Source organism: Azospirillum brasilense (assembly GCF_008365405.1).
Classification (GTDB): domain Bacteria; phylum Pseudomonadota; class Alphaproteobacteria; order Azospirillales; family Azospirillaceae; genus Azospirillum; species Azospirillum brasilense_D.
The window spans coordinates 1-112,166 of sequence record NZ_QOKV01000001.1 but is presented as its reverse complement, the minus strand read 5'-3'; the positions used below and the strand labels follow the sequence as shown (position 1 = coordinate 112,166).

At 66.0% G+C, this 112,166-nt stretch carries 101 protein-coding genes, 1 tRNA gene, 2 pseudogenes and 1 CRISPR repeat array; of the genes and pseudogenes, 46 read left to right on the top strand and 58 right to left on the bottom strand.

Annotated elements, in window-relative coordinates; all coding sequences use genetic code 11:
* The first annotated feature begins 33 nt into the window (after positions 1 to 33).
* The 4 genes from DS837_RS00525 to DS837_RS00510 all read left to right on the top strand — a co-directional run bounded on the left by DS837_RS00525 (position 34) and on the right by DS837_RS00510 (position 2,982).
* Positions 34 to 279 carry a hypothetical protein gene (locus DS837_RS00525; protein WP_149162979.1) on the top strand — a complete coding sequence of 82 codons (246 nt, stop codon included), beginning with the start codon at positions 34 to 36 and terminating at the stop codon, positions 277 to 279.
* Positions 280 to 388: 109 nt separating this feature from the next.
* Entirely contained in the window at positions 389 to 967 is a 579-nt protein-coding gene (locus DS837_RS00520) for a YqaA family protein (RefSeq protein WP_145677520.1), read from the top strand.
* Positions 968 to 1,052: 85 nt separating this feature from the next.
* On the top strand, positions 1,053 to 2,036 hold the full coding sequence (locus DS837_RS00515; RefSeq protein WP_149162978.1) for an SDR family oxidoreductase: 984 nt from the start codon (positions 1,053 to 1,055) through the stop codon (positions 2,034 to 2,036).
* A 67-nt stretch (positions 2,037 to 2,103) separates the two neighbouring features.
* A complete protein-coding gene (locus DS837_RS00510) occupies positions 2,104 to 2,982 on the top strand; it encodes a TrmH family RNA methyltransferase (RefSeq protein ID WP_247889703.1) in 879 nt (292 codons plus the stop codon).
* Positions 2,983 to 2,992: 10 nt separating this feature from the next.
* Here the strand turns inward: DS837_RS00510 and DS837_RS00505 are convergent, their stop codons facing one another.
* A complete protein-coding gene (locus DS837_RS00505; RefSeq protein WP_149162976.1) occupies positions 2,993 to 3,442 on the bottom strand; it encodes an RNA polymerase sigma factor region1.1 domain-containing protein in 450 nt (149 codons plus the stop codon).
* Between the two features lie 152 nt (positions 3,443 to 3,594).
* Between DS837_RS00505 and msrA the strand changes: the two genes are divergently transcribed.
* The 4 genes from msrA to DS837_RS00485 all read left to right on the top strand — a co-directional run bounded on the left by msrA (position 3,595) and on the right by DS837_RS00485 (position 7,715).
* The gene (gene msrA / locus DS837_RS00500) at positions 3,595 to 4,236 is read left to right on the top strand and encodes a peptide-methionine (S)-S-oxide reductase MsrA (protein ID WP_211102029.1); all 642 of its coding nucleotides are present in this window, start codon (positions 3,595 to 3,597) and stop codon (positions 4,234 to 4,236) included.
* Between the two features lie 205 nt (positions 4,237 to 4,441).
* Entirely contained in the window at positions 4,442 to 5,152 is a 711-nt protein-coding gene (locus DS837_RS32305; RefSeq protein ID WP_211102027.1) for a PAS domain-containing protein, read from the top strand.
* The gene (locus tag DS837_RS00490) at positions 5,149 to 7,206 is read left to right on the top strand and encodes a DNA translocase FtsK (protein WP_149162975.1); all 2,058 of its coding nucleotides are present in this window, start codon (positions 5,149 to 5,151) and stop codon (positions 7,204 to 7,206) included. The genes DS837_RS32305 and DS837_RS00490 overlap by 4 nt, the downstream gene beginning before the upstream one ends.
* A gap of 17 nt (positions 7,207 to 7,223) precedes the next feature.
* The gene (locus tag DS837_RS00485) at positions 7,224 to 7,715 is read left to right on the top strand and encodes a DinB family protein (RefSeq protein ID WP_149162974.1); all 492 of its coding nucleotides are present in this window, start codon (positions 7,224 to 7,226) and stop codon (positions 7,713 to 7,715) included.
* Positions 7,716 to 7,741: 26 nt separating this feature from the next.
* Here DS837_RS00485 and DS837_RS00480 read toward each other — a convergent pair whose 3' ends face one another.
* The 3 genes from DS837_RS00480 to DS837_RS00470 all read right to left on the bottom strand — a co-directional run bounded on the left by DS837_RS00480 (position 7,742) and on the right by DS837_RS00470 (position 9,762).
* On the bottom strand, positions 7,742 to 8,464 hold the full coding sequence (locus DS837_RS00480) for an MgtC/SapB family protein (protein WP_149162973.1): 723 nt from the start codon (positions 8,462 to 8,464) through the stop codon (positions 7,742 to 7,744).
* Positions 8,465 to 8,533: 69 nt separating this feature from the next.
* On the bottom strand, positions 8,534 to 8,842 hold the full coding sequence (locus DS837_RS00475; protein ID WP_170295695.1) for a hypothetical protein: 309 nt from the start codon (positions 8,840 to 8,842) through the stop codon (positions 8,534 to 8,536).
* A 104-nt stretch (positions 8,843 to 8,946) separates the two neighbouring features.
* Entirely contained in the window at positions 8,947 to 9,762 is an 816-nt protein-coding gene (locus tag DS837_RS00470) for a PAS domain-containing protein (protein ID WP_149162971.1), read from the bottom strand.
* 320 nt (positions 9,763 to 10,082) lie between these two features.
* Between DS837_RS00470 and carB the strand changes: the two genes are divergently transcribed.
* Both carB and greA read left to right on the top strand, forming a co-directional pair.
* On the top strand, positions 10,083 to 13,334 hold the full coding sequence (gene carB, locus DS837_RS00465; protein WP_149162970.1) for a carbamoyl-phosphate synthase large subunit: 3,252 nt from the start codon (positions 10,083 to 10,085) through the stop codon (positions 13,332 to 13,334).
* Positions 13,335 to 13,416: 82 nt separating this feature from the next.
* Entirely contained in the window at positions 13,417 to 13,890 is a 474-nt protein-coding gene (gene greA, locus DS837_RS00460) for a transcription elongation factor GreA (protein ID WP_079285121.1), read from the top strand.
* A 136-nt stretch (positions 13,891 to 14,026) separates the two neighbouring features.
* On the opposite strand, the gene DS837_RS00455 is transcribed toward greA, so the two are convergent.
* Entirely contained in the window at positions 14,027 to 14,956 is a 930-nt protein-coding gene (locus tag DS837_RS00455) for a dienelactone hydrolase family protein (RefSeq protein ID WP_247889702.1), read from the bottom strand.
* 235 nt (positions 14,957 to 15,191) lie between these two features.
* On the bottom strand, positions 15,192 to 15,746 hold the full coding sequence (locus DS837_RS00450; RefSeq protein ID WP_149162969.1) for an Lrp/AsnC family transcriptional regulator: 555 nt from the start codon (positions 15,744 to 15,746) through the stop codon (positions 15,192 to 15,194).
* A 264-nt stretch (positions 15,747 to 16,010) separates the two neighbouring features.
* On the opposite strand from DS837_RS00450, the gene DS837_RS00445 reads away from it, so the two are divergent.
* The 4 genes from DS837_RS00445 (at position 16,011) to trxB (ending at position 19,577) form a co-directional block, all read left to right on the top strand.
* Complete coding sequence (locus tag DS837_RS00445; protein ID WP_247889701.1) at positions 16,011 to 16,940, top strand: mitochondrial fission ELM1 family protein; 930 nt, start codon at positions 16,011 to 16,013, stop codon at positions 16,938 to 16,940.
* A gap of 164 nt (positions 16,941 to 17,104) precedes the next feature.
* Positions 17,105 to 17,761: a 2OG-Fe(II) oxygenase gene (locus DS837_RS00440; RefSeq protein ID WP_211102025.1), complete on the top strand. Its 657-nt coding sequence runs from the start codon at positions 17,105 to 17,107 to the stop codon at positions 17,759 to 17,761.
* 37 nt (positions 17,762 to 17,798) lie between these two features.
* Positions 17,799 to 18,443, top strand: a complete 645-nt coding sequence (locus tag DS837_RS00435; RefSeq protein ID WP_149162967.1) for a 2OG-Fe(II) oxygenase — start codon at positions 17,799 to 17,801, stop codon at positions 18,441 to 18,443.
* 147 nt (positions 18,444 to 18,590) lie between these two features.
* Positions 18,591 to 19,577 (top strand): thioredoxin-disulfide reductase, encoded by a 987-nt coding sequence (gene trxB / locus DS837_RS00430; protein ID WP_035675595.1) that lies wholly within the window; start codon positions 18,591 to 18,593, stop codon positions 19,575 to 19,577.
* Between the two features lie 33 nt (positions 19,578 to 19,610).
* Here trxB and DS837_RS00425 read toward each other — a convergent pair whose 3' ends face one another.
* The 3 genes from DS837_RS00425 to DS837_RS00415 form a co-directional block, all read right to left on the bottom strand.
* Positions 19,611 to 20,087 carry a DoxX family protein gene (locus DS837_RS00425; RefSeq protein WP_247889700.1) on the bottom strand — a complete coding sequence of 159 codons (477 nt, stop codon included), beginning with the start codon at positions 20,085 to 20,087 and terminating at the stop codon, positions 19,611 to 19,613.
* Between the two features lie 132 nt (positions 20,088 to 20,219).
* Complete coding sequence (locus DS837_RS00420) at positions 20,220 to 20,687, bottom strand: Dps family protein (protein WP_035675596.1); 468 nt, start codon at positions 20,685 to 20,687, stop codon at positions 20,220 to 20,222.
* 239 nt (positions 20,688 to 20,926) lie between these two features.
* The gene (locus DS837_RS00415) at positions 20,927 to 21,418 is read right to left on the bottom strand and encodes a cache domain-containing protein (RefSeq protein WP_247889699.1); all 492 of its coding nucleotides are present in this window, start codon (positions 21,416 to 21,418) and stop codon (positions 20,927 to 20,929) included.
* Between the two features lie 258 nt (positions 21,419 to 21,676).
* On the opposite strand from DS837_RS00415, the gene DS837_RS00410 reads away from it, so the two are divergent.
* The 5 genes from DS837_RS00410 to nhaA all read left to right on the top strand — a co-directional run bounded on the left by DS837_RS00410 (position 21,677) and on the right by nhaA (position 29,179).
* Positions 21,677 to 22,600 carry a ketopantoate reductase family protein gene (locus DS837_RS00410; protein ID WP_149162965.1) on the top strand — a complete coding sequence of 308 codons (924 nt, stop codon included), beginning with the start codon at positions 21,677 to 21,679 and terminating at the stop codon, positions 22,598 to 22,600.
* A 247-nt stretch (positions 22,601 to 22,847) separates the two neighbouring features.
* On the top strand, positions 22,848 to 24,887 hold the full coding sequence (locus DS837_RS00405) for an elongation factor G (protein ID WP_149162964.1): 2,040 nt from the start codon (positions 22,848 to 22,850) through the stop codon (positions 24,885 to 24,887).
* A 252-nt stretch (positions 24,888 to 25,139) separates the two neighbouring features.
* Positions 25,140 to 25,268, top strand: a complete 129-nt coding sequence (locus DS837_RS33005; RefSeq protein WP_282187552.1) for a hypothetical protein — start codon at positions 25,140 to 25,142, stop codon at positions 25,266 to 25,268.
* 1,111 nt (positions 25,269 to 26,379) lie between these two features.
* The gene (locus tag DS837_RS00400) at positions 26,380 to 27,783 is read left to right on the top strand and encodes an Nramp family divalent metal transporter (protein WP_149162963.1); all 1,404 of its coding nucleotides are present in this window, start codon (positions 26,380 to 26,382) and stop codon (positions 27,781 to 27,783) included.
* Positions 27,784 to 27,952: 169 nt separating this feature from the next.
* Complete coding sequence (nhaA, locus tag DS837_RS00395) at positions 27,953 to 29,179, top strand: Na+/H+ antiporter NhaA (protein WP_149162962.1); 1,227 nt, start codon at positions 27,953 to 27,955, stop codon at positions 29,177 to 29,179.
* 76 nt (positions 29,180 to 29,255) lie between these two features.
* Here nhaA and DS837_RS00390 read toward each other — a convergent pair whose 3' ends face one another.
* Positions 29,256 to 30,461: a pyridoxal phosphate-dependent aminotransferase gene (locus tag DS837_RS00390; protein WP_149162961.1), complete on the bottom strand. Its 1,206-nt coding sequence runs from the start codon at positions 30,459 to 30,461 to the stop codon at positions 29,256 to 29,258.
* Between the two features lie 263 nt (positions 30,462 to 30,724).
* Between DS837_RS00390 and DS837_RS00385 the strand changes: the two genes are divergently transcribed.
* Positions 30,725 to 31,165 carry a c-type cytochrome gene (locus DS837_RS00385; RefSeq protein WP_149162960.1) on the top strand — a complete coding sequence of 147 codons (441 nt, stop codon included), beginning with the start codon at positions 30,725 to 30,727 and terminating at the stop codon, positions 31,163 to 31,165.
* A gap of 59 nt (positions 31,166 to 31,224) precedes the next feature.
* Here the strand turns inward: DS837_RS00385 and DS837_RS00380 are convergent, their stop codons facing one another.
* Positions 31,225 to 31,932 carry a cytochrome b/b6 domain-containing protein gene (locus DS837_RS00380; protein WP_149162959.1) on the bottom strand — a complete coding sequence of 236 codons (708 nt, stop codon included), beginning with the start codon at positions 31,930 to 31,932 and terminating at the stop codon, positions 31,225 to 31,227.
* A gap of 212 nt (positions 31,933 to 32,144) precedes the next feature.
* On the opposite strand from DS837_RS00380, the gene DS837_RS00375 reads away from it, so the two are divergent.
* Both DS837_RS00375 and DS837_RS00370 read left to right on the top strand, forming a co-directional pair.
* On the top strand, positions 32,145 to 32,384 hold the full coding sequence (locus tag DS837_RS00375; RefSeq protein WP_035675610.1) for a DUF4170 domain-containing protein: 240 nt from the start codon (positions 32,145 to 32,147) through the stop codon (positions 32,382 to 32,384).
* Positions 32,385 to 32,445: 61 nt separating this feature from the next.
* A complete protein-coding gene (locus tag DS837_RS00370; protein ID WP_149162958.1) occupies positions 32,446 to 32,961 on the top strand; it encodes a metallophosphoesterase family protein in 516 nt (171 codons plus the stop codon).
* Between the two features lie 136 nt (positions 32,962 to 33,097).
* On the opposite strand, the gene DS837_RS00365 is transcribed toward DS837_RS00370, so the two are convergent.
* Positions 33,098 to 33,188, bottom strand: a tRNA-Ser gene (locus DS837_RS00365).
* Positions 33,189 to 33,307: 119 nt separating this feature from the next.
* Positions 33,308 to 34,111, bottom strand: a complete 804-nt coding sequence (locus tag DS837_RS00360; RefSeq protein ID WP_149162957.1) for an alpha/beta hydrolase — start codon at positions 34,109 to 34,111, stop codon at positions 33,308 to 33,310.
* Between the two features lie 43 nt (positions 34,112 to 34,154).
* On the opposite strand from DS837_RS00360, the gene DS837_RS00355 reads away from it, so the two are divergent.
* On the top strand, positions 34,155 to 35,396 hold the full coding sequence (locus DS837_RS00355) for a glycosyltransferase family 4 protein (RefSeq protein WP_149162956.1): 1,242 nt from the start codon (positions 34,155 to 34,157) through the stop codon (positions 35,394 to 35,396).
* 38 nt (positions 35,397 to 35,434) lie between these two features.
* Positions 35,435 to 36,310, top strand: a complete 876-nt coding sequence (locus DS837_RS00350; RefSeq protein WP_149162955.1) for a TIGR01459 family HAD-type hydrolase — start codon at positions 35,435 to 35,437, stop codon at positions 36,308 to 36,310.
* Between the two features lie 25 nt (positions 36,311 to 36,335).
* Here the strand turns inward: DS837_RS00350 and DS837_RS33000 are convergent, their stop codons facing one another.
* Positions 36,336 to 36,656: a ribbon-helix-helix domain-containing protein gene (locus tag DS837_RS33000; RefSeq protein WP_149162954.1), complete on the bottom strand. Its 321-nt coding sequence runs from the start codon at positions 36,654 to 36,656 to the stop codon at positions 36,336 to 36,338.
* Positions 36,657 to 36,925: 269 nt separating this feature from the next.
* Between DS837_RS33000 and DS837_RS00340 the strand changes: the two genes are divergently transcribed.
* A complete protein-coding gene (locus tag DS837_RS00340; RefSeq protein WP_149162953.1) occupies positions 36,926 to 38,062 on the top strand; it encodes a hypothetical protein in 1,137 nt (378 codons plus the stop codon).
* 8 nt (positions 38,063 to 38,070) lie between these two features.
* Entirely contained in the window at positions 38,071 to 38,730 is a 660-nt protein-coding gene (locus tag DS837_RS00335) for an SH3 domain-containing protein (protein ID WP_149162952.1), read from the top strand.
* On the opposite strand, the gene DS837_RS00330 is transcribed toward DS837_RS00335, so the two are convergent.
* The 6 genes from DS837_RS00330 to DS837_RS00305 all read right to left on the bottom strand — a co-directional run bounded on the left by DS837_RS00330 (position 38,727) and on the right by DS837_RS00305 (position 46,137).
* Entirely contained in the window at positions 38,727 to 40,568 is a 1,842-nt protein-coding gene (locus DS837_RS00330) for a transglycosylase domain-containing protein (RefSeq protein ID WP_149162951.1), read from the bottom strand. The two genes, DS837_RS00335 and DS837_RS00330, sit on opposite strands and share 4 nt — an antisense overlap.
* Before the next feature lie 189 nt (positions 40,569 to 40,757).
* Positions 40,758 to 41,285 carry a translation initiation factor IF-3 gene (gene infC, locus DS837_RS00325; RefSeq protein ID WP_035675720.1) on the bottom strand — a complete coding sequence of 176 codons (528 nt, stop codon included), beginning with the start codon at positions 41,283 to 41,285 and terminating at the stop codon, positions 40,758 to 40,760.
* 84 nt (positions 41,286 to 41,369) lie between these two features.
* Positions 41,370 to 43,334, bottom strand: a complete 1,965-nt coding sequence (gene thrS / locus DS837_RS00320; protein WP_149162950.1) for a threonine--tRNA ligase — start codon at positions 43,332 to 43,334, stop codon at positions 41,370 to 41,372.
* A 151-nt stretch (positions 43,335 to 43,485) separates the two neighbouring features.
* A complete protein-coding gene (locus DS837_RS00315) occupies positions 43,486 to 44,682 on the bottom strand; it encodes an EAL domain-containing protein (RefSeq protein ID WP_149162949.1) in 1,197 nt (398 codons plus the stop codon).
* 22 nt (positions 44,683 to 44,704) lie between these two features.
* Positions 44,705 to 45,778 carry a quinone-dependent dihydroorotate dehydrogenase gene (locus DS837_RS00310; RefSeq protein WP_149162948.1) on the bottom strand — a complete coding sequence of 358 codons (1,074 nt, stop codon included), beginning with the start codon at positions 45,776 to 45,778 and terminating at the stop codon, positions 44,705 to 44,707.
* Entirely contained in the window at positions 45,775 to 46,137 is a 363-nt protein-coding gene (locus tag DS837_RS00305; RefSeq protein ID WP_149162947.1) for a DUF952 domain-containing protein, read from the bottom strand. The genes DS837_RS00310 and DS837_RS00305 overlap by 4 nt, the downstream gene beginning before the upstream one ends.
* Positions 46,138 to 46,442: 305 nt before the next feature.
* Between DS837_RS00305 and DS837_RS00300 the strand changes: the two genes are divergently transcribed.
* Positions 46,443 to 46,691 (top strand): hypothetical protein, encoded by a 249-nt coding sequence (locus DS837_RS00300; RefSeq protein WP_149162946.1) that lies wholly within the window; start codon positions 46,443 to 46,445, stop codon positions 46,689 to 46,691.
* A gap of 97 nt (positions 46,692 to 46,788) precedes the next feature.
* On the opposite strand, the gene DS837_RS00295 is transcribed toward DS837_RS00300, so the two are convergent.
* The 5 genes from DS837_RS00295 to DS837_RS00275 all read right to left on the bottom strand — a co-directional run bounded on the left by DS837_RS00295 (position 46,789) and on the right by DS837_RS00275 (position 51,013).
* On the bottom strand, positions 46,789 to 47,268 hold the full coding sequence (locus DS837_RS00295) for a cell wall hydrolase (protein WP_149162945.1): 480 nt from the start codon (positions 47,266 to 47,268) through the stop codon (positions 46,789 to 46,791).
* Positions 47,265 to 47,600, bottom strand: coding sequence for a hypothetical protein (locus DS837_RS00290; RefSeq protein ID WP_149162944.1), 336 nt, complete (start codon positions 47,598 to 47,600; stop codon positions 47,265 to 47,267). The genes DS837_RS00295 and DS837_RS00290 overlap by 4 nt, the downstream gene beginning before the upstream one ends.
* 88 nt (positions 47,601 to 47,688) lie before the next feature.
* On the bottom strand, positions 47,689 to 48,321 hold the full coding sequence (locus DS837_RS00285) for a hypothetical protein (protein ID WP_211102023.1): 633 nt from the start codon (positions 48,319 to 48,321) through the stop codon (positions 47,689 to 47,691).
* A 593-nt stretch (positions 48,322 to 48,914) separates the two neighbouring features.
* Positions 48,915 to 49,727 (bottom strand): TniQ family protein, encoded by an 813-nt coding sequence (locus tag DS837_RS33240; RefSeq protein WP_149162943.1) that lies wholly within the window; start codon positions 49,725 to 49,727, stop codon positions 48,915 to 48,917.
* A 167-nt stretch (positions 49,728 to 49,894) separates the two neighbouring features.
* Positions 49,895 to 51,013, bottom strand: coding sequence for a TniB family NTP-binding protein (locus DS837_RS00275; RefSeq protein WP_170295694.1), 1,119 nt, complete (start codon positions 51,011 to 51,013; stop codon positions 49,895 to 49,897).
* 86 nt (positions 51,014 to 51,099) lie between these two features.
* Between DS837_RS00275 and DS837_RS00270 the strand changes: the two genes are divergently transcribed.
* Positions 51,100 to 52,176, top strand: coding sequence for an IS5 family transposase (locus tag DS837_RS00270; RefSeq protein ID WP_149162941.1), 1,077 nt, complete (start codon positions 51,100 to 51,102; stop codon positions 52,174 to 52,176).
* 223 nt (positions 52,177 to 52,399) lie between these two features.
* Here the strand turns inward: DS837_RS00270 and DS837_RS00265 are convergent, their stop codons facing one another.
* From DS837_RS00265 to DS837_RS00225, 7 genes are all read right to left on the bottom strand, one after another.
* Positions 52,400 to 54,604 carry a DDE-type integrase/transposase/recombinase gene (locus DS837_RS00265; protein ID WP_149162940.1) on the bottom strand — a complete coding sequence of 735 codons (2,205 nt, stop codon included), beginning with the start codon at positions 54,602 to 54,604 and terminating at the stop codon, positions 52,400 to 52,402.
* Positions 54,605 to 54,816: 212 nt separating this feature from the next.
* Positions 54,817 to 55,112: direct repeats of the CRISPR family, unit length 32 nt; unit sequence ATTTCGATCCACGCTCCCGCGCAAGGAGCAAC.
* 217 nt (positions 55,113 to 55,329) lie between these two features.
* Positions 55,330 to 56,328: a type I-C CRISPR-associated protein Cas7/Csd2 gene (gene cas7c / locus DS837_RS00255; RefSeq protein WP_149162939.1), complete on the bottom strand. Its 999-nt coding sequence runs from the start codon at positions 56,326 to 56,328 to the stop codon at positions 55,330 to 55,332.
* Between the two features lie 5 nt (positions 56,329 to 56,333).
* On the bottom strand, positions 56,334 to 58,199 hold the full coding sequence (gene cas8c, locus DS837_RS00250; protein WP_149162938.1) for a type I-C CRISPR-associated protein Cas8c/Csd1: 1,866 nt from the start codon (positions 58,197 to 58,199) through the stop codon (positions 56,334 to 56,336).
* Positions 58,196 to 58,999, bottom strand: coding sequence for a type I-C CRISPR-associated protein Cas5c (gene cas5c, locus DS837_RS00245; protein ID WP_425599228.1), 804 nt, complete (start codon positions 58,997 to 58,999; stop codon positions 58,196 to 58,198). The genes cas8c and cas5c overlap by 4 nt, the downstream gene beginning before the upstream one ends.
* Before the next feature lie 841 nt (positions 59,000 to 59,840).
* Complete coding sequence (locus DS837_RS00240) at positions 59,841 to 60,641, bottom strand: class I SAM-dependent methyltransferase (RefSeq protein ID WP_149162937.1); 801 nt, start codon at positions 60,639 to 60,641, stop codon at positions 59,841 to 59,843.
* 519 nt (positions 60,642 to 61,160) lie between these two features.
* Positions 61,161 to 61,880, bottom strand: coding sequence for a DUF1194 domain-containing protein (locus tag DS837_RS00230; RefSeq protein WP_149162935.1), 720 nt, complete (start codon positions 61,878 to 61,880; stop codon positions 61,161 to 61,163).
* 468 nt (positions 61,881 to 62,348) lie between these two features.
* Positions 62,349 to 63,545: an MFS transporter gene (locus DS837_RS00225; protein ID WP_211102021.1), complete on the bottom strand. Its 1,197-nt coding sequence runs from the start codon at positions 63,543 to 63,545 to the stop codon at positions 62,349 to 62,351.
* Positions 63,546 to 63,646: 101 nt separating this feature from the next.
* Here DS837_RS00225 and DS837_RS00220 point away from each other — a divergent pair, with 101 nt between their 5' ends.
* Positions 63,647 to 64,609, top strand: coding sequence for an AraC family transcriptional regulator (locus DS837_RS00220; protein ID WP_149162934.1), 963 nt, complete (start codon positions 63,647 to 63,649; stop codon positions 64,607 to 64,609).
* A 268-nt stretch (positions 64,610 to 64,877) separates the two neighbouring features.
* Here the strand turns inward: DS837_RS00220 and DS837_RS00215 are convergent, their stop codons facing one another.
* On the bottom strand, positions 64,878 to 65,474 hold the full coding sequence (locus DS837_RS00215) for a 3'-5' exonuclease (protein WP_247889697.1): 597 nt from the start codon (positions 65,472 to 65,474) through the stop codon (positions 64,878 to 64,880).
* Between the two features lie 284 nt (positions 65,475 to 65,758).
* On the opposite strand from DS837_RS00215, the gene DS837_RS00210 reads away from it, so the two are divergent.
* Positions 65,759 to 66,127 carry a DUF427 domain-containing protein gene (locus tag DS837_RS00210; protein WP_149162932.1) on the top strand — a complete coding sequence of 123 codons (369 nt, stop codon included), beginning with the start codon at positions 65,759 to 65,761 and terminating at the stop codon, positions 66,125 to 66,127.
* A 448-nt stretch (positions 66,128 to 66,575) separates the two neighbouring features.
* Here the strand turns inward: DS837_RS00210 and DS837_RS00205 are convergent, their stop codons facing one another.
* Both DS837_RS00205 and DS837_RS00200 read right to left on the bottom strand, forming a co-directional pair.
* Positions 66,576 to 67,523 (bottom strand): MBL fold metallo-hydrolase, encoded by a 948-nt coding sequence (locus tag DS837_RS00205; protein WP_149162931.1) that lies wholly within the window; start codon positions 67,521 to 67,523, stop codon positions 66,576 to 66,578.
* Positions 67,524 to 67,538: 15 nt separating this feature from the next.
* Positions 67,539 to 68,201 (bottom strand): SDR family NAD(P)-dependent oxidoreductase, encoded by a 663-nt coding sequence (locus tag DS837_RS00200; protein ID WP_149162930.1) that lies wholly within the window; start codon positions 68,199 to 68,201, stop codon positions 67,539 to 67,541.
* Between the two features lie 116 nt (positions 68,202 to 68,317).
* Here DS837_RS00200 and DS837_RS00195 point away from each other — a divergent pair, with 116 nt between their 5' ends.
* The 3 genes and pseudogenes from DS837_RS00195 to DS837_RS00180 all read left to right on the top strand — a co-directional run.
* The gene (locus tag DS837_RS00195) at positions 68,318 to 69,217 is read left to right on the top strand and encodes a LysR family transcriptional regulator (RefSeq protein ID WP_170295693.1); all 900 of its coding nucleotides are present in this window, start codon (positions 68,318 to 68,320) and stop codon (positions 69,215 to 69,217) included.
* Between the two features lie 622 nt (positions 69,218 to 69,839).
* Entirely contained in the window at positions 69,840 to 71,396 is a 1,557-nt protein-coding gene (locus DS837_RS00190; RefSeq protein WP_149162928.1) for an AAA family ATPase, read from the top strand.
* 1,014 nt (positions 71,397 to 72,410) lie between these two features.
* Positions 72,411 to 73,642, top strand: a pseudogene (locus DS837_RS00180) (IS3 family transposase); the annotation flags it as partial.
* A gap of 379 nt (positions 73,643 to 74,021) precedes the next feature.
* Here DS837_RS00180 and DS837_RS00175 read toward each other — a convergent pair.
* From DS837_RS00175 to DS837_RS00155, 5 genes and pseudogenes are all read right to left on the bottom strand, one after another.
* Positions 74,022 to 75,008, bottom strand: coding sequence for a DUF6602 domain-containing protein (locus tag DS837_RS00175; protein ID WP_149162925.1), 987 nt, complete (start codon positions 75,006 to 75,008; stop codon positions 74,022 to 74,024).
* Between the two features lie 324 nt (positions 75,009 to 75,332).
* Entirely contained in the window at positions 75,333 to 76,601 is a 1,269-nt protein-coding gene (locus DS837_RS00170; protein WP_170295692.1) for an IS256 family transposase, read from the bottom strand.
* Positions 76,602 to 76,639: 38 nt separating this feature from the next.
* Positions 76,640 to 77,161: an IS5 family transposase gene (locus tag DS837_RS32470; protein WP_282187551.1), complete on the bottom strand. Its 522-nt coding sequence runs from the start codon at positions 77,159 to 77,161 to the stop codon at positions 76,640 to 76,642.
* A pseudogene (locus DS837_RS32995) lies at positions 77,137 to 77,448 on the bottom strand (transposase); the annotation flags it as partial. The gene DS837_RS32470 and the pseudogene DS837_RS32995, both read right to left, overlap by 25 nt.
* A gap of 160 nt (positions 77,449 to 77,608) precedes the next feature.
* Positions 77,609 to 80,515, bottom strand: coding sequence for a TrlF family AAA-like ATPase (locus DS837_RS00155; protein WP_345772109.1), 2,907 nt, complete (start codon positions 80,513 to 80,515; stop codon positions 77,609 to 77,611).
* A 271-nt stretch (positions 80,516 to 80,786) separates the two neighbouring features.
* Between DS837_RS00155 and DS837_RS00150 the strand changes: the two genes are divergently transcribed.
* On the top strand, positions 80,787 to 81,629 hold the full coding sequence (locus DS837_RS00150; RefSeq protein WP_211102019.1) for an SAM hydrolase/SAM-dependent halogenase family protein: 843 nt from the start codon (positions 80,787 to 80,789) through the stop codon (positions 81,627 to 81,629).
* A gap of 111 nt (positions 81,630 to 81,740) precedes the next feature.
* On the opposite strand, the gene DS837_RS00145 is transcribed toward DS837_RS00150, so the two are convergent.
* The 5 genes from DS837_RS00145 to DS837_RS00125 form a co-directional block, all read right to left on the bottom strand.
* Positions 81,741 to 82,193 carry a DUF1810 domain-containing protein gene (locus tag DS837_RS00145; protein ID WP_149162919.1) on the bottom strand — a complete coding sequence of 151 codons (453 nt, stop codon included), beginning with the start codon at positions 82,191 to 82,193 and terminating at the stop codon, positions 81,741 to 81,743.
* A gap of 92 nt (positions 82,194 to 82,285) precedes the next feature.
* Positions 82,286 to 82,903, bottom strand: a complete 618-nt coding sequence (locus DS837_RS00140; RefSeq protein WP_149162918.1) for a recombinase family protein — start codon at positions 82,901 to 82,903, stop codon at positions 82,286 to 82,288.
* Positions 82,904 to 83,034: 131 nt separating this feature from the next.
* Positions 83,035 to 83,403 (bottom strand): DUF4186 domain-containing protein, encoded by a 369-nt coding sequence (locus tag DS837_RS00135; protein WP_247889695.1) that lies wholly within the window; start codon positions 83,401 to 83,403, stop codon positions 83,035 to 83,037.
* A gap of 53 nt (positions 83,404 to 83,456) precedes the next feature.
* Positions 83,457 to 84,140, bottom strand: coding sequence for a thiaminase II (tenA, locus tag DS837_RS00130; protein ID WP_149162917.1), 684 nt, complete (start codon positions 84,138 to 84,140; stop codon positions 83,457 to 83,459).
* 92 nt (positions 84,141 to 84,232) lie between these two features.
* Entirely contained in the window at positions 84,233 to 84,877 is a 645-nt protein-coding gene (locus DS837_RS00125) for a hypothetical protein (protein WP_149162916.1), read from the bottom strand.
* A 272-nt stretch (positions 84,878 to 85,149) separates the two neighbouring features.
* On the opposite strand from DS837_RS00125, the gene DS837_RS00120 reads away from it, so the two are divergent.
* Positions 85,150 to 85,800 carry a dioxygenase family protein gene (locus tag DS837_RS00120; protein ID WP_149162915.1) on the top strand — a complete coding sequence of 217 codons (651 nt, stop codon included), beginning with the start codon at positions 85,150 to 85,152 and terminating at the stop codon, positions 85,798 to 85,800.
* 43 nt (positions 85,801 to 85,843) lie between these two features.
* On the opposite strand, the gene DS837_RS00115 is transcribed toward DS837_RS00120, so the two are convergent.
* The 7 genes from DS837_RS00115 to DS837_RS00090 form a co-directional block, all read right to left on the bottom strand.
* Positions 85,844 to 86,557, bottom strand: a complete 714-nt coding sequence (locus DS837_RS00115; protein WP_211102016.1) for a 3'-5' exonuclease — start codon at positions 86,555 to 86,557, stop codon at positions 85,844 to 85,846.
* Positions 86,460 to 87,671 carry a site-specific integrase gene (locus tag DS837_RS32300; RefSeq protein WP_211102014.1) on the bottom strand — a complete coding sequence of 404 codons (1,212 nt, stop codon included), beginning with the start codon at positions 87,669 to 87,671 and terminating at the stop codon, positions 86,460 to 86,462. Before DS837_RS32300 ends, DS837_RS00115 begins: the two co-directional genes overlap by 98 nt.
* A gap of 154 nt (positions 87,672 to 87,825) precedes the next feature.
* The gene (locus DS837_RS00110; protein WP_149162913.1) at positions 87,826 to 88,629 is read right to left on the bottom strand and encodes an enoyl-CoA hydratase/isomerase family protein; all 804 of its coding nucleotides are present in this window, start codon (positions 88,627 to 88,629) and stop codon (positions 87,826 to 87,828) included.
* 13 nt (positions 88,630 to 88,642) lie between these two features.
* Entirely contained in the window at positions 88,643 to 89,395 is a 753-nt protein-coding gene (locus DS837_RS00105) for an SDR family oxidoreductase (protein WP_149162912.1), read from the bottom strand.
* A 3-nt stretch (positions 89,396 to 89,398) separates the two neighbouring features.
* Positions 89,399 to 90,550 (bottom strand): thiolase family protein, encoded by a 1,152-nt coding sequence (locus tag DS837_RS00100; protein ID WP_149162911.1) that lies wholly within the window; start codon positions 90,548 to 90,550, stop codon positions 89,399 to 89,401.
* Positions 90,547 to 90,951: a Zn-ribbon domain-containing OB-fold protein gene (locus tag DS837_RS00095; RefSeq protein WP_149162910.1), complete on the bottom strand. Its 405-nt coding sequence runs from the start codon at positions 90,949 to 90,951 to the stop codon at positions 90,547 to 90,549. Before DS837_RS00095 ends, DS837_RS00100 begins: the two co-directional genes overlap by 4 nt.
* A 233-nt stretch (positions 90,952 to 91,184) precedes the next feature.
* Positions 91,185 to 92,021 carry an oxidoreductase gene (locus DS837_RS00090; RefSeq protein ID WP_149162909.1) on the bottom strand — a complete coding sequence of 279 codons (837 nt, stop codon included), beginning with the start codon at positions 92,019 to 92,021 and terminating at the stop codon, positions 91,185 to 91,187.
* Between the two features lie 261 nt (positions 92,022 to 92,282).
* Between DS837_RS00090 and gcvA the strand changes: the two genes are divergently transcribed.
* Positions 92,283 to 93,167 carry a transcriptional regulator GcvA gene (gene gcvA, locus DS837_RS00085; protein ID WP_149162908.1) on the top strand — a complete coding sequence of 295 codons (885 nt, stop codon included), beginning with the start codon at positions 92,283 to 92,285 and terminating at the stop codon, positions 93,165 to 93,167.
* Positions 93,168 to 93,236: 69 nt separating this feature from the next.
* Here gcvA and DS837_RS00080 read toward each other — a convergent pair whose 3' ends face one another.
* On the bottom strand, positions 93,237 to 94,595 hold the full coding sequence (locus tag DS837_RS00080; RefSeq protein ID WP_149162907.1) for an MFS transporter: 1,359 nt from the start codon (positions 94,593 to 94,595) through the stop codon (positions 93,237 to 93,239).
* 292 nt (positions 94,596 to 94,887) lie between these two features.
* Between DS837_RS00080 and DS837_RS00075 the strand changes: the two genes are divergently transcribed.
* From DS837_RS00075 to DS837_RS00045, 7 genes are all read left to right on the top strand, one after another.
* On the top strand, positions 94,888 to 95,778 hold the full coding sequence (locus DS837_RS00075) for an NAD(P)-dependent oxidoreductase (protein ID WP_149162906.1): 891 nt from the start codon (positions 94,888 to 94,890) through the stop codon (positions 95,776 to 95,778).
* A gap of 47 nt (positions 95,779 to 95,825) precedes the next feature.
* The gene (locus tag DS837_RS00070) at positions 95,826 to 97,040 is read left to right on the top strand and encodes a CaiB/BaiF CoA transferase family protein (protein ID WP_149162905.1); all 1,215 of its coding nucleotides are present in this window, start codon (positions 95,826 to 95,828) and stop codon (positions 97,038 to 97,040) included.
* 29 nt (positions 97,041 to 97,069) lie between these two features.
* A complete protein-coding gene (locus DS837_RS00065) occupies positions 97,070 to 98,506 on the top strand; it encodes an aldehyde dehydrogenase family protein (protein WP_149162904.1) in 1,437 nt (478 codons plus the stop codon).
* Between the two features lie 22 nt (positions 98,507 to 98,528).
* Positions 98,529 to 98,936, top strand: a complete 408-nt coding sequence (locus tag DS837_RS00060) for a PaaI family thioesterase (RefSeq protein ID WP_149162903.1) — start codon at positions 98,529 to 98,531, stop codon at positions 98,934 to 98,936.
* Positions 98,937 to 99,011: 75 nt separating this feature from the next.
* The gene (locus DS837_RS00055) at positions 99,012 to 99,896 is read left to right on the top strand and encodes a LysR family transcriptional regulator (protein ID WP_149162902.1); all 885 of its coding nucleotides are present in this window, start codon (positions 99,012 to 99,014) and stop codon (positions 99,894 to 99,896) included.
* A gap of 223 nt (positions 99,897 to 100,119) precedes the next feature.
* Positions 100,120 to 100,575, top strand: a complete 456-nt coding sequence (locus tag DS837_RS00050; protein WP_149162901.1) for a response regulator — start codon at positions 100,120 to 100,122, stop codon at positions 100,573 to 100,575.
* 90 nt (positions 100,576 to 100,665) lie between these two features.
* Positions 100,666 to 101,199 carry a nuclear transport factor 2 family protein gene (locus DS837_RS00045; protein WP_149162900.1) on the top strand — a complete coding sequence of 178 codons (534 nt, stop codon included), beginning with the start codon at positions 100,666 to 100,668 and terminating at the stop codon, positions 101,197 to 101,199.
* 36 nt (positions 101,200 to 101,235) lie between these two features.
* Here DS837_RS00045 and DS837_RS00040 read toward each other — a convergent pair whose 3' ends face one another.
* Positions 101,236 to 102,174: a LysR family transcriptional regulator gene (locus tag DS837_RS00040; RefSeq protein ID WP_149162899.1), complete on the bottom strand. Its 939-nt coding sequence runs from the start codon at positions 102,172 to 102,174 to the stop codon at positions 101,236 to 101,238.
* Positions 102,175 to 102,290: 116 nt separating this feature from the next.
* On the opposite strand from DS837_RS00040, the gene DS837_RS00035 reads away from it, so the two are divergent.
* The gene (locus tag DS837_RS00035; protein ID WP_149162898.1) at positions 102,291 to 102,896 is read left to right on the top strand and encodes an FMN-dependent NADH-azoreductase; all 606 of its coding nucleotides are present in this window, start codon (positions 102,291 to 102,293) and stop codon (positions 102,894 to 102,896) included.
* Positions 102,897 to 103,043: 147 nt separating this feature from the next.
* Here DS837_RS00035 and DS837_RS00030 read toward each other — a convergent pair whose 3' ends face one another.
* From DS837_RS00030 to DS837_RS00020, 3 genes are read right to left on the bottom strand one after another with little or no spacing between them, the layout of a single operon-like run.
* Positions 103,044 to 103,688 (bottom strand): hypothetical protein, encoded by a 645-nt coding sequence (locus tag DS837_RS00030; protein WP_211102012.1) that lies wholly within the window; start codon positions 103,686 to 103,688, stop codon positions 103,044 to 103,046.
* A complete protein-coding gene (locus tag DS837_RS00025; RefSeq protein ID WP_149162897.1) occupies positions 103,685 to 105,889 on the bottom strand; it encodes a xanthine dehydrogenase family protein molybdopterin-binding subunit in 2,205 nt (734 codons plus the stop codon). The genes DS837_RS00030 and DS837_RS00025 overlap by 4 nt, the downstream gene beginning before the upstream one ends.
* 1 nt (position 105,890) lies before the next feature.
* Entirely contained in the window at positions 105,891 to 106,367 is a 477-nt protein-coding gene (locus tag DS837_RS00020; protein ID WP_149162896.1) for a (2Fe-2S)-binding protein, read from the bottom strand.
* Between the two features lie 448 nt (positions 106,368 to 106,815).
* Here DS837_RS00020 and DS837_RS00015 point away from each other — a divergent pair, with 448 nt between their 5' ends.
* On the top strand, positions 106,816 to 109,677 hold the full coding sequence (locus DS837_RS00015) for an ATP-binding protein (RefSeq protein ID WP_170295690.1): 2,862 nt from the start codon (positions 106,816 to 106,818) through the stop codon (positions 109,675 to 109,677).
* A gap of 88 nt (positions 109,678 to 109,765) precedes the next feature.
* On the opposite strand, the gene DS837_RS00010 is transcribed toward DS837_RS00015, so the two are convergent.
* Positions 109,766 to 110,872 carry a tyrosine-type recombinase/integrase gene (locus tag DS837_RS00010; RefSeq protein ID WP_149162894.1) on the bottom strand — a complete coding sequence of 369 codons (1,107 nt, stop codon included), beginning with the start codon at positions 110,870 to 110,872 and terminating at the stop codon, positions 109,766 to 109,768.
* 483 nt (positions 110,873 to 111,355) lie between these two features.
* On the opposite strand from DS837_RS00010, the gene istA reads away from it, so the two are divergent.
* Positions 111,356 to 112,166 (top strand): IS21 family transposase (gene istA / locus DS837_RS00005; RefSeq protein ID WP_425599227.1); only part of this gene is annotated, 811 nt, incomplete at its 3' end.

Sequence of the window (112,166 nt, the reverse complement as noted above, 5' to 3'; positions counted from 1 at the left end):
CCCGGTTTCCATTCCCGCAGCCGGAGAACGGCCATGACCGACGACACCGCAGGACAAAAAGGTGCCGAGCCCAAGGACATTCACAAGACCGACATCGAGCCTCTCTGCGACGAGCAGAGCGGCGGCGGCGGGTCCAACCCGGACACGCGCTACCGCGGCATGCCCGGCGGTCATCCCGGCGGTTCCCGCGACGGCGACTGCGATCCGGTGGCGCGCGCCGATCCTGAGAGGGCGGAACCGGACACCGCCGAGTCCGGAAACAAGCCCACATCCCGTTAGGCCGATGGCGTAGCCTTTCCGGGGCCGCCCCGAATTGGTCGTAGCCGCTGGCCCGGTCCCCCGCTAAAACAGGGGCTCCCTCACCGGCACAACACGGGCTGCGACCGGCATGCTGAAGCGCCTTTACGACTGGACGATGGCCAAGGCGGCCTCGAAGAACGCCACCACCTGGCTGGCGGGGGTTTCCTTCGCGGAAAGCTCCTTCTTCCCGATCCCGCCGGACATCCTGATGGTGCCGATGGTGCTCGCCAACCGGCAGGCCGCATGGCGGATCGCGACCATCTGCACGCTGGCCTCGGTGGTGGGCGGCATCGCCGGCTACATGATCGGCTTCTTCCTGTACGAGGCCATCGGCAAGGCGGTCATCGACTTCTACCACCTGGAAGCCCAGTTCGAGACGCTGCGCCATACCTTCGTCGAATACGGCGCGGAGATTCTCATCATCAAGGGCATGACGCCCATCCCCTACAAGCTGCTGACCATCACCGCGGGTGTGGCGAAGCTGAACATCTGGGTGTTCATCGGCGCTTCGATCCTGTCGCGGGCCATCCGCTTCTATCTGGTCGCCGCCCTGCTCTACTGGTTCGGGGAACCGGTGCGCGCCTTCATCGAGAAGCGGCTGACGCTGGTCACCACCGCCTTCGCCGTCGCGCTGATCGGCGGCTTCCTGGCGATCAAGCTGATCTGATGCACGGCAACCCAACCACGGGACCGCGACGCCGGACCGTCCTTTCCTGTTGATGCCGCATCGAGGCGTCAATGGGAGAGGACGGATGGACAGCGTGCGCGGGGCCGTGGTGGTCATCACCGGCGCGTCGAGCGGAATCGGGCGGGCCACCGCCCTGACCTTCGCGCGGGAAGGCGCCCGGCTGGTGCTGGCCGCCCGGCGGGAGGCCCTGCTCGGCGAGGTGGCCGAGGAATGCCGGGAACTGGGCGGCGAGGCCGAGGTGGTGCCCACCGACGTCACCGACGCGGAAGCCGTCCGTCGGCTGGCCAACCGGGCGGTGCAACGGTTCGGCGGCATCGACGTCTGGGTGAGCAACGCCGGGGTCGGCGCCGTCGGGCGGTTCGAGGACACCCCGCTGGAGGCGCACCGCCGCGTCGTCGAGACCAACCTGTTCGGCCCGCTCTACGCCGCCCACGCCGTGCTGCCGCTGTTCCGCCGGCAGGGCCATGGGGTGCTCATCAACACGGTGTCGGTCGGGGCCTGGGCGCCCGCCCCCTACGCCGCCGCCTACGCGGCCAGCAAGTTCGGGCTGGAAGGGCTTCTGGAAAGCCTGCGGGCGGAGCTGGTCGACGCGCCGGGCGTTCATGTCTGCGGCGTCTATCCCTTCTTCACCGACACGCCGGGCATGTCCCACGGCGCCAATTACACCGGCCACCAGCTGGACGCGGAAAGCCCCTTCTACGACGATCCGCAGGACGTGGCGGACACCGTGCTCGCCGTGGCCCTGCGCCCGCGCGCCCAGGCGATGGTCGGGGCGATGACCCCGCTGACCCGGCTGGGGCACGCTGTGGCGCCGCGCCTGATGGAGAAGATCGCCGGCCACGGCGCCCACCGCCATTTCAGCCGGACCCCGCCCGCCGCCGCGAGCGACGGCAACCTGTTCCGCCCGGTGGAGCGCGGTCGCGGCGTCACCGGCGGCTTCCGCACCCCGCCGCCCGGCTGGGTGTCGCCGCTGCTCGTCGCTGGGGTCGCGGCCGCTGCGGCGGCGGCCTATGCCGGCTACGCGCGGAGCAAAAACGGAAACCACTGAGGGCTTTGAGTTCGGGGACGGGTTGGTCCAGAATGCCGGCCCGTTCCCGCAAGCCCCCGAGTCTATCATGCCGAAGCCGACGACCCCGCGCGGCCGTCCGCCCGTCCCTTCTCCTGCCCGCCCTTCCCCTGCCCGCTCCTCCCGTCCGGGTCCGGCCCGCGCCGGCAAGGACGTCCGCCGGGAGGAACCGCGGGAGGAGCCGGGAAAGCTGTTCCGCGTCGCCGGCCTGTCGGCCGTCTCCGCCTTGTTCGCCCATGACGCGGCGCGCGTGGAGCGGCTGTTCTTCGAGGAGCGGCTGAAGGCGAAGACCGGCGACTTCTGCAAGGCGATGGCCGCGGCGCGCAAGCCTTACCGCATGGTGGAGGCCGACGAGCTGGCCAAGGTCGCCGGGACGGTTTTGCACGGCGGCGTCGTCGCGCTGATCGCGCCGCGCCCGGTCCCCGCCTTCGACATCGAGGCGGCGAAGCGCTGGGCGGTGGACGGCCAGCCGCTGCTGATCCTGGACGGGGTCGGCAATCCGCACAATCTGGGCGCCATCCTGCGCACCGCCGCCTTCTTCGGCCTGCGGCGCGTCGTGGTGTCGGACCATCCCGGACAGGCCCTGCCGTCGGAGTCCGCCTACCGGGTGGCCGAGGGCGGATTCGAATGGGTGGAGCTGTACCGGGCGGCCAACCTGCCGGCGGTTCTGAAACGGCTGCGCGACTCCCACCGGGTGGCCGGAACGGCGCTGGGCCGGGGCCGGGCGGCGGTCACCGACCCGGCGGTCCTCGCCATGGGGGATCGGCCCGCCGCCATCGTGATGGGCAACGAGGAGGACGGGCTTCCGCCCGCCACCCTCGCCGCCTGTGAGGACGTCCTGACCCTGCCCGGCACCGGCCGCATCCAGTCGCTGAATGTCGCGGCGACCGCGGCCATCCTCATCCACGCGCTGGCGAAGCCGGGCTGAGAGCCGGACCTCAGCCCCCCAGGGCGATGATCAGCACCAGCGCCACCACGATGACCGAGACGACGGGCAGCATGTCCACGCCGCCGCGGTCCCAGGTCGGCGCCCGGCGGGAGCCGTGATGCGCGCCGTGGGCATGGCCCAGCCCATCGTCGGCCCAGCCATGTTCGGACGGGCGGGCGCCGGGTGCGGAGACGGCGGGAGCCGCCGGGCTGGCGATGGTGACCACCCCGGCCCCGCGCTGGTAGTCGCCGCCACCGCCACCGCGCGGGCGCTTCAGCCGCTCGTCGGTCAGCTCCACGTCGATGCCCGCGGCCTCCAGCCGCTCCACCACCACGGCGACCTCCTCCGGGGTCATCGTCTCCACCGGCACGTCCTTGCCGAGCTGCTCGACGCTGAGCCGGTTGCCGTGCTGGCGTCCCTTGTCAATCAGGCGCTGGAGGGTGGCGTCGTCGATCGTCATGGTTCTCTCCCCGCGGTTCCACCTTGGACTGAACATTCCGAAGGGTAAACACGCGGGGCCGCGGAAGGCTCCCGCGCAAAGGCGCCGACTTGCCTCCGGGGCGGTGCGACCCGACATAATCCCCAAATCCTAACGCCATCGGAGAGGCCGAGATGCTCGGAATGTTCATGCGCAAGCCCCTGGCGCTGCCCAGCGCGGAGGAGGCGTTGCCCGGACGCGACACGCCGGTTCCCGTGCCGCCGCGCCACCACGTCAACGGCAACCCGCTGACCCCGCCCTATCCGGAGGGGCTGGAGGTCGTCGACTTCGGGCTCGGCTGCTTCTGGGGGGCGGAGCGCAAGTTCTGGAAGGTGCCGGGCGTCTGGACGACCATGGTCGGCTATCAGGGCGGCCACACGCCCAACCCGACCTACGAGGAGGTCTGCTCCGGCCGCACCGGCCACACCGAGGCGGTGCGCGTCGTCTACGACCCGGCCAAGGTCGGCTTCGAGGAGTTGCTGCGCGTCTTCTGGGAGGCGCACGACCCGACCCAGGGCATGCGCCAGGGCAACGATGTCGGCACCCAGTACCGTTCGGCCATCTACACCCACACGGACGCCCAGCGCGCCGCCGCCGAGGCCAGCCGCGAGTCCTACCAGGCCCGTCTGGAACAGGCCGGTTTCGGCCCGGTGACGACGGAGCTTCGCGAGGCCCCGCCTTTCTACTACGCCGAGGACTATCACCAGCAGTATCTGTCCAAGAATCCCGCGGGCTATTGCGGGCTGGGCGGCACCGGGGTGACCTGCGCGGCCTGACGCGGCCCCGCGGTGCGGGGGCGAACCATGGAGACACGGTCCCGCCTCCCACTGCGGCATCCGGGCGACAGGGTTAAGCCGGCTTGAACGGGGCGGTCCCTTGCGGTTGCGCCTGCCCGTCCCTTCCGGGTATGGTTCCGGCGGTCCATGAAAGCTCCAGGGGGTAGCCCCGCGGGGCGCCGCCCGAGAATTCCGCGCCCAATCCATGATCAAGGAAAGAACCGAGCTGGCGACGCCGCACCTGAGCGGCCTGCTTGACTTCTGGCTCACCAAATGCATCGGCGGGAAGCCGCCGGCGTCCAGCACCATCGCCCCGGCCGACCTGCGGCCGTGGAAGGATAATATTGTGATTTTCGAGGTCATCGGCGACGACGACTTCGTTTATTCCTATTACGGCCAGTCGCTCGCCGCAGCCTTCGGGCATTCGCGCCTGGGCGCCACGCTCGACGATCTGCCGGAAGAGCAGTTGGCCATCCTGCGCCCCGAATACGCCTCGCTCCTGCGTGAACGGCTGCCGGTCGCCCGCGTCTACACCGCCGATTTCAGCGGCGTCATGCGGACCTGGGAGCGCCTGGCCCTGCCGATGTCCAGCGACGGCGAGACCATCGACAAGATCCTGGTCGCCGCCTACGAACTGCCGCCGGACGAGCCGCCCTGCGCCGTGCTCACCCCCGACGCGGCGGAGGATGAGGCGGAGGTGGAGATCGACATTCCGGACGATGACGGGCCGGACGATGACGGGCCGGACGATGGCGGGCCGGACGATGGCGGGCCGGACGAGGGAGCCGACATCGACGACGATACGGACGGGACCGCGGACACCGAGACCGAAACCGAAACCGACGACACCCCCGACGACGACGCCGAAGACGGCGAGTCCTTCTCCACCGAACAGAAACCGGGAGCCCCGGCATGACGCCGCGCACGCCCCACCTGACCGCGCCCGTGACCCAGTCGGGAGTCGTCACCGCCGACGAGTTCAATCTGTGGTGCGCGCTGAACGGCCGCCCCTTCAACCTGATCCCCAACACGCGCCCGGACGGGCGGCTGCTGTGGGACGTGGAGGTGCTGCCCGGAACCCCGCGCGCCGGCACGGTCTATTCGACCAACCTCGGCGACGAGGCGCTGGCGGTGGTCGCCGGCTTCGCCTTCCTGTCCGGCGTCGAGTGGGCCTATGAGGCGCGCCCCGCGGAAACCGCTGTCCCGGCCCCGGCCCCGACCCCAGCTTCGGATGCGGCCGTGGACGCGCCTGCGGACGTGGAAGACGTCCTCATTCCCGACGCCGAGGATCTGCCCGAGGACCTGTCCGAGGAAGCGGAGTCGGAAGAAGCCGGGGACGACACCTTGGCCTATGAGGACGACGCGGAGGACACCGACGTCCTCGACGATGGCGGCGACGATGACGGCAACGACGGCGACGAATCCGACGAGGATGCGCTGCCCATCGGCGAGGGCGATCTCTACGCCCTGCCCGGCACCGCGCTTCTCCAGAATCCGCCGCCGCGCCCGCCGCAGCAGCATGACGAGACCGTCCTGGCCCGCAACGCGCGGATGCTGGAGACGGTGCTGCGGAACTTCCGCGTCCGCGGCGAGATCATGGATGTGCGCCCCGGCCCCGTCGTGACGCTCTACGAGTTCGAGCCGGCGCCGGGCACCAAGTCGGCCACGGTCATCAACCTGACCGACGACATCGCCCGCTCGATGAGCGTGGTCACCGCCCGCATCGCCATCGTGCCGGGCCGCAGCGTGATCGGCGTGGAGCTGCCGAACCCGGTGCGCGAGATGGTCTATCTGCGCGAGATGTTCGACCACGCGGCCTTCGCCGAGTCGCAGGCCCATCTCGCCATCGCGCTCGGCAAGGACATCAGCGGGGAGCCGGTGGTCGCCGACCTCGCCCGCATGCCGCACCTGCTGGTCGCCGGCACCACCGGTTCGGGCAAGTCGGTCGCCATCAACACGATGATCCTGTCGCTGCTCTACCGGCTGCCGCCCGACCGTTGCCGCTTCATCATGGTGGACCCGAAGATGCTGGAGCTGTCCGTCTATGACGGCATCCCGCATCTGCTGACCCCGGTGGTGACCGACCCGAAGAAGGCGGTGATCGCGCTGCGCTGGGCCGTGCGCGAGATGGAGAGCCGCTACGAGGCGATGTCCAAGCTCGGCGTGCGCAACATCGAGGGCTACAACGCCCGCATCGCCGAGATGATCGCCAACGACGAGCCGATGCCCCGCCGCACCGTTCCCGGCGAGGCCGAGGCCGTCTTCGACCTGACCCCGCAGGAACCGACGCCGCTCCCCTACATCGTGGTCATCGTGGACGAGATGGCCGACCTGATGCTGGTCGCCGGCAAGGAGATCGAGGCGGCGATCCAGCGGCTGGCCCAGATGGCCCGCGCCGCCGGCATCCACCTGATCATGGCGACGCAGCGCCCGTCGGTGGACGTCATCACCGGCACCATCAAGGCCAATTTCCCGACCCGCATCAGCTTCCAGGTCACTTCCAAGATCGACAGCCGCACCATCCTGGGCGAGGCCGGGGCGGAACAGCTTCTCGGCCAGGGCGACATGCTCTACATGGCCGGCGGCGGCCGCATCACCCGCGTCCACGGCCCCTTCGTCTCCGATTCGGAGGTCGAGGAGATCGTGCAGTGCATCAAGTCGCAGGGCGCCCCCAACTACGTCACCGCCATCACCGAGGAAGAGGAGGATGCGGTCGCCGACGAGGATGACGAGGGCGGCGGCACCAACTCCGGCGACGACCTCTACATGCAGGCCGTCAACCTCGTGGTGCGCGAGGGCAAGGTGTCGGTCAGCTTCATCCAGCGCCAGCTCCAGATCGGCTACAACCGCGCCGCCCGTCTGGTCGAGCGGATGGAGACGGAGCGCGTGGTCGGCCAAGCCAACCACCAGGGCAAGCGCGAGGTTCTGCTGTCCCCCGCCGGCCTGTCGGCCAAGCGCGCCGGGGTCTGAAAACAGGAGACGGGGCGATGAAGGCGCATTTCGAACGGTTCGCGCGCTACAACCGCTGGGCCAACCGCCGCCTCTACGCGGTGGCGGCCGAGCTGTCGGACGCCCAGTACCGCGAGGACCGCAGCGCCTTCTTCCGCTCGGTGCGGGGCACGCTGAACCACATCCTGGTGGCCGACCGGGTGTGGCTGCGCCGCATCGAGGGCGACGGGCCGACGCCCTTCGCCCTGGACGAGATCCTCTATGACGGCTTCGACGATCTGCGCGCCGCCCGCGAGGCGGAGGACGAGCGCCTCATCCGCGTCGTGGCGGCGCAGGAGGAGGCCCGCTTCGCCACCGACCTCCACTACCGCTCGCTGGCCGGGCAGGCCTTCACCATGCCCTTTTCCGCGGTGCTGGCCCATGTGTTCAACCACCAGACCCACCACCGCGGGCAGGCGCACACCCTGCTGACGCAGTTCGGGCTGGCCGCGCCCAGCATCGACTTCGCCTATTTCCTGTTGGACAAGTAGGCCCGCCGGACCGTCACTCCGGCCCCTCACATGCGCGACGGCGACAGGCGGAACTCCACCACCCGGCTGCTGTGGGCGAGCTTGTCGATCAGTTCCATCGGGTCCGGCGTGCCGTTGGCCTGGAGCGTGAGTTGGTACTCCAGGTGGCCGCTGCCATTGCGCAGGTGAAAGGCCCAGGACACGATCTCGTAGCCGTGCTCCAGCGCCTTGGCGCGAATCGTTTCCGCCGGGGGAGCGTGCGCGCGTTCGAACACCAGCATCACCTGGACCACCGTGTGGTGGGGCAACACCGCTTCCAGCCGGCGGAAGGCGCTCATCACCAGGATGACCAGCAAGGCGGTGCCGATGGCCGCGGCGTAGAAGCCCAGCCCGATGGTCACCCCGATCGCCGCCGCCGTCCAGATCGACGCCGCGGTGGACAGACCGCGGATGGAGAAGCCCTCCCGCATGATGACCCCGGCGCCGAGGAAGCCGATGCCGGTCACGATGCCCTGGACGACCCGCGTCGGATCGCCGCCCGTGCCGCTGCCGATGCCGCCGTACCACAGGCCGGGATAGGCGTTGACCACGGTCAGCGCCGTCGAGGCGAGGCAGACCAGCGCGTAGGTGCGCATCCCCGCCGCCCGCCCGTGGAAGGAGCGCTCGTAACCCATCAGGATGCCGAGCACCAGCGCCCCGGCCAAATGAAGGAGGATGACGCCATTGGCGATCAGTTCGGCGTGCGACCAATAGGCGGACAGATTCAGCATGGCCCCTCCCCCGGGACGCCCGGTTCCAGGAGACACAGTGTAGCGCCGATCGGTTGGCGAAGGATTGCCCTATCCCAGGGCGCCCAGAGTCCAGCGGGCGAGCAGGGCCACCAGCATCCCCTCCGCCGTGGCCAGCATCAGCCGCAGCATCAGGCTCACGAGGTCGGTGAAACGGTCGCGGCGGGGAAACACCTCGGCCAGCATGCCGGTGACGGCGCGGCGCAGGTTCAGGCTGACCAGCCCGATCACCAGAGCCACGGCGGCGGTGCCGACCACATAATAGAGCGCGCCCTTCCAGCCGGCGAAGCTCTGCGGGTGTTCCAGATAGAAGAGCGTGCCGACGACGATCCAGACGGCGGACGGCCAGACCCCCACCATGTCGGCCCCACCGGCCGGCTTGGCGCCACCGGGCGCCGATTTCGGGGCTTCGGAAGGCGGCCCTTCCGGCGGGGGTTGCGCGTTCCAGGGCACCGCGGCCTCCGTCAGCCCCCGGGCACGTGCCGGAAGGCCAGCACGCGGGCCGGGCGGCCGTCCTCGTCGGCCAGCGGCAGCAGCAGTTCGACGAAGCGCGCGCCCGGCAGCATCGGGTCGTCGCGCACCAGAAGACCGCACGGTTCCCCCGTCTCCAGGCAGGCGCGCAGGTCGGCGTTGAAACGCTCCGCCGCTTCGGCGGGGTGGCAGTCGCTGACCGGGCGCGGCACCGCGCGCTGCCCGATCCGGCGCTGCACCGCCCGTCCGCAGGCACGGTAGAGGAAATCCTCGCCGCCGCGCAGCGGCTCCATCAGGCACAGGCGCGGCACGCATTCGCGGATCTGGGCGGTGTCGATGTCGCGCGCTTCCGGCATCGGACGCCCTTGGCGGACCCGCCGCCAATGGACGTAGAGCAGGCTGGCGATCTGCGGGATCTGGTCGAGATCGAGCGGCTCCGACCGGCAGACCGGCGGCGCGGGCGGCGGCGGAACGGCGGGTGCCGCGGCCGGGACCACGCGCACCGGTGCGGCCGCCACGGCCTCCGGCACCGGCTTCGCGGCGGCGGGAGCCGGGCGGCCGGCGAAGACCGGCTGGCGCTCCGGCCGCCCGCCATGCTTCTTCAGCATCGGCAGCGGCGCCCAGGTCGGGCAGGTGTGGTAGGAGCGCGTGACCTTCCGGTAATCCTGGCTGGTCGCCGTCCGGCACTCCCCCTCCGCGCTGTAGCGGTCGACATGGACGAGCGTGTTGTCATCCGACAGGGCGCGGTCGCCCCCCCACGAAACGCAGGCGGCGCAGGCGCGGCTGTCCTTGGCGAAAGCGTGGGTCATCGTCGGGTGCGAACTCCGGAGGCGGTCAGGACGAGTGTGCGGGCTTCTCCCGCTGGTGAAGATCGGAAACACCGGGGCTCCGGCGCACCCCGATTGATGACGCCCTTTCGGCGCAGGTTCAAGCCTTGCCTCGCCGCCCGCTGGCGATGTTTCAGACATGTGGCCCGCGCATCATCCCACCCCTTCCCCTGCTGCGCCTTGTTCCCTATAAAGAGGCCTCGCAACGACATATTGATCCGTGCCCCCTCACACCCGCGCCCCTGCCAAGGGGCCAATGGCGCGAGGGGGCTTTTGCTGCACGAACGTCGAGAAGCGGACCCATGCCCAAGCGCACTGATATCAAATCCATCTGCATCATCGGCGCGGGGCCGATCGTCATCGGCCAGGCTTGCGAGTTCGATTACTCCGGCGTCCAGGCGTGCAAGGCGCTGCGCGAGGAAGGCTTCCGCGTCATCCTGGTCAACTCCAACCCGGCCACCATCATGACCGATCCGGGTCTGGCCGACGCCACCTACATCGAGCCGATCACCCCGGCCGTGGTGGCGAAGATCCTGGAGAAGGAGCGCCCCGACGCCCTGCTGCCGACCATGGGCGGCCAGACCGCGCTGAACACCGCCATGGCTCTGTCCGACGACGGCACGCTGGAGCGGCTGGGCGTGGAGATGATCGGCGCCAAGCGCGACGTCATTGCCAAGGCCGAGGACCGCATCCTGTTCCGCGACGCCATGGACAAGCTGGGCCTGGAATCGCCGCGCTCGCGCCTCGTGCGCAACATGCAGGAGGCGACCGAGGCGCTGGAGTTCGTCGGGCTGCCCGCCATCATCCGCCCCAGCTTCACGCTGGCCGGCACCGGCGGCGGCATCGCCTACAACCGCGCCGAGTTCGAGGATATCGTGCGCGGCGGCCTGCGCGCCAGCCCGGTCGGCGAGGTGCTGATCGAGGAATCGGTGCTGGGCTGGAAGGAGTATGAGATGGAGGTCGTCCGCGACAAGGCGGACAACTGCATCATCGTCTGCGCCATCGAAAACATCGACCCGATGGGCGTCCACACCGGCGATTCGATCACCGTCGCCCCGTCGCTGACGCTGACGGACAAGGAATACCAGATCATGCGCAACGCCTCGATCGCGGTGCTGCGCGAGATCGGGGTGGAAACCGGCGGTTCCAACGTCCAGTTCGCGGTCAACCCGGCGAACGGCCGCCTGATCGTCATCGAGATGAACCCGCGCGTGTCGCGCTCCTCCGCGCTGGCGTCGAAGGCCACCGGCTTCCCGATCGCCAAGATCGCCGCGAAGCTGGCCATCGGCTACACGCTGGACGAGCTGACCAACGACATCACCGGCACCACCCCGGCCAGCTTCGAGCCGACGATCGACTACGTCGTCACGAAGATGCCGCGCTTCACCTTCGAGAAGTTCGCCGGCACCGAGCCGCTGCTGACCACCTCGATGAAGTCGGTGGGCGAGGCGATGTCGATCGGCCGCACCTTCCAGGAGTCGGTGCAGAAGGCGCTCCGCTCCATGGAGACCGGCCTGACCGGCTTCAACGAGGTGCGCATCGGCGACAGCGACACGCCGGACGCCTCGGCCATCCGCGGCGCGCTGGCCCGCCCGACGCCGGACCGCCTGCTGGTCATCGCCCAGGCCTTCCGCCACGGCTTCACCGTCGCCGAGGTCCAGCAGGTCTCCAAGTACGATCCGTGGTTCCTGGAGCAGATCAAGGCCATCGTGGACCGCGAGCAGGCGATCCGCAGCGGCGGCCTGCCGACCGACAAGGCCGGCTGGCAGTCGCTGAAGCAGATGGGCTTCTCCGACGCCCGTCTGGCCGAGCTGGCCGGCACGAGCGAGGGCGAGGTCGCCGAGGCCCGCCGCGCCGCCGGGGTCACGCCGGTCTTCAAGCGCATCGACACCTGCGCCGCCGAGTTCGCCTCGCGCACGCCCTACATGTACTCCACCTACGAGACCGACGGCACGGGTGCCGCCGAGTGCGAATCGGACCCGACCGAGAAGAAGAAGGTCGTCATCCTGGGCGGCGGGCCGAACCGCATCGGCCAGGGCATCGAGTTCGACTATTGCTGCGTCCACGCCGTCTACGCGCTGCGCGAGGCCGGCATCGAGACCATCATGGTCAACTGCAACCCGGAGACGGTGTCCACCGACTACGACACCGCCGACCGCCTGTATTTCGAGCCGCTGACCGCCGAGGACGTGATCGAGCTGGTCCGCGTCGAGCAGCGCAACGGCACGGTGCTCGGCTGCATCGTGCAGTTCGGCGGCCAGACCCCGCTGAAGCTGGCCGACGCGCTGGAGAAGGCCGGCATCCCGATCCTCGGCACCTCGCCGGACGCCATTGACCTCGCCGAGGACCGTGAGCGCTTCCAGAAGCTGCTGCACCAGCTCGACCTGTTGCAGCCGGCCAACGGCCTCGCCCGGTCGCTGGAGGAGGCGGAGACGGTCGCGGCGCGGATCGGCTTCCCGGTGGTCATCCGCCCGTCCTACGTGCTGGGCGGACGCGCCATGGAGATCGTCCACGACATGGCCGGGCTCAAGCGTTACATGGGCAATGCCGTGAAGGTGTCGGGCAAGAACCCGGTGCTGATCGACAGCTACCTGCAGGACGCCATCGAGGTGGACGTCGACGTGGTGGCCGACGCCACCGGCCAGGTCTACATCGCCGGCATCATGGAGCACATCGAGGAGGCCGGCATCCATTCCGGCGACTCGGCCTGCGCCCTGCCGCCCTACTCCTTGCCCGCCGAGACCATCGCCGAGATCGGCCGCCAGGGCGAGGCGCTGGCCCGCGCCCTGCACGTCGTCGGCCTGATGAACGTCCAGTTCGCGGTGAAGGACGGCACGGTCTACATCCTGGAGGTCAACCCGCGCGCCAGCCGCACGGTGCCCTTCGTCGCCAAGGCCACCGGCACCGCCATCGCCAAGGTCGCCGCCCGCGTCATGGCCGGCGAGACGCTGGCCGACTTCACGCTGAACGGTCCGACCCCGCCGCACACCGCCGTGAAGGAGGCCGTGTTCCCCTTCGCCCGCTTCCCCGGCGTGGACATCGTGCTCGGCCCGGAGATGAAGTCGACGGGCGAGGTGATGGGCCTGGACCACAACTTCGCGCTGGCCTTCGCCAAGTCGCAGCTCGGCGCCGGCGTCACCCTGCCGGTCCAGGGCACCGTCTTCATCTCGGTGAAGGAGCGCGACAAGCCGTCGGCGGTGCAGATCGGGCAGAAGCTGCACGCCATGGGCTTCCGCGTCCTGGCGACCACCGGCACCGCGGCGGCGCTGCGCCAGGCCGGCGTCCCGGCGGAGTCGATCAACAAGGTGGTGGAGGGCCAGCCGCACATCGTCGACGCGATGATCAACGGCGAGGTGCATCTGGTCATCAACACCACGGACGGCGCGCAGGCCCTGTCCGACAGCTTCAGCCTACGGCGCACGGCGCTGACCTACAACCTGCCTTACTACACCACCATGGCCGGTGCACGCGCGGCGGTGGAAGCGATTGCCGCACTCCGGAACGGCAGCCTTGAAGTCGCGCCGTTGCAGTCGTACCTTAGCGGTTCCTATTAGGACGGTTTACGGCGCGGCGGACCTCCTCCGCCGCGCCGTAGCTTTCCCAGGGCGCTGCGTCGGCATGGTGATGGATTGAACGATGGAAAAAGTTCCAATGACTGCGGCGGGATACAACCGCCTGCAAGAGGAGTTGAAGCACCTCAAGACTGTCGAACGGCCCAACGTCATCAAGGCGATCGCCGAGGCGCGTGAGCACGGGGACCTGTCGGAGAACGCCGAATACACCGCCGCGCGTGAACGTCAGAGCTTCATCGAGGGCCGCGTCGCGGAGCTGGAGGACAAGATCAGCCGCGCCGAGGTCATCGACCCGACGAAGCTGTCCGGCAGTTCGGTGAAGTTCGGTGCCACCGTCACGCTCGCGGACGAGGACACCGACGAGGAGATCACCTACCAGATCGTCGGCCAGGACGAGAGCGACATCAAGAACGGCATGCTGTCCATCCAGGCGCCGCTGGCCCGCGCGCTGATCAACAAGTCGGTCGGCGACAGCGTGGAAGTCTCCACGCCGGGCGGCTCCAAGGTCTACGAGATCGTCACCGTCGCCTTCAAGTAAGCGCGGGTTCAAGCTTCAGGGGCCGGTTCGCAAGACACGGCCCCGCCACCGACCGCGAGCCGATACAAAACACCCCGCACCGACAGCCGGTGCGGGGTGTTTTGCATTCACCCTCGGCCGTCTTTTCAACAGCCTGTTACCCCCGCAGCCGCTCCGCCAGAAAGGCGCTGACCCGCTCGATGGCATCCTTGCGGGCGGACTCGTCGGTGCCGACCGTCGCCTCGCCCGCCGGGGCGGTCGCCAGATTGCGGCGCTTGCGCAGCGGCGAATGGGGGGAGTCGAAGCCGTGATGGGCGTCGGGATAAACCACCACCTCGGTGCGCTCCTTCACCGGCTCTCGGCTCGCCAGTTCCAGGCAGCGCTCCGCCGGAGTCCATTCGTCCTTGCCGCCCAGAAGCATCAGCAGCGGGCCCTCCGGCTGCCAGTCGGCGTCGCTCAGCGGCGTCCGGCAACCGGGATAGAAGGCGATGGCGGCGCGGAAGCCGTTCCCCTGCCCGCCTGGCCCATAGGCGGCCAGCACCGTGCCCGCCCCCTGCGACCAGCCCATCAGGGCGATCCGATCGCTGTCCACGTCGCTGCGCGCGCGCAGATAGGCCAGCGCCGCCCAGGCGTCGCGCTTGCGTTCCTCGGTCGCCCGGACGGGACGGTCCTTGGCCGTGCAGACCTCCGCCACGCCGCGCGGGCCAAAGCTGTCCACCATCAGCACCGCGTAGCCCTGCTCGCGCAACGTCAGCGCCCAATCGATGTGCCGGGACGCCACCCGCCCGGTCTTGGCGTAGAGGCCGCTGCAGCCGTGCAGCAGGACGACCGTGGGATAGGGGGCGGTGGGATAGGAGCCGTCGGCCCTGGGGCGCAGAAACCGCCCGGTCAGGGGCGTCGGGGCGCCGCTGGTCAGGTCGGCGTCGAGCGAGGGGAAGCGGACGATCTCCTCCGCATGGACGCCCGGCGTGGCCGCCAGCGCCGGCGGGAAGCCGAGCAGGGGCGGCAGGGCCAGCGCGACGGCGAACGCCAGCGTCGGCAGGTGACGGCGCGGCGGAAGGGCACGGCGGCGGGGTGAGGCCATCATCGTCTCCCGGTCACGGACAGGATCGGCGGAATCGGTGTCGCGCGAGTTTAGCACCTCCGCCGCGGAAAACATCGCACGCGCGAAGACGGGCAGGAATCCATTTTCGGAAACGCTCGGCGTCAGAAAATTGCGCGAGGCCCGCGTTCCCGAAACGCGAACAGCCGGCACCACATCCCATACGCGGGGTGCGGTGCCGGCTGTCCGGGAAAAGGCTTCGCGTCGGTGCGGCGCCGCGTCAGCGGCGCGCCACTCGGGTCGAGGGCTCGTCCTCGTCCACCTCGTCCTCATCCTCCAGCGAGTCGGGGATGTCCGGCGAGTCGACGTCGATCGGCACACCGGGCGTGTGCTTCGAGGTGCGGATCGACAGGGCCGACTTGACGTGCGCCACGTTGGGCGCCGCCGTCAGCTTCGTGGTCAGGAAGCGCTGGTAGTCGTCCCAGTCCTCCGCCACGATCTTCAGCAGGAAATCATACTCGCCCGCCAGCATGTTGCACTCACGCACCATGGGCCAGGAGTTGACGAGTTCCTCGAATTTCTTTAGGTCCACTTCAGCTTGGCTGGACAGGCCGACCTGGGCGAACACGGTGACACCGAACCCGAGCGCGTCAGGGTTGATGTCAGCGTGATAGCCGCGGATGAAGCCCGCCTCTTCCAAGGCGCGGACACGCCGCAAACACGGAGGGGCAGAGATGCCGGCACGCCTCGCGAGTTCTACGTTGGTCATCCGGCCGTCATTTTGCAGGTCGCGCAAAATCCGCCGGTCAATTCGGTCGAGTTTGACCCGCCGCATGGTTTGCTCGGTCGCTCCGGGGGTGATTTGAAGAAAGGATATTACACGGCGAAGCCATCCACGCCAAGCAAGAAACCCGTATCGGCGCTGGTGGAAAAACTTTCTATCGATGTATCCGGTCCCGACGCCCACCCAGACGCGACAACCAGCCGCACCCCCAAACCATTCGCCCCAAACCATTCGCCCCAAACCAATCGTGTGACGATGCAGTCCTCTCTTTCCGGTTCCCTCAGCTGTTGGGTCGTGTCGGACGGCAAGCCCGGCATGGAAAACCAGTGCATCGGCCTTGCCGAAGCGCTGGGCCTCACCCCCGTCGTGAAGCGCGTGCGGCTGCGCAGCCCGTGGCGGCAGCTCAGCCCCTTCCTGCGGCTGGGCAACCGCTTCGCCGCCGGGCCGGAGGGCGATCCCATCCGCGCCCCCTGGCCCGACCTGATGATCGGGTCGGGGCGTCAGGCCATCGCGCCGCTGCTGGCCGCCAGCAAGCAGTCGCGCGGCCGGACCTTCACCGTCTACATCCAGGACCCGCAGATCAACCCGCGCCATTTCGGCCTCGTCGTTGTGCCCCGCCACGACCGGCTGCGCGGCCCCAACGTCATGGCCACCCGCGGCGCCCTGCACCGCGTGACGCCCAAGCTGCTGGCCGAGGCGGCGGAGCGCCACGCCCCCCGGCTCGCCGACCTGCCGCACCCGCGCGTCGCCGTGCTGATCGGCGGCACCAACGGCGTCTACGCCCTGACCCCGACCATCATGGGCGATGTTGCGGAGAAGCTGTCGGAGCTGGCTCGCAGCAAGGGGGCCGGGCTGATGGTCACCCCGTCGCGCCGCACCGGCGCCGACAACGAGGCGATCCTGCGCGCCCGCCTGAACGGCCTGCCGGCGGAGGTGTGGGACGGCACCGGCGAGAATCCCTATTTCGCCTATCTCGGCTTGGCCGACGCCGTGGTGGTGACCTGCGACAGCGTGTCCATGACCTCGGAAGCCTGCTCCACCGGGAAGCCGGTCTATGTGATCGAATTGGAGGGCGGCTCGCCCAAATTCCGCAGTTTCCACGAAGAACTCTACAGGGAAGGCATCACCCGGCCCTTCACCGGCGCCTTGGAGCACTGGGCCTATCCAACACTGGACGACACCCGGCAAGTCGCCGAAGAGGTGCGCCATCGCCTTCTCGCCCACCGCGCCAAGCACGGCGCCTGAAATCCGCTGCGCGCCACGCTCCGCAATGCCGCGACGTATCGTTGTTTACTTGCGCTTTTCAGGGGAGAGTCCTGTCAAACGGTTCATGAACGCTAATTCATTTAGCGCGTGCACCACCCCATGGTAATTCGCCTTTACCGCTGGGACGCATTGGATCTTTTCTCATGGTTTCGCCTGACGCGGTCCAGGACGCCTTCATCCGCTGCCTGGACGATGCCCCGACCAAGGACGCCCCCTATCGCCACTGGCTGTTGTCGCGCGCGCTCCCCGACGAGGCCGCGGACGGCATCGCCGCCCTGCCCTGGGCGCCGCCGCCGGTCGGCGACACCATGGGCAGGCGGGACACCAACAACGCCACCCGCAGCTACTTCTGCGCCCGCAGCCGGGCCGAGCATCCCGTCTGCGAGGCGGTCGCCACGGCCTTCCAGCGACGGACGGTGACGGAGGCGATCGAGCGGACCTGCGGCGTCGATCTGGCCGGCACCTCGCTGCGCATCGAATATTGCCAGGACACCGACGGCTTCTGGCTGGAGCCGCATACGGACATCGGCGTGAAGAAATTCACGATGCTGATCTATCTCTCCAAGGGGCCGGACTGCGCCGACTGGGGCACCGACATGCTGGACGCCACCCGCACCGTCGTCACCCGCGCGTCCTACGCCTTCAACGGGGGATTGGCCTTCGTCCCCGGAACGAACACCTGGCATGGCTTCGCCCGGCGCCCGATCCGCGGCGTGCGCAAGTCGATCATCGTGAACTATGTCGGCCCGGAATGGCGCGCCCGCCACGAGCTGGCCTTCCCCGACACGCCTGTCGCCTGAATTGCCGTGGCCTGAGTTGCCGTCTGGAGACCGCCCCATGTCCATGCCCTCTTCCATGCTGGATCTGGACCGCTTCCGCGCCACCCCGCTGCGGCGCGACCCCTTCGACTTCCTCTGCGTCCCCGGCTTCGTGAAGCGGGAGCATCTGGAAGCCCTGCACCGCGACTACCCCAAGGTGGACAAGCCCGGTTCCATCCCCCTGGGCGTCTTTCCGCAAGGCCCGGCCTTCGACGCCCTGATCGAGGAACTGCGCGGCAAGGCGGTCTGTCAGGCCTTTTCGGAGAAGTTCACGCTGGACCTGTCGCGCTACCCGACGATGTTCACCGCCCGCGGCATGTGCCGGGCGACCGACGGCAAGATCCACCCCGATTCGGCCAGCAAGATCGTCACCGTCCTGATCTACATGAACCCGCCCTGGGAGGCGTCGGGCGGACGCCTGCGCGTGCTGCGCAGCCCGGACCTGGAGGATTACGCCGCCGAAGTGCCGCCGGACGAGGGCACGCTGCTGTGCTTCCGCCGCTCCGACACCTCCTGGCACGGGCATCATTCCTTCGAGGGCCGGCGCCGCGCCGTGCAGATGAACTGGGTTCGGAACAGCGCCTACATCTGGCACGAGCAGTGGCGCCACCGCGTCGGCGCCTGGCTGAAGAACCGGACGGGGGCCGTGCCGGCGCGCACCTGATGGGGAGTTCTCAGGCGGCCGGGGTGAAACATCGTCCCCATGATGGCCCGGCATGGCAGGCTTTCCGATGACAGCGCGTCGGAACTGGACCATATGTTCGGCGCGGCCCTATGGTCCGCGTCAGACCAGATCGTGACGGACAGAGCGATGCCCAGCACCCACCACACCAAGGTTCTCATCATCGGCGCCGGTCCTGCCGGCTACACCGCGGCCATCTACGCGGCGCGCGCCAACCTGCAGCCGCTGATGGTGCAGGGCATGCAGCCGGGCGGCCAGCTCATGATCACCACCGACGTCGAGAATTATCCCGGCTTCGCCGACCCCATCCAGGGGCCGTGGCTGATGGAGCAGATGCAGAAGCAGGCGGAGCATGTCGGGACCAAGATGGTCTTCGACCTGATCACCGACGTCGATTTCAGCCAGCGCCCCTTCGTCTGCAAGGGCGACTCGGGCGACACCTACACCGCCGACAGCGTCATCATCGCGACCGGCGCGCAAGCGCGCTGGCTGGGCATCTCCAGCGAGGAGATCTACCGCGGCTTCGGCGTGTCGGCCTGCGCCACCTGCGACGGCTTCTTCTTCCGCGGCAAGGAGATCGCCGTGATCGGCGGCGGCAACTCCGCGGTGGAGGAGGCGCTCTACCTCACCAACCACGCCTCCAAGGTGACGGTCATCCACCGCCGCGACAGCTTCCGCGCCGAGCGGATCATGCAGGACCGGCTGTTCCGCAACCCCAAGATCGAGGTGGTGTGGGACAGCGTGGTCGAGGAGATCGTCGGCGAGGGCGACGGCTCGCTGGGCAACCCGCGCGGCGTCACCGGCGTGCGCGTGAAGAACGTGAAGTCGGGCGAGGAGCGGGTGATCCCGGTGGCCGGCGTCTTCGTCGCCATCGGCCATGTGCCGGCCACCGCCGTCTTCCAGGGCAAGGTGGAGACCGACTCCGAGGGCTACATCGTCACCGCCCCCGACTCGACGGCCACCAACGTGCCGGGCGTCTTCGCTGCGGGCGACGTGAAGGACAAGATCTACCGGCAGGCCGTCACCGCCGCGGGCATGGGCTGCATGGCCGCCCTGGAGGCCGAGCGCTGGCTGGCCCACCACGAGGGCGAGCCGAGCCCGGCGGGCAACTGGTAAACTGTTGGCGGGGGTCGGGCGACCGGTCCCCTCCTACCGCCGGTTCATCATCCCATCGATGCTGAACCGCCCGGCCCCGGCGGCGATCAGCGCCAGGAAGCCGCCGATGATGGCGAGGTTCTTCATGAACTGGATGCGCTGCATCCCCTGCGCCTCCGGCGGGTAGCTCCAGTAGCGGTGGGCGATCAGCGTCGCCATGATGGTGAAGAGAATCACCGCCGCCGCGGCCAGCCGCGTCCAGGCCCCCAGCACCACGGCCAGCCCGCCGAAGCACTCCACCGCACCGCCCAGCGCGGCCAGCAGCATCGGCATGGGCAACCCCTGGCCCCCAAGGCTTTCAGCGAAGCCGCCGAGATTCATCAGCTTGCCGAAGCCGCTCTCCACGAAGATCGCTCCGATCAGCAGCCTTGCAGCCAGCAGCAGCGCGTCCTGCGCGCCCGTCGCCGCCCGGTCCGCTCCCCGCGCTCGGTCGTAATTGTAGGAGGCCATGGCGCCCTCTCCCGTGTCCATCGGACATCCCAGGAGAACGTGCGGCCCCACCCGGTTGTTTCGCCCCCTGTTCTTTTGTCCGGCCCCAAAAGGACGGGGCGCCGCCCCGAAGGACGGCGCCCCATCGAATCGCAAACCGCTGTTCAGCGTCGACTACTCCAGCATGGAGCGCAGCATCCAGGCGGTCTTCTCATGGATCTGCAGGCGCTGGGTCAGCAGGTCGGCGGTCGGCTGGTCGTTGGCCTCCTCGGCGGTCGGGAAGACCTTCCGGGCGGTGCGGGCGACGGCCTCATGCCCCTCGACGAGCTGGCGCAGCATCTCCTGGGCGTTCGGAACGCCCTGCTCCTCCTTGATCGAGGCGAGCTTGGTGAACTGCGAGAAGCTGCCCGGCGCGGGATAGCCGAGCGCGCGGATGCGCTCCGCCACCTCGTCCAGGGCGGTCCACAGCTCCGTGTACTGGGTCATGAACATGGTGTGGAGCGTGTTGAACATCGGCCCCGTGACGTTCCAGTGGAAGGAATGCGTCTTCAGGTACAGGGCGAAGGTGTCGGCGAGCACGTTGTTCAGGCCTTCGGCGATGGCCTTGCGGTCGGCTTCCGCGATCCCGATGTCGATCTGCATGGTTTCTCAATCCTCCGAGGGGTTGTCTTCCATTCTTGGCTGCAATCGAGGCTACGCCCCGCTGCGCCCCGGGTAAAGACCCTACTTTAGAAAGTTTCTAAAAAGCAGCCCTGCGCAACCCGCATGCCCCGGCATGCCGTGAAGGCCACCCCGACAAGCTTGGGCGCGCCCGATGCGGGTCAAGATGTGCGCCGCAACAGCAACCGTATCAAGCTCCGCGAACACGCGGCCGCGCGGCGTCAATGGTACAAGCCGACATAGGCGACCAGATCCTGACCCGGCACCCGCTTCACGAAGGTGGTTTTCGGCTCGATCCGGTTGCTGGCCGGGTTCAGCCAGCGGTATTCCACCCAGCCCTCGCCCGCGTCCCGCGCCACCGACAGGATGTCACGGACGATGTCGCGCCCGTCGGGGTCCTTCACGTTGATCACGCTGACCCCGACCCCGGCGGGCCGGGGCGGATACACCTTCCACACCCCGGCGAAGTCGATGACCGTGACGTAGAGCGCCCCGTGCTTGAACTCCCCGTCGCTGTTGAACGCCGCCGCCGCCGCGTCCAGCCCCTTGGCGGCGATCAGGTCCGCGGCCTTCAGCGCAATGGCGCGGACCTGTTCCCGCTCCGGATCGCCGGGCTGGGCGTAGGCATCCGCGGGGTGGACCGTCGCGACCAGAAGGGCGGTCAGCAAGACCCACAGGACGCGGAGCGGCGGTGTTCGGACGAAGGCGCTCATGGCAAATCTCACGACAAATCCCCCGGACCGGCCAATGCGGAAGCGAGACGCGGAAAGGGGCGCCGATCGGTTCGCCCACTGTCGAAAGAAAGTCGGCCTCCGGCAATCCGCAATCCTGCGGCCTATTGCCGCAAAGTTCCGCACACGCCACACTGTTCCCAGCGTCCGGAACCATGAAGGCCCGCCCAGCCTCCGCCGACCCCTCGGCCCCATCCAATGGAGCGCGCCGGCCCGGACCGCATTTGGGAGGAGCATCGCATGCGCATCGCAATCATGGGGGCGGGCGCGGTCGGCGGCTATTTCGGCGCGCGCCTCGCGGCGACCCACGGAGCCGAGGTGCATTTCATCGCCCGCGGCCGGCATCTGGAGGCCATCCGCCGCGACGGCCTGCGCATCGAGAGCCAAGCCGCACCCCTGCACCTGACCGACGTCCGCGCGACCGACGACCCGGCGGAGGTCGGGCCGGTGGACCTCGTGCTGTTCGCGGTCAAGCTGTGGGACACCGACCGCGCCGCGGAGGCCTGCCGCCCGCTGGTGCAGCCGGGCACCGTGGTCGTCACCGTGCAGAACGGCGTCACCGGCCTGGACACGCTGTGCCAGATCCTGGGGCGGGAGCATGTGGCGGGGGGCGTCGCCCACATCGGCGCCACCATCGCCGCCCCCGGCGTGATCCGCCACACCGGGACGCTGGCCCGCCTGACCTACGGGGAGCTCGACGGGCGCCCTTCCCCCCGGCTGACCGCCTTCCACGCGCTGGCCGAGGCGGCCGGGTTCGAGGCGGTGCTGTCCGCGGCGATCCTGCGCGCCCAGTGGGAGAAGTTCGCCTTCCTGGCGCCCTTCAGCGGGGTCACCGCCCTGACCCGCCAACCCGCCGGGGTGATCCGCCGCGTTCCGGAAAGCCGCGCCCTGTTCCTCGACGCGGTGGCCGAGGTCGCCCGGCTGGCCCGCGCCCGCGAGGTGGATCTGGGCACCGGCATCGTCGCCCGGGTCGAGGCGCTGCTCGACGGCCTGCCGCCCGCCATGACCTCGTCCATGCTGAACGACCTGACGCGGGGCGGGCGGCTGGAGCTGCCCTGGCTGTCCGGGGCGGTGGTGCAACTCGGGTCGGAGCTGGGGGTGCCGACACCCGTCCACCGGGTGATCGCGGCGGCCCTGGCGCCCTACGCCGACGGCCCGCCTTGAGGAAAGACACCCCGACCGGGGGCGGCGTGACGTCATGCCGCCCCTTTTTTCCATCGACAGGTCCCCCGCCGCGGGTGGACCATAACCTTGAAAAGGCACTGTTTTCAAAGCACCGGACCAGTCCGGCACCCTGTCAGGGCCATGCGCGCCGCCGGTAGTTCCGGCCACAGCGTCCCACCCGGCCCACCCAGGCCACCCGGCGTTCCGGCCGATGCCCACACGGGAAGACGCCATACGGGAGGTGTGCATGCCCCATACTCAGATCCAGACGGCCCGCTGCGCTGCGCTGGTCGGCCCCTATCTCAGCGGCAAGACATCGCTTCTGGAAAGCCTGTTGTCCGCCGCCGGGGCGACCACGCGCAAGGGCAGCGTCCGCGACGGCAACGCGGTCGGCGACAGCTCCCCCGAGGCCAAGGCCCGGCAGATGAGCGTCGAGGTCAACGTCGCCTCCTTCGAATTCATGGGCGAACGCTGGGGTGTGCTCGACTGCCCCGGCTCGGTGGAACTGGCCTGCGAGACGCAGAGCGCCCTGATGGTGGCGGACGTCGCGGTGATCGTGGCCGAGGCGGCGCCGGAAAAGGCCGTGCTGCTCGCTCCCCTGTTCAAGTTCCTCGACGACAACCGCATCCCCCACCTGCTGTTCATCAACAAGGTGGACAGCCTGGGCGACCTGCGGGTGCGCGACGTGGTGCAGGCCTATCAGGCGGTGTCGGCGCGCAAGCTGGTGCTGCGCGAGGTGCCGATCCGCGAGGGCGGGAAGATCACCGGCTTCGTCGATCTGGTCAGCGAGCGCGCTTGGCACTTCAACCCGCACAAGCCGTCCAACCTCGTCCAGATCCCCGACAGCCTGAAGGACCGCGAGCACGAGGCCCGGCAGGAGATGCTGGAGGCGGTCGCCGACTATGACGACGCCCTTCTGGAAAAGCTGCTGGAGGACGTCGCCCCCGACACGCAGGAGGTCTATGACCGGCTGGCCAGCGAGCTGGCCGACGACCTGATCGTCCCGGTCTTCTTCGGCTCGGCGGAGAACGACAACGGCATCCGCCGCCTGCTGAAGGCGCTGCGCCACGAAGGGCCGGACGTCGCCACCTCGGCGGAGCGCGCCGGCATCCCGGCGGACGCCACGGTGGCCGCCCAGGTCTTCAAGACGCTGAACGGCTCGCACGCCGGCAAGATCAGCCTCGCGCGGGTGTGGCGCGGCACGGTCAACGACGGCATGACGCTGGGCGGGGAGCGGGTGTCCGGCGTCTTCCGCATGATGGGCCACAATCAGGAGAAGCTGTCCCAGGCCGCGGCCGGCGAGGTGGTCGCGCTCGGCCGGCTCGACAAGGCGGCGACCGGCGACCTGCTGACCGACAAGGGCAACGCCGGCCGGTCGGCGCTGTGGCCGGAGCTGCCGCCGCCGGTCTTCGGCCTCGCCCTGCACGCCCAGAACCGCAACGACGAGGTGAAGCTGACCGCGGCCATCCAGAAGCTGGTCGAGGAGGACCCGTCGCTGAAGCTGGACCAGTCCACCGACACCGGCGAGCTGGTGCTGTGGGGCCAGGGCGACATTCATCTCCAGATCGCCATGGACCGGCTGCGCAACAAGTTCAACGTCTCGGTCAAGGGTGTGCCGCCGCAGGTGCCCTACCGCGAGTCGATCCGCAAGGGCACGTCCCACCACGCCCGCTACAAGCGGCAGACCGGCGGCCACGGCCAGTTCGCCGACATCCATGTGGAGGTCAAGCCGCTGCCCCGCGGCACCGGCTTCCAGTTCGAGGATGGCATCGTCGGCGGCGTCGTGCCGCGCCAGTTCATCCCGGCGGTGGAGAACGGCGTGCGCGACTACGCGGTGCGCGGGCCGCTGGGCTTCCCCGTGGTGGATTTCGCGGTGCGGCTGACCGGCGGCCAGTTCCACGCCGTGGACAGCTCCGAGATGGCCTTCAAGACGGTGGCACGTCAGGCGATGACCGAGGCGCTTCCCGCCTGCGAGCCAGTGCTTCTGGAGCCGATCCTGACCGTCTCCATCGCCGTGCCCAGCGACTTCACCTCGAAGGTGCAGCGGCTGGTCAGCGGGCGGCGCGGGCAGATCCTGGGCTACGACGCGCGCCCCGGCTGGCAGGGCTGGGACGAGGTGAAAGCCTATCTGCCGCAGGCCGAAATCCATGATCTGATCGTCGAGCTGCGCTCCCTCTCGCTCGGCGTCGGCACCTTCACCTGGAGCTTCGAGCGCCTGCAGGAACTGACCGGCAAGGCCGCCGACAAGGCGGTGGAGATCCGCAAGGAGACGCTGGCCGCGCAATAAGCGGCGGTGTGTGGATGCACGGGGCCGGAGGAGCGTCCTCCGGCCCTTTTTCATGGCCGGAAGGCGCGTGGCGATCGTTCAGGCGCAAGAACGGGGAAAGAATATCAGCCCAACGATAAATCCGTGAACCAAACAATAAGTAAGTCTTTCATAACCGGCCATGTGATGAGGGCAAGCGAGCGATGCATCGATTGCGCTTCTGGTATTGGGTATACCAGGCTACCTTGTCTTCATCGAACGAAGGAGATGATCATGACCTACGCGACTGTAACCCATCTTCACGCCAAGCAGAACGGCACGAAGGGTTCGACTTTCCTGCAGGCCTTCAAGTCCTTCATGGAAGCCTGGTGCGAGAAGTCCCGTCTGTACGGCGTCCTGTGAGCATGTCTTGCGGACAGCCGGACAACACCGGACGACGAAAGGGCCGCGATCCAGTCGCGGCCCTTTCTGATTCCGGTATCATTTAAATCTGCGCGTTTTTTGTCTTTCGACGCCGTCACACCGATACGGCTTCAGTCCAACGTTTCCTCCGCGATCCACAGATGACGGCGGGTCCCGCGCGGAGGCCGGTTCATGTTGGCCGGACGCCCCCAGGGTCGCACGGGAGCGAGAAGGGCACCCGGGTCCCGGTGGCTTTCCCACACTGCGGTCAGTACGGACGCGATGCCAGTCGCGGCGAAAGTGGCGAGGCACAGCGCCACGGCGAGTGAGATTGGTTCCAGAACCATGGAAGCTCCCGCACAAACTGGTCGGCGCGCCGGCTTCGGGCAGCGCAATCCTCTGAGGCAACGCCCCGACAACAGATTGGCCGGCGCGCGTTGCACGGCTTCCCGCTCGCCTTACCCTTCAGCATAGATGCTTTCAGTTCCGCAGGACCCCCGCTTTTTTCACAGGGCGGCAAACCACACAAATCGGTGCGGTTTCTTCGCGCTGACCGGCGCGGCTTTAAAATTCGTGCAGAGTTTGGATTAAAAACCTAGCTGATGCGTCTCCCGCGCCTCCGTCGCTGCGGAGATCGGCGGACGCGACCATCAGTTTTCATCCCTGAAGATATCAATAAATTTTCGTCTCCATAATACTGATACGAGAAAAGGCTGTCCCTGACTCAACAGGGACAGCCTTTGGGGAGGCGACGCAGCGTGCGGCCCAAGCTCGCTGAGTCCATTGTCATATGGATGCATTCATTGTCCTGCGCAACAAGCCAGCTCGATCATGAATTCCTTTTCATGATTCACGCATTTATCATAGCCAATGTGGGTAGTGATGGTTTTAGTCCCCGATTTTCGCATTTTTTCTGAGTCTGAAAAACGTCCCGCCTCCCATGATTTTTTTTCCTACGCTCTGCTGATATTTGGCATACCAAACTATGGCATGCAGGAAACCAGCCCCTGCAGCAAAGCACGGATCGGAAAAGGAGCCGGACGGAACCGGGCCGAAAATTTCTCGAACGGCCCGACGCCAATCGACAGGCCAATCCTAGGGAGGAACGGGAATGAGCGTCAGCTCGACGAACAGCGCGGCCATCGACGCCGATGGCCTCTACGGCGGCACCACCGCGGACGGAAGCGCCAAGAAGGTCATCCGGTTGGAAGCCCCCGGCACCGGCTTCATGGACACCTGGAAGGCCATGGGGCCCGGCATCGCGGCGGCGATGACCGGCATCGGCGCCAGCCACATCATGCACGCGCCGACCGCCGGCGCGCTCTACGGCTACGATCTGCTGTGGGTGATCCTGGCCGCCTACATCATCAAATACTGCGCCTTCGAATTCGCCCACCGCTACACGATGGTGAAGGGCGAATCCATCATCAACGCCTACCACCGCGTCGGCACCTGGCCGCTGTGGTTCATGATCTTCCAGGGCTTCGCCAACACCGTGGGCATCGCCGGCCGCGCGCTCGGCTGTGCGGCTCTGATGTGGGCGGCCTTCCCCTTCATGTCGATGCAGCTCTGGGCGGTCGCCATCCTGCTCCTGACCGTCGGCATCCTGTGGATGGGCAGCTACAAGGCGGTCGAGGGCATCTGCAAGATCCTCATCATCGTCTTCGCCGTGTCCTGCTTCGTGGCCTTCGCGCTCCAGGCCCCGCCGCCGGGCGAGTATCTGTCGCGCCTGCTGCCGACCCTGCCGCCGATCGGGTCGATGATGCTGTTCGGCGCCATGTTCGGCTATTTCCCGACCACGCTGGAAGTCGCGCCCATGCAGTCGAACTGGGCCGTCGACAAGAAGGCCGGCATGGTCAAGGTCAACGAGATGCGGGCCCAGGGGCACACCGTGCACATGGATCCCAACTACATGAAGAACAGCCTGATCCTGTTCAAGCGCGACATGAACATCAGCTACATCATCTCGATGCTGTCGGGCATGATCTTCCTGATCGTCGGTGCCGTCGTGCTGCACCCGCAGGGTCTGGTGCCCAAGGGTTCGGAGATGGGCGTGACCATCGCCAGCATCTACACCGACACCTTCGGCGCGTGGATCTTCCCGGTCATCATCGCCGGCGGCGTGGCCGCCCTGTTCTCCACCGTCTTCACCTACTTCGACGGTCAGGCCCGCCTGTTCGAGGAGTGCGTGGTCCGTCTGAAGCGCGACTGGGACACCGCGGCGATCCGCAAGCTGCTCTACCGCGGCATGCAGGTGACGTGGCTGATCGCCGGCATTGCGGTGGTCTACGGCCTGCCCGAGCCGATCTTCGTGGTCCAGCTCGCCTCGGTCATGGCCCTGGTCTTCTCGCCGGTTCTGTTCTGGCTGACCATCAAGGCGGTCAAGGACAACTTCACCAGCGATTTCGAGCGCGATCTGCTGCCGAGCAAGGTCCAGTTCGCTTGGGCCTGGGGCGGAACCATCAGCCTGGTCGGCTTGACGCTCTACGTCCTCATCACAAAATTCTTCATGTGATGACGCGCGACTGAAAATGACGCGCAGCTGATAAGAAACCTGCGATGGCGTCATGGCGAAGCCGCCATGACGCCACATTCTTTTCACAAATTGCTTCTTCACGAACTCCACGACAACTCCGTTCTTCCGGCCGATCAGGACCGACGAACCAGGAAAGGAAACAAGCGCCATGGATGCTCACAGGCAACCCGCCGGCCGGCGCCCGGCAGCCTTCATCAGGGAGTTCATGAGCAACGAGGCCTCGGGCGGCATCCTGCTGATGGTCGCCGCGGCGCTGGCTCTGGTGGTGGCGAACTCCCCCCTGTCCACCGCCTATTTCGACACGCTGCACACCTACGTCCTCGGGCTCAGCATCGGCCATTGGATCAACGACGGGCTGATGGCGATCTTCTTCCTGCTGGTCGGGCTGGAGATCAAGCGGGAGATGCTGGACGGCCAGTTGTCCACTTGGTCGTGCCGCGTCCTGCCCGGTGTCGCGGCGGCGGGCGGCATGCTGGTGCCGGCGCTGGTCTATCTCGCCTTCAACGCCGGCAACCCGGCGACGGTCAACGGCTGGGCCATTCCGGCGGCGACCGACATCGCCTTCGCGCTCGGCGTGCTGTCGCTGCTCGGGCCGCGCGTTCCGGTCTCGCTCAAGATCTTCCTGACGGCCCTGGCGATCATCGACGATCTGGGCGCGGTCATCATCATCGCCCTGTTCTACACCGCCGACCTGTCCCTGCCCGCGCTCGGCGTGGCGGCGCTGCTCCTGGCGGCACTGATCGGGCTGAACCGGTTCGGCGTGCGCACCCTCCTGCCCTATCTGGTCCTGGGCGCGGGCCTGTGGGGCGCGGTTCTGCTGTCCGGCGTGCACGCGACGCTGGCCGGCGTGACGCTGGCCCTGACCATCCCGTTGCGTCCCTCCTCCGGCGCGGCGGCGGACCCGCAAGCGCCGCTGCTCCGGCTGGAGCATGGCATCCACCCCTGGGTCGCCTTCCTGATCGTCCCGGTCTTCGGCTTCGCCAACGCGGGCGTGTCCTTCTCCGGCATGAGCCCCTCGATCCTCACCGGCCCGCTGCCGCTGGGCATCGCGCTCGGTCTGTTCCTTGGCAAGATGGTCGGGGTGTTCGGCACCGCCTGGCTGACCATCCGGCTCGGCTTCGCCGGCATGCCGGCCGGCGCCACCACCGCGCAGCTCTACGGCGTCGCCCTGCTGTGCGGCATCGGCTTCACCATGAGCCTGTTCATCGGCGCGCTGGCCTTCCCGACCTCGCCGGAACTGGGCGACGCGGTGAAGGTGGGCGTCTTCGCCGGGTCGATCCTGTCCGCGACGGCGGGCGCCCTGGTCCTGCGGCTGGTGTCGGCCAAGGACGCCACGCCGGCCCTGCAGGCCGCGGGAGTCGACCGCGGCGCGTAAAACGACGGCGCACAAACGAAAAGAGGGGGCCTTGCGGCCCCCTCTTCTTTTTCGACCGGTCAAGAACCGCCAGAGATCAATCCTTCAGATTGCCGCAGGCGCGCTGGATGCGCTTGCATGCCTCTTCCAGGGCCTCGGTGCTGGTCGCGTAGGAGATGCGGAAGTGCGGGGCGAGGCCGAAGGCCGAACCCTGGACGACCGCGACGCCTTCCGACTCCAGCAGGTAGGTGACGAAATCCTCGTCGGTCTCGATCACCTTGCCGTCCGGCGTCGTCTTGCCGATGGTGCCGGCGCAGGACGGGTAGACGTAGAAGGCGCCTTCCGGCTTCGGGCAGGAAATGCCCTTGGCCTGGTTCAGCATCGACACCACCAGATCGCGGCGCTGGGCGAACACCGCCGCGCGCTCCGCGATGAAGTCCTGCGGACCGTTCAGCGCCTCGACGGCGGCGGCCTGGGCGATCGAGGTCGGGTTGGAGGTCGACTGGCTCTGGATCACGCCCATCGCCTTGATCAGCGCCTTCGGGCCGCCGGCATAGCCGATGCGCCAGCCGGTCATGGCGTAGGACTTCGACACGCCGTTGACGGTCAGCGTGCGGTCGTACAGCGCCGGCTCGACCTGGGCCGGGGTCACGAACTCGATGCCGTCGTAGAGCAGGTGCTCATACATGTCGTCGGTCATCACCCAGACCTGCGGGTGCTTCACCAGCACGTCGGTCAGGGCCTTCATCTCGTCGCGCGTGTAGGCGGCACCCGACGGGTTGGACGGGGAGTTCAGGATCAGCCACTTGGTCTTCGGCGTGATCGCCTTCTCCAGGTCGGCGGGCTGCAGCTTGAAACCCTGCTCGGCCGGGCAGGAGACGAAGACCGGCGTGCCTTCCGCCAGCTCCACCATGTCCGGGTAGGACACCCAATAGGGGGCCGGGATGACGACCTCGTCGCCGGGGTTCAGCGTCGCCATCAGGGCGTTGTACAGCACCTGCTTGCCGCCGACGCCGACCGTGATCTGGTCGGGCGCGTACTTCAGGCCGTTCTCGCGCTCGAACTTGGCGCAGATGGCCTTCTTCAGCGCGGGCGTGCCGTCCACGGCGGTGTACTTGGTGTCGCCGGCCTGGATGGCCTTGATGGCGGCGTCCTTGATGTTGTCGGGGGTGTCGAAGTCCGGCTCGCCGGCGCCGAGGCCGATGACGTCGCGACCGGCCGCCGCAAGCTCGCGGGCTTTCTGGGTGACGGCGATGGTCGGCGAGGGCTTGATGCGCGACAGACGGGACGCGATGATCGACATGGCGTACTGGCCCCTATGACGAAGGTGGCGGAAGGTTCGGGTGAGAACTTGGTATGACCGCGCGAACGCGACGCGGGACCTTACTTCCGCCTTATTGCTCTTGCAAGCCGATCACTCCCCGAGCGAGACGGTTTCCCGGCCGGCGGACGCGCCCCTCGTCTCCAAAGCCGGTTGCTGCACCGCACAGGCCCGGCTTGACAGCCCGCGCCGCGGACGGGGTATCTTACCTCTTTCTAATCAATTCCATCATCCGGAGGATCTGCATGCTCACCCGCGTCACGCTGGCCGCCACGGCCGCCCTGCTCCTCGTCGGTGTCGGCGTCGGCGGCACGGCGATGGCTCAGGATCCGATCAAGGCCCGCAAGGACGGATTCGAGTCCAACAAGAAGGCGATGGCCGAGATCAAGGATCTGCTGGGCAGCGACAAGGTCGCCCAGGTCGGCCCGGTCGCCCAACGCATGAGCGCCTTCGGCGCCCTGATCCCCACCCTGTTCCCGGCGGGCAGCGACAAGGGCGACACCAAGGCCAAGGCCGACATCTGGGCGAACAACGCCGATTTCGCCGCCAAGGCCCAGGCTTTCGAAACCGCCGCCAAGGGGCTGGAGGCCGCTGCCGCGTCCGGTGACAAGGCCGCCACCGCCAAGCAGTTCGCCGCCGTGGGCGGCACCTGCAAGTCCTGCCACGAGAGCTACCGCGCCGACTGACCCGGCCGCTCCGCAAGCGTCCTTCCCCGCCGGTTGCGGGTAAGGACGCTTGCAAAGCCTTAGCCCGCCTGCACCACCGCCGCCACCAGCCCCGCCGCCGCGGCCAGCACCGCTAGGGCCAAGGCCGCCGGGCGGCGCTTCGGCGATTCGACCGGCGCATCCGCCGGGATCGCCTTCCGCCCCGTGATCATCGGGCGGATCAGATTGTCCCGCTTGACCAGCAGATAGGCCAGCACGGCCAGCACATGCACGCCGATCAGGATCAGGATTCCGTCGGCCAGGATGCGGTGCAGCGTGCTGAAACCCGCCACCACGGCCCCCGATGCCTGCGCCACCAGCGGCCCGTCCACCAGGATGTCGTCGGAGGTGAAGAGGCCGGCCACCGCCTGAAGCGTCAGAGCCCCCAGCAGAGCCAGCACCATCAGCCCCCCCATCGGGTTGTGCCCGACGACCGGCGCGGGTTCCTTGCCGCCGCGCCCGGCGCGGAGCATCCCGCAGGCGTAGGCGAGAACCGCGCGCGGACCCTTCACGAAGTGGCTGAAGCGCGCCGTCTGGCTGCCGATCAGCCCCCAGACGAACCGGAACAGCAGGAGCGCGAGGATCGCCTCCCCCGCCAGCATATGAACGGTCATGCGGTCGGTCTTGGCGGAGACGACCGCGACCGCGACCAAAAGGACCAGGCTCCAGTGAAACAGGCGCGTCGGCAAGTCCCAGACGGCCACGTCGCGCCGGGCCTTCGTGCGATTTGTGGTATTACCAACAACCATGAATCACCCCTCGCTTCGTCTGTTCTTCCTTAGACTATGCCCCAAGGCGGCGCCTTTTGCCCAGTTTTCGAAAAAAAAGCGACAATCGAGAGGGTAGGTGGCGGCGCAGCACTGTCATTGCACTTGAAGAAGCGGGTGGACGACGGATATGACGTACTCAAAAATCCGGCCCAACCCCGTTCCACCCCCGTCCAATCAAGGATGCCCGCGTCATGCCCGACAAGCAGCTTCTCCACCTCGTCTTCGGCGGCGAACTCGTCCGTCCCGATTCCGACCAGTTCGTCGATCCGACGAAGGTCCACATTGTGGGCATCTTCCCCAACTACGACGAGGCGTACAAGGCGTGGCGCGGCGCCACCGGGATGACCATCGACGATGCCCACACCCGCTACTTCATCGTGCACCTGCACCGCCTGCTCGATCCGTCGGCGGATGGGCACAAGCACGATTGACGGACGGCCGCAGCGGCGGCGCGGGGAACCCTCCGCGCCGCCGCTGTGTTGAGGCCTCCCGATGGCGGTCTTTTTCACCAGCGACACGCATTTCGGCCACGCCGGCGCGATCAGCCGCTTCCGCCGCCCCTTCGCGTCGGTCGCGGAGATGGACGAGGCCATGGTGGCCAACTGGAACGCCACGGTCGGCCCGGATGACGAGGTGTGGCACCTCGGCGATTTCGCCCTGCACCGCAAGCCGGACGCCATGGCGGCGCTCCTAGAACGCCTGCGCGGCGTCAAGCACCTGATCACCGGCAACAACGACGGCCCCGCCACGCTGGCCCTACCCGGCTGGGCGAGCGTCCAGCCCTATGCGGAACTCCTGCTGGGCGAGCGGCGGCTGGTGCTGTGCCACTACGCCTTCCGCACCTGGAACGGCATGTACAAGGGCGCTTTGAACCTGCACGGCCACAGCCACGGTCAGTTGAAGGGCATGCCCCGGCAGTTCGACGTCGGTGTGGATGTGTGGGATTTCCGCCCGGTGACCGTCGATGAAATTCTTGCCTCACGGCAACGGATGAAGAAACGGGAATAGTCCACGCGACACCCGCCTCGGCCTTCCGCAAAGAAAGGGCGGCGCAGCGGGAATGGCGTGGATGGCATCCGATGGAAATCGGCTGAGCCGGCTTGGTCTATGGACCGGCTCCACTCAGCGGCTTGCTGAGAAAATCTGGCGGAGGGAGAGGGATTCGAACCCTCGATACCCTTTTGAGGTATACACACTTTCCAGGCGTGCGCCTTCAACCACTCGGCCACCCCTCCGCAGAGGCCGCGTTTATATCCAGCCCGAAGGCGGCGCGCAAGCCCCTGATGTCACTTTTTTGGAAAAATCTTGCGCCGCCTTCGGGATGATCCGCGGGGCGGATCGAAGCTCCCGCCCCTCAGCCGAGGCCGCGGACGAGATCGCCCACCGTGCGGCACAGCAGGTCGATGTCCTGATCGCGCGACAGGCGGTGGTCACCGTCCTTCACCAGCGTCACCCGCACATCCGAACTGCTAAGGCGATCGGCCAAGGTCAGGCTGACCTGCCAGGGCACATCCGGGTCGGCCATGCCGTGCAGCAGGCGCACCGGCTTGTCGAAGGCGATGGGCTGGCGCAGCAGCAGGTGGTTGCGCCCGTCCTCGATCAGGGCACGGGTGATCGGCTGCGGCTCCGGCCCGTAGTCCGAGGGGCGCAGCCAACGACCCGTCTCCAGGATCTCGCGACGCACGGGCTCGTCGAAGAGGTCCCACATCAGATCCTCGGTGAAGTCCGGGGCGGCGGCGATGCCGACCAGCCCGGCCACCCGCTCCGGACGGCGCAGCGCGGTCAGCAGCATCATCCAGCCGCCCATGGAGGAGCCGACGAGGATCTGCGGCCCCACCGTCACGCGATCCAGGACGGCCAGCGCGTCGTCGGCCCACAGCCCGATGGTGCCCTCGTCGAACCGTCCGCTGGAGGCGCCGTGCCCCTGATAGTCGAAACGGGTGAAGGACAGCCCCTCGCCCACCGCCCAGGCCTCCAACGCCAACGCCTTGCTGCCGGTCATATCCGACATGAAGCCGCCGAGGAACATCACGCCGGGGGCCAGCCCTTCCGGGTCGCGGCCCGGGGTGTGACGATAGGCTATGGTCGCGGCGCCGCGCTTCAGGCTATGGTGCGCGCCGCCCGGCGACGGGACGGGGCCGGCTGCGGGTTCGGTCATGATCGGACACCTCTGTGGGCCAGGACTTTAGGAATCTGTGACTATGGACGTCGAATCCCAGCTTAGCACCGGCGAGGACCCGCGCAACCCGGCCAACGCCTTCGCGAAGGGCGCCTTCGCGGCCGCCGGTCGCCGGCCCGTCGTTCTCCAGGTGCTGCCGGCGCTGGTCACCGGCGGGGCCGAGCGCGGCTGCATCGACGTGGCGCTGGCGCTGGCCCAGGCCGGAGCCCTGCCGCTGGTGGCGTCCGAAGGCGGGCCGATGGCGGCGGAACTGGACCGCGCCGGCATCCGCCACATCACCCTGCCGCTGGCCTCCAAGAACCCGCTGGTCATCCGCCGCAACGCCCGCAAGCTGGAGGCGATCATCCAGGAGAACGGCGTGGACATCGTGCACGCCCGCTCCCGCGCCCCGGCCTGGAGCGCCTGGCTGGCCTGTCAGGCGACCGGCGCGCGCTACATGACCACCTTCCACGCCCCGTACAATTACAAGAACGGGCTGAAGCGCTGGTACAATTCGGTGATGGCGCGGGGCGAGCGGATCATCGCCATCTCCGGCTTCATCCGCCGCCACATCCTGGAGAATTACGACGTCGATCCGGCGGTCATCCGCACCATCCACCGCGGCATCGACCCGCTGTCCTTCGCGCCGGAGCGAGTCAACTCCGCCCGCATGATCCAGCTCGCCCAGAAATGGCGGCTGCCCGACGACAAGCCGGTGATCCTGCTGCCCGGTCGCCTGACCCGCTGGAAGGGCCAGACGGTGCTGATCGACGCGCTGGCCAAGCTGGGGCGCAAGGACGTCTGCGCGCTGCTCGTCGGGTCCGACCAGGGCCGCACCGGCTACCGCCAGGAGCTGGAGGAGCAGGTGCGCCGCGCCGGGTTGGAGGGCGTCGTCACGATGACCGACCACTGCAACGACATGGCCGCCGCCTACCGGCTGTCCACCGTCGTCGTCTCCGCCTCGCAGGAGCCGGAAGCCTTCGGACGGGTGATCGTCGAGGCCCAGGCCATGGGCCGCCCGGTGATCGTTTCCGCCATCGGCGCCTACCAGGAGACGGTGATTCCCGGCGAGACCGCCTGGGTGGTGCCGCCCGCCGATCCCGACGCGCTGGCCAAGGCGCTGGACGAGGCGCTGTCCTTGACGACGGAGCAGCGCGACGCCATCGGCGCCCGCGCCCGCGCCTTCGTCGCCGAGCGCTACACCAAGCAGCGCATGTGCGCCGACACGCTGGCCGTCTACGCGGAGCTTCTCGCCGAGCCCAAACGCGCCGCACAAGGCCGCTGAGCCGCCCTTTCTTCCCGCCCGTCACACCACCGGACATCATGACCGACATCGTCCAGCTTTCCGGAATCGCCTCCGTCATCGACCGTTACGACGGGGTCATCCTCGACCTGTGGGGCGTCCTGCACGACGGCGAGCGGCCCTATCCCGGCGTGCCGGAGTGCCTGGACCGGCTGCGCGCGGCGGGCAAGGTGATCTGCCTGCTGTCCAACGCGCCGCGCCGCACCGGCGGCGTCATCGCCAAGCTCGACGGCATGGGCATCGGGCGCGAGCGCTACCACCATGTCATGACTTCGGGCGAGGCCGCCTACGACGCGCTGCGCGACCGCGACGACCCGTGGCACGCCGCGCTGGGGCGGCGGCTGTACCACATCGGCCCCGACCGCGACATGGACGTGTATGAAGGTTTGGACTACACGCTCGTGGCGTCGCCGGACGAGGCCGATTTCGTCGTGAACACCGGCATCGTCGACTTCGGGGAGTCGCTGTCGGTCTACGAGCCGGCGCTGGAGGCCTGCCGCCGCCGCGACCTGCCGATGGTCTGCGCCAACCCCGATCTGATCGTGATGGTCGGCGAGCAGATGGTCATCTGCGCCGGCACGCTGGCCCAGCGCTACGAGGCGATGGGGGGCGACGTGTTCTGGCACGGCAAGCCGCACGCCCCGGTCTATGACCGCTGCCTGTCGCTGATGGGCATCAAGGACAAGCGGCGCATCCTGGCGGTGGGTGACAGCCTGCGCACCGATGTCGCCGGGGCCAACGCCGCCGGGCTCGACGTGGCTCTGGTCACCTTCGGTATTCATCGGGAGGAGCTGGGCGGTGCCTGGGGCGAGGCCGTCGATCCGGGCAAGCTGGCCGTGGCCGCCGCCGCGTCCGGCCACCAGCCGACCTACGGCCTGCCCAGCCTGCGCTGGTAGGACGGAAGGCGCCCCCTGCCTCTGTTCAGTCGAAGGGCGGGATGGCGTCGTCCATGGCTTTGCGCAGAATGCTGGACGGCCCGTCTTCGGAAAAGCCACGGCTTCCGATGGCGTTGCGGAAATAGCTGACGATGAAGACGCGGATGGAGGCGGTCAAATTCGCCTCCCCGCGCCGTTGATCGATCTGGGTGCAGATGTCATTCAGAGTCAGCCCCTCACGCTCGCAGATTTCCTTCAAGGATTCCCAAATGTAGGGCTCCATCCGAAGACTGGTGCGTCGGCCCGAAACCTTGACATTGCGACAGACCAGGACCGGCCCTTCCTTGTTCCCCTGTCTGCCCGCCATATCGTTGCCCTTGGTCCCCTGCCGTTGCGGAAAGGCGCTCGCGTTTCCGGCGAATATACATTCACTTGTATGATGATATTGCAAGCAGCGTGTGGGCACAAAGCCAATTTCGACCGGGGGTCGCGATCCCGGTCCCGGGTTCACCGTTCCAGCCACAGCAACGCCCCGGCCCGGGCAAAAGCCGCTTCCCTTCCCGGGCGGCTTCGCTGTACCAGTGCCTGGACGAACCGGCACAAGCTGTAGTGGTCACTTCCGGTGGAGAACGAGCGATGGTGCGACCGGCGGCGTGGGGGATCGCGGTGACGCTGATGGCCGGGCTGGCGCCCGTCCTGCCGGCCCGCGCGTCCGACCTGCCCATCGACCGCATCCGCGCCGAGGTGTCGCGCCTCGTTCCGCCCCTCTGGACCGTCGAGGAGGTGACGGCGGACCCGATTCCCGCCCCGGCGCCCGACGGCAAGCCCGCCGCGAAATCCACCGAATCGCGCGCCGCCGTCCGAATCGGGGCCAAGCTGCGGCTCGCCAAGCCGACCTACAGGGTGGAAAGCCGGGACGGCGCCGTCACCTTCATCCGCCCCGTCGCCGAGGCCGGGCTGGAGAAGACGCTGGCCGCCACGGCGCTGGCCACGCTCGGCCCCAACGGCTGGAGCGCGCGCATCGAGTTGCGCAACCCCGAGGTGCTGGAAGGCATCGGCCAACCGCTGGAGGAGCTTCCCGGCCGCCCGGTGCTGGTCGGTTCCGCCGAGGCCAACCGCCTGCGCGACCAGATCGCCCGCGACGCCGAGGCCCGCGGCGCCGAGGAGGACGCCCGCCGCCGCCGCGAAGAGGATCTGCTCGCCCGGCAGGCCGCCGCGACCAGGGCGGAGGAGGAGCGCGCCGCCGCCGAACGGCGGCAGGAGGACGCTCGCGCGGCGCGGATCGCCGACCTGCGTGCCCGGATACAGGGCGCCGACCGCCCGGCACGGATCGCCGCCTACGAAGCGGCGCTGGGCGGCAACGACCCGTCGCTTCGCCAGATCGCCCTGGAGGCGGCGCTGCAGAGCCGCGACCCGGTGCTGGGGAATCTGGCGCTGAAGGACTGGATCGCCCGCCGCAAGGCGGTGCCGGTGCAGCTCTACGCGACGAAGGAGGACCCGCATTCGGAAACGGTGCTGACCAACCTGGGTCCGCTGACTCTGGAGGTCGATTCCTTCAACCCGGTCAACGGCGCGCTCGCCGGGCGGTTGGGCGCCCCCGGCTACAGCATCGCCAAGCCCTCTGCCGCCGTCGGCACGCTGGCGCAGACCACCCTGATGGTGAACGCCTACGGCTGCGCCCTGTCGCTGCGCCTGACCGAGCAGCAGACCCTGGACGGGCTGTTCCGCTGCCAGACCCTGCCCGCGCTCATCGCCCGCGTCGTCGTGGATTGAGGCGGCGGATGCGCCGGGTCGCCCTTCCCCTCCTCGGCCTGCTGGCGCTGCTCGGCGGCCCTTCGGCGCGGGCGGACGAGGCCGAACCGACCTTCATGCCGCGCCCGCCGCCGACCGCCGTGCTGCCCCGGCTGACACCGCTGGGAGCGGCGGGGAAGGCGACGCCGCAGGGTCTGGCGCCGTTGCTTCCTGTGCCGGTGCTGACCGCGCCCGCGCCATCGGTGCCGGCGGAACCGGCCACCACCACCGCTCCCACGGCGGAGCCTCCGGCGCCGGCCGCCACCGGCGCCGCTCCCCTGCCGGCCCGCAAGCCCTCCGGCCCAGCCCCCACGACGGTCACGGAAAGCCCGCCGGCGAACCGCTTCAAGGGCGGCTACGCCAGAGCCTCGAAGGAGGATCGCGGCTGCGCCCTGCCCGACCGCATCACCGAGGAGCGCAGCGCCGACACCCGCCGCCCGGCCATCGCCGTGGGGACGCGGGTGCGCGTCCGCGCCGCCGCGAACCTGCGCGTCGCCCCCTTCTGCGACGCCAAGGTGGCGGACGTTTTGGAGCGGGGCGAAACGGTCACCGTCATGGCCGCCTTCGGGTCCTGGTACGAAGTCGGGCGGAACGGGCGGGCACTGGGCTTCGTCGGGGCGTCCCTGCTCGCCGGAGCGAAGGGCCGCTAACCCTTCACCCGGGCCGCCTCGACCATGAAGCGGCGCCAGATTTCCGCCGGGACGGAGCCGCCGGTCACCCCTTTCATCGGCGTGTTGCCGTCGTTGCCGACCCACACCCCCACCGTCAGCCCGCGCCCCGCCACGCCGTCGGCGAAGCCGATGAACCAGGCGTCCCGGTAATCGTTGGTGGTTCCGGTCTTGCCGCCCGCCCCCCGCTTGGCGAGCGCCGCCGGCAGGCGCGCCGTCTTGCCGGTGCCGTCCCGCATCACCTCGCCCAGCATCGCTTTCAAGGTGGCGGCGGTCTGCGGGTCGATCACCCGGTCCGCCTTCGGCGGGGTGTAGCTGTAGATCGTCCGCCCGGCGGGATCGCCGATGCGCTGGAAAAGATGGCCGGTGACCGTGCTGCCGCCGTTGGCGACCACCGCGTAGGCCTGGGTGATTTCCAGCAGCGACACCTCGCTGACTCCCAGCGCGAGACCGAGATCCGGCTCCAGCGGCGACTCGACGCCGAGACGGCGGGCGGCCGCCGCGATCTCCTCCGCATGGCCGCGGGTCAGCCGGGCCGAGGCTGTGTTGGTGGAATGGGCGAAGGCGTCGGCCAGCGTCAGCGACGACGGGTAGCGGTTGTCGAAATTGCGAATGGCCCGCCCGTCCGTGAACTCCATGCGCGAGCCGTCGACACGGGAGTCCGGGGTCAGCCCGCGCTCCAGCGCCGCCAGGAACACGAACAGCTTGAAGGCCGAGCCGGGCTGGCGGCGGGCCTGGAGAGCGCGGTTGAAGTGGTCGCGCCGGGCCGCCGCGTCGCGCCCGCCGATCATCGCCAGGATCGCCCCATCGCCGTCCAGCGCGACCAGGGCGACCTCGGCACCGCCCAGGCTCTTGGCGTGGCGCTTCAGGGTGGTTTCCACGCTGCGCAGGGCGGCGGCCTGAAGATCGCGGTCGAGCGTCGTGCGCGCGGTGAAGGTCGGCCCCGGAAGGTCGCCGCCGTAGCGGTCGGCGGCGAAGCGGTCGAAGCGGGCCTTGGCCGTCTCGCGGAAATGGCCGGTGGACAGCACCGCCGCCTTGTTGGCCGCGGCCAGCATCGGGCGCTGGCGCTTGGTCTGCTCCGCCGTGCGTTCGGTGATGAAGCCGGCGTCGGCCATGGCGTCGAGCACCAGGGCGGCCTTGGCCTCCGCCTTCTCCAGGTCGGCGAAGGGATTCAGGCGGGAGGGGGCGGGCAGCGACCCGATGAGCATCGCCGACTCCTTCAGCGACAGCTTGCCCGCCGGCTTGCCGAAGAAGACGCGGGCCGCGGCGTCCACCCCGTACGCGCCGAAACCGAAATAGGCGCGGTTGAGGTACAGGTACAGGACGTTCTTCTTGCCGAGCTGCTCCTCGAAGTCGCTGGCGCTGTACAGCTCGTACGCCTTACGGGACCAGCGGTTGTAACGGTTGAGGAAGATCAGCTTCATCGTCTGCTGGGTCAGCGTGCTGCCGCCCTGGCTGAAGCGGCCGGAGGTCACCGCCACGGCCAGCGCGCGGGCCAGACCCTGGAAGTCGATGCCGTCATGCTCCAGATAGCGCCGGTCCTCCTTGGCGATCAGCGCCTGGATCAGGTGTTTCGGCAGCTTCTCCAACGTCAGCGTGTCGCCGTACGTCTCGCCGATGGAGCCGATGAAGCGGCCCTGCCGGTCCAGGAAGCGCACGCCGTGGCCGCGGTTGTACGCCAGCACATCGTCGACGGTGCGGAACTCGTCCCCGAACAGGTCCATCGCCCGGGCGGGCGGCGGCGCGGAGAGGCCGGACAGCAGCGGCAGCGCGAGCGTCAAAGCCAGGGCGGCGCGGCGGAACAGGGAAGGTCGGGGCATAGGCCGGATGTTGGAGGCGGGATGAGCCTCACGTCGGCGCGGCGCTCCGCTTTCACAATGCCGCTACCCCGTAATTGCGGAGCGTCGGAACGGCCCCGCCGCCCAACAAAAAAGCCCGCCGGAAGCGGCGGGCATTTTTTGGGACGCGTGTGCTCTGCGGACGGTGGCCGAACCTTCCGCGCCGAAGGGTCACCTCGGGGCGAGGACCATGACCATCTGGCGGCCTTCAAGCTTCGGCATCTGTTCGACCTTCGCCAGTTCGTCCAGCTCGTCACGCACGCGGACCAGCACGTTCATGCCAAGATCCTGGTGCGCCATCTCGCGCCCGCGGAAGCGCATGGTCACCTTGACCTTGTCGCCTTCCTCAAGGAAGCGGCGGGCCGAGCGCATCTTCACGTCGTAGTCGTTGTCATCGATGTTGGGTCGGAGCTTGATCTCCTTCACCTCGATGATCTTCTGCTTCTTGCGCGCCTCGGCAGCCTTCTTCTGCGCCTCGTACTTGTACTTGCCATAGTCGAGGATCTTGCAGACAGGAGGCTCAGCCTGGGGGGCGATCTCGACGAGGTCGAGACCCGCATCCTCAGCGGCCAGCAGCGCATCGCGCAGCGAAACGACGCCCACCATCTCGCCGTCGGCACCGACGAGACGGATCGAGCGAGCCGTGATCTCCCGGTTCACCCGCGGTCCATCGCGGGTCGGAGCGGCTTCGGACGGTATCCTGGCTATGGACGCTTCTCCATGACTGGAAACCCACCGGGGCGCGACCTCCCGGAGGAAGGCCCGCCCGAACGGTGCGGTCGGTTAAAACGGCGAGTCGAAGGCAGCGGCGCCCGCGGGGGACCTTGCCTCCTCATTCAGTTTATTGAGAGCGGCGTCGAGGGCAAGAACTTCCTGATCCTTACCACCGAGGGTACGCAGCGCGACCGTCCGCTCCTCCGCCTCGCGCTTGCCCACCACCACCAGGACGGGAACCTTCTGAAGGCTGTGTTCGCGGACCTTCAGGTTGATTTTCTCGTTCCGGGTGTCGAGTTCAGCCCGGATGCCGCGGCGCTTCAGCAGGCTGACGACCTCCTGCCCATAGCCATCGGCCTCGTTGGTGATGGTGCAGACCACCGCCTGGACCGGGGCGAGCCACATCGGGAACTTGCCGGCGTAATGCTCGATCAGCATGCCGATGAAGCGTTCCAGCGAGCCCAGGATGGCCCGGTGCAGCATGACCGGACGGTGGCGGGCGCCGTCCTCGCCGATGTAGGAGGCGTCCAGCCGCTCGGGAAGGTTCGGATCGTACTGGAGCGTGCCGCACTGCCAGGTGCGCCCGATGGCGTCGGTCAGGTGGAACTCCACCTTCGGGCCGTAGAAGGCGCCCTCGCCCGGCAGGTCCTCATACTCCAGCCCGGCGGCGTCGAGCGCTTGGCGCAGCGCACCCTCCGCCCGGTCCCACAGATCGTTGGAGCCGGTGCGCACGTCGGGACGCAGCGCCAGCTTCACCGCGATCTTGTCGAAGCCCAGATCCCGGTAGACGCCGAGCTGCAGCTTGAAATACTCCGCCGCCTCGCTCGCCACCTGATCTTCCGTGCAGAAGATGTGGGCGTCGTCCTGGGTGAAGGCGCGCACGCGCAGGATGCCGTGCAGCGCGCCCGACGGCTCGTTGCGGTGGCAGGACCCGAACTCCGCCATGCGGATCGGCAGGTCGCGGTAGGAGCGCAGCCCGTGCTTGAAGATCTGCACGTGGCCCGGACAGTTCATCGGCTTGATGCCGAGCATCTTCTCGCCGTCGTCCGCCGAGACCTTGAACATGTTGTCGCCATACATGTCCCAGTGGCCCGACGCCTTGAACAGCGAGCTGTCGATGAGCTGCGGCGTCTTGACCTCGACGTAGTCCGCCTGGCTCAGCTTGGTGCGGATGTAGGTCTCCAGCGTGCGGAACAGCGTCCAGCCCTTCGGGTGCCAGAAGACCGAGCCGACGGCCTCCTCCTGCACGTGGAACAGGTCCAGCTCCTTGCCCAGCCGGCGGTGGTCGCGCTTCTCGGCCTCCTCGAGCTGGTGCAGGTAGGCCTTCAGCTCCTTCTCGTCGCGCCAGGCGGTGCCGTAGATGCGCTGAAGCATCGGGTTCCGGCTGTCGCCGCGCCAGTAAGCCCCGGCCACCTTCATCAGCTTGAAACCGTTGCCGACCTTGCCCGTCGTCGGGGCGTGCGGGCCGCGGCACAGGTCCAGCCAGTCGTCCTGGCGGTAGACGCTGATGTCCTGGTCCGCCGGGATCGCCTCGATCAGCTCGGCCTTGTAATGCTCGCCGAGCTTCTTGAAGTAGGCGACCGCATCGTCGCGGGTCCAGACCTCGCGCACGATGGGAACGTCCTTGGCGACGATCTCGCGCATCTTCGCCTCGATCTTCTGCAGATCGTCGGGCGTGAAGGGCTCCTCGCGCGCGAAGTCGTAATAGAAGCCGTTGGCGATCGCCGGACCGATGGTCACCTGCGTGCCCGGATAGAGCTTCTGCACGGCGTCGGCGAGGACGTGGGCGGCGTCGTGACGGATGACCTCGAGCGCGTCGGGATGACTGCGCGTGACGATCTCGATCCTGGCGTTGGTGGTGACGGTGGTGGTGAGGTCCTTCACCTCGCCGTCGAGCTTGACGGCAAGCGCATCCTTGGCAAGGCGCGGCCCGATCGACTGGGCAATCTCAAGCCCCGTCACCGGCCGGTCGAACTCCCGCACGCTGCCGTCGGGCAGCGTGATGGCGATGTTGGACGTCACCGAAGTCACCATTTGACTGTTTGCATCGCACCCGGCGCATGCCGGGAGGCGAAACTTCTAATGCGGGCGGGCTTTCTGTCAAGGGCGCCGGGGGCATTTCCGGCCCGAATCCGCCGCCCGAACGGCGAATTTTCTTGCATAATTAATTCACGGCAAAATTATCTCATGGCGGTTTGCGCGCGGGTCGCGGCCCGCCGAACAGATAGCCCTGGCCGAAATCGATGCCGCTGCGCAAGATCGCGTCGAGTTGCGTCTCCGTCTCGATCTTCTCGGCGATGAGATCGATCCCCGTGCCTTCCAGGCGGCGGCGCACATCCGCGATGCGCACGTCCATGGCGGGGTCGAGCAGCAGGGCGCAATCCAGCTTCACGTAGCGGATCTCGTGGCGCAGCAGCGCGTCCACGTCGATGTCCGGGTCGGTCACCCGGTCCATGGAGAAGCGGAAGCCGATGCGGGCGAGCTGCGACAGAATGCCCATCGTCACCGCCCCGCCCGCCCGCAACTCCTGCTGGCTCAGCTCGAACACCAGCTTGGGCACCAGCGCTTGGTTCATGGCCAACAGATCGAGGAACTGCCGCATGAATTCCGCGTCGCTGAGCGTGGCGGCGGACATGTTGCAGAAGAAGCCGATGGCGTGCTGGCGTCGCTCCGTCTCGCGGATCAGCTGGATGCAGCGGACCAGCAGGAGATTGTCGATGGTGGCCATCAGCCCCGCGCGCTCCGCGATCTCCAGATAGCGGTCCGGCAGGATCACCACCCCGTCGGCCGCGCGCACGCGCGAGAACACCTCGAAGAAACGGTGCTTGCGCTGGGGCAGGCTGACGATGGGCTGGAGGTGGATGTCGATCCGGTCGGCGGCCAGCGCGTCGCGCACCGCTTCCAAAACCGCGGCGTCGTCCATCGGCGGGGCCGCGACGCTGGTCGGGGAGCGCAGGTCCGGCGGGCGCGGAGCCTGAAACGCCGTCCGGGACGGAGGGGACGTCCGCGGCGGTTCGGGGGCCTCGGGCGGGCGGGATTCGCCGAGCCGGGCGACCAGAGTGTGCAGGAGCTTGACCTCCTGAAGGACGGCCTCGTGAGCGGCGGCGGAGTCGCCGGCTTCGGCCGACGCGATTCGCCGGTCCAGCCGTTCGGCCAGCGCGTCCACACTCCTCTGAAGACTGTCCAGGCGGCGCAGGGTGTCACGCTCCCGGCGGGCAAGCCGGCGGTGCAGATCCAGGACGCTGCCCGCCAGAAGGATCAGCCCGCCGCCGAGCCAACCCAACGCCGGGTCGGCCTCGGGACGCAGGACCGGCAGGCCGAGGGCGACCGAGGCCGCTGCGGCAACGGCCAGCCCGTGGAGGAGGACCGTCAGGGCCGCCACGCGCCGGCTCCCCCCGCCCCGCTCAGCGGTGATCCGCCCCCACGGCGTCGCTCAACGAGGCGAAGCCGTCGCGGCGCAGCAGGGCGGCGAGGTCGCGGCGGATCGCCAGCACCAGCGCCGGCCCGGCATAGACCAGCGCGGAATAGAGCTGCACCAGCGAGGCACCGGCACGGATCTTGGCGTAGGCGTCGGCACCCGACGCGATGCCGCCGACCCCGACCAGCGGCAGCTTGCCGCCGGTCAGCCCGTACATCTCGCGCAGGACCGCGGTGGAGGGCGCGAACAGCGGCTTGCCGGACAGGCCGCCGGCCTCCCCGCGCAGCGGTTCCGGGATCTCCGCCGGGCGGGCGATGGTGGTGTTGGAGACGATCAGCCCGTCGATGCCCGATTCCAGAGCGACGGCGGCGATGTCCGCCTTGTCCTCGTCCGTCAAGTCCGGGGCGATCTTCAGCAGGACCGGCGGCGCCTTGGCCAGCTTGCAGGCGGTCCGGGCATCGAGCACGCGGCCCAGCAGGGTGCGCAGCGGGTCGCGCCCCTGGAGCGCGCGCAGGCCCGGCGTGTTGGGGGACGACACGTTGACGACCAGATAGTCGGCCAGCGCCGCCACCCGGGTCACGCCGAGGACATAGTCGTCCGCGGCCTCCACCGTGTCCTTGTTCTTGCCGAGGTTGGCCCCGACGAGTCCCGGCGCCTTGCGCCCGCCGGACAGGCGTCGCTCCAGCCGCTGGGCGAAAGGCTCCAGCCCCTCGTTGTTGAAGCCCATGCGGTTGATGACGGCCCCCTGCTCCGGCACGCGGAACAGGCGCGGCTTGGGGTTGCCGGGCTGCGGACGGGGAGTGACGCTGCCCGCCTCGACGAAACCGAAGCCCAGCCGCAGCATGGCGTCGACCACCTCGGCGTTCTTGTCGAAGCCGGCGGCGAGGCCGACCGGGTTGGCGAAGTCCAGGCCGAACACCCGGCTCCGCAGGATGGGATCGTCCTTCTCCCGCACCGGCGGCATCAACCCGCTCGACAGGGCCTTGATGGTCAGCCCGTGCGCCGTCTCCGGATCGAAGCTGCGCAGGACGGGGCCGACGATGGGAAACAGGTCGATCACGGTGCGGTGTCCTTGAAGGTCGCCGGGAAGAGATGGCGGCCGTCCGGCCCCAGCGGCAGCGGATCGGCGCGCAGCACCGCCGCGGGCGGCAGCGGGCCATAGAGATGGGGGAAGAGCTGGCCGCCGCGCGACGGCTCCCAGCGGAGCGCGTCGCCCAGCGCGGCGCCGTCCACGGTCAGCAGGACGAGGCCGTCCTGCCCGGCGCGGTGCTTGGCGGCACTTTCCTCGACCTGGGCGCCGGTGGAGAAGTGGATGAAGCCGTCCGCCGCATCCTGCGAGGAGCCGTGGTAGGCCCCGGCGGCGAGCGCCCTCTCCCACTCCGCGGCGCGGCACATATGAAAGATGATCCGTTCAGTCATGGCACGGCGACCTTAGCGCAAAGCCGACCGCCAAAGCCAGCCGCGGCAAATTCGGGGGATCGGCGGAACGTTGATAACTTCAGAATGGGACGTTGCGCTGTTTGCTTCGCAATTTGCAAACGCGGCCCTGGGAATCCCCCGGCATTTTGCAGAAGGAAAATTCGCCGATCCGCCGCGTCCCACCCCGCCGAGCACACGGAAAAGCCGCAGAATCAGGGATTCCCCAAGGCATCCGCCTCTTCGGCGGCAACTTTTCGGAGTTGGCATCGGGATTGCTGAGAGGTGGGCAAGCAAGGAGATGCCCCATGAACGCGATTGCGATGAATGTTGTGAAGGAACGCCACCCGGTGGAGCATGCGCTCGACTCGCGCATCCATGGGGTGATCGTGTCCAGCGTGGACAGCCCCCCCCTGTCCGCCACCGTCGAGCCCAGCAGCACGTCCGTTCCGCTGAAGCCCTCGGCGGCGATGCTGGCCGCCGGATCGCGCGCCGGCGGCGTCTCGGTCGAGACGGCCTGGAAGATCTATCTGGCGATGATCAAGGAAGCCGCCTGACCGGCCCGTTCCAGCCTCTCCTTCCGCTGCCGCGGTCCGGACCTGGATGTCCGGCTCGCCGGAACGCGGCAGGGAGACGTCGGTGCAGAACGAGAGGTCATTCGACGTCGTCGTAGAACTGGAACCCGCCGATCTCGGCACAGACGCTGCGCCCTTGCGCCCATTGCGGGTTCGCCCCCGCCCGGTGCAGGTGAGTCGCGCCGCCCGTCGGGTCGTCGAGCAGACCGGCCACCGCGCGGCGGGCGATCCGCTGGGCGGCGGCGAAGACCGGGTCCGCGGCGGTGACCGACAGCAGCCCCAACCGTCCCGGCGCGTCCGGGTCCCAGCAGGGAAACTGTCCCGGCAGACGGCAGACGGCGACCACGTCATTTCCCCACCACCCTCCCTGATCGCGCGCCCGGCTGACGCGGTTCATCACGACCGCCGCCACCGCCTCCATGGCCCGCACGGACTCGCCGCGCGCCTCCCCCCAGAGGGTGCGGGCGAGCGTGTCGACGGCTTGGCCGGGAGCGTCGACGGACGGACCGCGCGGCAGCGCCACCGGTCCGGGCTCCGGCTTCAGGACGCGCGCCCTCATCGGCGGCCCCCATCGCCGTAGGGCGGAACGTAGGGCTGGGCGAACGGCGCGCAGCCGTTTTCCAGCTTGGTCTCGATGCGCAGCAGATGGTCGGTCAGCCGCCGCTCCACATCCTTCAGCGTCGCGACCGAGACGTAGGTCTTGGCGACCTCCAGCTTGTAGGCGGCCAGGCTCTCACGCACCTGCGCCTGGGCGGTCTCGGCGCGCGCCCGCACCGTCTCCAGCGCGGTTTCGGCGTCGCGGCGCAGCCGGGCGATCAACCAGAACAGCCCGCCCATGACCGGCAGCTCGACCGCCGTGATCCACCAGGACAGGTCGATGGACTCCTGCATCTCCGTTCTCCAAGGAAAAGGCAAAAGAAAAGGCCGCCGTCCGGTCAGGAAGGCGGCCCGTCGGAACACGGAACGGGGCGGGCGGCAATCACACATCCCAGCCCTCCACCGGAACCGGCGCCGTCGCGGCGCGCCAGTCCGCCTTCCGCCCCGGCGCCGGCTGGCGGTCGAAGCGGAACGGCTCGCAGGACAGGGCGCCGGCCACAGCGTCCAGCCCGTCGTCGCGGCCCGTATAGCGCCCGTCCGGCGACCATTCGCGCATCTCGCGGATGAAGGGCGTCTCCCACACCGTGGCGTGGGCCAGCAGCCGGCGGTCGGCCAGCAGGGCGTCGAACGCCTCGCGGATGCGCAGCGCCTTGGCGCGGCGGCTCGCCTCCTCGACCACGGCGGCGCCGACCTTCTCCGTGCGCAGCGCCTTGCGCAGCAGGCCGGGCAGGAAACGCCCGATGCCGTTGATCTCGACATGCACCGCCGGCAGGTGGTGCCGCTCGAGAAAGCGGGCGACCTGGAAGCATTGCTGCTCCGCCTCGGTGTCCGGATCGCCGGGGTCCACCGACAGGTAGAGCACCCGGTGCAGGTAGAAGCGCCCGTCCGCTCCGCCGAACACCGCGGCGACGACGCTGGAATCGCCGGGCTTTCCGCCCTCCGCCGCCGGCCGGGCGAAGGCCGGGTCCCACCAGCAGGAGGCCGAGGCCATGCGCAGGCCGTTCAGCGTCAGCACCGCCCGCCCCGCCGACTCCCGGTAGTCCAGCTCACCGTCGTAGCGGCTCTGGAGGGAACCATAAACTCAAACGAGGGATGTTGGAATCATTGAGAAATTTGGATTATCGGGAACCACAAAGCTCATCGCGGGAACCACAAATTTGTACCACGTGGCACTTTAGGAACCATAAAGCTGTTCGCGCTTGGCCGCGCCTTGGCTTGCAGGACATCGCCGACCTGATCGGCATGTCCGGCAAAGATCGGCAGTCATGGCAGCGAGTGGCCGATATGATGGCGCGCGGCGAGTTGGAGTATGTGCGGGCCGACTGCGAGTCGGACGTGTTGCCCCCTGACCCGGCTGGGCACAGCGCCAGCGTCGACAACCTCAAAGAGTGCCTGGTCCGCGAGCGGACAACCCGCCCCCACCTGGGGGCCTTCCGCGACCGGTGGCAGGCCTTAAGCGGCCAGCCCCGATGCATGTCCCATTGCCTCACCCCACGCTGGCTTCGGAGTCGCCGCACCTTGCTAGCGAACACATTCTCTGATGGACGTGAAGCTTATCCGTGCCGCCTTATCCGAGCATCCCAGCCAAACCGACCATGGGACGCATGCTCACCGAGAGGACTCGCTCGTGCGAAAGCCGAGGGATGCCATTCGTGCCTGCATTGCGGGTTCGACGTTGTCCCCTTTCTTCGACAGCCCCCTCGCTCCCGCCAACGTAACCCTCCCGATTCGCAGCATCGCTAAAGCCGCAGTCTGAAAGGGCATGCGATCGAGCAACGGATGCCCGACCCGATCGACGCCGCCCAAACGCCCAACCAGATAGCGATCGGCCACGAGGTCCGCCGGCTCAAGGGAAACCGATCCTTGATCGGCCAAGTCACACCCACAACGGCAGAATCGAGGAGAAGCCTGTCCTCGCGCGAGTTGGACGCCACACGCGGGACATGCATCAATCAGCAGTAGGCCGTGTAGCGGGCATGATGTTACCGCCGTCAAGCCCCACCACGTTCTCCGGTGGGGCCGGCACGCCATCGGTCCGGCGCATTCCTTGAGATCAACTCGTAGACAGCCGGGACAGATACGACCGGCACCGCAAGATATGCGATTGGACACCCTTGCGCTGATCAACTCGCTACCGATGAACATAGCGCCGTTCTCGTCGACACACAGCGTCGATGCGCGAATGCGGGTTTCGGGGACTCCACTGAGAAGCGCGAGTTCAACCAAGCGGCGTCCGTTTTCGATCTCATGCACGAAATTGGGGATTCCGATTGCCATCTCAGAAATGAACTCACTGGTCGATGTGTGGCCGTGCCGAACCGCCACGCGTCCAAGGAGTCCGTACGCAGGCTCAAAGGGTACAGGCCTCACCCTCAACGGCAACCCCCCGAGTGCGCTGAAGCCTCTGATTGGTTTGTCCATCGAAGGTCAACCCCTGCAAGCCTTTCCGACACAGGCCCCTGGGTTTGCGGCGCAGCATCAGTCAGCGGTTTGCCGCCAGGAATCGTGCACGCTCGTGCACGCGCTTGACCAGATGCAAACTTACGCCACTCAATCATCCGCTCTTGGACGCGTGGAGGGGAGCGGCATCAGGATCGGGTAAAGGGGGTGAAGGGCTGGCGCCCCTTCGCCTTGAGTTTGGTCTGGCGCGAACCGTCTTTGCTGGCGTTCATCACTGTCACTCCCGACAAGCCGTCAGCGGCTAGCCGCGACTCGATCCACAGTTCCTTCAATCGGGCTTCGTCGCACAGGAAAGGATTACTGTCGCGCGATGCCTCGGTAGCCTTCTTCGCTGCTTCGTCCTCATCAAGAATGGTATCGAAGTCCAATATCTCGTCCTGATCGTAGGTCCGGTTCCAACTCGAATGGACGTCGGCCATCAATTCCAAGCTGAGGGATGGAAGGTTGTGTTCTTTGGCCAGGGAAAGGGCTTCGCTTGCGTACTTCCATATAATGCCAATCTCCCCTCCGGTGGCGACGTACCATCTCCGAGCGACGTTGTGCCTTACTAAGTCGGATGGTTCGGGTAAATCGAGCATTCTCTCGACCGTCCCCAGAATGCTGCGAAACACAATGCGCCCTTGCTTGGTTGTCCAGTTGTATGGCCTTAACACCATCGCCGGCTGCAATCGCCGGCGAAGCTGTTCATAATGAGTAATTTTTAGGAGTTCCGGCAGACCAGCGATGACAATTTGCCTTTTTGTTCGATTGAGGAGTGACTTTATGAACTCAGAGACGTCCTCAGTTGCTTCGTCATCCTTTTCATGAACGAAGTGATGTCCTTCATCGATAAATAGCATTTCCGTACCCATCTGGTCGGCGTAAAACTCAATTTTGTCAATAATATCATTGGCATTCCATTTCTCACGTGCTTTGTAACCAAAGGCACCCAAAAGAGCGGCCACAAGCGCGCGTTGAGTTGTTTTCTTTGCCGCTTCGACATAAACGATCCGACGAATATCGCCATCTCGCAATGTCTTGACCCTTGCTGCATCTACGGTTCCAGAAGTGTTCCCTGAGGAGACACTCTCGAGTGTAAGATCGGGATAATCCCGCATATAACTCTCAAGAGCCGTCGTTTTGCCTGACCCCGTTGCTCCGATAACGAGCAGCGCTCTGGCTTTGAGCCGTTTGCCTCCCGGCGGTTTGTAACGGGCGTGAAGTCGACCGATGGCCGCTTTCGCTTGGACATGATTGGGATGTGGCACCACTAGCAGGCTGCGGAAAAAGGCTATGCCCGGCCTGCCGGTCGTGATTCTCTCCGGTTGAAGAGAATGCGGCCGGTGAGGGGACGATGCGGGGATTGGACGAACACAGCGAGGGGCTGTTCAGCTATGTGAGCTGTGAGGCCCGTGTTCCGGCGAGCCATCCTCTACGACCGATCCGGGCCATCGTTGATGAAGCGCTGGAGGTGATGTCGCCGGCGTTCGAGGGACTGTACTCGACGATCGGTCGACCATCGATCCCGCCGGAGAAGCTGCTGCGGGCGCTGCTGCTCCAGGCCTTCTACTCGGTGCGCTCGGAACGCCAGTTGATGGAACAGCTCGACTACAACTTGCTGTTCCGCTGGTTCGTCGGCTTGTCGATGGACGTCCCGGTGTGGGACGCGACGGTCTTCACCAAAAACCGTGAGCGCCTGCTGGCCGGCGATGTGGCGGCCAAGTTCCTGGCCACCGTGCTGGGTCAACCCCGGGTCAAGGCGCTGCTGTCTGACGAGCACTTCTCGGTGGATGGGACGCTGATCGAAGCCTGGGCGTCGGTGAAGAGCTTCCGGCCCAAGGACGGCAGCGGCGAGCCGCCGGGGCCGGGACGCAACGGCGACCGCGACTTCCATGGTGAGAAGCGGTCCAACGAGACCCATGCCTCGACCAGCGATCCCGAGGCGCGGCTGTACCGCAAGGGCAACGGGCAGCCGGCGAAGCTGGCCTTCATAGGCCACGCCCTGATGGAGAACCGGAACGCCCTGGTGGTGAATGTCCGGCTGACGGCAGCCACCGGCTTGGCCGAACGCGAGGCGGCGGTTTCCATGGTCGAGGCCATTCCTGGCCGTCACCGCATCACGGTGGGTGCCGACAAGGCTTACGACACCAAGGATTTCGTGGCGAACATGCGCGAGTTGGGCGCCGCTGCGCACGTCGCGCAGAACACGCGCAATCGCCGCTCGGCGATCGACGGCCGGACCACCCACCACCCTGGCTATGCCGTGTCCTTGCGCATCCGCAAACGGATTGAGGAGCTGTTCGGCTGGATCAAGGGAGCTGGCTTGCGCAAAACGCGTCATCGCGGCACGGCCCGCGTCGGTTGGATGTTCACCCTGACCGCTACCGCCTACAACCTGATCCGCCTGCCCAAGCTGCTGGCGGCGGCATAATTACGCCCGGAATCCGCCTGAGCGGCGGCTCCGAGCGTCTCGGAGCGCGAAAAGGCGCTCCATTCTGATAAAAACGGGCGGCGGAAACGCCATTTCCAAGCCTCAGAGGGGGCAAAAAGCCGAAATATGTTCATTTTTCCGCGACCTGCTAGGGATTCGAAATCGAGGATGGGATCCGCCAAGTGCGCCATGGCGCCGGCTGGTTGACCATTGGCGCCCACGCTCACTTCATCTCGTTCGCCCATTGCTCAACCATCCTTTCGATGTCGTCGTCGAAGTTTTGCCTTTCCGGACGTCCGGGAGACGATGCCGGCGTGGATGTGCCGTCAGCAGGCGGCAACGCGTCGGCCAGAGCCGCTGTTTTCAGGTCGGGTGCCGACGGCGGAGACGAGTCAGTGTCCTGTGGCGGCAGTTGCGGGTCTGCCGTTATTGCGCCATTGAGCAGAGGGGTGAATGGCTGACCATTCGCCGCGTAACGGGCGGCCTTGGCGGCGGTGGCCGTTGCTGCACCATTTTCGAAAAGAACCTGCACGGTTTCCTCTGCCAGAGCCTTTGCCTTTTCAAGATGCTTGACGGTGATCGGCGTTCCCGGCGGGAGATTGTGTTTTGCAATCAGCTTATGGACTTCGTGCTGGTACCTGGAAACATTCCGCGAAATAGTTTGGTCCGTACAGGGCAGCACGTACCACCGGCCGACATGGTCGTCCAAGATCCAGACCTCTCCATAATCATAAGGATCAACGCGGATGATCCACTTTTTTTTGAGACCTCCCCGACGCGCTCTGAGTTCCTCGAGCACTTTCCGATCGGAGTAGAGTAGGCCCTTGTAATGAACGCCAACGTTCGATATCGATTGTTCGATGGCTTCTCCGGTCATGCGGATGATGTGATCGAAGTCGGGAACTGGACGAACCGGATAGAGTTCCGTAAGATGCCGCCACTTTTCTATAGGGCGACATTTGATCGTGGGATGGACGGTCTCGTGATATTCATCAACAATCCATTTTAGTATTTTTTGGCTGACTTCGGCCAAAGTTAGCCGAGCACGAGCAATAGGATCATAAAAGTCCATTGTCCGTGAGAGGATCGCACCTTCTTCATGGCTGAACACCTGAACGCCGATGGTGCCAAACAGCCGCTCAATTGCCCCTTTCAGCCAGGGCGTCTTCCTGGGCAAGTTGACAACGGCGAAATTCAGCATGGTTTCCGTCAGGCGCAGGCTTTTCGATCGAAGTTCCTTGCCTTTGTCGCAGAAGACCCACTCGGGAATGCCATGGCAGGGCCAGTCGTGCTCGAGACCATTGATTCCAGAAAGATCCTTTTTCCAAAACGCATGCGCCAACGCCCGCTGTAGGGACGCGTAGGATGGCACCTCAAAGCTCAAATGGGCTCCAAGGATGACGCGTGTCGCACGATCAAGAATGACCGTGAGCCATGGCCGCCCAAGAGGCCGCCCAGTGAGTGGATGAACAACAATGAGATCGATCAAACAATGGTCAACTTCGACCTCTTCGAGTGGTCGCTCTGGCGGTGTTGTGCGCTCGAAAACGCCGTACTTCAAATAGGCGGCGCGCCGACCATAGCGCCTCTCAAACTCAGCCCGTTCCGTATAGTTCCTGTCGATAAATAGACGAAAAGAGCGAAAACTAACATATGGAAGTTTTCTGTCCTCACAAAGCTCCTTGTATTTGCTATATGCGTAATTTCTCCGCTTGCGCGGCATGCGCATGTAGCAATCTTCGACCGCAGCAGCCATAACCTTATAGGTGTCCGGTGCGTCATCCCATCGACGACAGTAACGTGCTTGGCGGTTGCCCCGCAGATGACAATGCGGGATCAGCAGGCGTATGTCGCGCCCGTATTGACTCCAAGGAATGTACCACGACCGGATGGTGTAAGGGCTTGGCTTCCGGACAGGCGACGTGCTGACGGGTTGAGCATCGGAATGCTGCGGCTTTCTTCTGCGTCTTAGGACCGCATCCTCGGCAGCACGCCTAATCGCCAGTTCAGTATCTTCCGCCTTCCACTCCTCACAATGAGCGGTGTAAACGGCTTCAGCAGCTGCGGCGTAGGCTTCCATTCTGACCGGATATGCGTCGATAAGGGCGTCAACCTTGGCCACATAGACGGCTCGCCGCTCCGCATGTCGCCTTACCTCTTCGGGCCAGTATTCCCAAGTTTTCTCGAGAACATCTGCTATGCTTTTCGGCAACCCTTGAACGTTGCATGGGTAATGGATAAGCCGGCGCGCTCCGTAAGCACTATCGATCTCGTCATCGCTCCAGGTCCTCTGGTCAGAACCATTGAAGGACCTGAGCAAGTAGCCACCGCGCTTGCGCTCTACGACACCCCATAGCTCTGTAGCGCCTGTGGCGTTGCGGAATGCAAGCGCATCCCCAGACTGGAACTTGAGCGGTATGGCGGCCATGAGTTTCCCCCAGTACACGAGTTAACCAACGCGACCCCGCACCTTTTAATTTTTGCCATTGATGCGCATAAACTTAGAGCGCTTGTTTCTATGATATCTCCATTTGGGCAATACGCCGGTGATTGGATTGACCGACTTGAAGAGCTGTTTCGATCCACGCTCCTGCGAAGCCCTGACGACAAGTTCATCAGCCATATGCTGCTGCATCCCGTGTTTCGATCCACGCTCCCGTGTAAGGAGCAACATCTCATGTGCCGCTTTCCGGATGTGCTGCATCAATTTCGATCCACGCTCCCGGGTAAGGAACAACCGACGACATCGCCGCGACCATCCAGGCGTGCATATTTCGATCCACGCTCCCACGCAAGGAGCAACGGTTGGCCGATGGACCGGTCCTTGTACTGGGTCAATTTCGATCCACGCTCCCGCGCAAGGAGCAACGTCTCGTTCTTGTCGAAGCCGACCAGCGTGTAGACATTTCGATCCACGCTCCCGCGCAAGGAGCAACTGTCTTCTCTTAAGGGGCTGGTAGGTAAGACAAAATACCGTCACTTACGCGAACCGCTTGCGACCGACACGAAGATTTTGGAATCGTCCGCAACCCACAAGGATAATCCATTGACAAACAACGCATATACCTACCCACAAACCCATCCACCTTGCGTGAGCGCTTCGGGTTCGCGCAGTTGTACACGGCGACAACTCTGCATCGCCAGACAGCCCAATCAGAACTTTTCGATGATCGTAATTCCGGCCGGCAGGGCCGTATGGTCCACGCTGATTGCATAGTCCTCAAAACGACGGGCTGGTGCCAGCCGGCGCAAGTCAGCGCTCGTCAGGTCATAGGAAGCTCCTTCAAAATAACGTTTGACGGTGACGCGCCGGAACAATGCCGAGGCCGGCGCATTGCCGAGTGCGCTGTCGTGGCGGAACAAAACCAATCGACGGCTGGCCATTTCGCCGCGACTTGCGGAGCGGTCATGGTCGAACATGTGTTCGAGCGCCGTCCACAGCACCTCCAAATCATCGTCGTCAAACCCACTCCCTTCGGCTTTCCGTGGCTTGTTTCCCGGAGCGGTTCGCTCGGCCAGTTTGGCCGAAATGTAGCCATGGACGCGATACAAGGCGTATGGGACGATGTGCTTCCGCCCCATGGTCCGGTTTTCGCGACGATCGTCTCCATCCGCCGTGCCTTCGCCCGCCGCAGTATCCTTCGCCTCCTTTTCCGTCGTGGCGGCCATGCGCGTCAACGTGATCTCCAGAGGCAGGATCGGCTCCAGCGATTGGGCAAAGGACAGCTGCACAGGCCCACGGACCTGACCGCAGTTGACACCGGTGCTCATCACCGCGCCGAACGTCCGCACATCGAAAAAGTTGTCGCACATGAAACGACGGATTGCGGCTTCCTCGTCTTCATCCTTGGGGGACAATTTGGATACCGTGGTCACCGCGTTGTTGCCGGGACGCACCGCTTTGTAGGCCGTGCGGTGCTTCTGGTTGAGAATGGCACCGTCCTGCACGTAAATGCCAAAACGCGGGTCGCCGTCATGAACGAGATTGACATAGTTGCGGACTTTGCGTTTGAGGCAGACGTCGGTGACGAGCCCTTGATTGGTTTCCGGGTCTTGACGCGGCAGGTTGCCGGCGTCCGGATCCCCGTTGGGATTGCCATTCGTCACATCGAACAGAAAGACAAACTCGTAGCGGTTAGTGATGGGAGGCATGGGTTTCACCCTTCGTCCGTGGGCAGATCGGGTGCAGCGGTCTCCGCTTCAGCGGCATCCGGCGCGGGCTTTCGCGCGCAGCGCTGGTGATAGTAGCCAACGACAAAACGGCCCTGGCTTTCCGGGTGCAGATGGCACGGCAAGGTCATGTCCAAGCCGTCCATAACCTCGTTCATTTCGCGTTCGAACCAAACAGCCAGCCCCCCTGTGCCGCTCTTTCGGCGCAGCACGGCCAAATGGTGGGAGGTGTTGCGCAGCAGCAGCGGGAAGACGCTGGCCGGCGTTGCCGAGGCGGCTCCGAAATAGCGGTCGCGGATGCTGGCGTTCACACGTCCGAGCGCGGCGCGTTGAACATTTTCCAAAAGAGCGAACAGCCGCCCCAACCGGTAGGCGGGGTCTGCTTCCTGGCGGTCGAGGCTCACCGGAACCTCCATTCCTGTGGTGAACGAGGGGCCAGCCTGCTTCCCGCGTCCGCGGTGGCGGACATCGCGCTGGAGCACGGCTCGGATGAGAGCGGCGCGCGGACCGGTGACCGGATCACCCGCGCGCAGGCGCTGAAGCGCCGCGGTCAGCAGGACGCGCGGATAGCGGCCGCCGGTGAGAATCGCGCGCATCACTTCGCCACCCAGCACCGGCGGGACGGTTTCAGGATCGCCCCGACGGGCCACGGGCTGAAGCAGAGCCAAGGGAGAGGGAGGCCGATGCCAAGCGCGCGGCTCAATCCTCAGATCCTCCCAATGCTCCGCCAAGCGGGCGAGCAGCAAGTCCAATGTTGTCTCGTGCCACAGGCGCACCGACAGACGGGGGCCATTCGGTGAAAGGCCCAGAATGTGGATCCGGGTGCCGGGGTCGAGCGCAACGTCGATCCGCTCCAGCGTACGGCGGATATCGATCAATTCGGGAAACGTACCCCCTCCTCCCCAGCCGCTCTTAAACGCTGCGGCATAAGCCGAGGAGGCCCGCGAAACTCCCAGCGCATAGGCAACTACCGCCTCAGCATTGCGGGCAGACGTTTCGCCGCCCGCGGAAGCACTGGCCCAGAATACGGCCGTGGTGTCTCCGAACCGCATCTTGGTGCCGCTGTTGCGCGCCAGCAGCGCGTTCAGAGCAGCGCCATAATTCGACGCGGTAGCCTCCGAAACGGGGGCGTTGTCGCCCTGCTTCTTGCCATACGAGGCAAAGGCGTTGCGGTTGAACGAGACCAGCGAGCCCCCGGACAGCCGTGCTCCCGCAACGCCCTTAATCACGGGGTGCAGGCGCGCCACTGGCGCGATGCGCCCGGTGACAAGACACACCGCCGATGGCCCACCGCTTATGGTTACCTGCCGTTCCCACACGGCGCGAGCCGCCGGACGATCGTGCACGAACCGGGCTTGACCGTCAGCGTCCACGTCTCCGTCGAGCTGAAAGACGAGGTTTCGGTCCAGGAGAGCCGACGCAAGCCGGTGCCGTCCGAACCGACTCGGTGTCCAGGTGCGCAGAAAGCGAAGCACGGCCAGCAGACCGGGATCGGTCGCATCATCCAGCAGCCGTTCATGCGTCTCGCGAAAAGCGGCGGCATGGGCGGAGTAGGTTGTGATCCCGGGCTGACCCGTTCCATTGCCAAGCCCCAGCACAAACTTGCTGTTGTCCCAGAGAAAGAAAGCCCGCGGAGTCGTGCCTGACCGTTTGGACGTCCGCGGCACGGTCACCGGACGGCCGACCGGCTGGCGTCCGGTGTGGTCACGTAGATCGCGGCAGGAATTCAGCCCTCCGTCCGGAGAGAGCACGAGGGCGAAGGCGATGCTCTCCGTCGAAAAGCCGAAGGGGGCGACCCCACCGCAGCGTTCAAGGCGTCCGTAATGGGTGTTGAGCGCCGACAGGATCGTCATGCCCGCACCTCCGGCAACGAGCGCGGCGGCACCGCCAGAACGCCTTCGCGCAGAACGGCATGGAATATTAGCGAAGAGCGGCCGTTGCTGTGATCGATGTCCAGCAGCATCGGGCCGAGGTCCAAATTGCGCTGCTCGCCCGGCAGGGCGTGCACGGGCACTGGACCTTCCCAGAGTTCGAACTCGGCGGGGAACTCGCGGGTTCCGAGGCAGGGCTGGTGAAAGCACTGACCACGCTGTGCACGGCGGTTGAATATCTTCAGATGAGTGGCAATGGTGTCGTTTTCGCCAGCCTCTTCGGTCAGAGAGACGTGCGCCTCGATTATGTAATCGACATCGACGAGAATGACGGCGGCACGTTGCTGCCGGTCATGATCGGCGATTTGACGCAACTCTGCGATGTCATTGCCGCGCATTGCATGACGGACGGTGGCGACGGGCACCTTGTGGCCGACCTCGTTGCGGCGAAGCGATTGGAAGCGGATGGGTTTCAGCACGTGAATACGGTCAATTGTCCAAACAATTGCCGGTTTCCAGTGAATCGCTTCGAGAATACCGCGTGCAGCGGACGGTGTGATCACGTCATACGATACTCGTTCAACTTTGGTTTCAGGACGAGTGAAGCAGGCTCTTGGGCCTGACACCCGTAATTTTATTCCGTACGACATGGAAAAACCTCCAACCATGAACGCACAGAAAAGAAAGCCGGAAAACTGTTGTTCTGTAAAGCGTTCATAAGAAATCACCTCAAGGCACATAATCCACCCGATCTTTAAAAGCTCACAATTAGCGGAAAACATTTAGCCCGCTCACATTGTTCAAATGACTTGTTACCGCCCTGTTTGCTAAAGAAATGATGCACCCAAATCGGCGCAATATCCAAATTAAGCCTCATTTCTACTCAATACATTATAAACTCACCTAATCCCAATGGGAGCAACTCGGAGGTCCAAAGATCAAGGTTATGATTACTCATTGGCACGCCGGCAGGAGAAAGCCCGCAAACATTTTGTGCCGGCGCTGCGCCACGGCTCCGAGATTATCGACTCGCTCTGCTCCTCCAAGTCGCTGGCGAGGAATGTGCACTGCTGAGTGTTGCTCATCCTTGACGGTAACAAGCGTGCCGCCTTCGTGGCCCTCGGTCTGCGCCTCGAGCCCCAACGTCTTTGAGTCGAACGCGACGGAGCGTGGGGCGGCGGATGGTATCCCGATGCTCACCATCGGTTGACCCAGATACTGTTGGCGAATTTCGGAGCGGCAATCCGGAGGTCCCTCATGGGTGGGAAAACCCGCCGCGGGCTGGGTCCCTTGGCCGGGTTCTGAGAGACTTCGACCCCACCCGCCGATTTCGCCGACAGTATTCTGGCGGATAGTGTTGAAAAACTCTCGAGCCTGCCGGAGCGAGAAATTTTCCGTCGCTCTATAGGGGCGCCACGCAGCGATATCGCTCTGAAGTCCGGCAGAGTGGATCATTATTGCGTCAAAACGGCTGCGAAGTACTCGTCAGGGAGTTTTTCAACACTATCCGCGCAAAGCGGACCATCAGGGGCTTTGGACTTGGTGTCCCCTTTCACCACATTGGCTCAAACCGCATTTTGTCCGGCTGACCACCGGCTTTGGCCGGACGCATGCCCTTTTTTGTCAGTCCTTGCGGCCCCTCACGGCCCAGGCCCGCGCGACAAGATGGATGCTGCCGTCTGCCTGTGCCGGTAAGGACGCCCGCAGGCGCTCACGCAACGCGGCTCGGCTGTCCTCGTCCAACGACATGCAGTAGGCCGGCGCCGGCGCTTGTCCCCCAAGAAACGGAGCCCAGTAGTCGTCGAAGTCGCGGAACTTGGTGGGAACGTCGATCGCGAAGGTCTTCACCTGCGAAAGGCCGGCGCCCTCGAACAGCCGGCGCATTGCCTCCGGCTGGCATATCGGGAAACGACGCCCCTCGTCGAACCCGAGGGCCTGCGTGTCCAGTGCGATCGCCGCATCCCAAAAGCGGCGCATCAACTCCATCTTGCCCGCGTAATCCCAGACATAGAGCGCCACCTCGCCGCCCGGTCGAACGACCCGCGCCATCTCGGAAGCCGCGAGCGGATGATCGGGCAGGAAGTTGAGGACGAGGCCGGACACCACACGATCGAACTGGGCGGAGGGGAACGGCAGGCCGAGGGCATTGGCTTGAAGCAGCTCGGCGCCTGAGGCCTTCAAGCGCCGACGTGCAAAGTCGAGAAAGCCGGCTGACGGGTCAATCCCGACCAAACGCTTGGGGGCGCATCGCTCGGCAATGGCCTCCGCCACCATTCCGGTGCCGCAGCCCACGTCGAGCCAATCGAGGTCGGTCGGGGCGTTCAACCAAGCGAGCAACGCGTGGGCCACCGGACGGCTCCAGCGTCCCACGTAGGGTTCATAGAGGTCACCGCTCTGCCAGCGAACGGCCGCGGCTTCCGTCATTGCCGGGGCTCCCTTGGCCTTTAGGAGCCTGATCGTACTCCTTCCCGGCTTCGCGATCACTGGAACAGGCGGATAGGCGGGAGACCGCGACAAGAGCCTTTTCTTTACCTGTCAGAGGCCTTCTCCTCAACAGCCTCTGACGCGCTTCCGCTCTTGATGCGGACCAATTCGCCAACAGTGTCCGGGCCAAGAACCGACCAGCCACAGAAAAGGCGCACGTTCCCTCTTGCCGCGTCGGGCCCGGTTCTGTTCGGCCTTACTTCCGTAGGTGTCCAAATGATGGGCGCGCACGGCCCACGCTGATGTTCGCATCCGACTGTTGTTTCAGCTCCAGACATTGGAGGCAAGCATGTGCCACAGCAGTGATCGTTGGAGCTTCTGGTCTCATCGGCAGCAGAAGACGGAGCCGGTGAATCGGAGTACGACACCGGCACCGACCGAGGAGGATGCCCGGAAGCCCGCCGTGGAACCGCGTGAGGACGAGCGAACCCAGCGCGAGAAAGAGTTGGAACGCCTGCCCTAATCGGGAAGCTTCTGAATCGCACTGCTCTCCTGCTCGGCTGCGTTGGCGATCTCCCGCTTGAGTTTGGCGGTGATGGCATGAACAAAGCTTGATCGGTCAGCGACGCTGTGGACAAAGGCGCCGGAGCCGCCAATGACCCGTTGTGCGAAATACGCCCCGAGCCAGGGAACCTCGTCGAGGATGACCAGGCCGTTAATGGTGACGCCCTCAGCAACGACGCGGTCGCGCGCGACCTCTGGGAGCGTGCCAACGTTGTTGTAGCCGTTGCTGACAACGTCGATGACACGGCGGGGCGCCGGCATGACGTTGGGAAAGAGCGTCGCGCAGTTCAACAGCGCCGCACCGATGCCGGTGCTGCCGGCACGGTCACGCCGCGGCACGGCGTCGATCGCCGCCGCGAACGCTTCGCCGCTGCTGGCGTCAGCGATCACCGTCCATGGGACGAGCACCTTCAGGGCCGTGGGATCCGACCATAGCACCAGGGTCACCGCAATTCGTCCGCGATAGCCACCACGGATCAACTCCACCACGGTCCGATCTCGGAATGCGGCCGCATGTCCGTCGAGTTCGAACTCAAACATGGCTTGGTCGATGCTTGCTGATCCGTCAACGGCGAGCACGAGTTCCAGATCGACGGCGGGCTGGGCCGCAAGGGCGCTGCCCCAGGAGAGGATGGTCGCGGCAACTGCAGCAGCAACTCCGGTCGGCACCGACATGACTGGCCTCCACCCAGTTATGTGGAGCGGCCCGAAACGTCTGCGACTGCCTGAAGCAACCCATCGCCGTTACGCGATCGTCCAAACGAGCGTCCCCTTTCACCACACCAACGCCAGCGGCTTTTGCCCCGATGCGGACCGTCGCTTACGACCGCTTTGCGCCAGGAGCTGAAGTTGGTTGGCTGCTATAAAGCGGAGCGAACGGGCCCGCCGACCGCGGAAGGAATCCCGCTCCCAGCAGTACGGAACCACCACCGAGAGCTTGGCGCCTAACCCGCAACATTGAACCGAGCCCGAGGGTCTAAACTTCCTTGTGTCGACAATCACGAAGGATTGCTGTCGCGGGTATTGACCTGAGCGAGAGGCGGTTTTCCGGGTACGATGCGGTGCTGGTGGCATGGGGGCCCACCGTCCTGGAAACGGAGCGCGACAGCGGCTGGTCCATCCGCGGGCGTCTGACGGAGGTGATCAGGAGGCGACAGCGACTGCCCGCGCGCGCATGCCTCCCAGCACGACCAGGGCGGCCAGCAGCAGCACGATGCCGCTGACGCCGAAGACCCCCCCGGCGCCGCTGACGCCGAAGATGGCGCCGCCCACTGCCGCACCGGTGGCGATGGCGAGTTGCACCGCCGCGACGAAGAGCCCGCCGGCGCTTTCCGCCTCGTCCGGCACGGTGCGGGTGATCCAGGTGGACCAGGCCACCGGCACGGCGCCGAAGGCGACGCCCCACAGCGCGATCAGCACCGAGGCCACGGTCGGCGACCCGCCCAGCGCGGCCAGCCCGAGCCCGAGCAGCCCCATGGTCAGCGGCATGACCGTCAGGGTCAGCCGCATGCTGCGCGCCAGCAGCGCGCCGCCGAGATAGGTGCCGGCGAAGTTCGCCACGCCGAAGCCCAGCAGGATGCCGGACACGCCGCTGACGCCGACGCCGGTCACCGTCTCCAGGAACGGCCGGACATAAGTGAACAGCGCGAAATGCCCGGTGAAGACCAGGATGATCGACACCATGCCGAGCCCGACGCCCGGCCGCGCCATCACCTCGCCCAGGGTGCGAAGACTGGTGTGGCCGTTCGGTGCCATGCGCGGCAGCGCCAGAACCTGAGCCACCAAGGCCACCAGCCCCAGCCCTCCGGCCATCAGGAACACCGCGCGCCAGCCGAGCAGGTCGCCCAGATAGCTTCCCACCGGGGCCGCGAAGACGGTGGCGGCGGACACGCCGCTGAAGATCATCGACAAGGCCCGCGGAATCATCGGCTCCGGCACCAGCCGCATGGCGATCGCGGCCGACATGGCCCAGAAGCCGCCGAGCGCCACCCCCAGCAGCACCCGCCCGACCAGCAGCGACAGCAGGTCGGGGGCGAAGGCGACCGCCAGGTTGGACACCAGCAGCAGCGCCGAAAAGGCGAGCAGCACATGGCGTCGGTCGATCCGGCGGGTCGCGGCGGAGATCAGCAGGCTGGCGACCAGCGCCACCGCGGCGGTCGCGGTGACGGCCTGGCCGGCCATCGCCTCGGTCACATGCAGGTCGGCCGCCATCGGCGTCAGCAGGCTGGCCGGCAGAAACTCCGCCGTCACCAGTCCGAACACGCCGAGCGTCAGGGAGAAGACGGCACCCCAGGCGGGCTCCGCCGGCGCGGCGCCGGCCTGCCTCACAGGTTCCATCATGGTCTGTCCTCGCAGGAAGATTATGCTGCGACGCAGGATAGAATGGAGTCTCTGGACGATCCATGTCATAACGTCCGCATCTTTTGATCGATAGTCCGGATATGCTCGACTCATCCCGTCTCCCTCCCGCCACCGACCTCGTCAGCGAGCTTCTGCTCGGCATGCGGCTGACCGGCGTGCAGTACCGCCGCATGCAGGTCGCCCCTCCCTTCGGCATCGGTTTCGGGACGGTGGAGGGGCGGGCGCAATTCCATTTCATCGCCCGCGGGCCGGTCGTGCTGAGGCTGCTTGCCGGCGGTACCTTCACGCTGGACACCGGCGATGCGGTGCTGCTGCCGCGCGGCGGCGCGCACGAACTGCTGTCGGCGCCGGAACTGCCGGCCCGCGACGTCGCCAGCTTCGCGACGGCGCCGCTGTGCGGCAATGTCGGTGCGCTCGAATCCTGCCCGCCGGAAAGCTGCCGAACGAAGGATGCGGTGATCTTCAGCGGCTGCATGGAGTTCGACCTCGGCGCCATGCAGCCGCTGGTCGGCCTGATGCCCGAGGTGATGCAGGTCGGCACCCTGCTCGACCGCTACCCCGAAATCCTGCCGATGCTGGAAGCGATGGAGAGGGAGGCGCGGGCGGAGCGCGCCGGCTATGCCGGCATCCTGGCGCGGCTGGCCGACGTGGTGTCCGCCTCCATCGTGCGGGGCTGGGTCGAATGCGGTTGCGGCGATGCGCGCGGCTGGATCGACGCCTTGCGCGACCCGCGGCTCGGCCGCGTCATCACCGCGCTGCATCGCGATCCCGGCCGCAACTGGACCGTGGCGGAACTGGCCGCGGAGATGGGCGCCTCGCGTTCGGTTTTCGCGGAGCGCTTCCTGGAGGTGACCGGCGTGACCCCGGTTCGCTACGTGACGGAGCTGCGGATGCGGCTTGCCGCCCAGTGGATCGGCCGGGAGCGTCTGCCGATCGAAACCGCCGCGCATCGGCTCGGCTATGGCTCGCAGGCCGCCTTCAGCCGCGCCTTCAAGCGCATCATGGGCTATTCGCCCGGCGCCTCGCGCAGTGCGGAATCTTAGCCCCGGCACGATTAGGACCAAGTGGGGGGGCAGGTCCTTTCACAAGCCGGTCCCGCCCGTCCTCGCGGGTGACCTGACCAACTGTCAGCGCGTAAAGTTCGGCGACACCTTGCCCGACAGCGCGAGATCGGTTTGCCAGGCGCCGGACTGTCGACTCCGCGCCATGAGCAGCCAGCACCGTTCAGCGCAAGCTGCCCCGATAGGCGACCTTGACGCCTTCCGCCCGTCAGGGCGCGCGGCACGATATCCGGATGCCCGGCGCCGTGCCTCACTCATACACGGCATCGCGCGGGCCGGTATCTCCCAACGCCATTTTGACGAAGGCATCAGCCGTCAGGTCTGCGTCGAGCAGCGCGCCATGGTGGGCGAAGCGATCACTCCGGTCGAGCCACAGCCGATCACACAGCGCATCGAGCGAGCCGGAAGCACCGGGGAAGACCGCGTGCGACATCTCCTTGGTACAGATGAACCGGTCCGCCGAGAACGTGTCGGCACCCCATGCGGCGCGTCCGCAGCGCGCGAACTCGTAGTTCAGGAAGTCCATCTCGTTCTCATAGGCATGCGCCACCAGAAGGTCCTCGCCCAGAAAGGCGAGAAGCGCGTCGGCCACTTCGGGAAAGCGAGGCGCCGCCTTCAGGTCGGCGGGCTTGATGCCGTGCACCTTGATGGCGTCGGGATGGAGAGGGGCGTCGGGGTTGACCCGCGACTCCCAGCTGCGCGCTTTCCTCCAGCCATTGCCCTCACGGATGATCTCAAGACACCCGATTTCGATGATGATGCCGGGCTGACGCAGGCCCTTGGGCGCCTTACGGATGTCCTGGAGGCTCGGCAGGCGCCGTCCGGTCGTCTCGATGTCGATCGCCACCAGCCGGTCACGTCCTTCCCATGGTTGCATGCTCATTGAGATCCAATCTTTCATCGGTGGAGCCACCTGGGGCAAGGATGTGAAATAAGGGCAACGCTCCGTCACACCGCCTAGAGTAGCATGGCGAAAGCGCCGGCCGCAGATCAGCGACACCACGGTCACAAGCGGCCGGCCCATGCCGCCGAAGCTCTTGATCCTGATAGGTCAGGATCAAAAGTCGCTGGTATATGGCATGACGGCCGCGCCATGACCGGCGCAACGACTGGCGAGCAAGGAGTATCGCTGTGAGAATTCCCGGCCCAGAGCATCCCATCACGATCATCCCCAACCCGAATCGGATCCGTGTCGTCTTCGCCGGCCGGGTCGTCGCCGAAACGGCACGCGCCCTGACGCTGACGGAGGCGAAGTTGCCCGCGGTTCAATATATTCCCCGCGCGGATGCCGACATGACGGCTTTCGAGCGCACGGCGCACACGACGCATTGCCCTTACAAGGGCGATGCCACTTATTACAGCCTGCGCGTGGGTGATCGCATCGCGATCGACGCTGTCTGGACCTACGAGACTCCCTATCCCGCCGTAGCCGCCATCCGCGAACATTTGGCGTTTTATCCAGAACGCGTCGATTTCATCGAAGAGCACGCGGCCACATAGTGGCAGCCGGCGGAAGGCTCCGCATGCGGTGTTGCTCTCATCGCAAAGCGGACCATCAGGGGCTTCGAACTTGGTGCCCTCTTTAACCACACGGCGAACGGCTGGGTGAAGCTGCTGGTCCGAAGACCTACGGCTGTCGCCGCAGCGTGCCCCGTTACAGCGCTGTCGGGATTTCGACCGGGACGGGGCAAGCCCCTCTACCCGCACAGCCCCAGCACGCAAGATGATGACCCTGAACATGCGTGTTGGCAAGGGAGTGGCTTCTCGGGGCAGGTTCCCCTTTTTCTACACCGAAAGTCGTTGAGGCTGCCGGTTCGAAGCCCTGCCCCGCTGCAGTTGCGGGTCCGGGAAGCACACTGTCGGAGGTTCAACCGGGCTTGGGCAAGCCCCCTGGCAGTGGGCTTGCCCCCGCAACTCGCATGAGGGTAAGGCGCCCCTCGTTTCGACGCTATTTAAGCTTCGATTGCACGAGGCCGTACACGCTGAAACCGATCATGTATGGCGCGGCATAGGTGGGAAAGGCAACAACGGCCCGCTTCTGCAGTTCCTCGTAGTGGGCCTTCGCCTTGGTCGGGTCCCGCAGATCCTCTTTGTGAGGACCCAGTTCGACGATGTAGTCGCCGACCAGCCGGTCCATGGCCCGCAAGTACTCCTGTTGTTCCTTCACGGCCTCGGCAACGGGAGCGTCGGCTCCCCTTCCCCCATGCACGGAGGTGCCCTCCAACGCCTTGAGTTCGTCCAGCGCCGCGATCCACGATGGGAGGTCCGGCGACGGCTTCCCTCGGACCAGCCCGCCTTCCAGCCAGGCATGGGCCTGATGATGGACGAGATCCCCGACGATCAGATCCCCCGTGCGGTCGATCCGCGCGACCGTCTGAGTCGTCGCAACCCCCGCATGCTTCAGCTCGAACAGCGTGATGGTTTCGCCCGACGCCAAGGGAATCGTCATCTTGTCCGAAAAGGTCTTCTGGATCGGTTCGAACCTGGGGTAGGTCGCCTCGGTGAACGCGCCCATCGTGCCGACCCAGAAGGCCTTCTTGTAGTCGTGGACGATCGGCAGCGCATCGGCGGTTGCCTTCGAGCCTATGGAGACCGCCCCGAGCGCGTGAAGCACGGAAAGCCCGTTGAACTTGTCGGGATTGGGGTGGGTAATGACGACACGGGTGATCGGGGATGCCGTCTCCGACCGGATCTTAGCGACCATCGCCATGGTCAACGGCGGGACGAACTGCGTGTCGAAGACGGTCACCTCTTTCCCGTCGTCGTAATAATAGGTGCGGGTGTCGAAGCCGTTGGCATCGGACTGGAAGATGCCCAGCGTGCCGGCCTCGACCGCTGTGCCGAAGCCAACCAAGACGGCGAATAGGCCCGCCGCGAAGCCGTTGTGATTCCACATGGCAAACCAATCCAATCAGGCGTAGGTCAGTTCGGGCTTGCGGTCTTCCGCCGGGCTGACGTGGAGGTTCCAATAGGCGTCCGCGACCGTTGCGGGGGCGAAGCGGCCTTCTTCAGCCAAGTAGCCGCAAATCGTTACGACGGCCGTGCGGATGCCCTTGGGCTCCAGATCCTCGGCCAGCGTCGCCGTGAGGTTGCGCAGAGCTGCCTTGCCGGCGCTGAGCGCGGCCATGTCGGCGTAGGGGTAGATCGCGAAGCCACCGCCGGTGAAAAGCACGCTGCCGCCCCCATTCGCCTCCAGCACCGGCGCGGCGGCTTGGGCCGCCGCCAGCGGCGCGACGACGTCCACCACCAGTTCCGCCGCGAAGCCTTCGGGTTCCAGCGACACGGCGCGACACGGCTTAATAGCCGCGGCGTTGTAGATCAGCGCCTTCAGCGGTGACATGGCCGAGGTGGCCTGACGAATCGTCGCCCGCAGGCCGTTGAGGTCGGCAGCATCAGCGGCGAAGCCGTGCGCCGTGATCCCCGCTTTTTTCAGTTCCTGGAGCAGCGGGGCGAGATGCGCAGGGGAGCGCGCGATCAGCGCGACCTCGCCCAGTTCATGCCCGAATTTCCTCGCGAGCGCGAGGCCAAGGCCGGGGCCAACGCCAATGATGATGGCGGAGTGTTTGGTCGTCATGGATGGTTCCTCCGAAAAGGTCGGCGTCGCCGCCGGACACCCATGGACACTGGGGACAAACCATAGTATCCGTCAAAACGATAAATAATATAGCTTGTATTCGTATGATGAATATAATGACCGTGGATTTGAACCTCGTCGTCGCGCTCGGCGCGCTGCTCGACGAACGCAACGTGTCGCGCGCGGCGGTCAAAATCGGGCGCAGCCAGCCGGCGACCAGCAGCGCCCTCGCCCGGTTGCGCGAAATCTTCAATGATCCCTTGCTGGTCCGGGACGGTCGAGGGTACCGCCTGACCCCGCGCGCCGAAGAACTGCGCCCGCATGTGGCGCGCGCGATAGCCGCGCTCACGGCGACCTTTAAGACCCCGTCGGATTTCGACCCTGTGACGTCGGACATGGTGGTGCGGATCGCGGCCAGTGACTATCTGGCCGTCGTCCTGATGCCGCAGCTGATTTCCGACCTCGTAAGGCTGGCTCCGGGAATTGATCTGCGCGTCGTCGCCGCCGACCGGCGATCAGCCATCACGCTTCTGCGGGAGGGCAAGGTGGACCTGTCGCTGGCCGTGACCGAACAGGAGGCTCCCGACGTTTTGAGTCTTCCGCTCTTCGATGAAGAATTCGTGATGGTGACGCGCCCCGGCCATCCGTATCACAGCGGCCCGTCCACTCCCGAAAGGTTTGTCGAGCACCCAGGGCTGCTTGTTTCACAAGCCGGCGACGGCACCGGTATAGCCGACGAATGCCTTGCTCAATTGGGGCTGAAGCGACGTGTCGCGGTGACCGTGGCCCATTTTCTGCTGGCGCCCCGTCTCCTCGCCAACAGCGATCACGTTCTCGTCATCGGTCGCCGAGTGGCCGAGGCCGCTGGAAAGGAACAGGGTCTTTGCGTGGAGGCGCTACCCTTTACGATGCCGGCGTTCACGGCCCGGATGTTCTGGCACACATCGACGACCAATTATGCACCCCTGGTCTGGTTCCGAAAACTCATCGCCTCGACGGCTGTCAGTTGCTGCTGAGGACTATTAAGATCTCGGAAGCATTTTCGGACCTTGCTGTCCCGATGGCTCTTTGGCGACGAGCAGATCTGTGAGTCCGGCGTCCCCTTTCACCACACCAACGCCAGCGGCTTTTGACCCGATGCGGACCGTCGCTTACGACCGCTTAGCGCCATGAGCAGCCATTCAAGTTGTGGACCAGAGCATTTACTTTTCATTGAGCTATCGGGGATTTTCCGGACTGACAGAACGTAATGGTACACCCCACACCAACTCAGCATTCGCATTATCGCAAAAACGCGTTGATTTTTAATCTAAACATGGCAGGATGTTGTGGTGAACAATTGCAGAGCCTTTTGGTTGGCGCAGATGCGTAGAGCGATGATTCGATTATCGTGTATATCGAAGGATGATCAGCGTCTCGGCTTACGCCTCAATGCCTTGAAAGGCTTGGATGCGTGGATCTTCAACGACCGTGCGTTGGGTGTTCGCCGTTCCCCCTGCACAAATTGAGATGGCTCAGCATCTGATGGCCAAACCAACATCGACCATCGCAATCGTTGCGGGTCGTATCAGCAATGCACGGGAAATCTAGTGCTGTGCGCTCGAATACCGGACACGTTTATCTTAAGGGAAGCCGGGGATGTATTTTACCGTCCTAGCTCACGGAACTCGGACGCCTACCCAGGCAAAGTCGAAAGCCTATCTTCTGACTGACAATTGGGACGACTGGTTCAAATATTCGACACTTTACACATTATTGGTATTCGATGCTGAAGGCGAGCGACACATAATTGGCGGCGTGAAAATCGGCCAGTTCAGGATGGCGGATGAGCAACGCCGGCCCGACATTCCAAAGCGATTCGACCAACTTGACGAGCGTTTCTTCTCACTTGGTCAGGACGACAGCTACTACGATCACCTAAACGAGCTTGGTCCCAATGTGCGGGATAAGGTATTGTGCGGGATCCGGGACGTCGCGTTGGACCTGGAGCTTTTCGAGCGTGCGCTCAAAGAGAAGGTTACCGGTACTTCGCTTCTGCGGTCAGTATCCCACGCAACTGTGCGCGGCCAGTTTCACCGGATGGCTTGCGGTGGGGTTCGTCTATCGCGTTACGAGTTCAGCTATACAGCGCCGAAGCAGTCTCGCGGACACATTAACCCGATGGCACTGGCCTTCGTCGTCGAACCAGAGTCCTATCCTCCGACTAACATACATGTGCTGATAGGCCGCAATGGCGTCGGAAAGACAACGCTCCTCAATAATATGACGCGCGCTATTGTCGAAAAGAATGTCGATGCGGTTGAAGTCGGCGCGTTTTCGACTGAGGTTGAGGAGCTGTTGGATAACCGAATGTTTACTAACCTAGTGTCGGTGACATTCAGTGCGTTCGACCCGTTCGAGCCGCTACCCAGTCGTCAGGACAAGTCGGAAGGGGTCCAGTACGCTTATATCGGCTTGAAACGCGTGGGATCCGGCAAGGACGGGAAGCCCCTGCCTCCGAAATCGCCCGAACGGCTTTCAACCGAGTTCGGGAGCAGTGTTTCGGTTTGTCGACAGGGAGCGCGAGCAAGCCGTTGGCGCCGTGCACTGGAAATGTTGGAGGCTGATCCGATTTTCCGCGAGGCGGAAGTCGCAGATTTGGCTTCCGACGACGTTGATGATGAAGAGCTCAAGGTCCAATCGCGCAAACTTTTTGCCAAGTTGAGCTCCGGGCACAAAATCGTTCTTCTGACAATTACGCGGCTCGTCGAGACAGTCGAAGAAAAGACGCTCGTTCTGCTCGATGAGCCGGAAGCGCACCTACATCCACCGCTTCTGTCTGCGTTCGTCCGCGCCTTGTCCGACCTTCTGATCAATCGTAATGGGGTGGCAGTGATCGCCACACATTCTCCTGTGGTGCTCCAAGAGGTTCCAAAAAGCTGTGTGTGGAAAATCAGGCGATCAGGTGCACGCGCTGTAGCGGAACGGCCTGAGATCGAAACGTTTGGGGAAAATGTCGGGATACTGACCCGGGAGATCTTCGGGCTCGAAGTCACTCATTCCGGCTTTCACAAACTGTTGCGCGACGCCGTGGCTCGAGAGGCGGACTTCGATGCCGTGGTCCAGCGGTTTGGCGGCGAATTGGGTGGGGAGGCTAGGGCTATTATCCGGGCTCTGATTGCAGCACGCGAACCCGAAGACGATAACGATCGCTGATGTGGACGCTCAATCGGCCGGGACATACGGCTCTCGCAACCTTCAGGACTTGTATTGGTCGGGTGCGCAACCCAGACCTTAGGGCACGTTTGGAAGGAGTAGCGCAGGCGGTGGCGGATGCGTCAGTTGCGTTCGACGCGGCCGCCCAGCGTCACGCATTGCACGAAATAGCGCGAGAAGCGATCGTGGGAGGTGACGTCACCACGGAGGAGATGGAGAAGGTCTACACGCGGCGGATGGCGAAGAAAGGCGCTCCTGGCCGTGACGTGTATGACGATATCATTGGATCCTCGCCGCAAGGGCGTTGTCCGCTGTGTGCCCAGCGACCGGTAGCGACGCTCGACCACCATCTCCCGAAAGCGCATTATCCTGCACTCGCTGTAGCGCCCCTGAACCTCGTGCCGTCCTGTACAGACTGCAACAAAGCTAAGTTAGACGCTATTCCGCAGAGCGCGGCGGACGTCGCTCTCCATCCCTACTACGATGACATAAATGGCCAGCAGTGGCTCGTGGCCAAGGTCATCGAGACATGTCCGGCCGCGGTCCGCTTCCGAGTCGTAGCGCCTGACATCTGGGACAACGTTCTTGTGGCTAGGGTGCAGAATCACTTTCGCACTCTCGGACTCGCAGGATTATACGCGTCTGAGGCAGCAGAGGAGTTGGTCAATGTTCGGCACCAGTTAGTTGAAATGCATGCTACTGGTGGTATGCGTACTGTCCGCGCCGAGCTGAGAATGCGTGCAGCAAGCTGCGCTGCGGGACGCCGCAACGGATGGCGGACAGCGACTTACCGTGCGTGGGCAGACAGCGACTGGTTCTGCGACGGAGGTTTTGCACCAGAGGGGTGAGCGCGTAGCCACCCCGTTTAGCCTTCTGGGGCGCGGCACGGTTCGATGAGACATCCGGCTGCGGTAGATTGAACCGCAACCGGAGGTCTTTGCCATGGACAAGGAACAGGAACGTCAGCCCGAGGGGGCGCCGGAGCGCGCCCACCACGCTGGCGCAGGCGCCCCCTCGGGCGCGGACGCTAGCACACCCCAACGTTTCTCCGCGGCCCGCAAGGTGGCAGCCGTCACGCGCCTGCTGCGTGGTGAGCCGCTGGAGGTGGTTGCCCGCGAGTTGAACGTCACGGTGGCGCGCCTGTCGGAGTGGCGTGAGCGCGCCTTGGCGGCGGCCGCGTCCGCCATGAAGGAACGCGAGCGCGACGAGCGCGATGAGGAGATCGCGCGCCTGAAGGCCAAGCTCGGCGAGATCACTATGGCCAACGAGTTGCTGGAGGAGAAAATTGCCGCGCTGGAGGGCAAACGCCCTTTGGCCCGCCGGAGGTCGAGACGATGAGCCGGATCATCTCGCCCTCCACCGGCCGTCCCTACGGTCTGGCCCGCGTCGCCCGAACCTGGCGGGTGTCGCGCGCCACCATCTACCGCCACCGGGCAGACCGTCCGGCCTCGATACCCTGGCGCCGAGGCCCGCTTGGCCCGTGCTCAGATGCTGAGTTGGTCGAGCATATCCGCCGGCAGATCCTCGCCTCGCGCTTTCACGGTGAGGGCTACCGCAAGATCTGGGCGCGTCTGCGGCATGCGGGCATTCGCACCTCGGCCCGCCGGGTGCGGCGGCTGATGGGGGCTCACGGGCTGCTGGCGCCGCATCGGGTCGGGCGGCCCCGCACGCGGGTGCACGACGGCACCATCGTCACCGAGGCGGTGAACGTGATGTGGGGCACCGACATGACCGAGACGATCACGGTGTGCGAGGGCGTGGCGCGCGTCTTCATCGCGGTCGATCACGCCAACTCTGAGGTGGTGGGCATCCACGCCTCGAAGAGCGGCAACCGCTTCGAAGCCCTGGAGCCGGTCCGCCAAGGCGTGCTGCGCCATTTCGGCGCCGTCGGCCCGGGCGTGGCCGCCGGGCTGACGCTGCGCCACGATCACGGCTCGAACTACATGTCTGGCGACTTCCAGGCCGAGATCAAGTGCCTGGGCATCACCAGTTCACCCTCCTTTGTACGCGAGCCAGAGGGCAACGGCGTGGCCGAGCGCTTCATCCGGACGCTCAAGGAGAACTTCCTCTGGATCAACACCTTCGACACCGTCGAGGACCTGCGCCGCGCTCTGGTCGAGTTCGTTCACCACTACAATAAAACCTGGCTCGTCGCCCGGCATGGACACCGCACCCCGGCCCAGGTGCGCGCTGACCACCTCCGGGTTGATCGGCCGTCCACCGCCGAGCTACCCTTGGCCGCCTGAACAAGCCCAGACGGGTGTCTCATTTCCGGGCCGCAGTTCACCCCGTTTAGCCTTCTTCGGCTGCAAACATGTACATCCGATAAGCGCCAGAAACGGTCATTGGCGATCTCGTCCAGAAACCCGCCCGGGGCTTCGGACCACTCTGGGGGGCGACAAAGGGCCTAAGGCAGACGCCCGGGGGAGGCGGGGCGCCTGCCTTAGGCCGGAAGAATACTTGCGAGCTTTGGAATTAGAATGGTCAGCGCAGAAATTCCCCTCAGCGGACGATCCGGTTTTGATCGATCCTAAGCAGTCGACACGACAAAATCCAAACTCAAGCACACCAAAACGGTGACAGGTTTCTTATTAATAACGGGTACATCTATTTTGCTCTTCAAAATCAAAATATCATACTCCACTCGCTCCATCGCTCTCCACTTACTAAGCTGCCACCTCGCACCAACTTAGCTGCCAATTCATCAGACAAAACAGAAAGAGGCCACATAACTGGCAAACCTTGGCCCGCCCCCCCGAGTTGCGCGATGATGAAGTACTCAGCTAATGCTCTCATGCTTTCATCTTCCCAACTCAATGACTCAAGGAGCGCAGCCAAGAAAGACCCAACTGGTGTAAAGGTTGCTTTTGCCTCGTCAGTGGATTGATATTCAGCTGCCGAGCATACATGCGCAGCCTCAATAACTCCTCCGGCTCTCTGAATTACATTCCATATATCTTCCTTCTCATATCTAACTTTTATTTGCGATAATAATTGCTGGCCCACAAAAATCATTTTTCTTGTATGCCACGCGCCAAGGTCGGAAACGCAGACGAAATCAAGTAGTTCTTTCGGGTTCTGAACTATTTTGCTCTCTGTTTCTCTTAAATTCTTTTCGATGTTTTGGATGGGAGTTGAAGCTGCTCCCTGCCACGAGTGAGAGTGAGCGAGAAGGCCGTAGCGCAGTCGCGTGTGAAGTTCCTTATATGGTGTTCCTTTTCGCTCGGGCCGCGAGAGACTGCGAATGTGTGCAGCAGTCCTTACAGCGTTTCGAACGTGGGCGGCGGTAAGCGTCAGCTTGCACTCGAAGGCCGCCACTACCCCACCTTCCAGGTATTCCTTTTTATCCAAGAGAACCTGGGGATATGAAGGCGAGAGAACGAGCACATCCACTTGAGGTCCGCACTCTCCATCGGTATTCATAATTCTGCCCTTCGTGACAACATGATAGTGGGCCGGAAGCCACTCGCGAAGCAGGTTAGCCCAGTTTTCTTCCCCATTATCACCGGCAGTTCCCGGGTCCTCTAAGGCGCGCTTTTGGATTCGGTCGTACTCAGCTTGGATCTTCTGAGCTGCCGATTTCATATAGTCAAATAGGTCGTTCCTAGACATTATTTATCTCCAAAATATTAGGGTGGAGTTTTATGATGCACGAGGTAAATTACCAAATTCTTTCCGTTCCCATTGAGTGGGAAGATCGAGTCCATAAGATTCTTTGAAAGAAACAATGGTCCACCCAGCCTCATACAGAGGAATTCACTATTCAGCGCGACATCAGCTCCGAGAAACTGGTGCTGACCAACGAAACGCCTCCTTAGGTAGTGTCTGACGGACAGAGTCTGCGCAGCGACTGGCGGATCATGGCGAGCTTGATCCAGGTCATGAAGTTGAGGGCGAACTGTCGGGAGCTATGCGGGAAAGTGGGTGATGGTCTGGTCAGGCGGCGCTCTGTGACGCGGTTTCCGTGACCTCGATGCCATCACGGAATGTGACGCCCTGGATGACCTTGGGCAACTGGTTTTCCCCCTGCAGGCGACGCCAAGTCTTCGCGGCGGCGGTGATCAGCTTGAAGACCATCAGCTTGGCGGTCTCCTGCGAGAGCGCCCCCTTGGTGCGGACAGTCCGGTGGCGGACGGTGGCAAACACGCTTTCAATGGGATTCGTGGTCCGGACATGGTCCCAGTGCTCGGCGGGGAAGGCGTAGAAGGCGAGCAGCGCCTCACGGTCCTTGGTCAGGCATTCGACGGCCTTGGCGTGTTTGGCGGCGTACTTCTTTTCGAAGGTCGTCAGGGCGGTTTGCGCCGTCTCCCGGTCCGGGGCCATCCAGATTTCGCGCAGGTCCTGCTTCATCGCTGGCTGGACGGACTTGGCCACCTTGTTGAGGACGTTGACCGTCTTGTGCTGCCAGCACCGCTGGTGCCGGGTGGTCGGGAATACCTCCTCCAGCGCCTTCCAGAAGCCCAGCGCGCCGTCGGCGACGGCGAGTTCGGGGGCGGTGGTGAGGCCGCGGGCCTGGAGATCGACCAGCAGTTCGCGCCAGCTCTGGGCGCTCTCGCGTACGCCAACTTGGAAGCCGACCAGTTCCTTGCGGCCTTCCGGCGTGGCGCCGATGATCACCAGCATGCAGTCCGCAGTCGGCTCCATGCGGGCCTGCAGGTAAACGCCATCGGCCCAGACATACACATAGCGGCGCGCCGACAGGTCGCACTTTTGCCAACGCACGTAGTCGACCGCCCAGTCCTCCTTCAGCCGGCCGATCACCGAGGGCGACAGGTTCGGCGCCTCCCGGCCGAGCAAGGCCCCGAGCACCTCCTGGAAGTCGCCGGTGGAGACGCCGCGCAAGTATAGGATGGGCAACAATGCGTCCAGGCTCTTGGTCCGGCGAGCCCAGCGCGGCAGCAGCGCCGAGGTGAAGCGGATGCGTGCGCCGGTTTCCTCGGCGCCACGATCACGGACCTTGACCCGGCGCACCGGAACCGGCCCGATCCCGGTCTGGATCGCCCGCTCGGGGCCGTGGCCGTGCCGGACCACCCGGTCGCGGCCGTCCGGCAGCTTCAGGTCTCTCATCGACGCCAGAAAGGCGTCTACTTCCGCCGCGATGGCCTGCTCCAGCAGCCGACGCGCGCCGGCGCGCAGAATGGTCGTCAGCGGGTCGTCGATCTCCTCCGGCTGACGTAAGCGGACAACCTTGCTAATCTCGTCCATGGCGTATCGCTCCCTCGTGGAGGTTCTGGCAGGCTTCGTCACCCGCCTCGATACGCCGCCTTCTTCAGACCGTCATCACCCACTTTCCCGCATAGCTCCTTGTCGGAGCGGCTGGCGAGATTTCGGCAGTGCTTGAGCCATCCGACGCAGCGCTCGACGACATTGCGTCGCCGATAGAGCTGCCGGTTGAAACGCAGCGTACGGCAATGCCAGGAGCGCTTCTGATCGGCGCGGAATGGAATGACCGGTCGGATGTGCTGCATCCGCAACCACGTGCGCGCCGCGCGGCTGCTGTAGGCCCGGTCGCCGATCAGATAGGCCGGCGAACGGTCGGAGCGCACAGCGGCGAGCAACGCCTGCAGGCAGGGCACCTCGGCCGCCTGCCCGCCGGTCAGCAGAACGGCCAGGGCCAGCCCGGTGCCGTCGGTCACCAGATGGATCTTGGAGCCAAAGCCGCCGCGCGAGCGGCCGAGGGCATGATCGTCCGGCTCATGGGCATCCCCCCTTTTCGGCCGCCGGTGGCGGCCTGGGTGGCACGGATGTTGGTGCCGTCCACGCACCAGACATCCCAATCGATCTGTCCCTGCCCATCCAGGAGCAGGTGTAGACGCTCCAGCAGCCGGTCAAACAAGCCATTGCGCCGCCACCGCACGAAGCGGTCGTAGATGGTCTGCCATGGTCCATAGTGCGCTAGAATGTCGCGCCAGGGTGCGCCAGTGTCCAGCTTCCAGAACAGCCCGTTAACGACCTCACGGTGGCTGCGCCACCGCCCGCCAGGGCGCCCGGTCGGAGGCATCAGTTCTGAAACCAGCGCCCACTGGGCATCCGAAAGTTCATGGCGGCGCATCGCGGTCGTTCCGGCTGAGGGGGCTACCGCTTCCAACAGCTCCAACACGCCGCTCCGTCAGACACTACCTAAGGCAGTCTTTAGTCGCTGTCCCTCCCATTGCACCGCGCGGCGCACACGCTTGGACTCGAACATTCGACCGCTGCTCCGGCCAGCCGAATCATGTGCGGCTCAACCGATATCGCTCATCCCGCTTCCGGAACGCCGTCTCGCCTCCCTCCAGGATTCGACAGACGTGGCCACGAATGTCCGGTCCCGTGGGAGCGGCATTCTCCAGAGATCCGCTGACATAGCGCATTGATGGATGCCCGTTTTCACCGCGGCTGCATACAGCAACGATGACTTGTTCGGCGTCGGTATTCACAACAAGATTAGGATTGTGCGTTATAAGAATTATCTGCCGATTCCGTTTCGCGGTCCGAAAATAGGCCGCGAGATCCGAAAAAATCGACTCGTTATCGAGGTTTTCTTCGGGCTGATCAACGATCAATGGGCGGCGCTCATGTTGAACCATGGCGAGATACAGGATCAGAAGCACGATCCCCTTTGTTCCTGGAGACAGCTTCTCAAGTGGGGTCTTCTGGTAGACCAGTCCATAATTCAGTGTGATGTGCTGTACCTCGTATAGCCATGCCATGAAATCGGCGAATGTGCGGTTCTTGCGCAGAAAGTTAGCTTCACTCGGAAGGCGGGTGCGGATCTGGTCGGCCAAGCAGCCAAACGCCGCTCGGATTTGCTCCCGGTCACCGGATTCCCATGCGGGCGCAAGCGTCTCTCGAGCGAACTCAGCGAGATCATCAAACCGTTTGAGATTGCCAAAGTCGAGGGAGCGCCGAAGATCGATTACGGCTTCGCCACGTTCCAGCCAAGCTTCGACGTCAACCCGGCGCCGAATTTCAAACTCAAGAAGGCGCTCGTTGCCCCGCCCCTGTTGCAAACGGTCGCGTACGGGCTGGTATAGGCCGTCAAGGATCCGGGCTTCTTCAGCTAATGTGTCGAATATTTCCAGATACGCCTCAAGTCGTTCCGTGCGTGCTGCCTCCAGTGCGGCAACATCATCCCTCTCAATCAGGGCGATCTCCGCATCCAGGCGCTGGACCTGGGCACGGATTTCGGAAAGGCGCGTTTGCGCGGCCTGGATGAGTTCCCGGCGCGCTTGGTCGTCCGACTGTTTCCGCGACAACACCTCAAGCTGCTGCGTAAGGGCATTGATCGTCCCAGGCACCGGCGAATCGCTCTGACCTTCTACGGCGGCGAGCTCGACTTGCATCGCGGTCTTGCACGCGGCGATCGCGATGTCCGGATCGCCCACAAAAGTCGGCTTGAAAGCGGCTGCCGCCTCTTCGGAAAGGCCGAGGCTGCGGAGCTTGGCCGACACTTCCGTAAAGAAACGGATTCCATCGCGCCGGAAGGCCTCCACTCGCGCCTCAACATCGTCCAATTGCACGAGGTTGCGCTTGATGGTCGACGCCTTGTCTTGCGCCTGCCCGAGCGCTGCCTGCAGTCGCGCGAGATCCTCAGCGAACTTTGTTTCGGCAACCGTGGCGCCACTGGTCGTCGTCTCGTTGAGGGATTTCTGTTCCTCTTCGAGAGCCTGCCTTTGTGCCCTCTTCTCACCGAGCGAGAGCCTCCGCTCATGGATAGCCTGCGTCACGCGGTTGCTTTGCTCGATTTGGGCCTGAATGTCCGTACGTCGGCGCTCAACTCTCTCGACCCGGATTCGACGGAGTTCAGCAAAGCTGGACGCGTTCAGCCGCTCCGTCGGGTCGAGGTGGGCGAAGACAATGGCTTCGATCTCTTCCTCTAGACGCGATGCACCCTCCTCGCCGCCACACAGCTCCTCGACGAAGCTCTGAGACAAATACCGTACTCGGGGCTCGCTCAGTCCGACTGCTGTATGGATCGTGTGCTTGCCAGTTGTACCATCGCCCCATTGTAACTCAACCGTCGTCCCATTCAGATGCCCCTTGGCCCGCTTCAGAAAGCTTCGCACGTCATTCTTCTGCGGTACCTGCCCAGCGGCAACCGCCGTCATTTCGGCGAGTGCGGACTTGCCCGAGCCTTTCTTGCCAACGATGGCGACCAAGCCTGGATTGAGCTGCACCGGCTCATCAGTGAACCAACCATTTGAACTTTTGATTTGGACTGCCGAGATGACGTTTGGCCGAGAGATCGTGATTGCGGGGGAGCTCGGACCGATATGAACGCGATCGGCCGGCTCAAACAGGATCTGCCGCATCCCCTCAAAGGTTGGGTCTGCCTTAATCCAGCAGTACCGTTGCTCGTCTGGCTCGAACAGCTTAGTCAACTCATGGGCATCTGAACCATGAATGCATGGTTTCGGGCCGCCATAGAACTCAAGTGCCTCATCGTGCGCCTTCTTTCCTGAGCCGCCGAGCCAGAACTTGCATTCCGATGGTGTGGCCGTGAACACGATCTGCGCAAAGCGCGCCAGCTTGGCATGGACGGCTTTCCAACCATCGTCCTTGCGAAGGCCAGCCAAGCCGTCGTGTCCCGCCGCCACACAAATGATGGAATTTTCGCGCAACCAGGGCTGATCGTCAAACCACCGCTTGAATGTGTCAAATTCGATCTTGAACAGGTTGGCTCCGGCTTTGCGCGCAGCTTCGTCAAGAAGCACGCCAGCCTCGTGGGCGCGCCCCAACTTGGCCAAGTCGTGGAGCGTGCAGCGATATTTCCCGCCAACGCCCTCAAAGACAAGATAGCTCAGCGCGTCCTCTATATGTGCGATGTGATCGGGCGCCTCCGGAGAAACAAGAAGATGGATATTTACGGCGCTGCCCCGCGCCGTGCGCGGTGAAATCCGGAACTCCAGGTTTGGAATCAACAGAGCGACGTTCGACAAGCGGCCAGCGTCTTTGTACTCTTTCAGGCGCGCGTATGAGCGAGTTGTCAAATAGTCCGTAACACCGATAACCGCGACGCTACTCGCCTCAATGGCCGCGACGTAATCCTCCCAGCAATCGCCATAGTTGTCGTTGAGCAACGTGCCTGGCGCGTGGACATGGAGGTCCCACCGTCGCCACTCCGAACCACGCGAGTACATCACTCCTCCCACCACGATGCGCATAGGGCCAGATTGGCGCAAGCGCGCCGAGCGCGACCTTGCACTAACCTTATAGCGCTTTCAAGCCGGCAAGCTCACTCGGCGCGTGTAGTGGATGGTGCCGATCTACTCATGAGCGAACCAATCTCGCGGTTCCAGCGCTCAAGAATGGATACCCCCCTTTTGCCACATCGGTGGCGATCGCTTTTGGCAATGAGTAGTCGCCAATCCAGACCTCCGCAAGACGTCGGCCCTGAGAGTGCTTCGGGCGATGGGAAAGCTGTTGACGGAGTGGAACCAGAAAACGAAGCGAAGGGATCTCTCTATGCTCGTGCACATCATTGCCGATTATGGCCCGGCAGGCGATCTGGCCTTCGCGGAAGTGGCGCAGCGTATCAAGCTCCACCTGCCGGATGCCGAGCCAATCCTAACCCCGGTGCCCCCGTTTGCAACCCTCGCCGCCGGCTTCTGTATCGCCCAGCTCGGACTGAACGACGCGCCCGCTGGAACAATCATCTACCACAACGTCGCACCGCGCGAGGACGCGGAAGAGGCTCGTGAGGCGAATGCTGGCGAGCGCCTCGCCTTCGCCCGCCTGCCCACGGGCGTGCGCGTCATCGGGGTCAATGCCGGCCACACCTTCAGCTTCGTGCGTGACGCGGCCGACGAACTGCGCTGGGCGGCCGTTCCCGCGGCGGGCTCGCAGTTCCGCTCGCGCGATCTCTTCCCCCACGCCGCCGCCGCAATCGCGCTCGGCCGCCCGGACGCTTTGGGCGACACCCTTGGTCCTCACGACGTTCCAGATGTGCCCGCAGGGGTCATCGCTTACATCGACGGGTATGGGAACCTGAAGACGACCCTCCGCGCTGCGGACCAGCCGAATGCCACGGCGGCCGTGCGCCTTCGCATTGGCGGATACGAGCACGAAGCGACCATGGGGAACGGGACCTTCGCTGTCCCGCATGGGCGGATGGCCTTCGCATCGGGTAGCAGCGGGTGGGCAGGTCACGAGAGAGCAGAAACACGCTGGATGGAGATCTTTCTGCGCGGTGGAAACGCTTGGGAGGCATTCCGGCGTCCAGGCATCGGCGACCGAGTGGAGGTCGTCGTCTAAAGGGCGACGTGAGTTCTTGCTGCGTCAAGCCCCTCTGCCTCGGTTATCCTGAGTTCGAGGGGCTTACGATCATCCAGACAGTCTTCTGGAGACTTTATTTGAACCCCCTTTTTAAGGCATGGGTCCGGCCGCTCCCCGCAGCAGCGCCAGCGTCGCCTCGTCCATTCGGCCATTGCTGTAGCGCGTGAGCGCCTCCTGGTAGAGGGTCGCGGCCTCTCCTGCGGCAAAGGCAAATAGGGTCATTGAGGAGTGGAACTTCATATCGTCCGGAGAACCGAAGATCTCATGAAGCGTTCGCCCCTGGACCGCAAGCACGGCGCGCGTCGCTTTTTCCAGTCGTGGGCCGAGCGTCGGATGTGCCAGATAGGCGCGCGCCTCGTTGAGGGAGTCGATGCTATAGAACTCGGCTGTGGCCGAGCGGCCAAGGCCGCGCAGTTGCGGGAAAATAAACCACATCCAATGGCTCTGCTTGCGCCCGCATTGCAATTCCTCAAGCACAGTCGCGAAGACCGGCTCCTGTGCGTTCACGAACCGCTGGAGATCGAAGGGGTCATCCATCTTCATTCCACAGCTCCTGATCGAGGCTCTTGCTCGCGAGTTCGCTGTACATCGTTCTTTTACTAATAAACGGAGCGATCGCGGCTGACGCCCACCTTTCACGCCCTGCCCATACGAGTGCGGTGTTCTCGCAAAGCACGGTACATGGTCGTACGCTCCACCCCGAACTGTTCGGCAATCTGCCGCGCCGTCTGACCACCATGGCGGTTTCTGAGCAAGGTCTCGATCATTGCGCACTGCTTGTCGGTCAGCTTTCGGGGCCGCCCAAGGTGAATGCCTCGGGCTCTCGCCGCCTCCATCCCGGCAATGGTACGCTCGGAGATCATCGTGGCTTCTATCTCCGCAACGGCGGCGAGCACCGCAAAGACTAAAGCCCCAGCCGGGCCGCTGGTGTCGATGCCCTGCGTCAAGCTGCGCAGGCCGATGCCCTTCCGCTTGAGCTGGTCTGCGATCTTCAGCAGCTCCAAGGTCGAACGCGCCAGGCGATCGAACTTCCATACCATCAGCACGTTGCCGGGCTGCACCGCCTTCAGCACGCCGGTTAAGCCGGGGCGTGCGACCGTCAGGCCGGACGCAGTATCGGTCCAGATGTCCTCGGGTTCCACCCCCGCCCTGGTCAGCGCGTCGATCTGCAGGTCCAACCGCTGATCGTCGGTGGACACTCGGGCATACCCGATCAGGCGTAGACTGGTACGTGGGGCGGCGGCCTTTCCCATGCCCTTTCACCACATGGTTTTGCCACGACTTCTGCAACACGCCTCCAGGGGTTCGGGTTCCGAGTCGCCAGTGTGGCGAAAGGCGGCCTTTTTGCCGTGGCGGCAGCACCGTCGGACCACCGGTGCCGATCTCACGTTTGCGCGGCGTTCTCCCGCAGCCAACGCTCAATCGCTGCGACCACATGGGAGCGTTCCTCCTTGTTCAGGGCCTGTCCGCGGCGAATGCCGTGCCACTTCTCCAAGCAGATCCGGCAGCATGTTGCGGTGGCGTGCTGCGCGATGAACACTGGATGTCCGCGGAACGGCGTCTGTTTGCCGCCGTTGACAGGTTCCGCTGGCGCAAGCCGCTTGCCGATGAAGTCCCGTGCGTGAGCCAGCACCGTCGGAAACCCCTTGTCCCGCAGGTAGGCCTGCTCGCGGGCTCCCAGGTGGAAGCGTTGCCGGAAGGACGAATGGGCCAGCCCCGAGAACACCTGATCCAGATCCCTGATCGTGCCCATCGCCGCTCCGTGGGACTGCCATGCCATCCGTTCACAACCCGCTGGTCGGGAACTCAGTCCGCACGCGTCAACCCCATCTGCCAGAAATCCGCTTCCAGGCGGCAGGCCTGCCGGAAGGTCGTCAGCAGCTGCGGGAACCGCTGCTCGGTCATTCCGCGTGCGGCCAAGCGGTCCAACGTGGCACGCGCGCCGGCCGCCACCTCCTGGTAGGCGTCGCCCGAGTACTCGGCGATCCAGGAACGATAAGGATTGCCGGCCGCTAAACCCGATGGGCTGGCGGCGAGGCGCGTGCCGATCTCGGCGTAGCCCACGACGCAGGGAGCAAGGGCAACTTGCAGATCGAGCAGGTCACCGCGCAGCCCCGTCTCGAGCACATATCGCGTGTAGGCCAGCGTCGCCTTGGCCTCCGGCGCCCGTTCCAGCTCCGCGGCGGACAGGCCCCAGCCGGCACAGAGCCGAACGTGCAGGTCCATCTCCACGTCGAGAATGGCCTTTAGCCCGCCGAAGGCGGCGTGCATGTCGTCGAGCGACTGGCCCTTGTAGACGGCCAGGGCATAGGCGCGGGCAAAGTGGATGAGGAACAGGTAGTCCTGCACCAGGTAGTGGCGAAAGGAGGCCACCGGCAGCGTCCCCCGTCCCATCTGCTGGACGAACGTGTGGTCGACGTAAGCCGCCCAATCGTCGGCGGCCTCCGTGGCCAAACGGTCGAACAGGTCCACGGCGCTGCTCACCGTCATCGATCGTGTCCTCCGGGTTCTGATGTGTGGACTTGGCAATGCCGCCAGTGGCGCATTGTGGAGCGCCACGTCAGCAGGGGCAACGAAACGCGCTACTCCCGGATCTCCTGCTCGTCTTGATCGAGCGCACGGATCCGCCGCTTTCGATTGCTCTGAAGGCGGGGCGCGGCCCGGACGCCAGCCGGACTGGCCACCCGGCTCCAAGTGTCCCGGACAGCCGCAAAGCGCGGCGCCGCGGCGGCCAACGCCGCGTCCAAGGCGCCGTAACGCCAGAGCCGATCGTCGGCCTGCCGCACCGCCAGGGGATTGGGCGCCATGGTCCCATCGCGGTCTAGCCGGAGCAGCCGCTGCGCCGCCTCGGCTTCGCGGCCGGCGCCGAGCTCGTCGGCGAGAACTGCCAAGGCCAATGCCGGGGACAGGCTTCGCCCGTGTTCACAGTGGATGGCCAGCGTGGCGTCGGGCTGGCCGGCGCGGATCGCCCGCGCGAAATCGATCACGGTGGCGATCTGCTCGTCCGTCGGCCCGCGCTGCGCCCCCAACCGCGGCACGCCGATGTCGTCGGAGCGCAGGACCAGCATGGCGTCCACATCGCCCAGGACAGCCTGCGCCACCGCCGTGTCGAGGGTTTCGAACGATCCGCGATCGGCATGCATCCGCACCGAGATCACGGCATCGGCGCCTTCCGCGGCCCCGTCCTCGATTTCGGCCCGCGACCACACGAACACCTTCATCGCCATACTTCTCTCCACTCCGCATGCACCCGCAGTTTCCGCCCTCCAGCGGACCGCCCCACCTCCGGTCGCTGCAAGGGAGACAGCGCTGCCTGGAATGCGACGATACGGCACCGCCCGAATGTTCTCAATGCGTTCTGTCGCTTGCCCGCTACTGCCCCGCTACTGGTGGGATTCCACCTCAAGGCCCCCTGACCTGCGGCCCGTCCGCCCCCAATATATCTTGATAGGGTCGCCTGCCGTTCGCAGGCATCAGAATCGCAGGAGATGAGGCGGCCATGCCGGAACACCGCAGCGTCAGCCGCCGCACCCTGATGGCGGGCATGGCCACGCTGAGCACCACAGTCCTGCTCTCCAGACCGGCCCGCGCCACGACCCTCGCCCCGACGCCCGGCCAGACCGAAGGCCCGTTCTACCCGACCAGTCTGCCCGCGGACGTCGACCACGACCTCGTCCGGGTTCATAGGGCCGCCGCCCAGGCAATGGGCACCGTCGCCCACATCGGAGGGCGGGTCCTCGACCGCGCCGGGCGGCCGGTCTTAGGCGCGGTGGTCGAAATCTGGCAGTGCGACGCCCAGGGGATCTACCGGCATCCACGGGCACCCAATCACGATCAGTTCGATGGAAACTTCCAGGGCTATGGGCGGGTGGCGGTGGCCTCGGACGGAGTCTACCGGTTCCGGACGATCAAGCCAGTGCCCTATCCCGGCCGCACGCCGCACATCCATTACGCGGTGATCGTGCCCGGCACCGGGCGGTTCGTGACGCAGATGTACGTCGCGGGAGAACCGCTGAACGCCCGCGACGGTCTGCTGAACGCCATCCGCGACCCGCAGGCGCGCCGCAGTGTGATCATTCCGTTGATCACGGCGGACGGCCTCGAGGCGGGCGCCGTCCAGGGCACCTTTGACATCGTCCTCGACCTTTGACCCATCGTCGGAGGCTGGTCCGATCCACCAATCCGACGCCGCGTCAGAGTACGTGCTCGCTCGGCAGATGCGACGGTTCGGCAACCAGGGCAGGACGCGGCACAGGCACGTGCATCGGAGCGGGCCGTGTCGAGGCCTGCCACAGGTCGAGGAATGTCCCGAGATGTGGTCGGTCGGCGCGCTCGCGCACGAGGCACTCCACCAAGCTGTCGACGCTGGCGTTGTGCCCAGCCGGGTCGGTCCGTCCGGTCAGCAGCGCCCAGCGGACATAGGCGGCGTAGAGGGTCAGCACGTCCGACTCGCAGTAGGCCCGCACCTTCTCCAGCTCGCCGCGCGCCATCATGTCGGCCACCTCGCTGCCGTGGCCGCCGATCTTACCAGGCAGGCCGATCAGGTCGGCGATGTCCTGCAGGCCGATGCGCTGTGAGGCGCCGTAGTCGGCGACCTGCTCCATGAGGTCGCAGTTGAAATCGGGCTGGTAGCGCTGGGTGTAGCCGTTCCATTTGTCGCCGGTTTGGAACCACGCCGGCACCGGCACGCCGTAGACCATCGCGCGCAGCTTCAGAACCGGCAGGTCGAAGCCGCGCCCGTTCCAGGTGACCACGCGCGGCAACGTCCGGGCGAAGTGCTTCCAGAAGCCGCGGATCAGCCGCTCCTCGTCATAGTCGAGGTCGCCGCCGGACCGGCACTCGGTCACACGGTAGCGCTCCACGCCGGAGGACCGGTCGATGGCCGCTTCGACGAAGCTGATCGCCACGATCTGATGGCAGTGCGGCGGCGGGAACTTCTCCGCCGGCCAGTCCGCCGGAAGGATCTGGCGGTCCGGCATTGTCTCGATGTCGAGGCAGAGCAGCGTGTCGTGGTGCATGAGGCCTCCGGGGTGCGGCGGCGCCATGCTCCTCAAACGATCGGGGAAGCACAACGGACAAATGACCGTTCGGCGACGCTGCGGGTATGGCGCTGCATGGACGGCACACCGCGTCACCCTCACCCGGAGCACTGCGACGCAGATGACCGAAGACGAGCAGCCCCTCGCGCGTCGGCGCGCCGGTGACCGGGTCCGGCCAGCAGGGCGCCACCGCCCGCCATGCGGCAAGCGCGGCCATGGCTTCCGCCGACAGCCAGACTTCGGCCCCTTCGCCCTCCGGGTCGGTCTTGGAGCGGCGGATGCGGATGGTGCCTTCGCCGGGCCGGGCCGCCGGGTCGTCGGGATCGACCGGACGGAGATCCGCCCAGTGCAGCGCCACCAGCTCATCGACGCGGGCCAGCGTGTCACGCCCGACCAGCAGCAACGCCCGGTCGCGGCGGTCGATGGGGCGCAGCGGCCGTTCGTCGGCGGGCGTCAGCCGCTCAAGGACAGGGCCGAGCACGGCGTCGGTCAGCGGTGTTGCTTGCCGGCGAGCGCTTCCGTGTTCGCGAGCGTGACCGCGGCGTTCCAGGGCGATGCGCGGGTGCTTGAGGTTGACCGGAACCCCGGCGAAGCGGTGGCCGGTGGCGATGGTGGCGATGGTGGCGAGGTGGACGCGCAGCGTCGGCACGGTCAACCGTTCGGCCGCCTTGACCAGATACATCCCGATGACGTCGGCCTCGCCGGTCAGCGGGGCGAAGCCGAGGCGGTCGCACCACGCGCTGTAGGCCGTCCAGGCGGAGCGGTAGGCGCGCAGCGTGCCCTCCCCGCGTGCCCGCGTCGCCCAGACGGCGGCCTGCCGGGCGAGGTCCTGGACCTCGGCGGCGCGCGCCGGGTCCGCCGGGACCACTAGACGGCCGAACAGACCGATCTCCACAGCGACACCAGCGTCGACTTCGAACGGCTTGTCGACCACGGAGGCCTTCGTCTCGGAATTGGAGGGCCGGGCGCCGCAGTCAGACATGCAAACCGTCCGCCCAGGCGGGCATGGTCAGCGGCAGGTTAGCGTTTCGTCGCAGAAGCACATCCACCTGCCAGTCCAAGACCGCGGCGGTCTGCTCATCACGACTGCACCGGAAACCGGAGAGATTACAAGTTTCCGGCACCATCCCAAACCATCAGCGGCCAATGTAAACCGGCTTGCGTTTTTCGGCAAAGGCCTGCCGCCCCTCGCGGCGGTCAGCCGTGTCGCGCAGCAGGCTCCAGGCCAGTTCCGTCAGTTGGAACGCCTGAAGACTTGGCAGCGTCGTGGTTTGGCTGGCCAGCATCTTGATCATTTGAACCGCCAGCGGGCCATTGTCGGCGATACGGCGTGCGAGCGCATTGGTCTCGTCGGCAAAACGTTCCGCGGGCCAGACGTCGCTGACGAGGCCGATGGCGAGCGCCCGTTGCGCGTCGATGCGCTCGCCGGTCAGCAGCATCCGCATCGCGACGGCGCGAGGGATGGCCCGCATCAGGTTGGTCGCTCCGCCTCCGCCGGGCACGCTCGCCACCGCCACCTCGGGCAGACCGAAAGACGCCTTGCCCGATGCGACAACGAGGTCGCATTGCAGGGCCAGTTCCAATCCTCCGCCAAGGCAATATCCGTCGACGGCTGCAATCAACGGCTTACGGATCTGCAGGCCGGAGAGGTTGAACAGGCGGATGTAGAGCCCGTTCTCGCCTGACTGTTCCAGATCCATGGGAAAGGCCTCGGCGACGCCCGCATCGCTGGTCGGAGCGGAAGTGAGATCGGCGCCGACACAGAAGGCCCGACCGCCCGCACCGGTGATCACGATGACGTTCACGGACGGATCGGACGAAAGGCCGGCCAGATGCCGCCGCAGCGCCCGCAGATGCTCCGGATCGAGGGCGTTGAGCTTTTCGGCGCGGTCGATCGTGATTGTGCCAATCCGATCCTCGACGTTGCTGGTGATGGTCATGGCGCACCTCTCCTCAGACGCTGGGGCTTGAGAGCGACCGGCCACCGCACACGTAGAGAAGCTGGCCGGTGATGTAGGAACTCGTGCGCGCCGCGAAGAACAGCACCGCCTGGGCGATGTCCTCCGGTGTGCCGATCCGCTGCACGGGAACGCTTGTCTTCAAGCGTTCCTGCACATCCTCCCTGAACGTGCGGAACAAGGGCGTATCGACGATGCCCGGAGCGACGGCGTTTACGGTGACACCCTTTGCAGCGAACTCAATCGCCAGGCTGCGTGTGAGGCTGACCACACCGCCTTTGGCCGCCGAATAATTCGCCTGACCGAAGCCGCCGAGCCAAGCGCGCGAGGAGATGTTGACGATCCGGCCATAGCCGCGCTCGACCATGCCGGGCAAGACCGCCTTGCAGGTGAGGAACTGCGATTTGAGGTTGGTCGCCACCACGGTGTCCCAATCCTCTTCCTCCATGGCAAAAAGCCGTTTGTCACGGACGATGCCGGCGTTGTTGACCAGCACGTCGATGCGGCCGAACTCCGCCGTGACCGCGGCGACGGCCTCTTCGACCTCGATGCGGCTGGTGACGTCCACGGCGACCGGGACTGCCCGCGCACCGCTGCTGTCGCGCAGTGTGGCGGCCGCCTCGTCCAGTGCCGCCCGGTCACGGTCGAACAGAGCGACGTCGTAACCCTTGCTCGCCATGAGGCGGGCGATGCCGAAGCCGATGCCACGGGCACCGCCCGTGACGACGACGATATCCCTCGCTTCCATGGCTTACACCCCCAGAATATGGACAGAGGACGCCGCATGGTCGACGCCGGCGATTCCGCCACCGGTGCATTGCGTCAGACCGATGCGGGCCCCTTCGACCTGACGCCCGTCGGCACGGCCCTGAAGCTGCCAGGCGATCTCCACCATCTGCGCGACGCCGGTGGCGCCCAGCGGATGACCCTTGGCGAGCAGGCCGCCGCTCGGATTGACGGGAACGCGGCCACCGAGCGCGGTGTCCCCACGCCGCAGCATATCGGCGCTCCCGCCCTTCTCGCAGAGGCCGAGCGCTTCGTAATAGAGAAGTTCGGCAATGGTGAAGGCGTCGTGCAGCTCGACGACACCGACGTCCCGCGGGCCGACGCCAGCCTCCTCGTAGGCGAGCCGCGCCGTGCGGGCGGTGATTTCCGCGTCAAGGATGTCGTCGCAGCCCTCTTCGAGATGGCCGGACTGGACGGCGGAGCCGAGAACACGCACCGGACGCCGGGAGGATGCCGGCTTCACCGTCGTCAGCACGAGGGCGGCGGCCCCATCGACCTGCGACGGGCAGCATTGCAGCAGCGTCAGCGGCTCCGCGACAGGGCGGGAATTCAGCACCTCCTCCACCGTGACCTCCTTGCGCTGCTGGGCGTAGGGGTTGCGCGCGCCGTGGGCGCGGTTCTTCACGGCGATGCGGGCGAGGATTTCCGGCGTCTCCCGGCGTTCATGAAGATAGCGGCTGCCGCGCATGGCGTAGACCGTGGGCAGCGTCATCCCCTGCGCCGCGTAAAGCTCCGTCTTGTAGTCGTTGCGCTGGAGGGGGATGGTGCCGCCACCCAGCCGGGTCAGCTGTTCCACGCCCCAGACGAGCACGGTGTCGTACAGGCCGAGGCGCAGCGCCTGACAGGCGAGATGCACGGCGGTGGCGCCGCTGGCGCAGGCGTTCTCCACGTTGTAGAGCGCCGGCCCCGTGATGCCGAGATCGCGCATCAGCACCTGCCCCAGCACCATGCCGCCATAGACGTTGGCGTTGTAGAAGGCCTGGATGCGATTCTGGTCCGCACCAGCGTCGGCGAGCGCCCCCAGCACGGCGGCCTGCGCCAGATCCTGCATGGATCGGGCGTCCTGGCGCCCGAACGGGGTCATCGCGGCCCCGGCAATGTAGACGTCGCGGCTCATGGAACGGCCTCCTCTGCGGGAACGAACACATAGCGGGCGTTGCCGTCCGCGGACTCGTCGATGACGGCTTCCAGCCGCGCTCCGATGGACGGGCGCACACCCTCCGGCAGGTCCAGCCGGCCGAAAACCCGGACCTCTTCCGGAAAATCCGCATAGACGAGAGCGAACGGAGCCTGGCCGGTCTTCGGGTTGGGGTGGATGACGGTGTGGCTGTAGAGCCGGGCATGGGACGACAAGGTCACCGGCTCGTAGCGCGGCGCCGCCGGCGACGCGGCCGGCACCCGCGGAAACACGCAGCGGCCTGTGTCCCGGTGGCGCGAGGCAGCCAGCCGGGGGGCGCCGTTGCTCCGGTCGAGCCAGGACGGCTCCGGATGCGGGTTCTCTCCGTTCGGCCTTTCCATGGGTCCTCCCCTTCCTTTGGATGCGCAGCGCAGCGCTGCGATGGTGAGAGGATAGGTGAGGAAAGCCCGGCATTCAGAACGACAATGCGGCAAGCATGGTTGAGCAAAACTCAACAGGAACGCCGGTTGCCGACAGGCGGGCGGAACGACGAAAAGGGCCGTGGCTGCCGGGAAAACCCGGCAGCCACGGCCCTTCGTTCAGAAGACGATGTGCGCTTGCGATGCGGGAGGCGTTACCCGGCGGTCGCCGACAAGTCGGTCGACAGCGAAAGCTCCCGCCACGCATCGAGTTCCCTTGCGACCGTCGCGTTCTTGCGCTCGATGTGGGCCACCGTGTCGCTGCCCACCGCCAGCCGCACCGGCGGATTCTCGGCGTCGGCGAGCGTGAGCATCGCCTTGGCGAACTTGGTGGGATCGCCGGGCTGGGCGTGGTTGGCGTCCGCCGCGAAACGGCGCATGGCTCCCACCGTCTCGGCGTAGTCGGCGATCTCAGCGCTCACCGCCAGCGATTGCTCGTCCAGGAAATCGGTGCGGAAGAAGCCCGGCTCCACGACGGTCGCCTTGACGCCGAGGGGGGCGAGTTCGGCGGCGAGCGCCTCGGTGATGCCTTCCACCGCAAACTTGGTGGAACCGTAGACGCCCCAGCCGACGAAGGCCCCGTAGCCGCCGATGGACGAGATGTTGATGACATGGCCCGAACGCTGGCGCCGCATGTGCGGCAGCACGGCCCGGGTTACGGCGAGAAGGCCAAAGACGTTGGTCGCGAAGATCTTCTCGACTTCGGAACCGCTCGACTCCTCGACCGCGCCGAGCAGGCCGTAACCGGCGTTGTTGACCAGCACGTCGATCCGACCGAAGCGTTCCACAGCCGCCGCGGCTGCGGCCTGGGCTTGAGCCTCGTCCGTCACGTCGAGCGCCACGGGGAGCAGGTTGGGATGATCGCCGATCCGTTCAGTGACCGCCTTCGGGTTGCGGGCGGTCGCGACGACCGCATCGCCGGCGGCGAGGGCTTCGGCAGCGATGAGCGAACCGAAACCGCGGGAAGCACCCGTGATGAACCACACACGCATGGAGCGTCTCCTCTTCTCAGGAACAATGGAACGAAGGGTGGTCTTTGTGACGGAGCGGCCGGGGATGAAAGCCCGTCCGTTTCTCCTGGCCCCGCCGGTCCGGCGTGGTGAGGAAAAGCTACGACCCGGCGCCGACCCGAACAATCCGCCGCCTTTTTCACAGGCTGTTGCACGGCGTTCAGCAATGGAGGGGGTGGAGCGCCGCGAACGGGTCCGAATTCACCGTTGACCAAAGCTCAACAGCGGATCAATCCTAATGCCATGGATCGGCTTCCCCCACTCAACCCGTTGCGAGCCTTCGAAGCCGCCGGCCGGCTCAGGAGCATCCGCAAGGCTGCGGATGAACTGTCCGTCACGCCGGGTGCGGTGAGCCGTCAGGTGCAGAGCCTGGAAAGCCATCTCGGCACGCCGCTCTTCCGCCGGGAGCCGCGGGAAATCGTCCTGACGCCCGAAGGGGAGCAGTATCTGGCGGCGATCACGCTGCATTTCGACGGCATCCGCGAGGCCACCCGGAAGCTCACCGGCCAGACGACCATCGAGGTCGTCCGAATCCGCGCCTACACGACTTTCGCGGTCAAATGGCTGATTCCACGCCTATCGTCGTTCCATGCGGACAACAGGACCACCGAGGTGCGCCTCACGACCTCCGTGGAGACGGTGGATTTCGACCGGGAAAACCTCGACGGCGCCATCCGGCTGGGGGACGGCAACTGGCCTGGCGTCGAGGTGGACCGGCTCATCGCGAACGAACTGGTCCCGTTGTGCAGCCCCGCCCTGCGGCGGCGCGCGGGTTTGAAAAAGGTCGGCGACCTTACGGGTCAGACGCTGCTTCACTCGCTGGTGCGGCTCGACGACTGGCGCTACTGGTTGGAAGCGGCGGGCGCCGAGGGCATCGATCCCTATGCCGGGCCGAAATACGCGAGTTCCACGCTCGCCTATCAGGCGGCCCTGGAAGGCCAGGGCGTCATGATCGCGCAGAAGGCGCTGTTCGCCGAGGATCTGCGTGCCCGCCGTCTGGTGCAGCCCTTCGGACCGCCGCTCGACCGCGGAGAGTTCACCTATTACTTCATCTATCCCCGCAACCGGATGCGCAACCCGGCTTTCCGCCGGTTCCGGGAGTGGCTTCTGGCGCAAACCCGGACGTAGGCGTCGGCCAAGACATGCGAAAGGGCGGCTGACGGGCATCCGCCAGCCGCCCCTCGGGGAGAGAACCGATCAGGGCAGCGGCTTGCCCTTGGTTTCCGGCATGAGCGTGTAGACGATCCCGCCGATCACACTGATGGCCGCGAGGTAAATCCACACGAGGTGGCCGTATCCCCAGCCGCCCATGGCCGTGATCAGGTAGGGCGCGGTTCCGCCGAACAGCGTGACGGACAGGGCATAGGGCAGCGCGATGCCGGTGACCCGCACTTCGGTCGGAAATTGCTCGGCCATCGTGACGGCCCCGGCCCCGGCGAAGCCGGTCATGAGCACCATGGCGACCGTCTGGATCGCCACGAGTTCGGGAAAGCTGGTGGCCGGGGAGAGCAGCGCGAGGCTCGGCCAAGCGTAGAGGGCGGAGCTGAAGGCGAAGGCGATCAGGACCGGGCGCCGCCCGATCCGGTCGGCAAGCATGCCGACGAAGGGGATCAGGACGAGCGACACGGTGACCGAAACGATGCCGGCCAGGAGCGTCTGGCTCATCGGCAGGCCGGTGACGAGGTGCGCGTGGCTCGGGTAATTCACCATCCACACGTAGTTGAGCAGATTGCCGGCCATGGCGATGCCGATGACGCGGAGGGCGTCGCGCGGATGCTTGCGGAACACGTCGATCATCGGGTGCCGTTGGACGCCCTCCGTGGCCGCCCGCTTCTTGAAGACCTCGGTCTCACCGACGGAGAGCCGAATCCACAACGTGACCAGGCCCAGCAGCCCAGCGATGATGAAGGCGGCGCGCCATCCCCAGGACGACAGCCCCCCATCGCTCCCGATGACCGTGAAGGAGAAGGCGAGCACGAAGGAGATCAGCGTGCCCGCGTTGATGGCGAACCATTGCCAGGACCCGGCGAAGGCCCGCCGGTCCGCGGGCGCGGATTCGATCAGGAAGGTGGAGGCGGAGCCGAATTCCCCGCCAGCCGAGAATCCCTGCGTCAGGCGCGCCAGCACGAGGATGATCGGGGCGGCCAGACCAATCTGGTCGTAGGTCGGGCAGACACCGATCACGAAGGACGCGCCCGACATGAGCAGGATGGACAGGGTCAGGCCCTTCTTGCGGCCGTGGCGGTCGGCAAAGGCGCCGAGGACCGCGCCGCCGACCGGCCTCATGATGAAGCCGACCGCGAAGATGGCGAAAACCGAAAGAAGGGCGGTGAAGGAGTTGCCCGCCGGAAAGAACTTGTTCGCGAGGATCGACGCGAAAATCGCATAGATCACCCAGTCCGTGTATTCGACGATCGTGCCCGCTGTTGCGGCGATGATCGCCTTCTTCTGAGCGGCGGTCAGCCGCCGGACGTCGGCGTCGTCCGATGACGGATTGTCCGATGACGCGAAGATCGCTGCGGAATTCGGCGCACGCGCCGCCTCCAACCGTTCCATTTCCTTTTCCTCCCCAAGCGTTGCTGACGATGCGGCGACCAGCCGCGCCGATGGGGAAAGGGTGAATGTTCGGTCATCAAACAATAAGCGAGCTTTTCGCAAGGTGCTGTTGACCTCAGGTCAACAGAGGCTGTCGGCCCGGGCGCTTTCTCTTATCCGTTGCGCCCCATGTCGTTGAGTTGAGGTCAACGGACCGCGGCCGGAAACTCATTTGCCCGGCGAACCGTCGTGCCGCAGCGTGGTCGGCAATTCAAGGCGACCCGGCGGTCGCTTCAACAGACGGGAGGAAGGCATGGCGATCGGTTTCATCGGGCTTGGTGCGATGGGCGCCCCAATGGTGCGCCATCTCGCGAAGGCTGGCCAGGACCTGCACGTCTTCGACACCAACCCCACTGCCCTCGATGCCGCGGCGGCGCTCGGCGCGACGGTCTGCCCGTCGGCGGCGGCGGTCGGCCATGCGGCGGAGGCGGTGCTGGTCTGCCTTCCGACACCGGACATCGTCCGGCAGGTCGTGCTCGGCCCCAGCGGCGTGATCGAGGGGAGCAAGGTCCGGATCTGCGTGGACCACTCGACGACGGGGCCGAGCGCCGCCCGCGAGATCGCGGATCGGCTCGCGGGCCGTGGGATCACGGCCCTGGACGCACCGCTGGCCGGTGGCGTGTCCGGCGCGCAGGCCGGCACGCTGTCCGTCATGGTGTCCGGCGAGACCTGGGCCTACGAGGCGCTCGCCCCCGTCTTCCGCAGCTTCGGCCGCCACGTCGTCCATGTCGGCACGGGCGTCGGCCAGGGGCAGGCGCTGAAGCTGATCAACAACATGATCGTGGGCGCCAACCTCGTCGCGGCCAGCGAGGCGATCCTGTTCGGGGTCCGCTTCGGCCTGTCCGCCGACGCCATCCTCGACATGCTCAACGCCAGCACGGCGCGCAGCTTCGTCACGGAGAGCATCCTTGCGGACCGCGTCCTCGACCGGCGTTTCGACTTCGGCTTCCGGCTCGAACTCATGCGCAAGGATCTGCGGCTGTGCGTGGCCGAGGCGGAGGCCGCCGGCGCGCCGATGCTGGTCTGCGCGCTCGCCAAGCAACTCTACGAATTGGCCCACGCCCATGGCGGCGGACACGACGACATGACGGTCGTCGTGAAGGAGCTGGAGCGCGCCGCTGGAGCGGAGATCGCCCGTTCCTGACACCGGAGGCGGCACGCCGCCGTTCCCTGAACGAATGGAGTCACGCCATGATGCGTCATGCTCTCGACGGCCTGACCGTCCTCGATTTCACGCACATCGGCGCGGGCCCGACCTGCACGATGCTTCTGGCCGACATGGGCGCCCGCGTCATCAAGGTCGAGCCGCCGCAAGGCGAACTCGGCCGCCAACTCGGCCCGGCCTGGATCGGGGACGACAGCGCGCTGTACCACGCCTTCAACCGCAACAAGCTGGGGCTGTCGCTCGACCTCAAGACCCCGCAGGGAGTCGAGGTCGCCCGGACCCTTGCCCGGACGGCGGACGTGCTGGTCGAGAGCATGCGGCCCGGCGTGATGCGGCGCATCGGCCTCGGCTACGACGTGCTTTCGGCGGACAACCCCGGTCTCGTCTACGCGTCGATCTCGGCCTATGGGCAGGACGGCCCCTACGCCGAGCGCCCCGGTGTCGATGGGATCATCCAGGCCGACAGCGGCCTGATGAGCATCATCGGAACGCCCGCGAGCGAACCGTGCAAGGTCCAGGCGCCGGTGGTCGACGTGTTCACCGGCTACGTCGCGGCGCTCGGCATCCTGGCCAAGATGATGGAGCGCCGGCGCGACGGCAAGGGCGGCCAGCTCGACATCAACCTGCTGAACGCCGCCTTGGCACTCCAGCAGCCCTCCATTGCCGGCTACTTGGCGGACGGTGTGCTGCCGAAACGCCAGGGCAGCGCCGCGCCCTATTCAGCCCCCAACGAGGCGTTTGAGACCGCCGACGGCTGGATCATGGTCGCGGCCTACAACGGCGGTCGCTGGGACCGGCTGTGCGAGGTGCTGGGGCGCGTCGACCTGATTCACGACCAGAGGTTCGAAACCTCCGCAACGCGGGTCGCCAATCGGGAGGCGATGCGCGACACGCTCGGCCCACTCTTCAAAGCGCAGCCGAGCGAACACTGGCTGGCCGTCTTGCGCAAGGTGGACGTCCTGTGCACACGGGTGGCCGACTACGCAGACCTTGTCGGGCATCCGCAGGTGGCGGCCAACGGTATGATCGCCGGGATGAGCCATCCTGCCTTGGGAACGATCCGGGTTCCCGGCTTCCCGATCAACAGTCGCGAGTCCAACGCGGTGCCGCACGCCCCCGCCCCCGCGCTCGGCGAGCATTCCGCCGACATCCTCGCGTCGTTCGGATTTTCCCGCGGCGCCATCGCGGAACTGCTCGACCGCAAGGTGATCGGCTCCCAGTACCCGCGGACGGCCCCATGACAAGACCAGATTACGGGAGGACAGAAGCCATGCTTGCGACCGTCGACAGCCACATTGCGGGACGCTCCGCGCCACCGCTGAAGGGGGCCTATCTCGACAAGTTCGATCCGCGCACCGGCACCCGGATGCAGCGGGTCGCCGACAGCACGCCCGAGGATCTCGACCGGGCCGTCGCTGCGGCGTCGGACGCACTGGCCGCGTGGCGCGACACGCGACCGTCCGAACGCGGCCGCATCCTGGTCGAGACCGCGCGCGCAATCCGCCGCAACGAAGAGCGGCTCGGCGCCATCGAATCCCGCGAGACCGGCAAGCCGGGCATCGAGATGGCCCAGCTCATCGACCTGACCGCCCAGTATTTCGAGTTCTACGGCGGCATCGTCAACGTGATGGACGGCGAGGTGATCAATGTCGGGCCCGGACATCACGTCTACACCCGCCGCGATCCGTTCGGCGTGATCGGCGTGATCCTGCCCTGGAACGCCCCGCTTCATCAGGCGGCACGGGCGATCGCGCCGGCACTGGCGACGGGCAACACGGTCGCCGCCAAGCCGTCCGAACACACGTCGGGTTCGCTGGTCGAGTTGGCCCGCATCGCGGTCGAGGAAGGCGGGCTGCCGCCCGGCGTGCTCAACGTGATCGTGGGTAAGGGCAGCGTGATCGGCCCGGCGATGGCCAACCACCCGGAGGTGCGCAAGATCTCTTTCACGGGCAGCGTTCGCGTCGGCCAGGAACTCGGCCGCATCGCGGCGGACCGCGTTCTTCCGCTCACGCTCGAACTCGGCGGCAAGTCGGCGAACATCGTCTTCGACGACGCCGACCTCGACGCCGCGGCCATCGGCTCGACGCGCGCCTTCACCTGGAACAGCGGGCAGTGGTGCGCGGCGGGCACGCGCCTTCTGGTGCAGGAGAGCATCCATGACCGCTTCGTGGACAAGCTGCTGACGGCCGTGGCCGAACTGCGCGTCGGTCCCGAGCATGGCGCGACGTCCGGTCCCATCACCACCCACGCGCAGTTCCTGAAGATCCAGAGCTACTTCGAGGCCGCGGCGCGCGACGGGCTGACGCCCGCCATCGGTGGCCGCGTGGCCGACGATCCCCGCCTGGGCGGCGGGTGGTACATCGAACCCACGGTCTACACCGGCGTCACCAATGACATGACCGTCGCGCGCGAGGAGATCTTCGGCCCGGTGGTGTGCGTCATTCCGTTCAAGGACGAGGGCGACGCGGTGCGCATCGCGAACGAGTCCGACTTCGGGCTGGCCGCAGGAATTTGGAGCCGGGATGTCGGGCGCGTCCACCGCGTTGCCGCACGGCTCGAAGCCGGGCGCATCGTCGTCAACGACTACAGCGGCGGCTTCGTCCAGACGCCCTGCGGCGGCTTCAAGCACAGCGGCTATGGGCGTGAGCAGGGCATCGACGCCCTGTCGCACTACACCCAGCTGAAGTCGGTCATCATCACGCTGTAGGTGGCGGATTTTGGAAGGCGTCATGAATCTCGATCATCACAACAATGCATTCCTCACCATGATCGGCCTCACGCTCTCGCGGTGGGAGCCGGGCATGGCGGAGTTCGACCTTGTGGTCGATCATCGCCACACCAACCGACAGGGCATCCTGCAAGGAGGGGTTCTTGCGACCATGCTTGATGCCGCCTGCGGCTATGCCGGCCTCCATGACGGGACCGGCGTGGCCGAGGGTGTGGGCGAGGGTCAAGCCGTGACGCTGTCCTTGATGGTGAACTATCTGGCGCGTGTGGAGGGTGGTCGCTTGCGCGCCGTCGGGACGGTCACGGGGGGCGGAAGGCGCATCTATTTCGCAAACGGAGTGGTCCATGCCGGCGACGGTTCGGTCGTCGCGACGGCGCAGGGAAGCTTCAAGCGGATGCCGCCGCGTTGATCTCTGATCCGTGGTGTCGGCCACCTGCCTCGGCTAGAGTTGGGGTGGTCATGACGCTGATGAACGGATTTGGGAATGCGCGCGTCCGAACTGTCCGAGCTGGCAGCCTTCGTCTCCGTGGCCAAGACACGGAATTTTCGGCTTGCCGGCCTGGAACGCGGAGTCACCGCATCGGCGATCAGCCATGCGGTGACGAGCTTGGAGGAGCGCGTCGGGGTCCGTTTGCTGAACCGCACGACGCGCAGCGTGTCGCTGACCGACGCAGGCGATCTCCTGAACGCGCGGCTGGCTCCGGCGTTTCTGGAGATCCGTGATGCCGTAGACAGCCTCAACCAGTTTCGCGATGCGCCCTTCGGAACGGTGCGCATCAACGTGCCGCACTCCATCGGACGATTCGTCCTCGGTAAGGTCATCGGCCCCCTGATCCGGAACAATCCCGCGCTCCGTCTCGAAGTCATTGCGACGGACCGGATGGTGGACATCGTCAACGACGGGTTCGACGCGGGAATCCGGCTGGGCGGAACGATTTCGCAGGACATGGTCGGTGTAAAGCTGCGACCGCGCCTGCGCCTCGTCGTCGTGGGATCACCCGAGTATTTCGAAACTCGTCCCCTCCCGCAGTTGCCGCAGGATCTGCGGCAGCACACCTGCATCCAGAATGTGTACCCGAGCGGCATCTCCTATCCTTGGGAATTTGAAAAGGATGGTGAGCGCTTTGTCTTCGAGCCGAGCGGGCCGCTGGCGCTCGACGACAACGAACTGATGATCGAGGCTGTGTTGGGCGGGGTGTGCCTGGGCTATGTCTGGGAAGGCTACGCGCGCCCTTATATTGAGGCGGGTCGATTGATCCAATGTCTGGATGATTGGTGCGCACCGGAGGATTGGCTTTACCTGTACTATCCCAACCGGCGCCATGTATCGGCGGCGATGCGCGCTCTGATCGAGGCGATCAAAGCTTAATCCCCCGGTCCGACGGGGGTATCGCAACAATCACCACTGCTGAATCCAGCTCATCAAGGAAAGAACAAATCTCCGGATTATGACTCCGGCATGAACGGCGTACAACCGCTTTCAGGCACAGCGTGCCGTATCAATCGCGGAACAGACGCCGGCTCGACTGCGTGGGTTCTTGCAGCAAGAGATTTGGCGTAATTCCGACTCAGCAGGCGGAATGACAATGCCCATGCTAAGCGAAGTCAGAGTCTTGATTGCCGATGCCAATCCTGCCATTGCGTCGGGCCTCCGCCTGATGCTTGAGCAGTGGGGTGTGGGAGGGTGCGAAGTAGTTTCCACGCGCACCGAGTTGGCCGCGGCGCTGAGCGAGGCCACACCCGACGTTGTTCTGTTCAACATAGACTTGGTGAGCGATTCGAACGAGATCGAAAGCCTGTTGCGTCGGCACCCGATCGGCGCCATCGGCTTGGCGGCACATTTTCTTACGTCAGATTGGCTGATGCAGGACAAGGTGCCGATTCTCGAAATGCCGTTCGGCCTCGACAAACTGCGGTCGGCAGTTTTGTCGGCAGCACGAGGAACCGGTAAGGGCATCGCTCCGACGGGGGCGGGGAGGTACGACAGCCGGCAACAGCATCGCAACGATGAAACGCCTGTTCCCACCTCGGCACTGAACATCTCTTAACATTACGCAACAACGCTTCACGGCCCAAAGCGCTCAGCGTGTTGCACGCTGCTCTGCCAACGCTCGGATCAATCATTTTCTGAAGGAGGCGTGACCGTGCAAACGCGGCAACGGAAAAGGAAATGGACCCTTGCTCCCTTAGCGTTGTGCGTGCCGCTGGCGTTCGGAAGCGCCCTTTCGGTTCCGGCGATTGCGGTGGAGCAGACGCCCGACAGCGTGGAGGTGCGCAATCGAGCGACGGTTACCAAAGGCTTCGAGGCATGGCGGGACGGTACGGGAAGCCCCTACGACCTGCTTGACGAGAACGCCGACTGGACCATCGTCGGTGCATCCCTGGTTGCGCGCACCTACACAGGCCGAGAGGACTTCCTCAGCAACGTGATCCGGCCCTTCGGTGCCCGCATGGCCAGCCGTTTCGTTCCGGAAATCCGGAATCTCTATGCTGACGGCGACACGGTGATCGTGCATTTCGATGCGGAAGGAACGGCCCGCGATGGCCAGCCGTATCGCAACAGTTACGCGTGGTTCCTTACGCTGCGGAACGACCGGATCATCAAAGCGACCGCGTTCTTCGACAGCATCGCGTTCAACGATTTCTGGCAGCGCGTGACGCCGACGCAGTAGCAGAGCAGTTGTCCTGCCCACCGCGCGGCAGGCGCATCAATTGCCGCGTGGCGGACGTTCCTCCTGCGGAGACGGCGAACCGACGCATGAGGCGTGTTCGCCGCCGAAGCGCGCGACAAGCGTATCGATCAATATCCGGACCTTTCCCAAAACATGGGGGCCGGGAGGTCGCAAAACGTAGAGACCATGTTCTGGCATGTCGTAACCGAGAAGGAGCGCTTCGAGCCTTCCGCTCGCGATGAACTCTGACACGAGGAACAACGGAACGGCGGCGATCCCAAGCCCCGCAATCGCCCACTGCACGATGGCATCCCCGCTGTCGGTCCGTAGGCGCCCTTCCGGGCGAACCGACAGCCAGTTTTTACCGGAGCGGAACCGCCACTCCGTCTGTACCGCGCCGCTGTAGATCAGACATTCATGGGTGGTAAGGTCAGCCGGCGCGTCCGGTCGGCCGTGTCGCCCGATATACTCCGGGCTGGCGACCAGCACGGCTCGAACCGGCGCGATTCGGCGCGCCACGAGGCTGGAATCGCGCAGCGTGCCAATGCGGACCGCGGCATCGAAACGCTCGCCAATCAGGTCGGCAATCCGGTCGCTGTAGGACACATCCATGGCGAGCCTGGGGTGGAGCCGGGCCAAGTCCGCCAGGACTGGAGCCATGTGATGGACGAAAGCCGCGGGCACGGAAAGGCGCAACCGCCCGATCATCCCACCCCCTCGTTGAGCGACGGAGTCACGCGCGTCCTCCAAATCCGCCAGAATCCGCTCGCACCGCGCTTTGAACTCGAGACCGGCATCGGTCGGGCTGATGCCACGCGTGGTGCGGCTGAGAAGGCGTGTTCCAAGTTCGGCTTCGAGCCGCGCCATCCGCCGGCTGAGGATCGACTTTGAAATGCCCAGACGATGCGCCGCCCGGTTGAAGCCGCCACTGTCGACGATCTCGACGAAGCTCTTCAGGTCCGCGAACTCTGGCATGCCGGTGTTCCCAATCAGGCAACAGTCTGGGCGCATTTAAGGCCATTCTGGCCCGCCAGGTGAACCGCTAACTTGGACCGGTCGCCATCGTCGGATGGCTCAAGAGGTCCAAATCCATGTCCACAGTTCTCGTCCTTACCAGCAGCGTCCTTGGCGAAGCGTCCGTTTCGAACCGCCTCGTCGAAGAGGTGGTTGCACGTCTACGCTCGCAGGAACCCGATCTTCACGTCATCGCCCGGGATCTTGGCCGCAATCCGCTTCCCCACCTGACCATTGATGCCGCCGTCGCGCTGCGGGGCGGTGATCCGGCCAACGCCGATCAGGCGGAAGCCCGCGCTCTTTCGGACAATCTCGTTGCCGAGCTCAAAGCGGCCAATACGGTGATCATCGGTGCGCCGATGTACAACTTCGGCATTCCGTCGACCCTGAAATCATGGTTCGACCATGTGCTGCGCGCCGGCGTCACGTTCCAGTATTCCGCCAGCGGCGCGGCGGGGCTGCTCACGGAGAAGCGGGCAATCGTCATCGAGAGCCGGGGTGGTCTGTACAGCGACGGCCCGGCGCAGGCGATGGACGCACAGGAGCCGCATCTTCGAGCCTTGCTTGGGTTCATGGGCATCACCGACGTCACATTCATCCGCGCGGAACGGCTGGCTTTGGGGGCGGAAGCTCACGAACAGGCCATCGGTGCCGCGCGGGCGCGGATCGTGCAGACCGTATAGCAAGCGCCAACGCGGCGCCAGAAGGGTTGGACCGGCGGGCGGCTGTGGCGGGCTTCGACGGTACACTGCTGACCACCGCGACAGTGGTCGCCCTCCGCCTGCGTCTGTTCGAGCGGTACTGAGCCGGCATCCCTGCAGCGAACCGGATCAGGGCGGGCACTCGGCGCCGGTCTCGATCCAGGCGGCGATCAACGCGCCGAAGGTGGCCTGCGTGCCCGGTGCCGGACGGCGGCCTTCGCCGGGATGCCAAGCCCAGGCGACGAGATGATCCTCGGCCAAGTGCGTGTGGATCTGGGCAAGACTGCGGCCGCCGTTGCGGGCCGGGTCCTTCAACTGCTGGCAGATCCCGCCGAGGGTCAGCCCCTGCCACGCCATGCTGGCCGGCGCCAAAAGCCATGGCGTGGCGCCAGGAACGGAGCCGATGCGGCTGCCGACCAGGGTCGTGTTCTCCGTCCGGTGGCAGGAGTTGCAGTTCAATCCGGGCTGACCGAACCCGGACTCCCCGGCCTGCATGAACGGAGCGTGCGGGCGCATCGCATCGCCCTGGGTCGGCTGGCGGTCGGCCGGGTGGCAGTTCATGCAGCGGGGATCGGTGAGAACCTTGGCCGCTTCGGTGAAGAGCGCGCGCGAGCGGGACGCGGGATCTCCGGTCGGGACGATCTCGGCGGGGCTTTTCAGGCCGCGCCCGAGATCGGTGGTATCCGCCCGGGCGGTGCCGATGGCAGCGGCCAGGGCCAGGGCGCTCACGGTCACGGCGGGAAGGATGAGACGGGCGATACGTCGCATGGTCATGCCCTCCTCAGCCTGCTGCCGTCGATCGGCAAATTGCGGAGCCTTTGTCCGGTCGCCGCGAAGATCGCGTTCATCACCGCCGGGGCTACGGGCGGCGTGCCCAGTTCGCCGACGCCGCCCGGTGCCTCGGTGCTCGGCACGATATGGACGTCGATCCGGGGGCACTCGTTGATGCGCAGAACTGGCGAGTCATCGAAATTGCCCTCGACGATGGCGCCGTCGGCCACGGTCAGACGGCCATAGAGCACCGCGCTCAGGCCGTAGACGATCCCGCTCTCCACCTGCTGCTTGAGGATCACCGGATTGATGACCTGCCCACAATCGACGGCGCAGACCATGCGGTCGATCCGGACGGTGCCGCCCGGTGTCACCTGAACGTCGGCGACCAGGGCGGCGAAGCTTCCGAAATCAGCGATCACCGCTACGCCGCGTCCGCGCCCCGGTTCGAGCGGCGTTCCCCACCCGGCCCGCTCCGCGGCAAGGTCGAGCACCGCGCGCAACCGCGGTGTTCCGGTGAGCAGGCGCCGCCGATAGATCACAGGGTCCTGGCCGGCAAGATGGGCCGCCTCGTCGATGCCGCATTCGATGGCTGGGGCGTTGCGGGTCGGGCCGACGCCGCGCCAGTTGCCGGTCAACATGCCCTCGGGCGCTTCGTGGCGGACGTACTCGACGCGCTTGTTGGGGATATCATAGGGTCCCTCGGCGCCGCCAACGATGTCGAGATCGATGCCGTCCTTGAAGAAGGCCGGCAAGAAGCGCGCCATGATCGCCGGTCCGACGACGCGGTGGCGCCACGACACCGGCAGCCCATCGGGGCCGAGCGTGAGGTGCAGCCGACTGAGGTTCAGATAGCGGAAGGAGTCGTGACGGATGTCCTCCTCACGGCTCCACACCACCTGCACGGGCCCGTCGACCTGCTGGGCCACGCGGGTCGCCAGGGTGATGCCGTCATAATCGAGGCGCCGGCCGAAGCCGCCGCCGAGCAGGTGATTGTGGACCACCACCTTCTCCACAGGCAGGCCAGTGACCGCCGCCGCCGCTTGGCGGGCCCGCCCGGCCACCTGGGTCCCAACCCAGACGTCGCAGGAGTCTTTGCGCACATGCACGGTGCAGTTCATCGGCTCCATCGCCGAATGGGCGAGGATGGGCAACCGGTACAGGGTGTCAAGGCCGCGGGCCTGTGCCGCCTCCGCCGCGGCCACGTCGCCGGCCTCATGGGCGACCAGAGCCGCCCCCGCCATGGCGGCGTCGGCGCGCCGCTCCAATTCCTCGGTGGTCAGGCCGCCGTTCGGCCCGGCATCCCAGGTGATGCGCAGCGCCGCCAGCCCCTTGCGGGCCGCTCCGGTGTGGTCGGCGACCACGGCGACGGCATCGCTCAGTCGGACCACCTGCCGAACCCCCTTGACGGCGAGCGCCGCACTGTCGTCCACCGCCTTCAGCGTGCCCCCAAAGGTCGGGCAGATGGCCAAAGCCGCGAACTTGACCCCCGGTGGGTGGGCGTCGAGCCCGAAACGGGCGGTTCCGTCCACCTTCTCCGGCGAGTCGATGCGGGGCAGCGCTTTGCCGATCAGGGTGAAGGCCGAGGCCGGCTTGAGCATCACGGTTTCCGGAAGCGGTTCCCGCGCGGCGGCGGCGGCCAGTGTGCCGTAGGGAGCGCTGCGTCCACTCTCGGGGTGCCGCACGACCCCGGCTTCGGCCTTGCAGGAGTCAGCGGACACGCCCCATTGCCGCGCCGCCGCAGCGACCAGCATCGTCCGTGCCGCTGCCCCGGCCTGGCGCATGGGTGTCCAGAAACCGCGGATGGTGACCGAACCACCGGTGATCTGGTCGCCAAGCAAAGGGTGGGCGTAGCGCGCCGGGTCGGCCGGCGCCGGCACGGCCCGGATCTGGTCCAGCGGCACCTCCAACTCCTCGGCGATCAGCGTAGCGATCGCAGCGTAGACACCTTGCCCCATTTCGGCCGATGGCACGATCACCTCGATCGCCCCGGCTGGCGGAATGCGGATGAAGGGAGTGAGGGTAGCATCGCCAACCGTCGCCGCTTCGGCCGCTGTTCCACCTTCATTTTGTGCGGCGACCCCGGCGGGGCACAGCCCGATCACCAGGGCGCCCCCCACAGCGGCGGCAGAGATGAGGAAGCCCCGGCGGGAAAGCGGGCTGGCGGGAGGCGAGGACAGTGTGTTCCGGTTAGCCATGGCCATGTCACAGATTCTCCTCGCTGACGATGACGCCGGAGGCGCGCTTGATGGCGGCACGGATGCGCGGGTAGGTCCCGCAACGGCAAATGTTCCCGGACATCACCGCATCGATGTCCTCGTCGTTGGGCTGTGGGTTGACGGCCAGCAAGGCCGCCGCCGCCATGATCTGCCCGGACTGGCAATAGCCGCATTGAACCACTTCTTCGGCCAACCAAGCGCGCTGGACGCGCGCGCCTTCGTCGGTTTTACCGACCGCCTCGATGGTGGTGATGGTGGAGGAGGAGGCATCCGCAACGGTGGTGACGCAGGACCGCACCGCCTGCCCGTCGAGATGGACGGTGCAGGCGCCGCACATGGCGATGCCGCAGCCGAACTTTGTGCCGGTCAGACCGAGAACGTCGCGCAGCACCCATAACAGGGGAATGTCTCCATCCACATCGACCGTGTGCGTCATACCATTGACGTTAAGGGTGTGGGGCATGGTCGGAGGCTCCCTTGCGATGCGCTGTTGGTGCGATGTTCGGCCGTGCTTGCGATGTCCTGGTGCGGTGGCTGCCCGGCGGTCGGTCAGGCAGAGACGGGTCGGTTTGCGGTCTCAACCTTAGGCAGCCGGAACTGAGCAGACCGACTTAAATGGTGTGAGAATGTGTGAGGCGCGCCGATGGGGGGCGCGCTATCACAAAGGTGAGGCTGACTTTACAAAGGTGAAGTTGCCGTTTTGGTCCCGTACGATATGATTTTGCACCACCGCCGGAGGGCGGGGACGGCCGGAGAGCGCCGGGGGTACCATGGGGGATTTCGGCGAGAGCCGGTGTGGCGTGGAACCATGTCCGGCTGCTGGATCACAGTCGGCACGCAAAGCGCACGTTCCGGGGGTACCCGCGATTTCGCTGGGTCCCCCCTCTCAGGCTCCCAGTCACGCCGTTGACTTGGGCGAGATCGTCTTCGGCCCTTATCGGCTGTTGCCGCAGGCTCGCAAGCTCTACCGTGGCGATACGGTGGTGCGCATCGGCAGTCGTGCCATGGATCTGCTGATCCTGCTGGCCACACGGGCGGGAACGACCCTGACCAGCGAAGAACTGATGACCGCCGTCTGGCCCGGCATCCACGTCGAGCGCAACACACTGCGTGTCCAGATTGCCGCGCTGCGCAAGCTGCTCGGCGTCGAGCCGTCTTGTCTGGACTGCATCGTCACGGTCACGGGGCGCGGTTATGCGTTTGCCGTGCCATCGGTGTCCACCACTCCGCTCCGCCCGCTCTCCACCGCGCCGGAGCAGCATGATCTGTCACCGCCCCAACCGGCGCTTCCGCTGACGCGGCTGATCGGCCGTGACGCGCTGGTCACCGAGGTCGGACGACAAATCGGCGCTCATCGGCTGGTCACGCTGGTCGGGCCGGGCGGCGCCGGCAAGACGGCAGTGGCAATGCGGGTCGCTACCTTGGCGGCGGGCAGAGGGGAGGAGGTGGTTCCCGTCGATCTGTCGCCGCTGCCGGACGGTGAACTGCTGGCCGCCGCCGTGGCCGGTCGGCTCGGTCTGCCGGGCAATAGCCTGAACCCCACGGCGACGATCCTGCGCTACCTGTCGGACCGGCGCACCTTTCTGCTGCTCGACACCTGCGAACATCTCGTCGCTACGGCGGCGCGCTTCGTCGAGGCGGTTCTGGCGGTGGCACCGGGGGTCCGTATTCTTGCCACCAGCCGAGAGGCGCTGCGTGTTGCGGAGGAACAGATTCATCCGGTGCATGGCCTACCGTCGCCGGTCGCCGGCCAAGTGGCACCGGCCGACGCGCTGACCTTCCCGGCGGTGCGGCTGTTCATCGAACGCGCCGGCGCGGCCTCCGCCGGTTTGCGCTTCGGTGCGGCGGAGGCGCCCATCCTGGCGGACATCTGCCGGCGCTTGGACGGGCTGCCGCTGGCCATCGAACTGGCTGCGGCCCTGGTTCCCCATTTCGGTGTCGCCGGTCTTCTGCAGGCGCTTTCCGATCGCTTCGCGCTGCTCACCAGCGGTTACCGCACGGCACTGCCCCGCCACCAGACCTTGTTGGCGACGGTGGAATGGAGCTATCGCCTGCTAGACGAGGCGGAGCGGAGGGTCTTTCGTTGCTTCAGCGTGCTCCGCGGCGCCGTCGCCTGGGATGACGCGGTTGCCGTCCTTTCCTTCGATGCCGCCGACGCCGCCCCCGTGAAAGGTCTGCTCCAGCGGCTGGCTTCGAAATCGCTGATCGAGGTGACGCCCGACGGGCTTGGCGTCCGCTGTCGCATGCTCGACACCAACCGGGACTTCGCCTGGGCGGAGTTGGTCGCCAACGGCGAACAGGATGCCGCGATGGCACGGCATGCCGAGCATTGGACGATGCGGTTGGAGAACTGGACGCCGGAGCCGGCGGACGGCGCTTCACAACGGACAGGCTGGGAGGCGATGCTCACCAACGTCCGTTCGGCGTTGCGCTGGTGCTGGTCGACGGAGGAGGGGCAACCGCTTGGCGTGCGTCTTACCCTCGCCGCCGTGCCGCTGTGGACCAACCTGTCGCTGATCGCCGAAACCATCGAGGCCGTCGGGCACGCACTCGGCGCCATCCCGCCGGGTGATCCCACGCGGCGGCGCGACGTGATGCGGCTTCACGCCGCGCTGGGCGGCGCTCTGATGAACATCGACGGAGCCGGCGAGCGCGTGCAAGCCGCCTGGAGTACCGTGCTGGCCATCGCCGAGGATCTGGGCGACCGCGAGGCACGGCTGAAGGCGCTGTGGGGGCTGTGGATCGACCGGCGCAATCAGGGTGACGCCCGTGGAGCGCTGACGATCGCCCAAACCTATGCGCGCCTGTCCAGCGGTGTCGACGATCCGCTGTTCGCCATCCTCGGCGATCGGATGCTTGGCGTCTCACACTTCTTTGTCGGACGGTTCGCAACGGCGCGCGGCAGCATCGAACGCATGCTCGCGCGCAGCGGAACCATTCCCCGTTCGGCGCAGATCGCCGCCTTCCAGTTCGACCAGTCGGTCGCCGCCCGCTGCTTCGAGGCGCAAATCCTGTGGCTGCAGGGCTTCCCCGAACAGGCGCGCGCCGTCAGCCGGCGCAACGTCGAGGATGCGGTGTCCAGCGACCATGCCGGCAGCATCAGCTATGCCCTGTCGGAGGCGGCCTGCCCGATCGCTCTGCGCAACGGCAACCTCGAAGAGTTGGATGGCTTCGCCGGTCTTTTGATGGCCCGCACCAAGGGCGCAGGGTTGGCCATCTGGCACACTCTCGGCCGCTGCTACGAGAGCTTCCTCCTGATCGGTCACGGCCGGCGTGACATCGGCCTGCGTCAACTGGCTGAGGTCTTGGGCGAGTTGCGCCACATCCGACATGGACCGCTTCTGACGCATATGCTTGGGGAGTATGCGGCGATCCTGATCGACGCCGGCCGCCCTGTTGAGGCCGAGCGGGCCCTGCGCGAGGCCTTCAACCGCCTGCGCCGGAATGGCGAAGGGTGGTGCGCGGCCGATTTGAAGCGGGTGCGTGGTGAACTGGCAGCCCGGAATGGCAACCTGGTGGAGGCGCGGCGCTGGTTTGAACGCGCGTTGGCCGAGAGCCGACGGCAGGGCGCCCTTGCCTGGGAATTGCGTGCCGCGACGAGCTTCGCCCGGTTCCTCCGCGATCAAGGTGACACGGCCGAAGCGACCACGACGTTGTCCAACGTGCTCGGGCGGTACGGCGAAGGCTGGGGGACGCAGGATCTACGCCGGGCTCGCTCCCTGTACGACGAGGTAACGGTTTGTTCTTCGATCGCGGCGATTCGATCCGGGTAGACGGCACATGGTCCTTGTTCCCGACGACAATGACGCAACGCACGGTGAGAGCACATCTAATCCGGGAAATGGTGACCAAATTTCCCGATCAGGAGCCGCCCCCACCCCGTGAGCGGAAGAGCTTTTCGGTGACGTTGTTGCGCCAGCGGTCGCGCGAGCGCAGGTAGCGCCGCGCCACCTCGGTGGACTTGTGGCGGGTCTGGCGCATGATGTCGTGGAGCTGCGCCTCCTCCTCGGCCGCCGCGGTGGCGAGGCCGGCGCGCAGGGAATGGCCGGAGAAGCGCGCCGGCTCGGGCAGGCCGGCCCGGACGGCGCTCTCCTTGACCAGCCGGGCCACCGCCTTGTCGGAGAGCGGCTTGCCGGTGACCACGCCGTTCTTCAGCACGCCGCAGAACAGCGGGTCCTCGGGGCGCAACGCGCCGCGCACCGCCAGCCAGGCGTCGAGGGCACGCAGGGCGCAGAGATCCGGATCGGCGGCCGCCCAAATGGCCACCGCGTCGCCGCGCCCGCGCTGGTCGGTCTTGGAGCGGCGCACCGTCACCTCGACGCCGCGGTCGGGATGGCGGGTCACATCGGCGACGCGCAGCGCCACCAGCTCGGAGCGCCGGAGCGCGGCGCCGTAGCCGATCAGCAGCATGGCGCGGTTGCGCCGGCCGAGCGGCCCGTCGGGCTGCGCCGCGAGCAGGCGCGGCAGGGCGTCGAGGAGAATCGGCGCGGCCTGGCGGATCGGGCGGTCGGCCTGGCCGCGGGCGAGGCCGTCGAGCACCAGGGCGATGCGCGGGTGCTTGAGGTCGACCGGCACCCCGGCGAGGCGGTGGGCGGTGGCGATGGCGGCGAGGTGGACGCGCAGCGTCGGCACGGTCAGCCGTTCGGCCGCCTTGACCAGATACAGGCCGATGACGTCCGCGTCACCGGTCAGCGGGGCGAAGCCGAGGCGGTCGCACCACGCGCTGTAGGCCGTCCAGGCGGAGCGGTAGGCGCGCAGCGTGCCCTCCCCGCGCGCCCGCGTCGCCCAGACGGCGGCCTGCCGGGCGAGCTCCTGGATCTCGGCAGCGCGCGCCGGGTCGGCCGGGACGACGAGGCGGCCGAAGATCCCGGTCTCGACGGCGACGCCGGCGTCCGGCGCCGGCCAGGCGGCGCCCGTCCCGTCCGGGGAAAGGCGGGGGATCGGATCGTCCGGCGTGTCGTGCGGCATCGGGCTCCCAGCAGGCGAAGGCGGGCGGTTCGCGCGGAGGATGCGGGATCGCGCCGCCGCACGCAAGGGTTCCGTCCGGAAAAGCGTCTTGTCGGACGGAATCAAGTTGGCGGCGTTCCGCCTCGGCTGCAGCGGGCTGCCAACCAGCCTGCAGCGATGAAAATGCGGTCCTCAAGGGGGGCTGGGAGGGTCTGAAGGACGGATCCCGTCCACCGATCCCAGTTCGAGTCCAGCGATCCTGGCACTGTCTGTCTGGCGATCCGGAGCCGAAATCCGGCCGTTTTTCGCGGTTTCAGGCTTGAGTCCAGCGATCCCGGAAAACCGACAGTGCCGGCGTTCCCCCCGACAACAGGCGCCGCGGCGTGATAACGCCGCGATAAGTGTCCTTATCGGGGGGTTAGCAGACAGGCTGTCGGGCGTCTTGGCAAACTAGACCCTTAACGACATGAGGAACTGGACCTCCTTCTGGAGATGGAGGCCAGCATGTCGGTTGTTGATGAGAGCGTTTTGCCGCGGGGGAATGATCCGCGGAGAGACGTGATGAGGACGCCGGAAGAGGTTGCGGCCATGCTTCGGCTCCATGCCTTGGGCTGGGGTATCCGGCGCATCGCCACGGAACTCGGGTGCAGTCACATGACGGTGCGGCGCTACCTGGAGGCGGGCGGCTGGACGCCGGCGAAGGTCCCGCCTCGGCCCAAGACGCTGGATGGGCTGGAGAGCTGGCTGGCCGAACGCTTCCGGCGCCATCGCGGCAACGCCGATGTCGTGCGCCAGGACCTCCAGCGCGAGCACGGCCTGCGCGTCGGCCTGCGCACCGTCGAACGCGCCGTGGCACCGTGGCGGCGCGAGTTGGAGGTCGAGGCCCGGGCTACGGTCCGCTTCGAGACGCCGCCGGGCCATCAGCTGCAGATCGACTTCGGCGAGTTGCGCGCCGCCGTCGGCGGCGAACCACGGGGCAAAATCTACCTGTTCGTCGCCACGCTGGGGCACTCGCGTCGGCTCTACGTCCAGCCCTTTCGCCATGAACGGCAGTCGGCCTGGCTCGATGGCCTGGAGGGCGCCTTCCGGCACTTCGGCGGTTTGCCTCAGGAGGTCCTGCTGGACAACGCCAAGGCGCTGGTCACGCATCACGATCCGGAAACCCGCGAGGTGCTCTTCAACGAGCGCTTCCATGCCTTTGCCCGCTACTGGGGCTTTCGGCCGCGGGCCTGCGCACCGTATCGGGCTCGCACCAAGGGCAAGGACGAGCGCGGCGTCGGCTATGTGAAGCGCAACGCCATCGCCGGCCACAGCT

What these genes read in the sequence shown, in the direction of transcription:
- DS837_RS00525 (WP_149162979.1), top strand. Translation starts at nt 34, where the DNA reads ATGACCGACGACACCGCAGGACAAAAAGGTGCCGAGCCCAAGGACATT.
- DS837_RS00520 (WP_145677520.1), top strand. Translation starts at nt 389, where the DNA reads ATGCTGAAGCGCCTTTACGACTGGACGATGGCCAAGGCGGCCTCGAAG.
- DS837_RS00515 (WP_149162978.1), top strand. Translation starts at nt 1,053, where the DNA reads ATGGACAGCGTGCGCGGGGCCGTGGTGGTCATCACCGGCGCGTCGAGC.
- DS837_RS00510 (WP_247889703.1), top strand. Translation starts at nt 2,104, where the DNA reads ATGCCGAAGCCGACGACCCCGCGCGGCCGTCCGCCCGTCCCTTCTCCT.
- DS837_RS00505 (WP_149162976.1), bottom strand. Translation starts at nt 3,442, where the DNA reads ATGACGATCGACGACGCCACCCTCCAGCGCCTGATTGACAAGGGACGC.
- msrA (WP_211102029.1), top strand. Translation starts at nt 3,595, where the DNA reads ATGCTCGGAATGTTCATGCGCAAGCCCCTGGCGCTGCCCAGCGCGGAG.
- DS837_RS32305 (WP_211102027.1), top strand. Translation starts at nt 4,442, where the DNA reads ATGATCAAGGAAAGAACCGAGCTGGCGACGCCGCACCTGAGCGGCCTG.
- DS837_RS00490 (WP_149162975.1), top strand. Translation starts at nt 5,149, where the DNA reads ATGACGCCGCGCACGCCCCACCTGACCGCGCCCGTGACCCAGTCGGGA.
- DS837_RS00485 (WP_149162974.1), top strand. Translation starts at nt 7,224, where the DNA reads ATGAAGGCGCATTTCGAACGGTTCGCGCGCTACAACCGCTGGGCCAAC.
- DS837_RS00480 (WP_149162973.1), bottom strand. Translation starts at nt 8,464, where the DNA reads ATGCTGAATCTGTCCGCCTATTGGTCGCACGCCGAACTGATCGCCAAT.
- DS837_RS00475 (WP_170295695.1), bottom strand. Translation starts at nt 8,842, where the DNA reads ATGGTGGGGGTCTGGCCGTCCGCCGTCTGGATCGTCGTCGGCACGCTC.
- DS837_RS00470 (WP_149162971.1), bottom strand. Translation starts at nt 9,762, where the DNA reads ATGACCCACGCTTTCGCCAAGGACAGCCGCGCCTGCGCCGCCTGCGTT.
- carB (WP_149162970.1), top strand. Translation starts at nt 10,083, where the DNA reads ATGCCCAAGCGCACTGATATCAAATCCATCTGCATCATCGGCGCGGGG.
- greA (WP_079285121.1), top strand. Translation starts at nt 13,417, where the DNA reads ATGGAAAAAGTTCCAATGACTGCGGCGGGATACAACCGCCTGCAAGAG.
- DS837_RS00455 (WP_247889702.1), bottom strand. Translation starts at nt 14,956, where the DNA reads ATGATGGCCTCACCCCGCCGCCGTGCCCTTCCGCCGCGCCGTCACCTG.
- DS837_RS00450 (WP_149162969.1), bottom strand. Translation starts at nt 15,746, where the DNA reads ATGCGGCGGGTCAAACTCGACCGAATTGACCGGCGGATTTTGCGCGAC.
- DS837_RS00445 (WP_247889701.1), top strand. Translation starts at nt 16,011, where the DNA reads ATGGAAAACCAGTGCATCGGCCTTGCCGAAGCGCTGGGCCTCACCCCC.
- DS837_RS00440 (WP_211102025.1), top strand. Translation starts at nt 17,105, where the DNA reads ATGGTTTCGCCTGACGCGGTCCAGGACGCCTTCATCCGCTGCCTGGAC.
- DS837_RS00435 (WP_149162967.1), top strand. Translation starts at nt 17,799, where the DNA reads ATGTCCATGCCCTCTTCCATGCTGGATCTGGACCGCTTCCGCGCCACC.
- trxB (WP_035675595.1), top strand. Translation starts at nt 18,591, where the DNA reads ATGCCCAGCACCCACCACACCAAGGTTCTCATCATCGGCGCCGGTCCT.
- DS837_RS00425 (WP_247889700.1), bottom strand. Translation starts at nt 20,087, where the DNA reads ATGGACACGGGAGAGGGCGCCATGGCCTCCTACAATTACGACCGAGCG.
- DS837_RS00420 (WP_035675596.1), bottom strand. Translation starts at nt 20,687, where the DNA reads ATGCAGATCGACATCGGGATCGCGGAAGCCGACCGCAAGGCCATCGCC.
- DS837_RS00415 (WP_247889699.1), bottom strand. Translation starts at nt 21,418, where the DNA reads ATGAGCGCCTTCGTCCGAACACCGCCGCTCCGCGTCCTGTGGGTCTTG.
- DS837_RS00410 (WP_149162965.1), top strand. Translation starts at nt 21,677, where the DNA reads ATGCGCATCGCAATCATGGGGGCGGGCGCGGTCGGCGGCTATTTCGGC.
- DS837_RS00405 (WP_149162964.1), top strand. Translation starts at nt 22,848, where the DNA reads ATGCCCCATACTCAGATCCAGACGGCCCGCTGCGCTGCGCTGGTCGGC.
- DS837_RS33005 (WP_282187552.1), top strand. Translation starts at nt 25,140, where the DNA reads ATGACCTACGCGACTGTAACCCATCTTCACGCCAAGCAGAACGGCACG.
- DS837_RS00400 (WP_149162963.1), top strand. Translation starts at nt 26,380, where the DNA reads ATGAGCGTCAGCTCGACGAACAGCGCGGCCATCGACGCCGATGGCCTC.
- nhaA (WP_149162962.1), top strand. Translation starts at nt 27,953, where the DNA reads ATGGATGCTCACAGGCAACCCGCCGGCCGGCGCCCGGCAGCCTTCATC.
- DS837_RS00390 (WP_149162961.1), bottom strand. Translation starts at nt 30,461, where the DNA reads ATGTCGATCATCGCGTCCCGTCTGTCGCGCATCAAGCCCTCGCCGACC.
- DS837_RS00385 (WP_149162960.1), top strand. Translation starts at nt 30,725, where the DNA reads ATGCTCACCCGCGTCACGCTGGCCGCCACGGCCGCCCTGCTCCTCGTC.
- DS837_RS00380 (WP_149162959.1), bottom strand. Translation starts at nt 31,932, where the DNA reads ATGGTTGTTGGTAATACCACAAATCGCACGAAGGCCCGGCGCGACGTG.
- DS837_RS00375 (WP_035675610.1), top strand. Translation starts at nt 32,145, where the DNA reads ATGCCCGACAAGCAGCTTCTCCACCTCGTCTTCGGCGGCGAACTCGTC.
- DS837_RS00370 (WP_149162958.1), top strand. Translation starts at nt 32,446, where the DNA reads ATGGCGGTCTTTTTCACCAGCGACACGCATTTCGGCCACGCCGGCGCG.
- DS837_RS00360 (WP_149162957.1), bottom strand. Translation starts at nt 34,111, where the DNA reads ATGACCGAACCCGCAGCCGGCCCCGTCCCGTCGCCGGGCGGCGCGCAC.
- DS837_RS00355 (WP_149162956.1), top strand. Translation starts at nt 34,155, where the DNA reads ATGGACGTCGAATCCCAGCTTAGCACCGGCGAGGACCCGCGCAACCCG.
- DS837_RS00350 (WP_149162955.1), top strand. Translation starts at nt 35,435, where the DNA reads ATGACCGACATCGTCCAGCTTTCCGGAATCGCCTCCGTCATCGACCGT.
- DS837_RS33000 (WP_149162954.1), bottom strand. Translation starts at nt 36,656, where the DNA reads ATGGCGGGCAGACAGGGGAACAAGGAAGGGCCGGTCCTGGTCTGTCGC.
- DS837_RS00340 (WP_149162953.1), top strand. Translation starts at nt 36,926, where the DNA reads ATGGTGCGACCGGCGGCGTGGGGGATCGCGGTGACGCTGATGGCCGGG.
- DS837_RS00335 (WP_149162952.1), top strand. Translation starts at nt 38,071, where the DNA reads ATGCGCCGGGTCGCCCTTCCCCTCCTCGGCCTGCTGGCGCTGCTCGGC.
- DS837_RS00330 (WP_149162951.1), bottom strand. Translation starts at nt 40,568, where the DNA reads ATGCCCCGACCTTCCCTGTTCCGCCGCGCCGCCCTGGCTTTGACGCTC.
- thrS (WP_149162950.1), bottom strand. Translation starts at nt 43,334, where the DNA reads ATGGTGACTTCGGTGACGTCCAACATCGCCATCACGCTGCCCGACGGC.
- DS837_RS00305 (WP_149162947.1), bottom strand. Translation starts at nt 46,137, where the DNA reads ATGACTGAACGGATCATCTTTCATATGTGCCGCGCCGCGGAGTGGGAG.
- DS837_RS00300 (WP_149162946.1), top strand. Translation starts at nt 46,443, where the DNA reads ATGAACGCGATTGCGATGAATGTTGTGAAGGAACGCCACCCGGTGGAG.
- DS837_RS00295 (WP_149162945.1), bottom strand. Translation starts at nt 47,268, where the DNA reads ATGAGGGCGCGCGTCCTGAAGCCGGAGCCCGGACCGGTGGCGCTGCCG.
- DS837_RS00290 (WP_149162944.1), bottom strand. Translation starts at nt 47,600, where the DNA reads ATGCAGGAGTCCATCGACCTGTCCTGGTGGATCACGGCGGTCGAGCTG.
- DS837_RS33240 (WP_149162943.1), bottom strand. Translation starts at nt 49,727, where the DNA reads ATGGACAAACCAATCAGAGGCTTCAGCGCACTCGGGGGGTTGCCGTTG.
- DS837_RS00270 (WP_149162941.1), top strand. Translation starts at nt 51,100, where the DNA reads ATGCGGGGATTGGACGAACACAGCGAGGGGCTGTTCAGCTATGTGAGC.
- DS837_RS00265 (WP_149162940.1), bottom strand. Translation starts at nt 54,604, where the DNA reads ATGGCCGCCATACCGCTCAAGTTCCAGTCTGGGGATGCGCTTGCATTC.
- cas7c (WP_149162939.1), bottom strand. Translation starts at nt 56,328, where the DNA reads ATGCCTCCCATCACTAACCGCTACGAGTTTGTCTTTCTGTTCGATGTG.
- cas8c (WP_149162938.1), bottom strand. Translation starts at nt 58,199, where the DNA reads ATGACGATCCTGTCGGCGCTCAACACCCATTACGGACGCCTTGAACGC.
- cas5c (WP_425599228.1), bottom strand. Translation starts at nt 58,999, where the DNA reads ATGTTTTCCGCTAATTGTGAGCTTTTAAAGATCGGGTGGATTATGTGC.
- DS837_RS00240 (WP_149162937.1), bottom strand. Translation starts at nt 60,641, where the DNA reads ATGACGGAAGCCGCGGCCGTTCGCTGGCAGAGCGGTGACCTCTATGAA.
- DS837_RS00230 (WP_149162935.1), bottom strand. Translation starts at nt 61,880, where the DNA reads ATGTCGGTGCCGACCGGAGTTGCTGCTGCAGTTGCCGCGACCATCCTC.
- DS837_RS00225 (WP_211102021.1), bottom strand. Translation starts at nt 63,545, where the DNA reads ATGATGGAACCTGTGAGGCAGGCCGGCGCCGCGCCGGCGGAGCCCGCC.
- DS837_RS00220 (WP_149162934.1), top strand. Translation starts at nt 63,647, where the DNA reads ATGCTCGACTCATCCCGTCTCCCTCCCGCCACCGACCTCGTCAGCGAG.
- DS837_RS00205 (WP_149162931.1), bottom strand. Translation starts at nt 67,523, where the DNA reads ATGTGGAATCACAACGGCTTCGCGGCGGGCCTATTCGCCGTCTTGGTT.
- DS837_RS00200 (WP_149162930.1), bottom strand. Translation starts at nt 68,201, where the DNA reads ATGACGACCAAACACTCCGCCATCATCATTGGCGTTGGCCCCGGCCTT.
- DS837_RS00195 (WP_170295693.1), top strand. Translation starts at nt 68,318, where the DNA reads ATGACCGTGGATTTGAACCTCGTCGTCGCGCTCGGCGCGCTGCTCGAC.
- DS837_RS00190 (WP_149162928.1), top strand. Translation starts at nt 69,840, where the DNA reads ATGTATTTTACCGTCCTAGCTCACGGAACTCGGACGCCTACCCAGGCA.
- DS837_RS00175 (WP_149162925.1), bottom strand. Translation starts at nt 75,008, where the DNA reads ATGTCTAGGAACGACCTATTTGACTATATGAAATCGGCAGCTCAGAAG.
- DS837_RS00170 (WP_170295692.1), bottom strand. Translation starts at nt 76,601, where the DNA reads ATGGACGAGATTAGCAAGGTTGTCCGCTTACGTCAGCCGGAGGAGATC.
- DS837_RS00155 (WP_345772109.1), bottom strand. Translation starts at nt 80,515, where the DNA reads ATGTACTCGCGTGGTTCGGAGTGGCGACGGTGGGACCTCCATGTCCAC.
- DS837_RS00150 (WP_211102019.1), top strand. Translation starts at nt 80,787, where the DNA reads ATGGGAAAGCTGTTGACGGAGTGGAACCAGAAAACGAAGCGAAGGGAT.
- DS837_RS00145 (WP_149162919.1), bottom strand. Translation starts at nt 82,193, where the DNA reads ATGAAGATGGATGACCCCTTCGATCTCCAGCGGTTCGTGAACGCACAG.
- DS837_RS00140 (WP_149162918.1), bottom strand. Translation starts at nt 82,903, where the DNA reads ATGGGAAAGGCCGCCGCCCCACGTACCAGTCTACGCCTGATCGGGTAT.
- DS837_RS00135 (WP_247889695.1), bottom strand. Translation starts at nt 83,403, where the DNA reads ATGGGCACGATCAGGGATCTGGATCAGGTGTTCTCGGGGCTGGCCCAT.
- tenA (WP_149162917.1), bottom strand. Translation starts at nt 84,140, where the DNA reads ATGACGGTGAGCAGCGCCGTGGACCTGTTCGACCGTTTGGCCACGGAG.
- DS837_RS00125 (WP_149162916.1), bottom strand. Translation starts at nt 84,877, where the DNA reads ATGGCGATGAAGGTGTTCGTGTGGTCGCGGGCCGAAATCGAGGACGGG.
- DS837_RS00120 (WP_149162915.1), top strand. Translation starts at nt 85,150, where the DNA reads ATGCCGGAACACCGCAGCGTCAGCCGCCGCACCCTGATGGCGGGCATG.
- DS837_RS32300 (WP_211102014.1), bottom strand. Translation starts at nt 87,671, where the DNA reads ATGTCTGACTGCGGCGCCCGGCCCTCCAATTCCGAGACGAAGGCCTCC.
- DS837_RS00110 (WP_149162913.1), bottom strand. Translation starts at nt 88,629, where the DNA reads ATGACCATCACCAGCAACGTCGAGGATCGGATTGGCACAATCACGATC.
- DS837_RS00105 (WP_149162912.1), bottom strand. Translation starts at nt 89,395, where the DNA reads ATGGAAGCGAGGGATATCGTCGTCGTCACGGGCGGTGCCCGTGGCATC.
- DS837_RS00100 (WP_149162911.1), bottom strand. Translation starts at nt 90,550, where the DNA reads ATGAGCCGCGACGTCTACATTGCCGGGGCCGCGATGACCCCGTTCGGG.
- DS837_RS00095 (WP_149162910.1), bottom strand. Translation starts at nt 90,951, where the DNA reads ATGGAAAGGCCGAACGGAGAGAACCCGCATCCGGAGCCGTCCTGGCTC.
- DS837_RS00090 (WP_149162909.1), bottom strand. Translation starts at nt 92,021, where the DNA reads ATGCGTGTGTGGTTCATCACGGGTGCTTCCCGCGGTTTCGGTTCGCTC.
- gcvA (WP_149162908.1), top strand. Translation starts at nt 92,283, where the DNA reads ATGGATCGGCTTCCCCCACTCAACCCGTTGCGAGCCTTCGAAGCCGCC.
- DS837_RS00080 (WP_149162907.1), bottom strand. Translation starts at nt 94,595, where the DNA reads ATGGAACGGTTGGAGGCGGCGCGTGCGCCGAATTCCGCAGCGATCTTC.
- DS837_RS00075 (WP_149162906.1), top strand. Translation starts at nt 94,888, where the DNA reads ATGGCGATCGGTTTCATCGGGCTTGGTGCGATGGGCGCCCCAATGGTG.
- DS837_RS00070 (WP_149162905.1), top strand. Translation starts at nt 95,826, where the DNA reads ATGATGCGTCATGCTCTCGACGGCCTGACCGTCCTCGATTTCACGCAC.
- DS837_RS00065 (WP_149162904.1), top strand. Translation starts at nt 97,070, where the DNA reads ATGCTTGCGACCGTCGACAGCCACATTGCGGGACGCTCCGCGCCACCG.
- DS837_RS00060 (WP_149162903.1), top strand. Translation starts at nt 98,529, where the DNA reads ATGAATCTCGATCATCACAACAATGCATTCCTCACCATGATCGGCCTC.
- DS837_RS00055 (WP_149162902.1), top strand. Translation starts at nt 99,012, where the DNA reads ATGCGCGCGTCCGAACTGTCCGAGCTGGCAGCCTTCGTCTCCGTGGCC.
- DS837_RS00050 (WP_149162901.1), top strand. Translation starts at nt 100,120, where the DNA reads ATGCTAAGCGAAGTCAGAGTCTTGATTGCCGATGCCAATCCTGCCATT.
- DS837_RS00040 (WP_149162899.1), bottom strand. Translation starts at nt 102,174, where the DNA reads ATGCCAGAGTTCGCGGACCTGAAGAGCTTCGTCGAGATCGTCGACAGT.
- DS837_RS00035 (WP_149162898.1), top strand. Translation starts at nt 102,291, where the DNA reads ATGTCCACAGTTCTCGTCCTTACCAGCAGCGTCCTTGGCGAAGCGTCC.
- DS837_RS00030 (WP_211102012.1), bottom strand. Translation starts at nt 103,688, where the DNA reads ATGACCATGCGACGTATCGCCCGTCTCATCCTTCCCGCCGTGACCGTG.
- DS837_RS00025 (WP_149162897.1), bottom strand. Translation starts at nt 105,889, where the DNA reads ATGGCCATGGCTAACCGGAACACACTGTCCTCGCCTCCCGCCAGCCCG.
- DS837_RS00020 (WP_149162896.1), bottom strand. Translation starts at nt 106,367, where the DNA reads ATGCCCCACACCCTTAACGTCAATGGTATGACGCACACGGTCGATGTG.
- DS837_RS00010 (WP_149162894.1), bottom strand. Translation starts at nt 110,872, where the DNA reads ATGCCGCACGACACGCCGGACGATCCGATCCCCCGCCTTTCCCCGGAC.